Genomic DNA, 113,930 nt, shown 5'->3' with positions numbered 1-113,930 from the left:
ATGGACGCCTTCGACCCCACCGAGCCCGCCATCCTGCACGATCTTCTCTCCGACAGGATCATCACCTGGACCGCCGAACAGGCGGATGATTATCGGCGGGCCAGCCGGCCGCGCGACGATGGAACCGTGGCCTGGAAGGCCTATGTCTTCGACGGCTGGGGCAATGTGCTCGGTGGCTGAGCAGCGCCTATAAAGGCGTCATGTCGCAGCCGGCAGGGATTCGGCCAAGGCCTTGTGCGCATTAAACATATCGCCATGCGCCAAGCGCGTTGTTGCAATGCAGCGGCGCATGTCGCAATGCAGCAAATCAGGTTTAGATGTGCTCCGAAACTTCCTCCTGGAGCATCATCAATGAACAAGAAGACTCTGTCGATCGCAGTCGCCGCCCTCACGATTGCGGGCTCGACTGCCACCTTCGCCGCCGAGCTGCCGGCCTATGAGGCCAACGGCTTCCCGGTTTCCCCGTTGCAGGTTCGCGTGCTCGGTGCCGCGCATGTCGAGCAGCAGGCCTCGGCGCCCGCCACCAGCGTGACGGCGCTTCAGGCCAGCGTTCTGTCGCCGCGCAAGGTGAAGACCGCGACCGTGGGCAGCGCCCGCTAAGCTTCATGCGACAGGCACGGTGCGTGCGCATCGTGCCGCTGTCGCGTGCATGAATTCGCAACCGTCGGGTTTCAGAATTTTCCGCGTCACGTTGGAACCGCGCTCCTGCAGGAGCGCGGTTTTTCTTTGCGGGCGGGACCAGCGCGTTTTCGTCGTGCGTGCGCGGATCGAGAAGCCGGCGCCGAAAAAGAATCGCGCGATGGCTTCGTTGTGTACGGCGGTTCAAGACGAGTGTGATCTCCTTAATACTTGTTTCGGAGATCACGGCGCCTGATGCGCGCGCCGCATATTGAGCGGCCAATTCTGGAATCATACTGGAGGCCGTTTCATGCCCGTTGCGCAAAAAGCCGTTGTTGCCAGCACCTCGCCGCGTGAGTTCATCATCAGGCATCTTGCGCTGTCCGCGGCCGCCGCGTTGTTCGTGTTCGTGCTGAGCCTGACCTACGGCCTCGATCTCAGCCCCGGGTTTTTCTGATAGTCGCGCAAACTTGACGGCGAGCGGCCGTAGAGCTCGGCGAACGCGGCGTTGAAGCGGCGCAGGCTGCCGAAACCGGCCAGGAACGCGATGTCGGTCATGGTGTGACCGCCGGCATCGAGCAGGCGTTTTGCGCGCTGGACGCGCAGCGTCCTGGCAAGCTGCTGTGGCGTTGCGCCGACGTGGCGCTCGAACAGCCGCGCCAGATGACGCGAGGAGATGCCGAGCCGCATCGCAAGCGTCACCACGGAAGCCTCGTCGAGCGCGCCCTCATTGATGAGCTTCACCGCCCGCGTGACCGTCGAGCGCGTGCCGTTCCAGGCCGGGCAGAACGGTGCGGTCTCGGGACGACAGCGCAGGCAGGGCCGGAAACCCGCGGCCTCGGCTGCAGCTGCCGTTGGATAATAGGCGACGTTGCGCGTCAGCGGCTGCTTGGCCGGGCAGACCGGGCGGCAATAGATGCCCGTGGTCTTCACCGCCGTGAAGAAGCAGCCATCATAGCGGGGATCGCGGCGCAGGCGCGCGGCGTCGCAGGTCGCAAAGCTCAGCATGGCCGGATGATAGCGCAAGCCCGTGCGGGCGGAAGGGCCGCGCGATGACCGAGTCCGATTGTGGCGAGCCGCGACGCGCATGGAGGCCTAGAAGGCGGCTCTCAATTCAATGCAGCCGGAGAGCCCGCCGTGACCTGCCCGAAAGACGTCGTCCTGAACGGCTGGAAGACCTTTTCATCGCGTGACGCCGAGCGCATCGCCGCGCTGTTCACCGACGACGCGGAATGGATCGCGCCGAAGGGCAACGCCACCGCGGTCGTGCTCGATCACACGGACCACATGCATGACGAGTTGCTACGGGAATCTTCGCGTCTCCGCCGCGTGCCAGACCTGCAACCGCGTGGGTTGAGCGGATGAGCGCGCTGACATAAGGCTTGCCGATGGATCAGCGGACGAGCGGCGCTGACGCTCTCATTCAGAAGAACGACGCGGCACCGGCGCTTCTCGGCGTCGTCTGCGGCCTGTCGGCGGCGCTGTTCTGGGCGCTCGGCTTTGCCGGCACGCGGCACGGGCTGAAGGTCGGCTTCGCGCCGGTCGATCTGCTGGTGCATCGCTACGTCTGGTCGGGCATCGTGTTCCTGCCGCTGGTAGCCCGCGCCGGGATCTCCGATCTCTGCGGTATCGGCTGGGGCAGGGGCCTTGCGCTGATGGTGCTTGGCGGCCCCGTGATGTCGCTGATCTCCTACACTGGCTTCCTGTTCGTGCCGCTCGGCCACGGCAGCGTGATCCAGCCGTCCTCCGCGACGCTCGGCGGCCTGCTGCTCGCCGCCATGTTCCTCAAAGAGAAGATCTCCGCCTCGCGCGTTGCCGGTGCCATCGTCATCGTCGGCGGCCTCGGCGTGATCGGCGCCGAATCGATCGGCCATATCGGCGCCGACGGCGTGCAGGGCGATCTGATCTTCGTGCTGACCGGATTGATGTTCGCAGGCTTTGGCGCGCTGCTGCGCCACTGGCGCGTCTCCGCCGTCTCGGCGGCGCTCGTCATCAACGTGCTGTCGCTGCTCCTGCTGCCGGCCTATCTCCTGACCGGCGGGCCCGCTCGCGTCGCTGCGATCGGCGTGACGGAGAATGCGATCCAGGCGCTGGCGCAGGGTGTGCTCGCGGGGCCCGCAGCGCTCTATCTTTTCGCCGTCTCGGTCCAGCGGCTCGGCGTTGCCCGCGCGGCGGTGTTCCCGGCCTGCGTGCCGGCGCTGACGCTGCTCACCGGCTGGCTCCTGCTCGGCGAGCCGCCGACGATGTTGCAGACTGCGGGCCTCGTGACGGTGCTGTGCGGGTTTTATCTGGCGCAACGGCAGCGGTGAACGCATCGGCGCAAGCCGAATGGAGCGCAAGCGAAATCCGGGGCTGGACGTGCGGCACTATCCCTGATTGCGCGACGCTCCATCCCGGCTACGCTCCCGGGCACGCCGCAACTTGACGAGCCCGCCATGACCTTCCTGCTCAACATCGACGTCCCCGACGTCGCCGCCGCCACGAATTTCTACACCGAAGCGTTCGGGCTGACGGTCGGCCGCCGCTTCGGCGCCGACTTCGTCGAACTGCTCGGCTGGCCGGCGCCGGTGTACCTGCTGACCAAGCAGGCCGGCACGTTGGGCGCCGGCAGCGACCGCCGCCGCTACGAGCGGCACTGGACGCCGTTGCATGTCGATGTCGTCGTTGACGATGTCGATGCCGCCGTCGCGCGCGCGGTGCGCGCCGGTGCCTTGCTCGAGGCGCCCGCGCGCGATGCGCCGTATGGACGGATCGCGATGCTGGCCGATCCGTTCGGGCACGGGTTTTGTCTGCTGGCGTTCAGCGCGAAGGGATATGACGCGCTGCTGGGCGCGTAGCGCTAGGCCTTCTTCACGAACTCCGACTTCAAATTCATCGCGCCGATGCCGTCGATCTTGCAGGCGATGTTGTGGCCGTCGGTGGCGTCCTGGAGGCGGATGTTGCGGACCTTGGTGCCGCCCTTGACGACGGAGGAGGAGCCCTTGACCTTGAGGTCTTTCATCACGATGACGCTATCGCCATCAGTCAGCACGTTGCCATGGGCATCGCGCACGCCCGCCTCCTGCGGCGCATCCGCCGCAGCGCCGGCCGTAGCGCTCCATTCATGGGCGCATTCCGGGCAGACCCAGAGATCGCGGTCCTGATAGGCGTGCTCCGACTGGCAGTTCGGGCATTTCATGGCGTCGGGCATGGCAGGTCTCGTCTCGGGTGGCGTTGCGCGGCGCACCGTAGGGGCGGAACCGGAGAATGCAAGGGAAAGCTGGGGCGTGCGCGTGCAGGCGGCTGCCTGCCGGTGCGATGTCACCGAAACAGCGCAACGAAGATGACGTAGAGCCAGCCCAGGATGCCGTGGATGATCGCCCACAGGATCGAATGGTTGTTGGTGTAGGAGATCGCGATGGCGAGCGCCGAGCCGAAGCCGACGCCGTATTTCGCGCCCTCGACGCGGACGCCGTAATAGCGGTTGCCGTTCATGGTGATATCTCCCCGATCGTGGAATGGGCGCAAGCGTATGCGATGTCCGTCATCTTCGCGATGGGCATCGCGTCACCCATCCCGTGAGGCCATGATTCCGTCAATGCCGGCCGCCGTGACTTGAGGTGCATCAACCCCATTGCGCGAGCCGCTCACTATCCTTCTCGAGGAAGATCTGCGGAGGGCGCGATGGACGATCTGATCAGACAAAAGATCCAGACCTTGCTGGACCAGCACCGCACCATGCGGATCGCGACGCTGCGGCCGGACGGCTGGCCGCAGGTCACCACCGTCGGCTACGCGAACGAAGGCTTCACCATCTATTTCCTGTGCGGCATCGACAGCCAGAAGGCGCAAAACCTGTCGCGAGACGATCGGGTCTCGCTTGCGATCGATGACGACCCGGCGCAGGTGATGGAGATCACCGGCGTGTCCATGGCGGCGCGGGCCCGAATCCTGACCGATCCGGCCGAAGCCGAGAAGGCGATCGGCCTGCTGATGGCACGCTATCCGGAACAGAAGGCCACCGGCCTCGCCGTGCCGAAACCGTCCGAGGTTCGCCTGATCGCGCTGACGCCGACGGTGATCTCGCTGCTCGACTATTCCAAGGGATTTGGCCACACCGACCTTGTGGCGTGCTGAGGGAGTTGTCCTGCCGGGATCCGCTCTCTTGATGCAGGTCAACCTGGTCTGCTCGCACCGACCTACGCTTCGAGTTACGCAGCAATGGCGAGGTGAAACCATGTCGCGCAGCGTTCGAATCTATATCGGCCTCGGCCTCCTGATCCTGTTGTCGTTGCTGTTTCTGTTCAGCGTCGTCCACACGGCCGCGGGGGCATCGAGGCCTTCCTCACGCACGGCAGAGGAAGGACATCGCCTGGCGCAGGCGTGGTGCCAGACGTGCCACGCCGTGGAGCCGCACATGGCCGGATTCTTCGACCTGGCTCCGAGCTTCCAGGCCATCGCCGATCGGAAAGGAACGACCGCGCTGTCGCTCAAGGTGTTCTGGCGGACCAGCCACCAGAACATGCCCAATCTGGTGATCTCGCCGGAGCAGGCCGAGGCGCTGTCGAGCTACATTCTGAGCCTGAGAGGCGATTGAGCGCGCTCCCGGCAAAAATGTTGAAAACAACCCCATGCACAGTAGAAATTGCCAGCGATTTCAATTGTTCTGAAATACCGAAGTGAATTTGACCCGTCGGGCAAGACAGGGGTATGATGGCACGGTGGGCAGGTGCGGCGGCTGAGGCTCGTAGCCCGCCGCGAGCCGCTCACGCGTCCACGAGCCCGCCACGCGAACCGCAACTAGGACAGGTTGAGCGCCGATGACATCGATCATCGCTGCGTGCCGCGCCCGAAATTGGGAAAAAATGGCAGAGCTGAGGCTGTCAACGGCAGATCGGGTTAGGAGGCCGCTTACCCACGGAATACACTGATCGCCGTTTGGGGTTCGGGGTCATGTATTGGGAGGGACTGATCATGGCAAGTGTTGAACAATTGCGCAGACGGGACGGGGTGAACCTGGTCCAACTCGAGGCGGACATTGCATCGGTCCGCGCGGGAAGCTCGATCGCTTCAATTGCTCTTCCTGATTACGTCGAGCACACCGAGGGGGTCACGCGGGTCGGCGCGCTCAGTGCAGAGGCGGTGGTTCGCGACTATGAGTCCGCTGCAAAGGAGATCGAGGCCATGGGCGCCGAGCTGATCGACGCCGCGCAAAAATGCGAGGCGCTGACAGCCCAGGTCCACGATGCCATTGCCTTCATGCGCGAAACGGCGGCGGGGTATCGTGAAGAGGGGCGGAAGATCTTCAAGCGCATCGAGGAATGCGCGCTGTTCACGGAGGACGTCCGCAGGACATGCGAAGAGGTCAAGCGTCGCATGAAGGACGTCTCGGTCGGCGAGGCCCCCGATCCGGATGAGGAGCTTGCAATGCCAGAGCGCGAGCTGACCGGGATCGCGGCCAAGGTGTCGGTGTGCGAGGTCCGGTGAGGCGGGCGTAGAGCGTCGTTCGCGGGATGGGGTGGGCGCCAGCGCTCCCCCGTCCTGCGAGCCGCCGGCTCAGCCGCCCTAACTGCTTACCAATCCGGATCGCCGTAAGGGTCGGCCATATAGGGCGGCGGCATCCAGGGGCCGCGCGGCGGCGGCCTGGGCCGCCGAGGTGCGGCCGCCTGCACGTGCGGCCGTGCAGGCGCGGCCGTATCGTTGTTCACCACGCTCCGCACGACGGGTTTCGCGGCCGCAGGCGTGGACGACGCCGTCAGTTGCGTTTGCAGCGCCTGGACCTGCGCGGCGAGGCGCGCATTGTCCGCCGCATCCTTCTGCTGCGCCGCCTTGAGCTGTTGAATGGTGTCGGCCTGCTCGCGCAGCGTCTGCTCGTTGCGGCTTTTCAGTTGCTCGAGCTTACCGTTGATGTTCGCAAGCTCGCCCGTGATGGTCTTGAGCGATTGCGCAAGATCGGACGATGACTGGTCAGGCGGTGTGGCGCCAGGACTCGGAACGCCAGGTGCTGGAGCGCCAGGCGTTGGAGCAGCGCTTTGCGTTTCCTTGCCGGGCGGCGGTGCGGGCACCGGACTGGGTTCATCCGCCGCCGCCAGGTGCAGTGCCGTCGGCTGCGCCGGAGTTTCAACCGCGGCCGTTTGCCGGGGCTGACTGGCCGGCGGAGCCCATCGCGCCATGATCGACTTGCTGATCGACCTGGCCTCATCACGATATTGCGAAGCGAAGGCGGCACCGAGAATGCCGATCGCCAGCACGAGGCCAACCAAAGCGCGCAGCATGGTCCGATCTCCTTTCAGGCCTTGATCGCGAACGTTGCGATCCGGCGCCTTGTCCTTAGGGGGCTCGGCTGCTGTCGTACCGGCGCTGGCTTGCGAGGTCCGTAGGGCCTCGCCGCCGTGTTCCATTCCGGAAACCAGCCGGTCCAGCCGCGCAAGGTCTTCATTGGCGCTCTTGATCTGGTCGTAGGCCCGCGCCAGTCCGCCATCGGCGCGCACCTCGCCAGGCTTGTGGGCATCGGGCTTCTGGACATCAGGTTTGGGGTCGTTCGCTTCAGGCATCGATGCGCGCTCCATCCGGTCGGGCGTTCATGGGAGTGCGGCAGTCCGATCGTCGGAAGGATAGGCCTCACATTTGTCCAACACAACGCGCGTGCGAAGGAGAAATTATGGCGGGCCACGGTTGCTGAAACAGCCGTGCTCCCCCAGGAATCCCTGCGACGTGCTATGCTGTCGGGGGAGGAAGCGCCATGAGGGTCCCCACCGCGATACTCGCCCTGCTTCTTTCAAGTCCGGCCGCCGCCCAGGAGTGCCAGACATGCGCGATGGCCGACGCCTGCATGAAGGAGTACGTCAAGACGACGTCGGAGGCGCAAAGGGCGACCAGGCAGGGCATCCGGGATTGGAAGCAGAATCTGGACAAAAAGGCCTCTGCAGAACTGTCCAGCAGGGGCATACTCGCATTGCAAGACGCCATGGAGGCACAAGTTCGGACGGAGCTGGAGCGCCTGAAGGAGTGCCTGGCGAAGATCAGGTAGGGCGGGGCGCAAAGGAGGATCCGATGAAATCGCTTCTGCTGCTCACCGCGAGCGGTCCGCTGCTCATTCTCACCTCGCACCAATCCCTGAACGACCAAAAGCTCCTTGGGGTGCTCAGGCAAAAAGGTATTGGCAAGTTCGTCGCGTTCGAGGTTCCCTTGTCGCTCGCCAGGGAGCGCTACGGCGGGCACTTTCACGCGGTCGAAAGCAATCTGCACGAGACCGATGATTTGAGAGTGCTCGACTTCAACGGCCAGCGGGTCTTTCAGCTCTTTCATTTCGAAGAGCTCGGTTCACCGATGCTGATCGAATCCTCGTGATCCGGTTTTGTCTCGCGGCGTGATCCGCTTCGAAAGACCCATCATCCCGGTGCGGCGGCGAAAGGGGATGGGTTGAGCGGGGTTGCTCTCAGTATGAACAACCGTTCAGGGGAACGGGCGTTGGTTCATTTCGTTGCATTGGGAGGGCATGTTGAGAGGAGGACGACATGAAAGCAAAGATCATTGCGCTCTCTGCTGCCGCTCTCGTGGCGACAGCACCAGCCGTGTTTGCTCAGGGTGTGTCGAGCAAGGCGCCAGGTCAGGAGATGCAGCAAATGGGTTCCAAGACAGGCGAGCCGGGCGCCTCCAGCTACGCCCCCGGACATAAGAAGCGTCACGCGATGCGCCACGCGAAGGCCTCGAAGACCACCAGCCCCGCCGCGACGAACGCCGCTCCAGGTCAAACGACCGGCGCGAGCACGAGGCCGACCACCGGCACGAGCACAAAGCGAGCGTACTGAAGTCCAGAGGGGACTGAAGTCCAGGCACTGACGGGACCCAACGGCACGTCGAACGTGGGACAGGTTGGGCCCCCGGCGAAACCCGTCATCCCGAATGATGGGTATCGCTCCCGCCTTCGCTCTCGGAGCTTCGGCGGGACAAGTCCGGCTTCGCTGGCCGGGCGAGCGGTGGAGTTGGCTTCGCAACCTGCCAGGCGCCGCAGGTTGTGAAACCCACCTCTTCAGGCCTCGTGAGCGGCAGCCGAAATCCGCCAGGGCCGAGAGCGTCATTCATGCAGGTCGAGAGCGAATTCGCTTGCCTTGCCTTGAGTCCTTTTGCACTCTCGTCGCAAGGAGACCAACGCATGAAGAAAATAGCCGTCGTGTGCGCTCTCGGAACGGCGCTGGTGCTGTGCAACCTCGGGATATCAGGCGCTGAAGCCCGGGCGCGGAAGGCGCAAGTCGTTCGTGCACCGCAAGAGAGGCTCATCGTCACGGCGCCCGTCCTGAGGCCAACGCCGTGGGATTACAATGTCATTCCCCGCTATCGTTATCGCCCCGAAGACGACCGGGTCGATCCCTACGGCCCGCCGCTGGTGCCGTCATATGTTCGCTATGAGGGATGGCGGTGGCCGTACTGGTGGTGAATAGTTCGCAGTTCGTAGGATGGGTAGAGCGAAGCGAAACCCATCAATAGCCGTCGTGGAATGATGGGTTTCGCAAGGGCTCTACCCATCCTACGGACTAACCGTCTACGGACTAACCGTCGCCATCCGCCGCCAGCCGCAGAAACTGCCGCTTCATCGCGTTGACCCTGGCGACATAGCCCGCGACGAGGTGATCGCCGCAGCGCGCGCCGGCCACCATCTGAAACTTGCGGCGCGCAAAGGCGGTGGCGGGACCCGCGCCGCAGAGATGGATGAAGGCGGCCAGATCCTGCTTCTGCTGTGCGGTAGCCTTCACATCGCCCGCGAGGCCGAGAACCATGGCCACCTGGCGATCCAGATACGCCGACGCCAGCTCGATGGCGTGGCTCGGGATCGCGCGGATGTAGAGGAAGGTAGAACCGCATCCGGTCTCCGTGACCGCATTGCCGCGGACACAGAACCGCGCCGCTTCAGCGAAGGCCGGGTCGGTCATCTGGAAGAGGCCGACGGCGCTGGAGGCGGGCCGGTAGATCGCGAGCGGATTGAAGCTCAATCGCCAGCGCCAGTAGGTGCGCGCCACCGGATTCCCCGAACTCTCGACCTGCGCCAGCGCGGCCAGCAATTCGGGCGTGATCGTCGCGGTGGAATAGGTGCGGAAGAGCGGCCCGTATTGCCGCCAGGTCTCGGCCGGCTCCTTGTCGAGGGAGTTGCCGACGAAGACAAACAGCTCGGTCGGCTTGCGGATCATTTGATAGGCGATGTTCAGGAGCGCGATAGCCGCAAGCAGGATCGCCGCAATGCCCGCAATCCGAACCACCCGCGGTGCGCGCGCGAACGTCTTGCGCACCCACCGAGTGCCCCGCCGGAGGCTGCGAAGGCGGGGGACGAGGCGACTGCTTTTTCTTGGCATGGGTCTTGTGGGGAGCGGGTAGGACGGGGTGAGCCTTGCGTCGCGCACGTCAGGTACATAGCCGAAATCGGTGTGGATCTCGCTGATGCCGATGAAGGTAAGCGTGACAGCTTCACTGTCCCGTCATGAACTCGGCAGCCAGATCGCGGCCCGCATTGTTCTAAATCAACAAACCCGCTCATTGGCGACTTACGCTGACGACCTTCCAGTCCCGGAAGGAGTGTGGTCATGTCGCGCCGAACCATCGTTTCACTTACCGCATCCGTCATCATTGGCATCGCCTGCATCGTGACTGTTTCGACGGACGCCTTCGCGTATCGAAGAGGCGTTGGGGTTGGTCGCGCTGGTGTTTATCACGGCGGTGTCTATCGCGGTGGCGTCTATCGTGGTGCAGCCGTGCGCCGTGGAGTTGCCGTGGGCGTCGGAGCTGCTGCGGTTGGTGCTGCTGCTTACGGGGCTTACGGAGCCTACGGTGGCTATCGCCGCTGCGGCTACGAACCTTACCCCCCTTGCTACTAGCCGGTCTTGGCGCAGCGGCCACCGAGTAACCGGTTGCGCCGGGCTTGGTGGCGGTGACAGTGCATTCAATCTAAGTTGATGGGCCGGTTAAGTGCACTGTCACTGTAGTCGCAGAAATTCTGGAGCCGACAATCAATAGCGGCCGCCGTTGCCCTTTTGCTGCGTGATCCAGTCCGACAATGTTTTCCGTGTCGATTCCGCAGTCCGGTCCAGTGATGCCTTCGGATTGCCGCGGACGCCTTTCGCCGGACGGGGGCGTGGCGCTTCCGTTGCGTTGACGCCCTTCAAGGCAGCAGTCGATGCCTCTGCGGCTTCCTTCTCGAGGCGCAGCTTTTTCAATCGCGCCATCTTGATGCGCTCTGCCTCGACTTCGGGTCCTTCGGACAGCCGCGGCTTGTGTTGAGCAAGCTCGGCCGGGACCAGGACACCGATAATGGTTGTCTCACCGAGCGCCTTGCAGGCTTCGAGCCGATGCAGTCCCTCGACCAGAACGAGGCGGTCTCCGTCGAGCCGAACGGAAATGGGGGCCTGTTGTCCGATGTCCAGAATACTTTCCGCGATCTCCCCGACGATCTCGGGCTTGATAGCTTTCTTCTGCTTCGTGGGAACGAAGATCTTCTCGATCGGGAAGCTCTCCGGTTTGGGCATAACTTGACTCCGCTTCTACCGGGCCCGTCGGAACCCATGCCGGTGGGTTGGGAGTTTAGGAGGGAAGAGCTCGACCGCAAAGGCTATTTCGGCGGTAGAGCATTGATGAGCATCGAAGCCGGAACCAATCTGCGATTACGGCGACAGTACACTTAATTGACGCCGCCCACCAAGCGCGAGCCGAAGCCGCAGATCGGCGGGACGGAGCGAGTGAATTTAGTGCACTGTCACCGTAATTTGGATCACGTAGGATGGGTAGAGCGTAGCGAAACCCATCGATTGCCGCGATCGAATGATGGGTTTCGCAAGTGCTCAACCCATCCTACGAGCTAACCGCAGCGCGCCCCAAAAAAGTCATACCGCAATTGTGAATTGCTCCACAGACGGCGGCCGTCCAGTCGGTTTATCTGCCGCCAACCGGCCCCTCGTGCGCGCGTTTGGCCTTGCGCATCTGGCGCCTTCGTTCTTCGAAATTTCTGGGTGATCGCTATGGGCGTTTTTTATCGCACGGCCATGCTTTGCAGCTGGTTCATCGAGTCCACCATGAGCGGGTGTACCGAGAGATTTCGCGTGCGCTGAACAAGGCGCACAGAAATTTTCCCGAGGCCCCGCCGGTGACGGACGGGGCTTTTTCATGTTCGCAATCTGCCCATTCCGCCCGGCGGAGCCTTCGCGAGAAGGAGGCAGGGTCATGTGGGAGTATTTTGGACCCGATTTCGCTTTCGACGTGGTGAAAGGAATGGTCGCCGGAATAGCCTCAATGGCATTTCAGGTCGTGGCACCACGAACCTTTCGTGCCGCAAAGCAGTTTCGCGCGCGCTGGGTTGCGAGGAAGGCGGCGAGGCGAGCTGCGAGACGGGCACGCTGCAATGCGGTGGCCAATGATGAGCGGTGAGGAGCGAGTGGCCCGGATGGAGGTTGTGGGGCATCCGGGCTACGCTTGCGGGAACCTCACGCAGATGGAGCCGGCAAAACGCGAGTCAGCGCAAGAGCGATCCGACGCATTAAGCGGATGAGGTTGCTGAAATGAGAAGGGCGGCCTTTCGGCCGCCCTTTGCATATGTCCGGATCTAACGATCCTCGAGACGTTCTACCCCCTCACGAACACCCCGTCGTGCTTCCGCAAGTATCGCACTTCATGCAGGTGCCATTCCGCACCAGCGTGAAGTTGCCGCACTCCGAGCACATCTCGCCTTCGTAGCCCTTGGCCTTGGCTTCCGCGCGGCGCTCGGCCTTGGAGGGCACCAGGGTCTGCGCGGTGCCGGACTTGCTCCACTGGAGGGCTTCGAGCTTCTCCGTCGGAGAGAGGTCGTGGCTCACTTCCTGCTTCAGCGCGACCGCGCCTTCCAGGACGTCGCCGACCCGGGCGCTCGCGCCGTGGGAGGCCAGCGCCGTGACCTTGCTGCCGCCTGATGGCGCGCTGTCGTTGCCTTGCGCGACCGCGGTGGAGCCGCCGCGCATCACGACGAGGTTGTCGGTGCGGGAGCGGGTGAGGCCGCGCGACACGAGCTTGGAGGCGTGGTGGCCCTCGTCCGGCTCCTTGCCTTCCTCGACGCCCTTGCCGAGCGCGTCGAAGTTCGACTCGGTCGGATCGACATGGGCGAGGTCGAAGCGCGACATGTAGCTCACCGCGAGCTCGCGGAAGACGTAGTCGAGGATCGAGGTCGCGTACTTGATGCTGTCGTTGCCCTGCACGGGGCCCGCCGGCTCGAAGCGGGTGAAGGTGAAGGCGTCGACATATTCGTCGAGCGGCACGCCGTACTGGAGGCCCAGCGACACGGCGATGGCGAAGTTGTTGATGAAGGAGCGGAGCGCCGCGCCTTCCTTGTGCATGTCGATGAAGATCTCGCCGAGACGGCCGTCGTCATACTCGCCGGTGCGGAGATAGACCTTGTGCCCGCCGACGACCGCCTTCTGGGTGTAGCCCTTGCGGCGATCCGGCATCTTCTCGCGCTCGCGCATCACGATGATGCGCTCGACCAGCTTCTCGACGATCTTCTCCGAGACCTGGGCGGTGCGCGCCGCCATCGGCTTCTCGTAGAGCGATTCCACCGCATCGTCCTCGTCCTCATCGTCGGCGATGAGCTGCGAGTTGAGCGGCTGGGACAGCTTGGAGCCGTCGCGATAGAGCGCGTTGGCCTTCAGCGCGAGCTTCCACGACAGCATGTAGGCGGACTTGCAGTCCTCCACCGTGGCGTCGTTCGGCATGTTGATGGTCTTGGAGATCGCACCCGAGATGAAGGGCTGGGCGGCTGCCATCATGCGGATGTGGCTCTCGACCGACAGATAGCGCTTGCCGATCTTGCCGCAGGGATTGGCGCAGTCGAACACCGGATAGTGCTCGGCCTTGAGGTGCGGGGCACCTTCCACCGTCATCGCGCCGCAGATGTGGACGTTGGCCGCCTCGATCTCGCGCTTGGTGAAGCCGACGGCCTGGAGCAGGTCGAAGCCGGGGGCTGCGATCGCCTCGGCGCCGATGCCGAGCTGGTCGCGGATGAAGTCCTCGCCAAAGGTCCACTTGTTGAAGGCGAACTTGATGTCGAAGGCGGTCGGCAGGGCCTTCTCGACCTTGGCGATGGCCTCGTCAGTGAAGCCCTTGGCCTTCAGCGTCGAGGCGTTGATGCCGGGCGCGTTGGACAGCGAGCCGTGGCCGACGGCGTAGGCCTCGATCTCCGCGATCTCGCTCTCGCGATAGCCGAGCGCGCGCAGCGCTGCGGGGACCGCGCGGTTGATGATCTTGAAGTAGCCGCCGCCGGCGAGCTTCTTGAACTTGACCAGCGCGAAGTCGGGCTCGATGCCGGTGGTGTCGCAATCCATGACGAGGCCGATCGTGCCGGTTGGCGCGATCACCGTGGTCTGGGCGTTGCGATAGCCGTGCTTCTCGCCGAGCTCGAGCGCCGCATCCCAGGCCGCCTGCGCGTGGCTGACGAGGTCAGCTTGCGGGCAGGAGACCAGGTCCATCGGCACCGGGTTGACGCTGAGCGCCTCGTAGCCGTTGGACTGGCCATGGGCGGCGCGGCGGTGGTTGCGGATCACGCGCAGCATGTGCGCGGCGTTCTTCTTGTAGCCGGGGAAGGTGCCGAGCTCGGCGGCGATCTCCGCCGAGGTCTTGTAGGTGATGCCGGTCATCACAGCGGTCAGCGCGCCGCAGAGCGCACGGCCTTCCTTGCTGTCATAGGGCAGGCCCATGGTCATGAGCAGGCCGCCGATGTTGGCGTAGCCGAGGCCGAGCGTGCGGAACTCGTAGGAGAGCTCGGCGATCGCCTTCGACGGGAACTGCGCCATCATCACCGAGATTTCGAGCACGACGGTCCAGAGCCGGCAGAGATGCTCGTAGCCCTCGACGTCGAAGTGCTTGGTGGCGACGTCGTAGAACGTCAGCAGGTTGGCGGAGGCGAGGTTGCACGCCGTGTCGTCCAGGAACATGTATTCCGAGCACGGATTGGAGGCGCGGATGTCGCCGGACGCCTTGCAGGTGTGCCAGTCGTTCATGGTGGTGTTGAAGTGCAGGCCCGGGTCGGCCGACGCCCAGGCGGCGTAGCCGATCTTCTCCCAGAGGTCGCGCGCCTTCAGCGTCTTCGTCACCTTCTTGGAGGTGCGGGCGTTCAGATTCCAGTCGCCGTCCGTTTCCACGGCCCGCAGGAAGTCGTCCTTGAGCGAGACCGAGTTGTTGGAGTTCTGGCCGGAGACGGTGAGATAGGCTTCCGAATCCCAGTCGGTGTCGTAGACGTCGAACTGGATGTCCTTGTAGCCCTGCTTGGCGAACTGGATGACGCGCTTGATGTAGTTGTCGGGCACCAGCGAGCGACGAGCCAGCTTGATTTCCCGGCGCAGGGCAGGGTTCTTCTCAGGGTCGAAGCAGTCGTCGCCCGAACCTTCGCAGTTCACGCAGGCCTTCAGCACCGCCTTGAGGTGCTTCTGGTTGATCTTGGAGCCGGTGACGAGAGCTGCGACCTTCTGCTCCTCCTTCACCTTCCAGTCGATATAGGTCTCGATATCGGGGTGATCGACGTCGACCACGACCATCTTGGCCGCGCGGCGCGTGGTGCCGCCCGACTTGATCGCGCCGGCGGCGCGGTCGCCGATCTTGAGGAAGCTCATCAGGCCGGACGAGCGGCCGCCGCCGGAGAGCTTCTCGCCTTCGCCGCGCAGGCGCGAGAAGTTGGAGCCGGTGCCGGAGCCGTATTTGAACAGGCGCGCCTCGCGGACCCAGAGGTCCATGATGCCGCCCTCGTTGACGAGGTCGTCACCGACGCCCTGGATGAAGCAGGCGTGCGGCTGCGGATGCTCGTAGGCCGATTTGGACTTGGTCAGCTTGCCGGTGAAGGGGTCGACGTAATAGTGGCCCTGGCCGGGACCGTCGATGCCATAGGCCCAGTGCAGGCCGGTGTTGAACCATTGCGGCGAGTTCGGCGCGACCATCTGCATGGCGAGCATGTAGCGGAGCTCGTCGTAGAAGGCCTGGGCGTCCTCGTCGTTGGTGAAATAGCCGCCCTTCCAGCCCCAATAGGTCCAGCAGCCAGCGAGGCGGTCGAACACCTGCTTGGCGCTGAGCTCGCTGACATAGCGCTCCTTCTCGGGCAGCTGGCTAAGAGCTTCCGTGTCGGGCACGGAGCGCCACAGGAAGGAGGGGACGGATTCCTCCTCGACCTTCTTCAGGCGCGCGGCAACGCCGGCCTTGCGGAAATACTTCTGGGCGAGGACGTCGGAGGCGACCTGCGACCACTCGGTCGGCACCTCGACATTATCAAGCTTGAACACGACCGAGCCGTCGGGATTGCGAATCTCCGACGTGGTCAGCCGGAAATCGATCCCGGCGTAAGGTGACTGTCCCGTGGTGGTGTGCCGCCGCTCAATCCGCATGGTCTTGCCCCGTCCTTATCTTTGACCGAACCGCCTCCGTTCAGGCAGCCGGGTCGACATTTCGCTTCGCGATTCCTCCCGGGCCGTCCGGCCTTAAGGCTTCGCAGTTCAGCCGGTGGATCCGGCCCAGTTTCTCCCGGCGCGGTTTCTCGATGCGTGCATCGATCACCCGCCGGCATGTCCACGCTCATCCGCCCCAACGGGATGCGCGCGACATGCGTTCAACGCCCCACAACGTCACAACTTCTATCGATGCCATCCGAGCCTGTTGCCGGCCCGTTCTGGCGCCCGAAAAGTCCGCTTACCGCGGGCAGACAAGCCCTCATCCCGCTGCCTTTGGCTGGCTGGCGGAGTGACGATTTGCGAGACCCTTTGGGGGAGTGCCGGCGGGACGCAAACTCACTCGCGCCGAACGGACCGAAAGCTAGGACTCTCCGTTGCGCCCGTCAAGAACTAGTGCGAGTTCCTGAATCAAATACTAAATATGGTGGATTGCGGGGGATAACAGGGGGCAAGCCCGCGCCTGTTGTGGAGGCAAGTATCAGTGAGTCCTCAGGGATTCCCAACTGAAAAAATTTGTGTCCGGTGGTGATCGGAACCCTTCACCCCGCTCTTCACAGGGCAGGTATATTTTTGGGCAATGGGGTTGCGCCAGCAGGACTCACGTAGCCTTACGGAAGGTGAGGGCAGGCATGCCCGCCGAGGTGGTGGTGGGGGGCGCGAATCCGCGCCAAGCTGACCGCGATTTTGCCGGGTACCCCACATGCTTGATTCGACTCGGCCGGTGCTGCGACCGCGCATCGCCCCGGCCGGCCTGATGTTCCTTGCCATCACCTCGATCGGTTGGGGCTTCAACTGGCCGGTGACGAAATTCCTGCTCGCCGAGCTGCCGCCGCTGACCTTGCGCGGGGTGACCGGCGTGCTCGGGGCTGGTCTGCTGGCGGCGCTCGCCCTGGTCCGCGGCGACAGCCTGAAGGTGGCGCGCGAGATCTGGCCGCGGCTGCTGACCGCCGCCGTCCTCAACGTCACCGGCTGGATGGTGCTGATGGGCCTGGCGCTGCTCTGGCTGCCCGCCAGCGAGGCCGCGCTGATCGCCTACACCATGCCGGTCTGGGCCTCGATCATCGCCTGGCCGGTGCTGGGCGAGCGGCCGACCGTTCTGCGCACGCTGGGGCTGGTGATGGCCTTCGTGGGCCTCGCCTCGATCATGGGCGGCAACGGCATTGCCGCCAGCGCGGCGAAGCTGCCAGGCATCATCATGGCGCTGTTCGGCGCGCTCGGCTTTGCCCTGGGCACCGTGTTCTCGAAAAAGTACCCGATCCGCCTGCCGCCGATCACGGCCGCGGCCTGGCAGATCGGGATCGGCTGCCTGCCGATCTCGATCGTCGGTCTGCTGATCGAGACCTCGCATCTGGAGCTGGTGACGCCGGTCGGCTGGTGGCTCCTGGTCTATTCGACCGTGGTGCAGTTCTGCATCGCCTATGTGAGCTGGTTCGCCGCGCTGGCCCGCCTGCCGGCCTCGGTTGCCGCGATCGGGACCATGGCCGTACCGGTCATCGGCGTTGTGGCCTCGGCGATCGCACTGCACGAGCCGCTCGGGCCAGGGCAGATCGCGGCGCTGGTCTTCACGCTCGGTGCCGTGTTGCTGGCGACGCGCTAGATTCTTGTTTGACGCGTTTTCTTTACGCGATCCGGTATCCACTTCGCTTGAAAACGCTTTAGACCGCCATCCCGGCGCCGCCCAGCGCCTTCCGGATCATCTCGGCGAGCTGGTTGCGGCGGTAGGGTTTTGTCAGCAGCAGCACGCCGTCGTCGAGCTTGCCGTGGTGGACGATGGCGTTGTCGGTGTAGCCGGAGGTGTAGAGCACCTTCAGTCCCGGCCGCCGCCTGGCCACTTCCTCGGCGAGCTCGCGCCCGCTCATGCCGCCGGGGATGACGACGTCGGTGAAGAGGAGATCGAAGGCCTGCCCGGCCTCGATCGCCTGCAGCGCGGCGCGGCTGTCGGGCGCGGCAACCGTCTGGTAGCCGAGGCTCTGCAATTGCGCGGTGACGAAGTTGCGCACCAGTGGATCGTCCTCGACCACGAAAATGATCTCGGCGCCGCCTTCGGCCTGAGGCGCGACGGTCGCGGCCACTTCCGCCATGCCTTCGCCCGGCGGCAGATAGAGCTTGATCGTGGTGCCGTGGCCTTCCTCGCTGTAGATCTTGATGTTGCCGCCGGACTGCTTGACGAAGCCGTAGACCATGGAGAGGCCGAGGCCACTTCCCTTGCCGACCTCCTTGGTGGTGAAGAACGGCTCGAACGCCTTCTCCTGGATGTCCAGCGGCATGCCGGTGCCGGTGTCGCTGACCGCGAGCATGACGTAGGGGCCGGGCACCACGTCCGCATTGGCCTGCGCATAGGCCTCGTCGAGCACGACGCGGTGGGTCTCCAGCAGCAGCTTGCCGCCGTTCGGCATGGCGTCGCGGGCGTTGATCGCCATGTTGAGCACGGCATTGGTGAGCCGGGACGGATCGATGTGCGCGGTCATCGGCCCCTGTTCCAGCACGGTCTCGATCTGGATCTGCTCGCCGAGGGTGGGGCGCAGGAGTTTTGCGATGTCCGTGATCGCGGCGTTGATCTCGACGTTGCGCGGCTGGAGCGGCTGCCGGCGTGCGAAGGCGAGCAGGTGCTGGATCAGCTCGGCGCAGCGCTCGGCGGCATCGTCGATCAGGCGCGCCACGCGCTGGAGCTCGGGCTGCTGCTTCAGGCTCGCCACCAGCGTCTCGGTATTGCCCGAGATCACCGTCAGCATGTTGTTGAAGTCGTGCGCGACGCCGCCGGTCAGCTTGCCGATCGCATCCAGCTTCTGCGACTGCTGCAATTGCCGCTCGGTCTCGCGCGAGGTGGTCGCATCGTGATAGACCAGCACGGCGCCCGAGATTTCGCCTTGTCCGTCCCGCATCGGACGGCCGCTGATCATGAGGTGGCGCACCTGATTGCCGCTGTGCGGGCGGACGATCATCTCCAGGTCTTCGAACTCCTCGCCGCGCAGCACACGCACCGAAGGCAGCTCCTCGGCCTTCATCGGCGTGACGCCGTCGCCATGAAAGACGTCCGACAGCACCCGCAGACTGCTCAGGTTCATGCCGGTGCGGTGCAGCAGCATGCGCTCCGCGGCCGGATTGGACAGAAGAACGTTGCTGTCGACGTCGATGACCAGCACCGCCTCCGCCATGCTGCGAAAGGTGCTCTGGAGCACGTTGACGGACAGGCGGAGCTCGTCATGCGCGGTGACCAGATGTTCGGTGCGTTCGGCCACCGCCGCCTCGAGTTGCTCCTTGGCGGCGGTGGTCTCCAGCAGCGTGCTCTTGAGCGCGCCCTCGGTGCGCCGGCTCTCGCGCATCACCATCACCACCAGCAGCAGGATCACGAGCGCGCCGGCGACATCGATGCCGAGCAGCACGATGCCGGTGCGACGCGAATCCTGGGAGCGCGCGGCGAGCAATCGTTCTTGCTCTGCGCTCAGACGGTCGAGATTGCCCATCACCGTGTCCATCAGGCCGCGGCCCTCGGCCTTGCCGTTGAGCGCGGCAATGCCGGCCTGGTCATTCATGGCGCGCAGGCGCATCGCCTCGGCAGCGATCTCGACCCGGCGCAGCGCCAGCGGCTCGGTGCCCTCCAGCAGCGTGACCTGATCGGGGTTGTCGCCCACGCCGCGCTTGAGGTCGGCGAGTGCCGGCGCGATCTGGGCATGCACCGCCTGGAATTCGTCGCTGAAGGCCGGGCTGCGATAGATCTCGTAGCCGCGCGCGGCGCTCTCGGCGCGGCGCATCAGGACGCGCAGATCGGAGATCTTCTTCTGGACCTGGACGGTACGGCTGACCCACGCCGAGTCGGACCGCGACTTGACGTCGAGGCCGATCGAGGCGGCGGTGATGATCAGGAGGATTGCAAGTCCAGCACCGAGAATGACGCGCTGCGTTGGAATCAAGGGGCTTCTTTCTTGTCCTTCGGCTGTGCGCTCTCGCCCGCGAGACATTCCCGGATTGTCGTCAGCAGCGCTTCCGGCGTGAACGGCTTGCGCAGGCAACGCGTTGCGCCGAGCTCCAGCGCCATGCGGAGGAAATCGGGAGAGGGCGAGGCCGACGATGCAAAGGCGTAACCGGACATCGCGATCAGCGGGATCGCCGGCGCGCGCTCGTGAAAGATGCGGATGGATTCGAAGCCGCGCATATGCGGCATGAAGATGTCGACCAGCATCACGTGATACGTCTGCGCTTCCAGCGCAGCCAGTCCCGCTTCACCGCCGTCGGCCAGCGTAACGTCGAAGCCCTGACGTTGGAGAAGGACCTCGATGGTCGCGCCGACCATCGGATCGTCATCTACCACGAGAATACGCGGCATGACCTTTCCCAGTAGATCGAAGTCCCCGCATTGGTGATATCCGCGAATCGTGGGTCGGGTCAATTTTGGATTGGATCAGGGTAGATATGCACGGTGCGGTGAATAAAGGTCCGTTTGCGTCGACTTGTACATATCGTCGTGGGAACAGGTGCACGCGCAACTGGTGAAAGCGGAGCACACGCGAAAACGGCGCCGCATCGCTGCGACGCCGTTTCTGTCAAGCATTGTAGTTGCGGTTACGGGCAGGGATGACGCAGGCCGTCATAACCGAGGTAGGTGCCCGACGCCGGGTCGTAGGAGCGGTAGCGCTGCGCGCAGTAGCCCGCGGAATCGCCGCCGCTGTCGGGAACGACCGCCACCGACGGCTCGTCGTAGTAGCTGTCGTCGCCGTAGTAGTAGGGATCGTTGTAATACCCGCCGCCATAATAGGCGTATGAGCCGAGGCCGCCGATAGCAGCACCTGCCGCGAAACCGGGCCAGAACCCGCCGCGACGATGATGACGCCAGCCGCCGTTCCAATTGCCGCCACCGCCCTGCCAGTTGCTGCCGGCGGCTGCGAAGTTGCGGCCACCGCCACCGCTGAACGACGGAGCAGTGCCGAGGCCGGGACGCGCCACTGCACCAGCCGCAAAATTGCCGCCGCCACCGCCGATCCGTGGACCGGCGCTGAAGCCGCCACCGCCCATTCGGGCGCCGCCGCCACCGCCGCCGAAGTGAGCGCCGCCGCCACCGCCGAAGTGAGCACCGCCCCCGCCGCCGAAATGGCCACCGCCACGGCCCTGCGCGAAGCTCGGTGTCGCCATCGGAAGGACCAGCGCCAAGGCTGCCGCCGCGCCTAGAACTCTCAGACTGTTCATGTTCAAACTCCTTTTCCAGGGAGCAAACCCCTTGAAAGGGCGGAGGTTCCTGGACTCACGCGGGTGTGCGCGTGTGAGGGGGAGATTTTCACGCGGTCGCTGTACCCGGCATGAACGGATCGCGTCAGCTTTGCGGCGGCGCTGCCGCGCTACGACGTTCGCGTGGGGCACGGCCGCAGCCGCCGAACTGGACATTTCCGTGACCGGATGGCATCAGGACCCGACGAAGCAGGGCCCTTGCCGCATGAAACAGTTCTTCCTCAAGTTCTTCACCTGGTGGAGTGGCCAGACGTTTGGCACCCAGCTCTGGACCAAGCGATACGGCGAGCTGGTCGGTCAGGACGAGCAGGGCAATCTCTATTATCGCACCCGCGACGGGGTGATCGACCCGACGCTCGGCTTCGAGCGGCGCTGGGTGATCTATAACGGCTATGCGGAAGCGAGCCGGATCCCGCCGTCCTGGCACGGCTGGATCCATCACGTCGTCGACGTGCCGCCGACGCAGGACAACTACCAGCCGCGCGAGTGGGAAAAGCCGCACCAGCCGAATCTCACGGGCACGGCCAACGCCTACCGCCCCTCGGGCTCGACGCTCGCCGGCGGCAAGCGGCCGAAGGCGACCGGCGACTATCAGCCCTGGACCCCTGGCTAGGCTTCCAGCCTTCGTCGAATCGTCATCTTCGGATTGGATGCAGGCGCATCCGGCTGATCCCGCTGTGGACATCGGGAACAGCGGGGATGCCGGCTGCGCGGCCGTTGTGTTCGCGCCGGCGATGCGGCTCAATGGTCCCATCTTACGGAGATGGGAGACCATCGCGTTCGGTTCGGGCAACAGTTCGCGACTGTCCCGAAATGCAGCGGCCGCCGACCAGGACTCGATCGGGAGATAGGCCCCCGGTCTGGAAGTTCCGAAATCGCCCGATGAAATGTGCAGCCGCCGTGAGACAGGAAAGGCCGCTTGGGAAACCGAGCGGCCTTTTTCTGTTGGGATGAGTTGCGTGTCCCGGACGCGGTGCAGCGCAAAGAGGCGCTGCAGCGCGTCCGGGACACGAGACTGATTGCGTGGAATCAGATGACCCGTTCAGCCGCGCGTTTGACCGCCTCGAGGCGGCGGGCCTGATTTGCGGCGCCGCGCTCTCTCAGCAAGGCCAGCACCTCGGCGGGCGCGGTGTCGGGCGAGCCGGACGTGAACGGCGGGGCGGGGTTGTATTCGATCTGGAGCTGGATCGCTTCCGCCGTGGTGCGGTTGACCAGGATCGACACCAGCGTCAGCGCGAAATCGATCCCGGCGGTGACGCCGCCGCCGGTGACGCGGTTGCGGTCGATGCAGACGCGCGTCTTGGTCGGCGTTGCGCCGAACTGGCCGAGCATCTCCATCGCGCTCCAATGGGTGGCGGCGCGGTAGCCCTTGAGCAGGCCGGCGGCGCCGAGCACCAGCGCCCCCGTGCAGACCGAGGTGACGTACCTGGCGCCTTCGGCCTGCCTGCGCAGGAAATCCAGCACCTCTTCGTCATTGAGCAGATCGTTGGTGCCGCCGCCGCCGGGCACGCAGATCACGTCGAGCTGCGGGCAGTCGGCGAATGTCGTGGTGGGCGTCAATGTCAGCACGGAATCGCTCGGCACCGGCTCGATCCGCTTCCAGATCAGATGCAGCTTGGCGCCGGGAACGGCGGAGAACACCTGCAAGGGGCCGGTGAAGTCGAGCTGGGTGACGCGCGGAAACACCAGAAGTCCGATCTGGAGCGGGGACGACATCGGGAGATCCTCCAATCATGGGCTTGACGCGGGCACACTGGCATGATGCCCTTCTGTCCAAAATGGCATAATTCCCTCAATTTCGGACATAACCATGATCGGCATTCTGATCTTCCCGGATTTCCAGTTGCTCGATGCGGCGGGCCCGATCTCGGTGTTCGAGGTCGCAGCACGCTGCGCCGGCAAGCCGCTTGCGCTGCGGGTGCTGGCGATGAATGCGGGACCGGTGCGCAGCTCCTCGGGCGTCGAGATGATGGCGCGTGATTTCAAATCGGCGAACGCCATCACGACGCTCGTCATCGCGGGCGGCGCGGGTGTGGCGGATGCCGCGCGCTGCGAGGTCACGCGTGCCTTCGTGCAGCGGCTGGCGCGGCGCGGCGTTCGGGTCGCCAGCGTCTGCTCGGGCGCCTATGTACTCGCCGAAGCGGGTCTGCTCGACGGACGCCGCGCCACCACGCATTGGGGCCGCACGCGCGATTTCGTCGCGCGCTATCCCAAGGTGAAGTTCGAGCCGGACCAGATCTTTACCCGCGACGGCAATGTGTGGACGTCGGCAGGCATCACGGCGGGCATCGACCTCGCGCTGGCGATGGTCACGGAGGACCATGGCGAGGAGATCGCGCAGGCGGCCGCGCGCCAGCTCGTGCTCTATCATCGCCGCAGCGGCGGCCAGTCGCAATTCTCATCGCTGCTGGAGTTGAAGGCGCCGAACGGCCGGTTCGGTGCGCTGTTGTCCTGGGCCCGCGAAAATCTCGACGCGCCGCTCACGGTGGAAGAGCTCGCTGATCGCGCCGGCATGAGTGCGCGGCACTTTGCCCGCGCCTTTGCCGCCGAGACCGGCACGACGCCGTCGAAAGCGATCGAGCGGCTGCGGATCGAGGTCGCGCGCGAGCGCGTGCAATCCTCGCGCGAGGCGATCGAGCTCGTTGCGGAGGCGACCGGATTTCGCGACCCCGAACGGATGCGGCGCGCCTTCATCCGCGCGTTCGGCCAGCCGCCGCAGGCGTTGCGGCGCGCGGCGCGGGCGGGGTAGGTGGTGTGCTCGTAAATGTGCCGCGCGCGTGCGTGATAGCGAGATCAGCGTTGCCACGAAAGCGGACGTCGACAATGCGCAAAGCGAATGTCCGCCTTCAGATGGGCAGGAGTACGATTTCCGAATACAGCCTGTCGAGCTCGCCGTCGGCGATCAACGGGGAACGGAAGCACGTGATCATCGGGAGCATCATGCCTCGTGGTGGGACCGGAAAGATTCGCGCCTCCGCGACGAGCGCCACCGTTCGCTGCCGGCGCAAGATCGCCAGCTTGACGCGCTCGAGATGCCGCAACAACAGAACCGGCGCACTACAATGCAGAATGTCCGAATAGGGGATTTTGAGCGGCAGAAACCGTGCCAGTCGTCCCAATCGACTTGCTGCAAGACGCTGATCGCGGCGCTTCACCACGAGATAGGCGTAATCAGGCCCGTCGACGACGATGAGCTGCAGGCAATCATACGCCGCGTGATCGTCGAAGATTTGCCTTTGGTGGCTGGTCAGTCTCTCGCGGACCACGGCCGGATCGAAGCTGATCATCGGCCGGGTCGAGCCGAACAAGGTCGCGGCCTGTAGCAATGGCGGTATGGCGATGCGCTGCGAGTCCAGCGGTTTGAAACGCTGTGCGATGAGGGCGGCCCAAGACGACGGCTGTGGAGTGAAGCACGTGTATGTGGCGTTTGCGTCATCCAGCATTGATGCGAGCAGCGCCATGCCCCAGCCGCGGTACTGCGCGCGCACAACCCAAGAGGACAGATTGCAGACGAGGACTGCCTCCTCGTTCACCTGCCGCCGGGCAGCAACTGCCCCGATGAATCCAACCAAGGCGTTGCCGTCGAAAAGCATGAAGCCGCGGGTGTGATCCGACCAGCCATGATCGAACAGACGGCGCCATCTCGTGGCATCGATGCCCGCCCCGCGAAACGATTCCTCAAGAAAGCGGCAGACCGGCTCCACGTCCTCCGGACCGAGGGCACGGACGTGCAGGCCCGACCGGCCAAGCTGCTGAGCCGTCATTGCCTCCGCGCCGGAGAGGACCGCGATCAGGCCTTCGATCGACGGCGCCCGCAGAAAGGCCGAAAGTGGCACCGGATGCCCTGCATAGCTCTCGATCTCCAGGAGCAGGCTGACTATGGCCAGCGAGTCCGCGCCGAGGTCCAGAAGATTATCGGACCAGCCGATGGGAGCCAGGTCCAGCACGCGCTGGCAGATCGCCTGCAGGTCTTTCCGCAGCTGCTCAACGTCTGGGAGCACTCCACAGACCGGGGTCGGCTCCCGAGACACACTGGCGGTCGGAGGCGCTCGCAGAACCGGATGGTTGGCAATGGCCTCAAGGCATTCGGCATTCTGCAGGGCGTCGCGATTTCGTACAGGGCGGCCGTTCACCGCATCCCGGGCTGCGATTTCGGACCGCTTGCCGTTAAAGGTGACAGGAAGCGCGTCGACCTGTGCGATACGCGCCGGCACGAAGGCCGGCGAGCCGCAGCGTGCAAGCTCGGAGCGGATGTGCTTGGCGAGAGCGCTGTCGAGCACCACGCCTTCGCGCAACACGAGCAACAAAACCATGCGTGTGCCGCCTGGCTCGTCTTCCGCTTGTTGCTCGACCGCCATCGCCTCGACGATCCCGCCGACGTCATCGAGGATGCGGTAGATCTCCGCGGTCCCTATGCGGATGCCGCGCACATTGAGGACGCCGTCTGAACGACCATGCAAGCGCCAGCCCCCATGAGGCGTGGCCTCGATCAGATCGCCATGGGTCCAATAGCCGGGGTTCTGAGCAAAGTAGGCGGCGTGGAAGCGGGTGCCGTCGGCATCGCCGTGAAAGCCGAGGGGCCGCGAGGGGAAGGGGTTGGCGCAGACCAATTCGCCTATCTCCGCCTGCGGATCGTCAGGCGGCGGCAGCGAGCGGACATCGAGGCCGAGGCTGCGGCACTGTGCCTCGCCGCGATGGACCGGCAGATTCGGATTGCCAAGGACGAAGCAGCCGATGATGTCCGTGCCGCCTGAGATCGACTGCAGCGGCATCGACGACTTCACTTTGCTGCTGACCCAGTCGTACTGGCGGGGATAGAGGATCGAGCCGGTCGAGAGCATGGTGCGCAGGGCAGAAAGGTCGAGCACCCGCCCTGGGGAGAAACCCTTCTCCTCGCAGAAGTGCAGATAGGCGGGATTGGTGCCGAACACGGTCACACGTTCCTCGGCAACAATCCGCCAGAACGTGTCCGCCGCTGCGAGCGGCCCGTCGTAGAGGACAATCTCGACGCCGGACGCCAGCGCCGAGAGCTGCCAGTTCCACATCATCCAACCGCAGGAGGTTTGGAAGAACAGCCTGTCGCCGTGGCTGAGATCACAGTGCAACCGGTGCTCCTTCAGATGCTCCAGTAAGGTGCCCCCGGCGCCGTGCTGAATGCATTTTGGCGGGCCCGTGGTGCCCGAAGAGAACATCGTGAACAGCAGATGGTTGAACGGGTGACGAGGCCAGCCTGGCCCAATCTCGCCACCATCATCATCACCGAGCAGATCGGCAAGCCTGTGCAGAGGTGCCGTCCCCTCATCGACGTCCAGCGAGCCATCGTCCAGCGCAATGATCGCCGCGAGGCTCGGCAGGCCGGCCGCCGTTTCGAGGACGCGCTCGGCGACCGGAATTCCCGCATCCCATCGCTCCGCTCGAAGGCAGCCGAAGAGCACCACGGCCTCGAGAGGGGCGAACCGCGCCAGGATAGCGGGTACGCCCATCTCCGGCGAGCAGCTGGCAAAAGTCCCGCCAATCGCGGCGGTCGCCAGACAGGCAATGACCGCCTCGGCATTGTTGCGTGCGATTGCCACGACGTGGTCGCCGCGGCGCACACCGAGCCGCTGCAACGACTTTGCCAATCGATCAACCGCGACGCGCAACGCGCCACGCGTGAACCGGTCGCGGCTGCCGTCAGCGTGGCAGGCTGTCAGGACCGGCTGGCCGGGACTGCCGGCGAGGAGGCACTCGGCGTAGTTGAGACGAAGATCCGGGAAGAAGCGCGCGGTCTCGCAGGCATCGCCGACGCAGACGGGCTCGGCTGCACCGTCCCGCGGCACGTCGGACCACTCAAGGAAGAGACGCCAGAAGCTGTGGAAATCCTCCACCGAGAAGCGGTCCATCGCAGCGTGATCGCTCAGCCGCTGCCCCGTTCGGGCCTCACACCATTGGCCGAAAGCAGTGAGCTGAGAATGTGCGATGCCATGAGCATCGGGACGGAACACGACTTCCTCCAAACCCGCCTCTGGGTGGCACGCGACGACCAAGCCGCAGGCAACGTTGGATAGCGTTCGCATCGCTCGGGGAGAATCATCCTCCGGGGTTATGTGGCGGATTGACGCATGTTGGCGGGAGTACCCCACCTGAGCGCCAGCGAGCGTAAGCCGCCACTCCTCCAGCCCCTTTGGAGTCGTCTCCTTGATGGCCGCTCTGGGGCACAGGGTGTGAAGTTCCGAGAGTGGAACCGCCTGTCCCGTTCACCCTCGAAAGCAGACATCCCGGATCTATGAGCACATGCCTAGGTCGGGCTATCTGCAGCTGCCCGGCCGGAGGTACCTGCGTGTGCCGTCAGCCGGCGCGCGATCGGCGTCAGCAGGTAGGGCGCAAGATGAATTGGAAACTGCGTGAGCGCGAAGTAGAGCCAGGTTGTGGCCGGCAGTGCGCCCGCGGTCGCGGCCAGCATCAGCCCGAGATTGCGCTGTGACACCATCAGGCCGATCGCGAAGGCGCGCTCATAGCCGACGCGGCGGAAGATCAGCGTCGTGACGGTGAGCAGGGTGAAATAGACCGCGAAGGCGAGCAGCGCGACACCGATCGTGAACAGGGGGGCGGCGAGGAAGTCGGTTGCGACGTCGCCCATCACCGCCGAGGCGAACACCAGCAGGATGACGATGTTGATGCCGTCGATCGGACGCTTGTGGCGCTGGATCGTCTCAGTGCCGAACAGGCGGCGGATGACGGTCGCGGCCAGCAGCGATGCCGCGAGGATGCCGAGCAGCTTCAGGCCGAGCGTGAGCGGCGAGATGCTGAGCATGCCGCCGAGAAACAGGCTTGCGAACAACGAGGCCGTGAAAGGCACCAGCGCGGTGGCGGTCACCAGCGCGACCAGGGGAAGCGTCGCATCGAGACCCATGAGCGCTGCGAGCGCCGGGGCGGCCATCATCGGCGAGGCCATGCCCTGCAGCATCAGCGCGAGGAAGAGGCCGGGCGAGCTTCTGTCGAGCCCGCTTACATGTGCGAGCAGCCCGACGATCAGCGGCACGCCGATCGTGGTCCAGGCCGTGGCGGCCGCGACCAGGGCCGGCCGGCGCAGATGTCCGTAGAGCGCCGCCAGGTCGACCCGCATGAAGGAGATGCAGAGCAGAAGGAAGATCGCTTCGGTGACGTAGGGGCGCAGCAGCGCGCCGAGCGGCGGCACCGCAACCGCGATGAAGGCGATGGCCGCCACGGCGCGCGTGCCCTGGTCGCCGAGCCATGTCAGCCCGCGCAGGGGAATGGCGAAGATCGTTTGAAGATTGGAAGCCATGCGCAACGGCGTCGTCAGCCCAATCCCTTCAACCACGCGCCGATCTCGCTGACCGCGACATTGGCCTCTCGCAACAACTTGCCCATGGTGAAGAAGCCATGGAATTGGCCGGGAAAGTGCTTGTAGGTCACGCTGACGCCGGCCTGCTTCAGGCGCGCGGCATATTCGTCGCCTTCGTCGCGCAGGGGATCGGCGCCGGCGGTCAGCACATAGGCCGGCGGCAGGCCGGCAAGGTTTTCCGCGCGCGCCGGCGAGGCGCGCCAGTCGTGGATGTCGGCGGTGCCGTTGAGGTAATGGTCGCGGAACCACCGGATCACCGAATGGGTCAGCAGCACGCTGGTCTCGGGCTCGCTGTGGGAGCCGTGCGTCATGGCGAAATCGACGGCCGGGTAGATGAGGATCTGGCCGGCGATCGCAGGGCCGTTGCCATCGCGCGCCGCGAGCGCGACGACCGCGGCGAGATTGCCGCCGGCGCTGTCGCCGCCGATCGAGAGACGGGAGGCGTCGATGCCGAGCTCGCGCGCATTCGCGGCGATCCATTTGGTCGCGGCGATCGCATCATCGGCCGCGGCGGGAAATTTGTGCTCGGGCGCGAGGCGGTAGTCGACCGAGATCACGATCAGCGCGGCTTCGACGGCAAGCTGGCGGCAGACGACGTCATGGGAGTCGAGATCGCCGATCACCCAGCCGCCGCCATGGAAGAACACCAGCGCCGGCGACAGGCCGTCGTGCCGGCGCGGGTCCTTCGGCACGTAGATGCGGGCCGGGATGGTGCCGTGCGGCGCCGGGATCGCCAGCGGAGCAACGCGGGCAAGTTCGGGCGGCTCGGGGTTGGTGGCAAAGCGCGCCTGGGCGTAATAGGCGCGCGCTTCCGCTGCGGTCAGGGTTTCGTAGGCGGGGCGGCCGGCCTCCTGGAAGGCCATGTAGACGGCGGCGGCATCGGGATCGAGCACAACGGGCATGGGGGAGCGACCTTGGGGCTTCTGTTTATCGTTGGACGGCGTGTTCGGGGGGCGGGACCCGCCTCGGCCCCCGGGGAAGGGTCGTCCGACTATCCCATTCGGCCGGCGGTCTGGCCAGCCGGGGCCGGGCAGGGCAGGAATGCCGCCCTTTCCCCGCCGTATTCGGCGTGTTAACCGGATGGCCTGCGAGCGGCGGTATCCCCTGTAGAATGTCCAGCAAGCCCGATTCGCTGTTGAAGCCGCGCGAGAAGATGGTTCGAACCCTTACCCTGACAGGTCTTGCGGCGCTTCTTGCCGCCACTGCGCTCACGGCTGCGACGCCCTCACAGGCGCAGATCGGCACGATCTTCTCCGATCCGCCGCCGCTGCGGCCGCCCGGCAGCATTCCGCGCGGACAGCCGCAGCCGCAGGTGCCCGACGACGACGAGGAGGTCCCCGAGCTGCCGCCGCAGGGCCGCGTGCTGCCATCGCGTCCGATGGCGCCGCCGCCCGGACGTCAGGGCAATGTCATGCCGGGGCCGGTCGAGACCCAGCCTTTGGCGCCGCCGCCAGGCTCCACCGTCGCTCCGCCGAACCAGCCGCCGCCCGTGGCGGTCGCGCCGCTAGGCGCCCCCCAGCCGGGCGCGCCCGGTCAGCGCCAGCCCCAGCAGAAGGGCGGGCCGGGCGGTGCCGTGCCGCAGACGCCGGCGAGCCTGCAGCCGGGCGACGAGGTCGTGACCGAGCCGCCGGCCCAGAAGATCGTGAACAAGAAGGCGACCTTCTCCGGCCTCGACAAGATCACCGGACGCATCATCAATTTCGACGAGGATATCGGCGAGACCGTCCAGTTCGGCGCGCTGCGCGTCAAGACCGATGCCTGCTACACTAGGCCGGCGACGGAAGCCGCCAACACCGACGCCTTCGTCGAAGTCGACGAGATCACCTTGCAGGGCGAGGTGAAGCGGATTTTTTCGGGCTGGATGTACGCGGCAAGCCCCGGCCTGCACGGCGTCGAGCATCCGATCTACGACATCTGGCTGACCGACTGCAAAGAGCCGCAGCAGACCATTGCGACGGCTGCACCGGATCCCGCGACCAAGCCGGCTGCGCCGCCGCCGCCCGCGCAGAAGAAGGCCGCGCCCAAGCAGGCCGTGCAGCAGCGTCCGCCGCAGCCATTGCCGCCGATCCAGCAGCAGCAACCGGCACCGCCGCCGCCCCCGCCACCGGAGCAGCGGCCAGGCCTGTTCGGTATCCCCGGATTCGGCCGCTAAGCCGGCTATCGACTATTGCCGCGAGGCGATGATCTCGAGCGCGCGAGCGCCCGGGATCGCCTCGCCGGGCGAGAGCTTGAGGAAATCGCCGGGCTCGCCCGCCAGCGCCTTGTCGAGCAGCGCGGTGTAGCGCCGCCGCGGAATCTCGACCGCACCGAAGTTCTTCAGATGCTCGGTGACATATTGCGTGTCGAGCAGCTCGAAACCGCCATGGATGAGCCGCGCGACCAGGTGCACCAGCGCGACCTTCGAGGCATCGCGCGCGGTGTGAAACATGCTCTCGCCGAAGAAGGCGCGTCCCAGGCTCACGCCGTAGAGCCCACCGACGAGGTCGTCGCCCTGCCAGGCCTCGACGCTGTGGCAATGGCCGAGCTCGAACAGGCCACTATAGAGGTCGCGGATGCGCTTGTTGATCCAGGTGTCCTCGCGCCCGGCCTGCGGCGCGGCGCAGCCGGCAATCGTGGCCTTGAACGCGGTGTTGACGGTCACGCGAAACCCATCCGAGCGCACGGTGCGCGCGAGCCGCGAGGCCACGCGGAAGCCGCCGAGCGGGATGACGCCGCGCAATTCCGGCTCGACCCAGAACAGGGTCGGATCGTCGGCGCTCTCGGCCATCGGAAAGATGCCGCAGGCATAGGCGCGCAGCAGTACGGCCGGCGTAATTTCAGACGAAGCGGAGTCGCGCGAAGTCATGGTGCGACAATAGCAGGATCGCAATGCGGTTGCGATGGGGGCGCGGGTCAGCTCGCGGCGGCGCTGTTGCTCTTGCCGGGCGCGACAGGCACGCGGGGGAACCTCAGCAAGATGCGGGTTCCGCTGTGGGCGGGATCGCGCTCGACCGAGGCGTCGAGCTTGGTGGCCATGGCCGCGACGATGCGCTGGCCCATGCCGGTGGAGCGCGGATCGGCCTTGACGTTGTCGCCGACGCCGTCATCGGCAATCGCCAGCAGCAGATTCTCGTCCTGCGGGGTCAGCTCGACATGGATCGGGCCGGCCCCGTCGGGATAGGCGTATTTCACCGCGTTCATCACCAGCTCGTTGACGATGATGCCGACGGCGACCGCGCGGTCCGGATCGATCTCGATCGGCTCGGCCTTCAGCGTCAGGCGCGACATCCGGTTACCTTCGGCCGAACGGCGCAGGTCCTCGAGCAGCGAGTCCAGGTACTGGTTCAGGACGACGCTCTTGAGGTCCTGCGAGGTGTAGAGGCGGCGGTGCACCTGCGCGACCGCGGCGACGCGGCCCATCGCGTTGGTCAGCGCGGCCTTGACCTCTTCCTGCCCGGCGGAGCTCGCCTGAAGATGCAGCAGCGAGGCGATGATCTGGAGCGAATTGCCGACGCGATGATTGACCTCACGCAGCAGCATCTCGCGCTCGGCGGCGAGCGCGGCATAGCGGTCGCGCGAGGCGTGGATCTCGGCTTCGGCCTCCTCGCGCGCGTTCTGCAATTCGGCCTGGCGCAGCGCGCCCTCCGCCGCGACGTGAAGCAGGGGGATGAAGTCGCCCTTGACGTCCTTGACGAGGTAATCGGCCGCGCCCGCCTTCAGCGCGGTGACCGCGATGCTGGAATCCTGCGAGGCGGTGACGAACACCACGGGTGGGGCGCCCGGGATCGCCATGATCTGCTCCAGCGTCTCGAGGCCGTCGAGACCCGGCATGTACTGGTCGAGCGCAACGACGTCGATGCCGCTTTCGATGCTGTCCTGGGCGCCGGCGCGGCGGATGTGCTCGAGGCCTTCCTCGCCGCTCGCGGCATGAACGACCCTGTAGCCGCGCCGCGTCAGGCCGCGGTCGACCAGGCGCGCGAGCGCGTCGTCGTCGTCGATATACAGCAGTGTCGGCGTTCTCTGGTTCATGTGGCGGCGGGCGGGACCTGGATGACCGAGAAGAACAGCCCGAGTTGCCGGATGGCGTTGGCGAAATTCTCGTAGTTGACGGGTTTGGTGATGTAGACGTTGCAGCCGAGCTCGTAGCAGCGCTTGATCTCCTGGGAGTCGTCTGTGGTCGTGAGGACGACTACGGGCGATGCCTTGAGATGACTGTTTTCCTTGATCTGCTTCAAAATGTCGATCCCGCTCATGTCGGGCAGGTTGAGGTCGAGCAGGATCAGGAGGGCATTTCCCTTCTGGGAAAGCCCGCTGCCGTCGGCGCCGAACAGGTGTCTCATCGCGTCGGTGCCGTTGCCGAACGGGACGATCTCGTTGTTGACGCCGGAGCGACGGATGTTGCGCTCGATCAGCCGGGCGTGCCCCTCGTCGTCCTCGATCATGATGATGGTAACAGGCTGCGTCATCGATCTACGTTCCGGTTGCTGGCGTTCCAGGCGACGGGCAGCGTGATCGTGAATGTGCTGCCCGCGTTCAGTTCCGACGATACCGACATGGTGCCGCCGAGACGGCGCACAAGTGCACGCACATGTGCAAGACCTATGCCCTGTCCGGGCTTGTCCTGGGTTCCCGCGCGCCGGAACAGGTCGAAGATCCGCTGATGATCTTTTGGATCGATGCCGCGGCCGTTGTCGCTGATCTCGAAGATAGCGTAGCCGAGCTTGGTGCGCCCGCGAATTCTGATCTCTCCGGGCTCCCCGCTCTTGAGATATTTGATCGCGTTGTCGATCAGATTGGAGAAGATCTGCTCCAGCGCAAGGCGGTCGCTGACGATATTCGGCAGGGGCGCGATGTGGATCTCGGCCTGCGCTTCCACCGCCTGATGCGCCAGTGTCGACACGATGGCCTCGACAAACTCGCGGATGTCGATCTTCTCCGGCTGGAATTCGCGCCGGCCCTCGCGGGTGAGGTTGAGGATCGCCGAGATCAGCCGGTCCATCTTGGCGATCGACGATTTGATGAAGCCGAGCGCCTCGGAGAAGTCCGCTGAAAGCTGCTGGTCGGGGCCTTCGAGCGCGATCTCGCCCGGGGCCAGGGGGGGCCCGTCGGCCGGGACGCGGGTAAGGCTGCCGATGCGGCGGAAAATGTCGCCGCCGAGTTCTTCGAGTTCGCTGGTGAAGCCCATGATGTTGACGAGCGGCGAGCGCAAATCGTGGCTGACGATATAGGCAAAGCGCTGGATTTCGTTGTTGGCCTCGCGCAGGTCTGCCGTACGCTCGTCGACGACGGTCTCCAGGTTGACGTTGGCATCGCGCAGGCGCATTTCGGCCTCGTCACGGGCGCGGGCCGAGCGCCGCACCAGCCAGATCGAGATCAGGGCCAGCACCACGACGAGGCCGGAGCCGATGCCGGTCATCGACGCGGCCAGCGTCTGGCTCTGGTCGGAGTTGGCGGTGCGAATCCGGAACAGTCGTTCCTCTTCGCGGGTCATCGCGTTGGCGAGGTTGCTGATCGTGGTTGTGGTGTTGCCGGCGGCGGCCTCGCGGATCAGCGCCGTGGCCTTGTCGGGTTGGCCCTGCTTCACGAAATTCATCTCGCGCGAGAACTGGTCGAGCCGGGTCTCGATCGCCGCGCTCAGCTTCTCGATGCTGTCGCGTTGCGCCGGATTGTCGCCGATCTGGCGCGTGAGCTTGTCGAGCGCCGGAATGATCGCCGCGACGGCCTTCTCATGATCCGACTGGAAATCCGGTCCCTGCGTCAGGAGAAAGCCGCGGGCGCTGCTCTCGGCGCGTCGGACTTCGAGCAGCAGGGTGTTGATCTGGTTCTCCACCTCGATGGTGTGGACGACCGATTTGCTGTCTTCCCGCGCCTTGTTGACGAGATAGACGGAGCCGGCGCTGATCACGGTCAGCACCAGAAGGCCCGCAGCAAACAGCAGGATCTGCCAAAATGCGCGCCGCCGCTGCGCCTCAGCGGTCACGACGGTCTCGCCCTGTTACGCCGGTGGAGTTCAAAACGCCCCCTTGGAACTGCCCAACCGTCCAGAACGCGATTGGGGCGAGAGGGTTCCACGGGGCGGGAAGACTATTTCGCGGCGGGTTCCGCCTTGCCGGCCAGGTACTGCTCCAGCCAGTGGATGTGGTAGTCGCCGTTGATGATGTCGTCTTCGCGCACCAGCGCGCGGAACAGCGGCAGCGTGGTCTCGATGCCTTCGACCACCATTTCGTCCAGCGCCCGGCGCAGCCGCATCAGGCATTCGGCGCGCGTCTTGCCGTGCACGATCAGCTTGCCGACGAGCGAGTCGTAATAAGGCGGGATCGTGTAGCCTTGGTAGACGGCGGAATCGATCCGGACGCCGAGGCCCCCGGGCGGATGATATTGCAGGATCCGGCCGGGCGAGGGGCGGAAGGTCACCGGATTTTCGGCGTTGATGCGGCATTCGATCGCGTGGCCGATGACCTGGACTTCCTCCTGCCTCGCCGGCAGCTCGCCGCCGGCGGCGATGCGGATCTGCTCCAGCACGAGGTCGATGTCGGTGATGCTCTCGGTGACGGGATGCTCGACCTGGATGCGGGTGTTCATCTCGATGAAGTAGAACTCGCCGTCCTCGAACAGGAACTCGATGGTGCCGACGCCGAGATATTTCATCTCGCGCATTGCCTTCGCACAGGTCTCGCCGATCTTGGCGCGCGCGGCGGCGGAGAGGACGGGCGAGGGGCCTTCCTCCCAGACCTTCTGGTGGCGGCGCTGCAGCGAGCAATCGCGCTCACCGAGATGGATCGCGCCGCCGCGGCCGTCGCCGAGGATCTGGATCTCGATATGGCGCGGCTTCTGGAGATATTTTTCGAGGTAGACGGACGCATCGCCGAAGGCGGATTTGGCCTCATTGGCCGCCGTCGACAGCGCCATCAGGAGGTCGGCCTCGCTGTGCGCGACCTTCATGCCGCGGCCACCGCCGCCCGCCGCCGCCTTCACCAGCACCGGGAAGCCGATCTTCCTGGCGATCCCCAGCGCATCGTCGTCGGGACCGACCGCGCCGTCGGAGCCGGGCACCACGGGGATGCCGAGTTTCTTGGCGGTCTTCTTGGCCTCGATCTTGTCGCCCATCAGGCGGATATGCTCGGCCTTGGGGCCGATGAAATGCAGATTGTGCTCGGAGAGGATTTCCGCGAAGCGCGCGTTCTCGGACAGGAAGCCGTAGCCGGGATGCACGGCGTCCGCCCCGGTGATCTCGCAGGCCGCGAGCAGCGCGGGCACATTGAGATAGCTGTCCTTGGACGGCGGCGGTCCGATGCACACGCTCTCATCCGACAGGCGCACATGCATGGCGTCGGCGTCGGCGGTGGAGTGCACGGCGACGGTCGCGATCCCGAGCTCCTTGCAGGCCCTGAGGATGCGAAGGGCGATCTCGCCGCGATTGGCTATGAGGATCTTGTCGAACATGGTGTCCTTAAGGGACTGGCGCGCGAAATGCGACGGGGGCAGCTGAGCTGCCCTGGCCGTTACTCAATGATGACGAGCGGCTCACCGAACTCGACCGGCTGGCCGTCCTCGACCAGGATCTGCGTCACCGTGCCGGCGCGCAACGAGGGGATCTGGTTCATGGTCTTCATGGCTTCGATGATCAGCAGCGTCTGACCGACCGAGACCTTGCTGCCGACCTCGATGAACGGCTTGGCGCCGGGCTCCGGCGCCCAGTAGGCGGTGCCGACCATCGGCGAGGTGACGGCGCCGGGATGCTTCGACAGGTCGGCCGCCGCGGCAACAGCGGGCGCGGCCGTGGCCACCGGCAGGCCGGCGGCAGCGACCGGCATCGGCATGGTCGCGGCAACGCTGATGTTGCGGGCGACGCGCAGGCGCAGGCCCGCGCGCTCGATCTCGATCTCGGTGAGGCTGGTCTCATCGAGCAGCAGGGCGAGCTCGCGGACGAGCGCGGAATCCTCGCTGGAAAACTTTGCGGCTGCTTTGTCGTCTGGCTGGCGCGCCATGTTCTTGATCCGAATGTTCTGTGTGGGGAGGGAGCGTCAGGCTTTGGGCTTGAGGCCGAGCTTGGCGGCAAGGCCCTGGATGGCGAGGCGGTAGCCCTCGATGCCGAAACCGCAGAGCGAGGCGAAGGCCGCGCGCGCGGTGTAGGAGTGATGACGGAAGCTCTCGCGGGCGTGGATGTTGGTCACGTGCACTTCGACCGTCGGGATCTGCACAGCGAGCAGCGCATCGTGCAGGGCGATCGAGGTGTGCGAATAGCCGCCGGCATTGATGATGATGCCCTTCATCTTGCGCGCATGCGCTTCGTGGATGAAGTCGATCAACTCGCCCTCGCGGTTGGATTGACGGCAGTCGGCCTTGAGACCGAATGATGCCGCCGTCTCCCGGCACAGCGCCTCGACGTCGGCCAAGGTCGCGTGACCATACTTTTCGGGCTCGCGCGTCCCCAACATGTTGAGGTTCGGCCCGTTGAGAACGAGGATCGTGTCGGTTGCTGGTTCGGCCATTCCAATCCCGTAAGAGGTGTTTCGGCGTGGCGGGGTTATAGGTAACAAAGCGCCCTAGGGGAAGCCTTGAAGGACCTCCCAGAGGCCTTCAGGCACCTCATCCGGGGTGCAAAAACCTGTGCGGAAGCTACGGAAATTGCTTGTTAACCAGTCAAAAGCATGGCTGTCGGCCGAACGCAAAGGGGCGGGCATCGCTGCCCGCCCCTGAGGTTGCCGTCATCCGGCCTTAGACGTCGAGGATCGCGACGATCTCATAGGTATTCGGATCGATGATCACGATCTGCTCGCGGACCAGCACGTAGCGGTAGCTGCGCCACTCCGGATAGATCGACACGACGCGGGACGGCAGGGCATGCAGCTCGATACCCTCGCGCGGCACGCGGGTGCCGACCGCGATCGAGAAGTTCACGTTGGTCACGGGGGCCACGCGCTCCTCGCGGATCACGGACGTGATCTGGGTCCGCTGCTCGGTCGAGAGCTTGGCGGCAGCGCCGGCCTGGCCGACCGTCGTCGAGGACGAGGTCGAGCTCTTGCCCTCGGCCTTCATGTCGGTCGAGGTGCCCGAGCCTGGGCGGTTCTCGGCGTTGCTCTTGGTGGACGTGCCGGCCTTGTTGTCCTCAGCCTTCATGTCCTTGTGGTCCTTGGCGCCGGACTTGGTCGTATCCTGGCTCATGCTCTTGGACTTGTCCTGCTGCGACTTGTCCATCTGACCCTGCGCGCGTTCGTCGGTACGCTGGCCCTTGGTCGCGCCGGCCTTGTCCTCGGCGGCGTTCTTGTGCGTCGCGCCGCCCGGGCGCTCGTCCTTCATCGCGCCGGGCGACTTGTCTTCCGCGGCCGCACCCGGCTTCGAGGCGCTGGCGCCGCCAGCCTGACCGACGGTGCCCTTTTCCTTCGTCACGGAGTCCTTGCCCGTGGCGCCGCGCTCGGCCGCACCGCCCGACGGCTGTGTTTGCTGCGCGGGCTGCGCGCCGGCGCCGCCGCTCTCGCGGTTCATGGTGCCCTGTGCGTTCGCCAGTCCGGTGCCGGCGACGAGTGCAAGCGCGGCAACAGAGATCATAAAGCGGTTCAACATTTAGATTCTCCTCACGTGTTTATTTGCGTCATTGCCCGCGCCAACAACGAAAGGAGATATCGGTTGTTCCGGAACATCGGCGGTTCCGCGGCATTTGTTTGTTGAACGCCGGATGAATGATTGTGCCGGATCGCGCCATTGTTTGGCGCAGCAAAAAGGCCGGCTTTTCAGCCGGCCTCGTTGCGTGCGTGAGTTGTGAAGCGCGTGATCAGCAGGTTGCCTTGCCGCAGCGGGCAACGCCGATCTTCTCCTTGAGGCCTTCGAGACCGATGGCGCCAATCACGATCTGCTTGCCGATCACGTAGCTCGGCGTGCCGTTCATGCCCATCGCCTCGGCGAGCTTGAAGTTCTCCTCGATGGTGGCGCGCACCTCGGGGCTGGCGAGATCCTTCTCGATTTTCGCGGTGTCGAGTCCGGCCTCCTTGGCCGCCTGCAGCGCGCGTGCCTTGTCGGCCGCGCCGCGGCCGCCGAGCAGCTTCTGGTGGAAGTCGAGATATTTCTTGCCGGTGGGATCCTGCATGCGCACGGCGACGGCGACCTGGGCGGCCTCGACGGAGCCCTGGCTCAGCACGGGAAACTCCTTCAGTACGACCTTCAGCTTCGGATCGCTCTTCATGAGATCGAGCATGTCGCCCATCGCGCGTTTGCAGTAGCCGCAATTGTAGTCGAAGAACTCGACGAAGGTGACGTCGCCCTCCTTGTTGCCGAGCACGACCTGGCGCGGCGAGTTGAAGATCGCGTCCGCGTTCTGCGCGATGCTGGCCTCGTGCTTCTGGGTTTCCGCCGCGGCCTGGCGCTTGCTGAGCTCGGTCATCGCCTCCTCGAGCACCTCGGGATGGGTGACGAGGTAGTTCTTGATGATCGCCTCGATGTCGGTGCGCTGGGCATCGGAGAAGCTGTCGGCCGACGCGGGCGCGGCTGCGCCGAACATGGCGAGCGCAAACAGCGCGGGAGCAAGCAGACGCAGCGAAGGCATAGGCAAATCCTCTTATCCAAAGCAGGTTTCGGAAAACGTCCCGGCGGGCTCAAGGCTCGGTGTCGTGACGTCGTGGTGTCTGGCGTCGTTCTGGCTAGTTGCGCGGCGGCTTGGCTGCCACGATGTCGTCGGCCTTGACCCATCCGGGCGTGCCGACGGCGAAACGGGTTTTCGCGCGCGTGGCGAGCTCGCGGGCGGTCTTGTTGTCGCCGCGCAAGTAGGCGGCCTGCGCCGACGCGAGATCCGCCTCGGCATAATCTCCCTTCCGGCCATAGGCCATCGCGAGCTGGGTATAGCCTAGCGGCGCCTCGGGCTCCCGCGCCACCGCGGCGCGGAGAATCCGAACGGCATCGTCGGTGTAGGCCTTATTATCGGTTCCAACCAGAGCCTGCCCAAGTAACATCTCGATGAGGGGCGAGTTGCTCGATAGCGCGACGGCCTTGCGCAGGGCAGGGATCGCCTCGGCCGGCTTGCCGCTCTCGAGCAGGGCCTGGCCGCGCACCTCGTAGAAGTACGGGTTGTTCGGCTGGACCTGGATCAGTGCGTCGATCTGGGCGAGCGCGCTGCGCAGATCGCCGTGCAGATAGGTGCTGATGGCGCGGGCATAGCGTGCCGGCAAGCTGTCGTTGGTCTGGGGATAGCGACGGTACACCGTCTCCGGCCGCTCCATGAAGGCGGAGATCTTGGCGCGCACCATGTCGTGGCGGAGCTGGAGTGCGGGATCGTCCTTCTTGTCCCAATAGGGGCTGGAGCTGGCGAACTCCTGGAGCGAGGCGACGCGTTCGGCGGGCATCGGGTGCGACTGGAGATAGGGATCGGCGCCGCGCGCTGCGAACAGGCTCTCGCTGGTGAAGCGCTTGAACGTCTCGTACATGCCCTTCGGCGACTGCTGGGTCGCGGTCAGGAATTTCACGCCGGCGCGGTCGGCGTTCTCCTCCTGCTGGCGCTGATAGGACAACAGCGTGCGGCGGATCATCTCCTGCGGTCCGGCGATCGCGGCCGCGCCGGCATTGGCGAGGCCGTTGTTGCCGGCGTTGCCGCCGCGGGCGCTGCCTGCGGCGATCGCGCCGGCGCCGAGCAGCATCGCGATGATCATCTGGGTCTGGGCGCTGGCGAGCTGCTCGCGCAGCTTGGACAGATGGCCGCCGGCCAGATGCCCGGTCTCGTGCGCGAGCACGCCGATGATCTGGTTCGGCGTTTCCGATTGGAGGATCGCGCCGTAATTGACGAAGATGCGGCGGCCGTCCGCGACGAACGCGTTGAACGAGCCGTCGTTGATGATCACCATCTGGATGTTCTGCTTCTCCAGACCGGCGGCGCGCAGGATCGGGCGGGTATATTCGCGCAGCAACTGCTCGGTCTCGGTGTCGCGCAGGACCGGCGGGCCCTTCTGCTGTGCCTGCGCCGCCGGGAGCGGCAGCAAAGCGATCGCCGCGGCGGTGACGACGGCGGTGAGGGCGGAGGCCTTTTTGCGCAATGCGATCTGGAGCAACATCAAGCGGTCTTGGTCAAGCGGTCTTGGCAAGAGATCTTGGCAAGCAGTTTCGTGATTGGTTTTGGCGATTGGCGGCGGACCGGATACGCGATATGGCCTATGAGCCTTACCCCTTATGAGCCGTACAATGCGGCCAGTCTGGGGCGCAAGCGCCCCGTTTCCCGGACCGGACGGGCCGGTCCGCCAGCGAAATAGCAGAAATCGATGCACGATGCGACATTGAGGAACCGGTTGGGGCAGTGGCTCGAGCCCTCCCGCCGTAGCGATGTTCCCCCGTTCATGGTCATGGACGTGATGGCCGCGGCGGCCCGAATCGAGGCCGCCGGGGGCCATGTCATCCATATGGAGGTCGGCCAGCCCGCGGCCGGCGCGCCGAAGACCGCGATTGCGGCCGCTCACGCGGCGCTCGAGGCGGGACGGATCGATTATACCTCCGCGCTCGGCATCCCCAGCCTGCGCGAGCGCATCGCGCGGCACTATCGCGATGCCCATGGCTGTGACGTCAGCGCCGAGCGGATCGTGGTGACGACGGGCTCCTCGGGCGGCTTCATCCTCGCCTTCCTGTCGATGTTCGAGCCTGGCGACCGCGTCGCCGTGACAGTGCCGGGCTATCCGCCGTACCGCCACATCCTCACCGCGCTCGGCTGCGAGCCGGTGCTGATCGAGACCACGAACGAGACGCGTCACGCGCTCACCGGCGAGGCGCTGCTTGCCGCCCATCGCAAGGCGCCGCTGAAGGGTGTGCTGGTCGGCAGCCCCGCCAATCCGACGGGAACGATGATGTCCCGCGAGGCGCTGTCCGGCCTGATCGCGGCGGCCGAAGACGCCAAGATCCGCTTCATCTCGGACGAGATCTATCACGGGCTCGACTATGCGTTTCCGGCGGTGACGGCGGCGGCGCTGTCGGACCACGCACTCGTGATCAACTCGTTCTCGAAGTATTTTTGCATGACGGGCTGGCGCGTCGGCTGGATGGTCGTGCCGGAGATCCTGGTGCGGCCGATCGAGCGGCTGCAGCAGAACCTGTCGATCTCGGTGCCGTCGCTGTCGCAGATCGCGGCCGAGGCCGCCTTCGACGGCGCGGCCGAAATGGAGGAGATCAAGCACGGCTATCAGGAAAACCGGCGCATCCTGATCGAGGGATTGCCCAAGGCCGGCCTCACCAGGTTCCTGCCGGCCGACGGCGCCTTCTATCTCTATGCCGATGTCTCGGACTTCACCTCCGACAGTTTCGAGTTCGCCAAGCAGATGCTGGAACAGGCCCATGTCGCGGCAACGCCGGGCCTCGATTTCGATCCCATCCATGGCCGCTCGTTCATCCGGTTCTCTTATGCGCGTTCGGCGGCGGAGATGCGGGAGGCCGTTGACCGGATCGCTCACTGGCTTAAATAGCCGGAAGTTTTCGTCCCACCTCCGGAGTTCATCTTGTCTGACCGATCCGTCCCGTCCGCTGCTGCACCGCATTCTCCTCTCGCCGCATTGATGTGGCCAACCCGGCCGGGTGAAACCGTGGGTGCACTGCGCGCCTTCGTGCTGGTCGCGCTCGGCACGGCGCTGCTGGCGCTGTCGGCCAAGGTGAACCTGCCGCTGCCTTACGTGCCCATGACGTTGCAGACGCTGGTAGTGCTGATGATCGGCGCCGCCTACGGCTGGCGCCTTGGCAGCGCAACCATGATCGCCTACCTCGCCGAAGGCGCGCTCGGCCTGCCGGTATTCGCAGGTCCCGTGGGTGGAATTGCGCCGCTGGTCGGCCCGACCGCCGGCTATCTGTTCGGCTTCATCGCTGCGGCTTTTGTGACCGGCTGGCTCGCCGAGCGCGGCTGGGATCGCAGCGTGGTGTTGCTGTTTGCCGCGATGGCCGTTGGCCATATCGTCATTCTGGCCGCCGGGTTCGGCTGGCTGGCCTTTGGCCTCGGTCTTGGCGCGTCCAAGGCCTGGCAGGTCGGGCTTGCGCCGTTCATCGCGGCCTCGCTGGTCAAGAACGCGCTGGGCGCGACGCTGATGCCGGCGGCTCGCCGGATCGTCGATCGCCGCGGGTAAAGCGCGCAAGAACGAGCAGTTCCAATTGACAGGGCCGGCCAAGTTGATCTTGGCTGGCCCGGCGTTTCGAGGGGGAGTGAAACAATGACAACGACAACGATGGCGGGGACGCCGGTCGCGCCGTCCGCAGCCAAGCCTTGGTACAAGGTTCTTTACGTCCAGGTGCTGATCGCCATCGTGCTCGGCGCCATCGTCGGCTGGCTCTGGCCGACGGTTGCCACCAACGACTGGATCAAGGCGCTCGGCGACGGCTTCATCAAGCTGATCAAGATGGTGATCGCCCCGATCATCTTCTGTACCGTTGTCTCGGGCATCGCCCACATCCAGGACGCCAAGAAGGTCGGACGCATCGGCGTCAAGGCGCTGGTCTATTTCGAGGTCGTCTCGACCTTCGCCCTGGTGATCGGACTCATCATCGGCAACCTGGTGAGGCCGGGCGCGGGCTTCGGCAACGCGGCGGCAAACGAGGCGGCCGTTGCGACCTACGCCAAGCAGGCCGCCGGTCAGAAGTCCGTCGACTTCGTGCTGCACATCATTCCGGACACCGTGGTCGGCGCCTTCGCCCAAGGCGAGATCCTCCAGGTGCTGCTGTTCTCGGTGCTGTTCGGCTTCGCGATCATGAGCCTCGGTGAGCGCGGCCACACGATCCGCTCGTTCATCGACGATGCCGCGCATGCGGTGTTCGGCGTCATCTCCATCGTGATGCGCGCGGCGCCGATCGGTGCGTTCGGCGCGATGGCCTACACCATCGGCAAGTTCGGCACCGGTGCGATCCTCAATTTGATCGGGCTGATCGCGACCTTCTACGTCACGGCCGCGCTGTTCGTGTTCGTCGTGCTCGGCATCATCGCGCGCCTGGCCGGCTTCTCGATCTTCAAGTTCCTGGCCTACATCAAGGACGAGCTCCTGATCGTGCTCGGCACCTCGTCGTCGGAAAGCGCGCTGCCATCCTTGATGGAGAAGCTGGAACGGCTCGGCTGCTCCAAGTCGGTGGTCGGCCTCGTGGTGCCCACGGGCTACTCGTTCAATCTGGACGGTACCAACATCTACATGACGCTGGCGACGCTGTTCATCGCGCAGGCACTCGGTTTCGATCTCTCCTTCGGCCAGCAGCTCACGATCCTGGTCGTGGCGATGCTGACGTCGAAGGGCGCCTCCGGCATCACCGGCGCGGGCTTCATCACGCTGGCCGCGACGCTTGCCGTGGTCGATCCGCGCCTCGTGCCGGGCATGGCGATCGTGCTCGGCATCGACAAGTTCATGAGCGAATGCCGCGCGCTGACCAATCTCTGCGGCAACGGCGTGGCCTGCGTGATCGTCGCCTGGTGGGAGGGTGAGCTCGACCGCGACAAGCTCAACGCGGGGCTGAGCCGGCAGATCGATCCGACCGACATGGAAACGGCGATCACGACGGACTGATCCGCAGGCTGCCGACGGCGGCGCTGAGCGCCGTCAGGCCTGGAAATAATAGGGCTGGTCGAGATCCTCGATCAGCCCTTTTTCTTGCGGCGCCCAGCCGAGCAGGGCGCGCGTCTTCGCGCTCGAGGCCGGAACGTCGATGCCGGCAAATCGCGCGAACCAGCCGAAATGCTGCTCGGCTTCATCAGTGGATTTCGAGACCACGGGCACGCCGAGCCGTTTGCCGATCACCTCCGCGATCACCTTGAACGGCACGCCGTCCTCGGCGATCGCGTGATAGCGGCGAGCGGATGCACCGTGCTCCAGCGCGAGCCGATAGACGCGTGCGGCGTCGACGCGATGGGCAGCTGGCCAACGGTTCATGCCGTCGCCGATATAGGCTGCGGCTCCTTTCTCGCGAGCAATCGCGATCAGGCGCGGCACAAAACCGTGATCACCCTCGCCATGGGTTGTGGGCGGCAACCGCACGATGCCGGCGCGGACGCCGCGTTCCCTGAGATCTTCGGCGGTCGCTTCCGAGACGCGCGGAAAGTGGCGGGCCGCCGCATCGTCCTCGGTCGCGAGCCGCCCGGGCGCAAGCAATGCCACGCCCGACGTGACGATGAGCGGACGCTCGGAGCCCTTCAGCGCCTCGCCGAGCGCGAGGATGGCGCGGCGGTCGAGCTCGCAATTGTCTGCGAATTTCGAGAAGTCGTGGTTGAAGGCGAGGTGGAGCACGCCATCGGAGGCGGCCGCACCGCTGCGCAGGGAGGTGTGGTCCTCCAGCGAGCCGCGATGGACCTCGGCTCCCAACGCGGTGACGGCGGCCGCTCCTTCATCCGTCCGGGCAAGACCGGTGACGCTGTGGCCGGCGGCGATCAGGTCCCGAACGACGGCGGAGCCGACGAAGCCGGTGGCGCCAGTGACGAATACACGCATGAGCAGTCTCCAGGGATCGGAATAGGGTTGGTGGAGAGAACCATCTGCGCTAGGGTTATCCGGGTAAAGTAGTGACCTTATCGGGGTATAATAGCTAACAGGATGAGCGAAACCGCTTCGGCCGAAAACCTGCTCGGGGCCTATCTGAAGGATCGCCGCACCCGGCTGGATGCGGCCGCGTTCGGCCTCAGCGGCAGCCGCAGGCGTACGCCCGGGCTGCGGCGCGAGGAGGTGGCGCAGCGCGCCAATATCAGTCCGACCTGGTACACCTGGCTTGAGCAGGGCCGGGGCGGGGCGCCATCGGCCGACGTGCTCGACCGCATCTCCCGCGCCCTGATGCTGACCGATGTCGAGCGCGAGCATCTGTTCCTGATCGGCCTCGGCCGCCCGCCCGAGGTGCGCTACCAGGCGAGCGAAGGCGTCTCACCGCGACTGCAGCGCGTGCTGGATGCACTCGCATTCAGCCCGGCGCTGGTGCGGACCGCGACCTGGGATGTCGTCGCCTGGAATCGGGCCGCGACCGCCGTGCTGACGGACTATGGCGCGATCCCGCCGGGACAGCGCAACATTCTGCGCTTCATCTTCTGCGATCCGCGCGTGCGTGCCGCGCAGTACGATTGGGACAGTGTGGCCCGCTTCGTGGTGGCGGCGTTTCGGGCGGACGCCGCCCGCGCGGGCGCGGTCTCGCATGTCGCCGATTTCGTCGACGAGCTCTGCCGCACCAGTCCCGAGTTCGCGGCGCTCTGGCGCGACAACGACGTGCGCCATCACGGCGATGGCACCAAGCGGCTGCGGCATCCCGTTCACGGCACCATGTCGTTCGAATATTCGAGCTTCAATGTCGAGGGCCGCTCCGATCTCAGCATGATCGTCTACAATCCGGCGACGCCTGAGGATGCCGACCGCATCAGGACGCTGCTGGCCGAGCGCGCCGACTGATGGAATTGCCGCCTCGCGCGTTGCATCTGACCGCTGCCGCGCATCTCAGTCGCGCTCGCCCTGCGCGCCGCGACGCCGGCAGCTAGAACCGCTCCGGCCGGTACGGCGTCGGATCGATTGCCGGCGTCTCGCCGCTCATCATCTCGGCGAGCAGGCGCCCGGTCGCAGGGCCAAGCGTAAAGCCCTGGTGGCCGTGGCCGAAATTCATCCAGAGGCCGGGGTGAAGCGGGGCGGGGCCGAGCACCGGCAGCATGTCGGGCGTGCAGGGGCGGGTGCCGAACCACGGATCGGGCTCGACGCGTTTGCCGAGGTCGATCAGCTCCCGCGCGGAGGCTTCGGCGCTGGCGAGCTGCACCGGCGTTGCAAGCGCGTCGGGGCTCGTGAGCTCCGCGCCCGTGGTGATGCGGATGCCCTTGGCCATCGGCCCCATGGCGTAGCCACCGGCCTTGTCGATCAGCGGCAGGTCGAGCGAAGCGCCGCCGCTGTAGTGCATGTGGTAGCCGCGCTTGCGCACCAGCGGAATGCGATAGCCGAATTTGTACAACAGATCGGGCGACCACGGCCCGAGTGTCACGACGGCCGTCGCGGCATCGATGCGTCCCTGATCGGTATCGACCGACCAGCCGGCTGCAGTCTGCCGCAGCGACTGCGCATCACCGAGCACGATCCTGCCGCCGAGGCGCTCGAACAGCTCGGCATAGGCTGTCACCAGCGCGCCGGGATCGGACACGGTCCAGGTGTCGAGCCAATGGATCGCGCCCGGAAGATCGTCGCGCAGGACCGGCTCGGCCTTGGCGAGCTCGCTGCCCGAGAGCACACGAAAGTTCACGCCGAACTCGTGCTGGTCTTCCTCGGCGGCCTTGATCGAGAGATCCAATGCAGCGGCGTCGCGATACAGCGCCCGGTATCCGGCGCGGCGAATGAGATTGTCGGCGTGGGCCTCGCGAATGAGAATGTCGTGCTCCGCCGTCGCATAGGCGATCAGCCGGGCCCAGGCGTCGATCGCCTCACGATGCCGCTTCGGCGCCGAATGCCACCAGTAGCGGAGCAGGGGCTCGATATGGAGATGCAGCGACGACAGGCTGTAGCGCACGTCGTTGGTGCGGCCGGTCGCGATCTTCAGGAGCGAGGCGAGGTCGCGCGGCATCGGATAGGGGCGGACAGCTTCCGCCTGGATCATCCCGGCATTGCCGTAGCTGGTCTCGCGGCCCGGCTCCCTGCGGTCGACGAGCGTGACGGTCCAGCCGCGCTGCCGCAGGTGCAGCGCCGCGCTCACGCCGATCATGCCGCCGCCGAGAACGATCGCGCTTTGCATGGGCAGAATGCTCCTGTCAGGCCGGTTGTGCTACGAGCTTCGGCTGCGCCGTGCTGATGGTTGCCGCGACCACGACGGACAACGCCGTCATCGCCACCAGGAAGCCGAAGGCGGCATCGAACGATCCGGTTCCGGTCACGATGAAGCCGATCGCGACGGGGGCGACGAAGCCCGCGCTCTGGCCGCCGAGATTGACCATGCCGACGCCCGATCCGATCTGGTCGTCGCGGAGCAGTTTGGTCGGAAGCGCAATCACCGAGGCCAGCACGAAGGATTTGAAGAAGTAGACCAGCGACTGGAACGCGATCAGCATCGTGATCGTCTCCGACTTGTACATGGCGTAGAGGAAGATGCCGGTCAATGCGGAGCTGCCGATCAGCAGGTATTTTTCGCGCTCGGAGAAGAACGTCGTCATCACCCAGCCGCCCATCGCGGTCGCGATCGTCGCCATCACGAACGGGATCGGCGCCAGGACGCCGACGGTCTTGAGGTCGAGCCCGCGCTGCTGGAGCAGGTAGAGCGGCATCCAGGAATCCAGGCCCTTGTTGACGCAGCTGAGACCAAACCACACCACCATCAACTGCCACAGCAGCGGATTCTTCATGAGCTCGCGCATCGGCGCGCGGCTTTCGGCCTTCACTGGCGCGCCTGCATCGGCCTTGCCCGGGCGTCCCAGATAGGGGACGAAGACGAAATAGACCACCGCGAAGACGATGCCCGCGATGCCGATGGCGTTGAAGGCATGGCGCCAGCCGAGCCAGAGGATCAGCGGGGCCATGATCAGCGGCGCGACCATGCTGCCGGCATAGTTCGACGACAGCAGCAGTCCCGACATCTTCGGCCGGCTGTCCTTCTTGAACACTTCGGCGATGGCGCGGATGCTCGCCGGCGGAAAGCCGCCCTCGGCGATGCCGAAGATGAAGCGGATCGCGATCAGCGATGTCAGCGACCAGGCAAGGCTCGTGAACGCCGTGAACAGCGACCACATCACGATGGTGACGATCACCACATATTTCGAGCCGAAGCGGTCGGAGAGCCATCCGCCCGGCACCTGCATCGCGGCATAACCGAGGAAGAATGCGCTGATGACGATGCCGAGATCGGCGGCCTGCAGATTGAAGTCCTTGCCGATCTGCGCCAGCGCCAGCGAGATCGCCGCGCGGTCGATGTAGGAGATGCAGTAGGCGATGTAGAGCAGGACGAAGGCAATGACGCTGGTTTTCCTCGGCAGTTCCGTCATGCTCGTCTCCGTTGCGCCGGCGGTGCATCCAGGGCTGGTGTCGGGTTATTCCCAGGTGAGGAAACCGGGCGCGGCCGACAGCGGCGGCGCTGCGGCGAGCCGCGCCAGGTCGGGCACCGGCCGGCACAATTGCGCATCGCCCGCGAACGCGGCCTCGATGCTCGCGGCGACCGAAAGCACGATGGCGTCGCCGCCGCGCGGGCCGACGATCTGGAGACCGAACGGCAGGCCGGCTTCATCGAGGCCGAGCGGAATGCTGATCGCGGGGTGGCCGGGAAGCGTCACGGCATAAGCGAGCGCGAGCCAGTGGAAATAGGATTTGGTCGGCACGCCGTCGATCTCGGCGGGATAGAGCTCCGACCAGGGGCGCGGGCTCAGCGTAATGGTCGGGCTGATCAGCACATCGCAAGTTTCAAAGAAGGTCTGGTAGGCGCGATAGATCCGCGTCTGCGTCGTGGCGGCGCGCCCATGATCCTCGAGCGTGTAGCTCAGGCCTTCCTCGACATTGGCGCGGACATTCGGGCCGAGCATTTCGGGACGCTCTTTGTAGTTCTTCCCGTGCATCGCCAGGAACAGGCCGGCGCGCAGAACCGCGAACGCGTCGTCGGCGCCGGAGCAATCCGGCGTCGCCTCGCGGCAGTCGGCGAACAGCGGCGCGAGCCTCGCCACACGATCGCGGAATACGCGACGGATGGCCTGCTCGGTCGGGGCGAAGCCAAAGTCCTCCGTGAAGGCGAGGCGCAGCTTGCCAAGGTTCGCGGGACGCGGTGCGGCCCAGCGTTCGGCGCGACTGCGCACCGGCTCGCCGGGCAGCGTATAGGCCAGGGGATCGCGGACATCGTCGCTCGCCATCACCGACAGCATCAGCGCGGTGTCGGCGACATTGCGCGCCATCGGTCCGTCGGTCGACAGGTTCGACCAGCCGAAGGCGCGCTTCTCGCTGGCCACGAGACCGTAGGACGGGCGCATGCCGACGATGCCGGAGAAGCCTGCCGGATTGCGCAAGGAGCCGCCGGTGTCCGAGCCCGAGGCGAGCGGCGCCATGCCACAGGCGAGCGCCACCGCCGAGCCACCGGAGGAGCCTGCTGCCGAGCGCATGGGATCGAAGGGATTGCCGGTTGCGCCGAACACCGGATTGCGGGTGTTGCCGCCGGCCGCCCATTCTGGCGTGTTGGTCTTGCCGAAGATGATGGCGCCGGTTGCGCGGAGCCGCGCGACCGAGCCCTGGTCGGCGACCGGTACATTGTCGCGCAACAGGGGGCTGCCATAGGTGGAGCGCAGCCCGGCAGTGTCCTGGGTGTCCTTGATCAGCACCGGAAGGCCGTGCAGTGCGCCGCGATCCTCGCCGCGCAGGATGGCGGCTTCGGCGGCCGTTGCCGCCTTGCGCGCGCCTGATACGTCCAACGTCACGACGGCATTCACGGCAGGATTGATGGTGGCGATGCGCGACAGGCAGGCCTCCAGCAGCTCGACGGGCGAGATCGCCCGCGCGGCCAGCAGGCGGCGCAGCTCAACGGCGCTGGAATCGCAAAGTCCGGACAATGCCAATCCCCTTTCAGATTATGAAAACAATTTAGCATATCGGAAAGTGAAGGCGACGCACCAATAATCGTCAAAGCGGGGCATTTCGTGCCCAAATGCTGGCGCTGCTGCCCAACGGGTCGTCAAATGGGCCCCTCAAGGGACGTCTTGGCCGAAAAGGTTAGACGGATAGGCCAACAATATTTCCATCGCCGTGGTAGGATTGCTGCATGAGCGAGATAACGACGCCCGAAGGTGCCAATTCCCAGCTCGGCCAATGCCTCAAGGCGGCGCGCCAGGCCCGCGGCCTGACGCTCAAGCAGGTCGCGGAGCGCACTGGCATGGCGCTGTCGACCCTGTCCAAGGTCGAGAACGGCCTGATGTCGCTGACCTACGACAAGCTGCTCCAGCTCACCTCCGGCCTGAAGATGGAGATCGCCGAGCTGTTCAATCCAGCGGTCGCGGCGCCTGTGCAGGGCCGGCCGGTCACCGCGCGGCGGAGCATCAGCCGGGCCGGGCAGGGGCAGGTGATCACCACGAAATTCTATACCTACACCTATCAATGCACCGATCTGATCGGCAAACGCATGGTGCCGATCGTGGCCGAGGTTCGTGCGCGCTCGCTGGAGGAGTTCGGCCCGCTGCTGTGCCATGGCGGCGAGGAATATTTCCTGGTGACGAGCGGACGCGTCGCCGTCCACACCGAGTTCTACGCGCCGGAGATCCTCGGTGAGGGCGACGGCATCTATCTCGACAGCACCATGGGCCACGCCTACCTCAACGCCGGCGAGGCAGCTTCCGCAAAAGGCGTTTGCCTCTGCACCAGCGAGGCGCCCGATCTCTACGACCAGCTCCGCCAGATCGCCTCGCGCGATGTGGCGCCGCTCGGTAATGACGAGCTGCCCCCATAGCGGATTGGCGAGCGGTGAAACGAAAAACGCCCGGCATGGCCGGGCGTTTTTTATTCTGTGTCCGACTTTATTCGCCGCCGCCGAAACGGCGGGACCACCAGCCGGCGCGGCGCGGGGCGGCCGGCGTTTCGCTTGCCGCTTCGGGTGCGGGCGCAGGTGCCGGCGGCGCGACCGGCTCGCTCGCCTGCGCAACCGGCGTTGCGGGCTCACTCGGGCTGCTCGACAGGAAGCTCACCTTTTCCCTGACTGTGGAGCGACGCCGCGCGGCCTTCTCGTCAGCGGGCTCTTCTTCCGCCGTTACGACAGCAGGAGCTGGCTCCGGCTGAGCCGGCGCCTCGGCCTGCACTTCGGCACGCAACTCAGGCGGCGCGATTTGCGGCTCGGCGGTGTGCTCGGCCTGCGCGATCGAAGGCGCAGCCTCGCCGCCAAAGCCGTCGAAATCGGCCACCGCTTCGGTCGCTTCCGATGGTGATTGGGTGCCGAGCTCGTCGCCGATGGAGCCGGCAAGACCTTCCTCGCCGCCCCCACGCCGACGGCGTCCGCCTCTGCGACCACGCCGGCGCCGGCGCTCACCGCCGCCCTGCTGCTCGCCACGGGCTGCCTGTTCCTCGCCTTCCTCACCGTCCTGCTCGGACTCGGCGTCCTCTTCGGACTCGCCAGCGACCATTGCCGGCTCGGGAAGCGTGGGCGCGCTATCCTCGCGCAACTCGCCGTCGCGCTGGCCACCGCGGCCGCGCCGACGACGGCGGCGCTTGCGGCGCTGTCCGTCCTGCTCGGGGGCCGCCTCGCCGGCAGCCTGCTCTTCAGTGAGACCTTCGGTCTCCTCGGACTCGATCTCGGATTCCAGCTCCGGATCGAACTCCTCGTCGTCATAGGCCTCTTCAACCACCGGGGGCGGGCTTGCCGCGGCCTGCGCCGCGAGCAGCGCCTTGGCGGCTTCGAGCGTATGCACCTGCTCGCCGCGATCGATGAGGTAGGCCTGCGGTCCGCTGACGCTCGGGTCGGCGATGACCGCCAGGGTGACCTTGAAGCCGTTTTCGAGGTCGCGCAGATGGCCGCGCTTGTGGTTCAGCACGTAGAGCGCGACGTCGGTGCGGGTACGGACCACGAGATTGTGGGTCGCGCCCTTCATCAGGATCTCTTCGAGGCCGCGCAGCAGCTGGAGCGCAACCGAGGACACCGAGCGGACATGGCCGGTGCCGCCGCAATGCGGGCAGGGATCGGTCGAGGATTCCAGCACGCTGGCACGGATGCGCTGGCGCGACATCTCGAGCAGGCCGAAATGCGAGATGCGTCCGACCTGGATCCGTGCGCGGTCCTGCCTGAGGCAATCGGACAGCTTGCGCTCGACCGCCCGGTTGTTGCGCTTCTCGTCCATGTCGATGAAGTCGATGACGATCAGGCCGGCGAGGTCGCGCAGGCGGAGCTGGCGGGCGACCTCTTCGGCCGCTTCCAGATTGGTCTTGAGCGCGGTGTCCTCGATATGGTGCTCGCGCGTCGATCGTCCGGAGTTGACGTCGATCGAGACCAGCGCCTCGGTCTGGTTGATCACGATGTAGCCGCCGGAGCGCAGCTGCACGGTCGGCGAGAACATCGCGTCCAGCTGGCTTTCGACGCCCATGCGCGAGAATAGCGGCTGGCCGTCGCGATACTGTTTCACCGCGCTGACGTTGGCGGGCATCAGCATCTTCATGAAGTCGCGCGCTTCGCGGTAGCCGGATTCGCCGGCAACCGAGATCTCGTCGATCTCCTTGTTGTAGAGGTCGCGCAGCGAGCGCTTGATCAGCGAGCCTTCCTCATAGACGAGGGTCGGGGCCTGCGACTTCAGCGTCAGGTCGCGCACCGTCTCCCACATCCGGATCAGGTATTCGAAGTCGCGCTTGATCTCGGGCTTGGTGCGGGCGGCGCCGGCTGTGCGCAGGATGATGCCCATGCCCTCGGGCACGTCGAGATCCTGCACCACTTCCTTCAGACGCGAGCGGTCCTGGGCGCTGGTGATCTTGCGGCTGATGCCGCCGCCGCGCGCGGTGTTCGGCATCAGCACGGCGTAGCGGCCGGCGAGCGACAGATAGGTCGTCAGCGCTGCGCCCTTGTTGCCGCGCTCTTCCTTGACGACCTGCACCAGCATCACCTGGCGGCGCTTGATGACTTCCTGGATCTTGTACTGGCGGCGCGGACGGAAGGTGCGCTCCGGCACTTCCTCCATCACATCGTCGCCGCCGACGGATTCGACGACTTCCTCTTCGGCTTCCTCGCCGTCGTCATCCTCGTCGTCGTCGTCCTCGGCCGCCGCGTCAGCGTCGTGATGCGGAGCTTCGGTGCTTTCGCCGGCAGCGTACACGGCATCAGCCGGTTCAGCGGCGGCGGTTACGGCTTCGGCCAGAGCCTCTGCGTGCGCTTCGGAGGTCGCCTCCTGCGGTTCGGCAACGGCCTCGGTCGCGACCACCGGTTCGGCGCCAAAGGCCGCGACAGGCGCGGGCGTCTCGTCGGCATGATCGTGGTCGTGATGATCGTGCCCGCCGTCATGACCATGGTCGTCATGATCGTGAGCGTGATCGGGATGATGGTCGTCGTGCGCGTGTTCATGGTGATCATGATCGTGGTGATCATGTTCGTGGTGGTCATGGGCATCGTGCTCGCCGTGATGCTCCGCGTCGGCGTGCAGATGCTCGCCCTCTTGCGGAGCGCCCTCGGCGTGCTCAGGCAGGATCTGGCCCTCGACCGGCTGCACCGCGGGATCGGCGCTGGCGTCGAGGCCTTCGACGATGTCGCTGCGGACGCGTTCGCCGTGACCGCGGCGGCGGGCGTTGCGGTGACGCGAGCGGCGGCGGCCGTGCGAGCGGTTCTCGCTCTCTTCCTCGGCTTCGCGATGGGCCTGTTCCTCGGCCTCGATCAGCGCCTGCCGGTCGGCAACCGGGATCTGGTAGTAGTCGGGATGGATTTCGCTGAAGGCGAGGAAGCCGTGGCGGTTGCCGCCATATTCGACGAACGCGGCCTGGAGCGAGGGTTCGACCCTGGTGACCTTGGCGAGGTAGATATTCCCGCGCAGTTGCTTGCGTTGCGCGGTCTCGAAATCAAACTCTTCGACGCGATTGCCGCGGACCACGACGACCCGGGTCTCCTCCGGGTGGGTGGCATCGATCAACATCTTGTTGGGCATGTCTTAACTCTTGACGGCGGCGGGCGCGATTCACCGTGGGCGCGTATCGCGCCGCCGGGAGACGCGACGGTCCACCTGATTCGGGGGTGAGGGGAAGGCCGAAACGCCGTCTCTCGCGCCTTGCCGGACCGGAAGCCTCAGGGCCGTGGCGGCGCGCGGGATTATCACTCCGCAGCGTCGCGAATGGTCCTTCAGAATTCGTCGGCACAGTCTGGCGCATCAAGCGTCGGCCCGTATGAAACATTGGGCGGCGGGGCCGCCCCTCAATCAGTTGCTGCTGGCCAGGCATGGCGCGAGCGCGCTCGCCTTGGGGATCACGAACCGCTCCCTTGGGATCAAGGGACCGGGTAATGGGTTACGTCGCTGTCCGAACCGTCCCGGAAAAGTGGTACCCGGGAACCGTCCGCCGCCGGGGCTTGGCCCGCTCCACCTCGCTGCCGCGCACCGCGCTGGTCTTAGAGGAGAACGGAAAACGCTGGAATTCCCAAACCTTGAGAGTTCCGGCGCTGCACCGGGAGGCTGAATGCGACACAACCGAAAATATCGGCCGTCAGCATTCCGTACATACGAGGAATGGGGCATCCGTGCAAGGGAGCGTCGCACGGCGGTCACAGTCAGCGAGTTTCGCGCGCCTGTCATTAAGGATCGATTAACCCTGTGGTTCTATTGCGTTAAACAAGCTGCTCGGAGGCACGAAATCGGTGGCGAGCCGCGCAAAACAAAGAGTCCTGCTGGGATGCGTGCTTCTGTGCGCCGCGGCATTGCCATATGCTGATTCCTCCCGCCTGAGCGCCGCGGAAAGCCAGCCGCAACCCTCTGCTGCGGTAGCGAATTTTCCAACCGCCTCGGCCGCCCGGCTGGCCGGCGACGGCAAGCAGACCCGCTTCATCCTCGACATCGACCGGACCGTCAGCTTCCGCGCCGTCACGCTCGCCGACCCGTACCGGGTGGTGGTGGACGTGCCCCAGGTCAATTTTCAGCTGCCCGCGGGGACCGGGTCCGGCGGGCGGGGACTGGTCAAGGCCTTCCGCTACGGGCTCGTCATGCCCGGCGGCTCGCGAATCGTGTTCGACCTGACGGGGCCGGCCAAGATCGCCAATTCCTACGTGCTGGAGGCGGCCAACGGCCAGCCGGCCCGGCTCGTGCTCGAGCTGGAGGAGGTCGACCGCGCCGCCTTCGTGCAATCGCTCGCCCCGGAAAACCGCCCCGAGCTGCGGCCCGCGATCGCCGATGCGCCGCCCGCCACGGTCCCCGCGACGGCGGGCCCGGAAACGGCGCAGCAGAAGGCCGATGGCCGGCCGATCGTGGTGATCGATCCCGGCCATGGCGGCATCGACAACGGCACGCAGTCGAGCGGCGAGAGCGAGAAGAACCTGGTGCTGGCCTTTGGCCTGGCGCTGCGCGACCGGCTGGAAAAGGCAGGCAAATACCGTGTCGTGATGACGCGCAACGACGACACGTTCATCCCGCTCAATGACCGGGTCAAGGTCGCCCGCAACATCAAGGCGGCGCTGTTCGTCTCGATTCATGCCGATGCGCTGCCGCGCGCCGAGGGGGATGCCCAGGGCGCCACCATCTATACGCTGTCCGACAAGGCGTCCGACGCCGAGGCCCAGCGTCTGGCGGACGCGGAAAACCGCGCGGACGCGATCGCCGGCTTCAATCTCGCGGAGGAGCCCACCGACGTCGCGGACATCCTGATCGATCTGACGCAGCGGGAAACCCGCACGTTTTCAAACCGTTTTGCGCATGTGCTGATGGGCGAAATGAAGTCGACGGTGCGGATGCACAAGCATCCGCTGAAATCGGCCGGTTTCCGGGTGCTGAAGGCACCCGACGTGCCGTCGGTGCTGGTCGAGATCGGTTATGTCTCCAATAAGGGCGATCTCGAGCATCTGGTCTCCGAGGGATGGCGATCCCGTGCCGTGGGCGCGATGGCGCAAGCCATCGACGGGTTCCTGGCCAAGCGGCTGGCGACCGCCGGATCGTCGAATTGACGACCGAGGGATCGTCGAATTGAGAGAATTGACGAAGGGTTTTTCCGTCCCGCCGCAAAAGCCCTAGTTTGGCCACAGCGGGCGATTTATAAAAACGCCGCAGGGGGTTCCGGAATCGGCGAGAATCCCGTTCGGCGAGCGTCTTAGGTCCGGCACTGACGTAATTGAGTAGGCCGGTGAATGCGCGACGTGAGGTTGGCGCCTGTTTTTGAGCGCCAAGGGGCTGATACTGGGCTGATCCAGAGTTTGAACGGATAAACAGATAATGCGCTTGCTGGTGCGGTTCATGGGCTTCCTGTTCGCCGCGGGAACGGTGGTGTTCCTTGTCGGTGTCGGGGCCGTGGCAGGCCTGATCTGGCATTTCTCCAAGGACTTGCCGGACTACTCTCAGCTTCAGGATTACGAGCCGCCGGTGATGACGCGTGTGCACGCGGTCGACGGTTCGCTGCTCGGCGAGTACGCCAAGGAGCGACGGCTGTATCTGCCAATCCAGGCCGTGCCCAAGCTCGTGATCAACGCGTTCCTCGCGGCCGAGGACAAGAATTTCTACGAGCACGGCGGCATCGACTACACCGGCATGGCGCGCGCAGGTCTGGTCTATATCCAGAACTACGGCTCCAACCGGCGTCCGCAGGGCGCTTCCACCATCACCCAGCAGGTCGCCAAGAACTTCCTTCTGACCAACGAGGTCTCCTTCGCCCGCAAGATCAAGGAAGCCTTGCTGGCGATGCGGATCGAGAAGACCTACTCGAAGGACAAGATCCTCGAGCTGTATCTGAACGAGATCTATCTGGGCCTCGGTGCCTACGGCATCGCGGCCGCCTCGCTGGTCTATTTCGACAAGTCGGTGAACGAGCTGACGGTGGCGGAGGCCTCCTATCTGGCGGCGCTGCCGAAGATGCCGGCGACCCTGCATCCGGTGCGTAACCGCGACCGCGCCATCGAGCGCCGCAACTATGTGATCGACCGCCTCCAGGAGAACGGCTGGATCAAGCAGGCCGACGCCGACAAGGCGCGCAAGGAGCCGCTGGCCGTCACCAACCGGTCCAACGGCGCCCACACCTTCGCCGGCGAATATTTCGCCGAGGAAGTCCGCCGCGACATCTTCGAGCGCTACGGCGAGAAGAAGCTTTACGAGGGCGGTCTGTCTGTCCGCACCACGCTCGATCCGAAGATCCAGGTGATGGCGCGCAAGACCATGGTCGCCGGCCTCGTCAACTATGACGAGCAGCAGGGCTATCGCGGCGCCATGAGCAAGCTCGATATTTCGGGCGATTGGGGCGTGAAGCTCGCCGAGATCAAGTCGCTCTCCGACATCTCGCCGTGGCGCATGGCGGTGGTGCTGGAGACCAGCGACCAGTCGGCGCGCATCGGATTCCAGCCGAGCCGCGAGCTCGGCGGCGCCGTCAGCAAGCAGCGCGAAACCGGCCTGATCACGCTCGACGGCATCAAATGGGCAAGGGCGGCGACCGGCCCTGCGAAGGGCAGGGCGGCAACGGCGGTGTCGCAGGTGCTCCAGCCCGGCGACGTGATCTACGCCGATCCGCTCTACAAGGACGGCAACCCGGTCGAGGGACAGTACCGGCTACGCCAGATCCCCGAAGTGTCCGGCGCGATGGTGGTGATGGACCCGTGGACCGGCCGCGTGCTCGCGATGGTTGGCGGCTTCTCGTTCGACCAGAGCCAGTTCAACCGCGCCACCCAGGCCTACCGGCAGCCGGGCTCGTCGTTCAAGCCGATCGTCTATTCGGCCGCGCTCGACAACGGCTATACGCCCTCGACCGTGGTGCTCGACGCGCCGATCGAAATCGACCAGGGCCAGGGCGCCGGCGTATGGCGGCCGGAAAACTTCTCCTCGGGCAAGTTCCAGGGGCCGGTGACGCTGCGCAACGCGCTGCGGCAGTCGCTCAACACCGTGACGGTGCGCCTCGCGCAGGACATCGGCATGCCGCTGATCGGCGAATATGCCCGCCGCTTCGGCGTCTATGACGAGCTGCCGAACTATCTCTCCTACGCGCTCGGCGCCGGCGAGACGACGGCGATGCGCATGGTCACGGCCTACTCGATGCTCGCCAATGGCGGTCGCCGCGTGAAGCCGACCCTGATCGACCGTATCCAGGATCGCTACGGCCGCACCATCTTCAAGCACGACCAGCGCGAATGCCGCGGCTGCGACGCGCCGGGCGGCTGGAAGAACCAGAACGAACCGCAGCTGATCGACCGCCGCGAGCAGGTACTCGACTCCATGACCGCCTATCAGATCACCGAACTGATGGAGGGCGTGGTCCAGGCCGGTACCGCGACCGTGGTCAAGGAGGTCGGCAAGCCGATCGCCGGCAAGACCGGTACGACCAACGAGGCCAAGGACGCCTGGTTCGTCGGCTTCTCGCCCGACGTCGCCGTCGCGATCTATATGGGCTACGACAAGCCGCGTGCGCTCGGCAAAGGCAACGCTGCGACCGGCGGCCATCTGGCTGCTCCCATCGCGCGTGATTTCCTTAAGCTCGCGCTCGCCGACAAGCCGGCGGTGCCGTTCAAGGTGCCGGCCGGCATCAAGCTCGTGCGCGTCGTCGCCAAGACCGGCATGCGCGCCGGCCCGGGTGAGACCGGCGGCACCATCCTCGAAGCCTTCAAGCCGGGCACGGCGCCGCCGGACAATTATTCGGTCATCGGCGTTGCCGACGCCGACGGACGCGGCGGCGTGCCGGCGTCGCAGCAGCAGCAGCCGGATTCCGGCTTCTTCATGCGGCCGGGCACCGGCGGGCTGTACTAAGGCTTAGGACAAGGCAGACGTTTGTCGCGGCGGCGGTTGCGCTTTGCAGCCGCCGCCGCTACATCCCGATCTTGAATTGCACGCGGAACCAATTCCGCGAGATACGAGAACGACATGCGCGCCGAAATCGAACGGTTGGTAGAAGAGATCAAGCAGTCAGTCGGGCTGCTGAGGAGGCATCTTTGACGTCGAGAAATCGACGGCGCGCCTCGCTGAGCTGAACAAGCTCGCAGAAGATCCCAACCTCTGGAACGATCCCCAGAAGGCCCAGAAGCTGATGCAGGAGCGGACCTCGCTGGAGGATTCGCTGTCGGGCATCGGCAAGGTCGAGCAGGAGCTCGAAGACGACATCGGCATGATCGAGCTCGGCGAGGCCGAGGGCGATGACGGCGTCGTGGCCGAAGCCGAAGCTGCGCTGAAGGCCCTGAAGAAGGAAGTCGCGCGGCGCGAGCTCGAGGCGCTGCTGTCGGGCGAAGCCGACCGCTTCGATTCCTATCTCGAGGTCCACGCCGGCGCCGGCGGCACCGAAAGCCAAGACTGGGCGCAGATGCTGCTGCGCATGTACACGCGCTGGGCGGAGACGCACGGCTTCAAGGTCGAGTATCTCGAAGAGTCCGAGGGCGAAGAAGCCGGCATCAAGTCGGCGACGATCCAGGTCTCGGGCCACAACGCGTATGGCTGGCTGAAGACCGAGGCGGGCGTGCATCGTCTGGTGCGCATCTCGCCGTTCGATTCCAACGCGCGGCGGCACACGTCTTTCTCCAGCGTGCAGGTGTTCCCGGTCATCGACGACAGCATCAAGATCGACATCAAGGAATCCGATGTCCGCGTCGATACCATGCGGTCGGGCGGCGCCGGCGGCCAGCACGTCAACAAGACCGAATCCGCGGTGCGCCTGACGCATATCCCGACCGGTGTCGCGGTGGTCTGCCAGGCCGGCCGCTCGCAGCACAAGAACCGGGCGCAGGCCTGGGACATGCTGCGCGCGCGGCTGTACGAAATGGAGCTGAAGAAGCGCGAGGAGAAGGCGGCGGCCGACCAGGCCGCCAAGACCGATATCGGCTGGGGCCACCAGATCCGCTCCTACGTGCTGCAGCCCTATCAGATGGTGAAGGATCTGCGCACGGGCGTGCAGACCTCCGACACGTCGGGCGTGCTCGGCGGCGATCTCGACGAGTTCATGGCCGCGACGCTGGCGCAGCGCGCCTTCGGAACCACCGGCGCCGACATCGAGGATGTGGACTAGCCATGCCCCGCGTCGCCTTCATCGGGCTTGGACGGATGGGCCATGGCATGGCCGGCCGCTATCTCGATGCCGGCTTCACGGTGATGCTGTGGAATCGCAGCAAGACAAAAGCGGAAGATCTGATCGCGCGCGGCGCGCAATGGGCGACCTCGCCTGAGGATGCCGCGATCGATGCCGACGCGGTCGTGACCATGGTCGCCGACGACGAGGCCTCGCGCGCGGTCTGGCTGGGGCCGAAGGGCGCGGCCAAGACGGCCAAGGCCGGCACCATCGCGATCGAATGCTCCACCGTCTCCTATGACCACGCGCGCGAGATGGGCCGCGAGCTCAACGCGCGCGGGCTGATCTACATCGATTGTCCCGTGACGGGATTGCCGGATGCCGCGGCCGCCGGAAAGCTGACCTTGCTGGTCGGGGCTGATGCCGCCGACCTCGAACGCGCGCGGCCCTATCTCGAACCGATCGGCTCGACCATCCGCCATTTCGGCGCGGTCGGCTCCGGCACGGTCTACAAGCTCATCAACAATCTGATGGGCGCGATCCAGATTGCCGGACTCGCCGAAGGGCTCGCGATCGCCGAGCAGGCCGGGCTCGACATGACCCTGGTGCTGGAATCGATTCAGGCCGGCGTTGCTGCGAGCCCGCAGGTCCAGCGTCATTCCAAGCGCATGGTCGCCCGCGACTTCAGCGGCGCGACCTTCACCTCGGCGCTGCGGCACAAGGATGCCGCCTACGCCGTGAAGCTCGCCGAGAGCCTGCTCGCCGACAAGCCGCTGGTGGCGCGCGCGGCGGTCGAATCCTATGCGCGGGCGAAAGCTGCGATGCCTGATGACGACGAAGGCAAGATGATCGAGCTGGTGTCGCGGCAGAAGAAGCCGTCTTAGCCGGCCGCATCAATATGGGGCAGCCTCGTTCAGAACGCGGTCTCGGCATTGCCCTCGTCATCGCCGCTGCGATTGCCTGGAGCACCGCGCCGTTCTTCACCCGGCTGCTGCGGTTCGATCCCTGGACCATTCTGTTCTGGCGCGGCGTGTTCGCAGGCAGCCTGATCAGCGTGTTTCTCGTCGCGATGCAGGGCCGCGCCGCCCTGTGGCAATTGGTCGTGCCGGGGAGGGGCGGCCTGCTCGTCGCGTCACTGTCTGCGCTCGGCATGATCTCGTTCATTCCCGCTCTTCAGATGACCAACGTCATGAACGTCGCGGTGCTGATCGCCACTCAGCCCTTCGTCGCCGCCGCGCTGGCATGGCTGTGGCTCGGCGAAGCCGCGACGTGGCGCACGCTGATTGCGAGCCTGATTGCCTTCGCCGGAGTCGTCATCACGGTCGGCGGCGTGCAGGCCGGTGCCGATCTCGGTGGTCTTGCACTGAGTTGCCTCATGGTGCTCGCAATCTCCTCCATGACAGTTGTGATCCGACGTCATCGCCAGACATCGATGGTGGCGGCGGCAGCATTGTCGAATTTCATGGGCAGTCTTGTCAGCCTCCCGTTCGCCCATGACATCGCCCACGTCGGCGGCAACGACCTCGCAATCCTCGCAATGTTCGGCTGCCTTCAGGTCGCGCTCGGCCTGACGTTCTACATGCTCGGCTCACGCCTGCTGCCGTCGGGGCAGGCCTCCCTGATCGCGACGCTGGAAACACCGCTGATGCCGTTCTGGATCTGGGTGGCTTTCCGGGAGGTGCCCGCCGTGCATGCGCTCATTGGTGGCGCCCTGGTGATCGGGGCGGTGGTTGCCGATATCTCGGGGGATGCACGCAAACGCCGATCCTCCTGAGCGGCGTCAACTCGGAAATCGGGTGGCAAAGCGCGTCGCGCCATACTAGGCGGAGGTCAACTGCCGATGTGAGACGCCATGCCCCCGAACGACAACCGGATCGATGCGCGAGACTGGTCGCTGCTCGCCGTGCTCTCGATCCTCTGGGGCGGCTCGTTCTTCTTCAACAGCGCGGGCTTGCGGGAATTGCCGCCGCTCACCCTGGTGTTCCTGCGCGTCGCGCTGGGTGCGGCCGTTCTTTTGCCGCTGCTCCATGTTCAAGGCATCAGCTTTCCCAAGGGCACGTTGGGCTGGAAGCCGTTCTTCGTGATCGGGCTGCTCAACAACGTCATCCCGTTCTCGCTGATCGTGATCGGCCAGACCATCATTCCCAGCGGGCTGGCCTCCATCCTGAATGCCACCACGCCGCTGTTCACGGTGACCGTCATGGCGATGGCGGGCGAGGAAGCCCTGCAGATGCGGCGGGTCGCCGGCGTGGTTCTGGGCGTCGTCGGCGTGGTCATCCTGCGCGGATGGGGCATCGAGACGCGGCCGGGGCAGGGGTTCGGCATTCTGCTCTGCCTCGGTGGCGCGTGCAGCTATGGCTTTGCGGCGCTGGCGGCGCGGCGGCTGTTGAAGGACTCAGCTCCGCTGGGAACGGCGACTTTTCAACTGATGGCGTCCACGGTGATGATGGCGGTCGTCGCCGCCGTCATGGAACAGCCATGGCATCTGCCGGCGCCGGGCCTTACAACCTGGCTCGCGGTGCTTGGACTTGCCGGCTTGTCGACGGCGCTCGCCTACATCGTCTTCTTTCAGATCCTGCGCCGTTCGGGCGCGACCAATGTCATGCTGGTGACGCTGCTCATTCCCGTCACCGCCATTCTGCTGGGATGGCTGGTGCTGGGCGAGCCGATCTCCATGCGCGAGATCGCGGGCGCCATCGTCATTGGCAGCGCGTTGCTCGTGATCGACGGGCGCGCTCTAAGGATGCTGCAGCGCGTCGCGTAAGTTCCTGCTCTACCGTTTCACCTCGCGGAAAATCGCGGCGCTTGCCAGCGGCAAGCCACCTTGCGACACTCCCCGCAAAACAAAACTACAAAACACAGGGGAGAGAACGATGCCGGGTCGTCGCGAAAACCTTGCTGCCCTCGCCATGCTTGCTGCCGGAGTGCTGGTCACGACACCGGCCTCGGCGCAGAAGAAATTCGACCCTGGCGCCAGCGACACCGACATCAAGATCGGCAACATCATGCCCTATAGCGGGCCGGCCTCGTCCTATGGCGTGATCGGAAAGACCGAGGCCGCGTTCTTCAGGATGATCAACGACCAGGGCGGCATCAACGGCCGCAAGATCAACTTCATCAGCTATGACGACGCCTATTCGCCGCCGAAGGCGATCGAGCAGGCGCGCAAGCTGGTCGAGAGCGACGAGGTTTTGTTGATCTTCCAGCCGCTCGGCACACCCTCGAACTCCGCGATCATGAAATATATGAACGCCAAGAAGGTGCCGCAGCTCTTCGTCGCGTCCGGCGGCACCAAGTTCGGCGATCCCAGGAACTTTCCCTGGACGATGGGTTTCCAGCCGAACTACCAGAGCGAGGGACGGATCTACGCCAAATACATCCGCGACAACTTTCCGAACGGCAAGATCGCGGTGTTCTGGCAGAACGACGACGCCGGCAAGGACCAGTTCAAGGGCCTGAACGACGGGCTCGGCGACAAGGCCGGCATGATCATCGCCGACAAGTCCTACGAGGTCAGCGATCCCTCGATCGACTCGCAGATCGTCGCGCTGCATGATTCCGGCGCGGATATCTTCTTCTCGTGGGCGGCGCCGAAAGGGTCGGCGCAGGCGATCCGGAAAGTCGGCGAGCTCGGCTGGAAGCCGAAATTCTTTCTCGCCAACACCGCAACCTCGGTTGCCTCGGTGCTCAAGCCCGCCGGGCTCGAATACGCCAAGGACATCATCTCGACCGTCTATCTGAAGGACCCGACCGATCCGACCTGGGACAACGACCCGGCTGTGGTGAAATGGCGCGCGTTCATGGACAAGTATTATCCAGACGGCGACAAGGCCAATTCCAACAACGTCTATGGCTATGTGCAGGCGGAGGCGATGGCGCAGGTGCTCAAGCAGTGCGGCGACAATCTCACCCGCGAGAACGTCATGAAACAGGCCGCGAACCTGAAGGATTTCCACACCGACCTGATGCTGCCGGGCATCATGGTCAACACCTCGCCCGATGATTACTTCCCGATCGAGCAGATGCAGTTGATGCGCTTCAACGGGCAGGCCTGGGAGCTGTTCGGCGACGTCATCACCGGCGAAGTCGGCCACGAGCGCAGCCCATAGTCACGGCCGGCTGCGGGCCTGAACCTTTAGGACCATGCCCCCGGCCACGCCGACGCCCAGCACATACATCCATCCCTCGTGGAAATCGAACAGATGCGAGTTCAATAGCGAGCTCGCGATGTTCTGCGCGACGACCGCAAGGCCGATCCAGGCGGCAAGCCCTTCGCCCAGGAACAGGCGAAGCTGCGCGATCCACATCGCGTAGAGCAGGACGACGCCCAAGAGGCCCCATTGCACCGCGACGTTGAGGGTCTGGTTGTGCGGATTGCTGACGATCTCCGCGTCGAGGCTGCTCTCGCCCGTGGCGGCGCGTTCGAACTGACGCTTGATCGCGCCGGTGCCATGGCCGATCAGAGGGGCTTCGGTAAAGGCATGAAGTGACTTGCGCCAATAGGTCAGCCGCTGGGCGGTCGAGGCGCGGCTGATGTCCTCATGGCCGTGGCGATATTCGACGGCGATGTCGGTAATGCGCTGGCGCAGATAGGACGAGGTCGTCCAGGCGAGCGCGCTCGCGGCGACCGCGCCCGCGAGCAGGACCAGCGCTGCCCGCCGGCTCAGATGCTTCCAGGCGAACAGGGCCAGCAGCACCGGGATGTAGAGCAGCGCCGTGCGGGCCGAGGCCACGAACACCATGTTGGTCGCGAACAGCAGGATCAATGCGAGGCAGGCGGTCGCCGCGATCGCGCGCCCGCTGCGCCAGAACGTGAGCGCGGGCAGTGCAAGTGCCAAGGCGCAGAGCGTGAATTCCTGGCTCTGGTCGATGTAGTTCTTGACGGGAACGCCTGCCGACGCCGTCGCGGCGATCTTCCAGGCCGGATTGAGCAGCGCGACCCAGGAGAATACCGCCAGCAGCGCGCAGGAGGCGAGAAAAGCAAGGCAAACCTGGAAGCCGCGCTCGGACCGGCTGAAATGGTAGAGCAGCGGCGGAATCAGCACGAGCTTTGCGACCGGCTTGATCGCATGCAGCCGGTCGGGCCAGGCGCCGTCCGACCACAGCACGCCGAGGAGTGCGAGCAGCAGGAGTGCGAACGGCAGGGCAAACGCCGGCCGGGTGAGCTCGCGCGCATAGTCGTGCCAGTTGACGGTCGGGGTGACCGCCAGCAGCCACAGCCCGACGAAGATCGAAGGTGCAGTTGTGGACCACGGCAGCGATGCCGCGATCAGGATGACGAGCACATCTGCCGCCCGGAGCAGCGCGGCCGAGTTTCGCCAGCTCTGCCATCCTTTCTGGCCGCCTTGCCGATCGGCAGGTCCGGACCACGCAGCGGATTCGGCCGTCATCCGTACGATGCGAGCGGTGCGGCGACGAGGCTTTCCGTGCGCATCTCGCGCCCGAGGAAATCGCGGGCCTGGGTCTCATAGCCAAAGCGTTCGGCAAGCTCGTGGCGCCTCGCGCGGATCTTGCTGCGCCACTCCTCCGGCCGCGTCAGCACGCGGGTGACGGAGGCGGCGATCGAGTCGGTCGAGAACGGGTCGAAATAATCGGCGAGCTCGCCCGCGACTTCGCGGAACACTGCGATATCCGAGCACAGCACCGGCGTGTTCGCGGCCAGCGCCTCGATGATCGGCACGCCAAAGCCTTCGGCAAGGCTCGGCATGATCAGGCCATGCGCCTCCGCGATCAGGGCGGCCTTCTCGTGCTCGTCGACATAGCCGGCGAAGCGGACGTTCGGCGGGAGGTTGCGCATCCGGCTGATCTCGCCGGCATAGCCGATCACGACGAGATCGGCCTGGGGCACACCACGGAAGGCACGGATGACGGCGGCGACGTTCTTGCGCGGCTCGTTCGAGACGATGACGACGAAGCTCGGCCGCCCCGGACGCCCCGACGGGGCTGGGAGGTGCAGGACATCCGGGGCGTCGAACCGGGTGCGGGGATACACGACCCGCGCCGGTAGGTGCGCAAATTGCGGCAACAGTTCCCTGAACCGCATCATGCTGTAGTTCGAAACGAAGGCGAGCTCGTCGGCCTGGCGCAGGCTGGTGCGGATTCGCGCCAGGAACTGCCGCGTGGCGATGTCGCTGAGCTTGAGATCGGTGAGCGGCAACAGGTCGTGGACGACGCAGATCACCTTGGCGTCCGGCCTGCGCTTGATCGTCACGCGGGTCGGGGTGTCCACGACGATCACGTCGTAGTCGCGCGCATCTATCCGCGGCGGCGGCAGCAGGAAGAAGGCCGAGGAATCCTGATAGTTGAAGAAGCCGGGCTCTAGCTGAAAGTCGCCGAACAGTTCGAGGTGGCTCAGATCCGGCGGAATGTATTCGAGCGCGGCGGGCCGGTTCTCGATCAGTCGCGCGTTCAGGCTGCGCAGGCCGATCGCGCGCAGGAGGCAGAGCATGTTGTCCCGCGACAGCAATATGCCGACCCTTTGGCGGAGCCAGTCGAATTTGCGGCGCGTGCCGCTGAGCGTCACCGGCCCGCTCACGTTGATCTCGTCAAGGAAGCGATAAAGCGCCAGCAGCTCGATGTTGCGCGCCTGCGCCGCGAACAGCTTTGTGCGTCGCTCGCGCCGGCACAGTTTGCGGTAGCGCTTCGAGGTCTCGACCAACAGCGTGAGTTCGTGGCCCTCCGAGGCGAGCGAACGCACCAACTCCCGGGTGAAATGGAAGATGCCGCGCTTGTGGTTTGGTTGTCCGAGCGACTCGGAGACGACCAGGATGTTCTGTTTCATGCGCGTTTCTCGCGGAGCTCGAAAGAGTGCGTTGCCGGCGGCTCGACCGTGACGGTCGAGGCGATGCGGCCGTGATCGAGGTTGATGATGCTGGTGCAGGTGCGGCGCAGCAGCGGCTGGTCGTGCGAGGCGATGATCACGATCGCCGCCCGCGACACCATGTGCAGCAGCCGCTCCTGTGCTTTCTCCGCAAAGTGCTCGTCGACCACGCTGAGCCATTCGTCGAGCAGCAGGATGTCGGCCGGAAAGGCCGTCGCGGTCGCAAACAACACCCGCATCAGCATTCCCGAGGAGAACATCCGCAGCGGCAGCCGCTGCATGCGCGCCTCGAGCTCGGTGAAAGCCCAGATATCGTCGATCACGGCGCGGGTCGGCTTGCGGCCGCTGATCCGCAGCAGCAGCGCGATGTTGTCCTCGGCCACGAAATCCAGGTTGACCCCGGCGTTGAGGCCGAGCAGGGGCACGATGTTGCCCTGGAGCGAGATGCTGCCGCTGCTCGGCGGATAGACGCCGGCGATCAGTCGCAGGAGCGTCGACTTGCCGGAGCCGTTGGGACCGGCAAGCCCGATGCGGCTGCCTGCTTCGGCCTCGATCGTGACATTGTCGACGGCGCGGATGATCCGCATCTCGCCCGGCTTGCGGATGATGTGCCCGAGCAGCCGCCGCTTCAGTGAGAAGTCGTAGGCGCCGTAGAGCGGATAGTCGAGACAGACGTTGCGAAGGTTGATCGAGACCATGCGTCAGATCCAGAATGCGGCTTTGCGCAGGTGGACCAGCGTCAGCACGCTCGCAAAGACCAGGAGCGCCAGCGCGACGAGGACGTAGACGATGCTGACCGGATCGACAGCGCCGCCCGCCAGCGGCTCGCGCCACACCGCGAACAGATGCGTCAGCGGATTGAGCCGCATCACCGTCGAGCGGTGGTTGATCATGTCCGACGACCAGATCACGGGCGAAGCGAGAAAGGCGAGCATCAGGGTGGATTCGATGATCGGCTTGAGGTCGCGATAGCGCGTCGCCATGGCGCCGAGAACGAGGCTCAGGGCGAAGGTCCAGGCCACGAACAGCATCAGACCGGGCAGTGCCGCCAGCGCGTGAGAGAGGTCGTGGGGCGAGAGGAGGAGCCACAGCACCAGCGGAACACAGGCGTTGTGGAGTGCGAACAGCGCCTGGCGGAAGGTGCATTGCAGGAGGAAGATGACGGGCGGCAGCGCGCGGTCGCGGATCAGGCTCGCGGAGTTCTGGAGCGCCGTAGTCGCATCGAGTACCACGCCGTTAAGGAAGGTCCAGGCCGTCATCGACAGCGCCAGCATCGGCAGGCGTGTCATCATGTTGCCATTCGACATCTGGCCGATCACCGAGCCGAGCACGGCGACCACGATCGCCATCTGCAGTGACATCCAGAACGGGCCGAGCAGCGAGCGGACGTAGCGGTGCCGCATGTCGGACCAGGCCAGCGCCGCCGCGATCCGGACCGTGTCCAGCCAGCCGGTCGCTTGCGGCGGCTCGGAGATTGCCGATCGCTCCTCGCTCGGGGCGGCGACAGCGTCGCGGTAGACGGTCTCCATGCCCTGCTTGAAGGCCGTGGCCGAATAGCGGGTGAGGGCGCGCGTGCGCGCCGCAAGTCCCATGCTGCGGCGGCGCTCGGGGTCGCGGATCAGGGTGTCGATCGCCTCACCCAGTTTCTCGGCATCGCCGGGCGGAACGGTGATCGCCTCCATGCCGTGGCGGGCGACGTGCGGCACCGCCGTGTCGAGCGCCGTGTTCACGACCGGCCGGCCGGCGGCCATGGCCTCGAGCTGGACAAGGCCGAAGGTCTCGGCATTGGTCACCGACGGCATCACGAAGACGTCGGCCAGGCACATCAGCTTGATGCGTTCGCAATCGTCCACCGAGCCGAGCAGGCGGACGCGGTCACCGAGGCCGAGCTCCTGGATCAGTTGCTCGAGCCGCGGCCGTTCGACACCTTCACCGATGATCCAGGTTTCGAAATTGTGTGCCGCCGCGGCGCGGATCAGCACGTCGAAGCCCTTGTAGGGCACCAGCCGGCCGCAGGCGAGCACAAGCCGGCCGCGATCATTGACATGGTGCGGCTCGATCTTCGGCCAGTCGTAACCCGTGATGTCGATGCCGAACGGCACGACATGGCATTTGTCCTCGAATTCGCGCAGCAGCGGCGTGTTGTCGACCAGCACGCGGTCCGAGACGATGATCGCCTTGGCGCGACGCAGTGTTCGCCGCATCAGGGGGTCGATGAACCAGCGCAGGCCGGCATGGGTGACGATGTCGGCGTGCCAATGCACCACCAGGGGCCGCTTGGCGCCGAATCCGAAGGCGAAGACGAGGTCGGCGAGCGGGAAGGGGGCGTGAAGCGCGAGCAGGTCGTGCTCGGCGATCTTGCGCCATAGCCGCCAGGGATAGGTGGGAGCCGCGGGCAGCGACAGCACGTTGCCGAACGAGCGGACGCGCTCGACCGGAATGTCGTTGACGACGATCTCGCGCCGCTCGGCCGATTGCGAACAGACCAGCACGGCGGAGGCGAAAGCGTCCTTCAGGCTGGCGCAGATGTCGCGGATCACCGTGAGCGTGCCGCCGAACAGGTCGGGATAGTAGATCTTGAAGATGTGCAGCACCGACGGACGGCGCGGGGACTCGCTGATGTGATGCATGGCAGCGGTCAGCCTGCGAGTAGCGCGGCAACGAACGGTGCGGCCAGCACCGAGATGAAGATGACGCCGCGCAGAAGCGCCGGCAGCATCGGTTCGATGACGCCGCGCCCCCGATCGGGGGCCGGCATAGCACGCAGCGAAATGAAATTGCGGACCAAGCGGTCAGCCATGGGTGTGAGTCCCTTTACGTCGCGCCCTCAGTGGCGTCTCGTATATGTGGGAAAATTTACCACGTCAATCGGAGAGTGGAGAAAAGTGGGATTGTGTCCCACGTGATGCATCGGTACAATTCAGACATGAATGCCAAGTCCGGGTCCAAGGCGGCTGACAGGTCGAGCGCGCCACAGCCGAATGCTGCGGGGAAGCTGCACGCCCCGCTGGCGCGGCTGCTGCGCCCGCTCGTGCGACTGTGCATCCGCAGCGGCATGACCTTTCCGGCGTTGGCGCAATTGCTTCGCGAGCTTTTCGTCAACGTCGCCGAGCACGATTTCGCGCTCGAGGGAAAGGAGCAGACCGACAGCCGGGTCAGCCTGCTCACCGGCATCCATCGCAAGGAGGTGGCGCGGCTGCGTGGCGCAGGCGCGCCGGTGCACGAAGCCCCGGCGGCGGTGTCGCTGACCAGCGCCGTGATCGCGCGCTGGCTCGCCGCGCCGGAGTTCACCGACGCGAAAGGCGAGCCGCTCGCGCTGCCGCGTACGGCCGAGGGCGATGCGCCGTCGTTCGAGCAGCTCGTCGCCTCCGTCACCAAGGACGTGCGCCCGCGTGCGGTGCTCGACGAATGGGTCGACCGCAAGCTCGTCACCATCAACGAGGCTGACGAGATCGAGCTGGTCGAGGCCGCCTTCGTTCCGAGCGGCGAGGACGACAGCAAATGGCACTATCTCGGCCGCAACCTGCACGACCACATCGCGGCCGCCGCGCAGAACGTCTCAGGCGCCGCGCCGCGCTTCCTCGAACGCGCAGTGCACTACAACAACATCTCGCCGAAGCTGGCGCGGCGCCTCGAGGCGCGCTCGCGCGAACTCGCCATGGACGCGCTGAAGACCGCCAACCGCGAAGCCAACCGCGCGCTCGCCAAGGACAAGGGCGGCGACGCCCGCTGGAATTTCGGCATCTACATCTATTGCGAGGACGCCGACGAAGAGGGCGAGGCCAAGGAAAACGCTAAGGAAAGCGCCAAGGATAGCGGCAAAGAAGGCGGTTCTTCATGAGCCGGGCGCCGCTCATCTCCCGCCGTCTGCTGCTGACGGGATTCTGGCTCGCCGGCACGGCCATTGCCCACGCGCAGGTCAGGCGCGGCACCGATCAGGGCATCGGCGGCACCGGGATCACGCGAGGCGATGATCACGGCATCGGCGGCACCGGCATCGTCGGCGTGATCCAGCGCTTCGGCAGTATCTACGTCAATGGCGAGCGCATCACCTATGCGAGCGACGTTCCGGTCCGAATCGACGGCGAGGCGGCCAGCGCCAATTCGCTGCGCATCGGCCAGCTTGCGCGCGTGGTCGCGACCCGTCGGGCTGACGGCACGCTGGTCACGCGCAGCATCGCGATCGCGAGCGAGGTCTCGGGTCCGATCGAACAGGTGAAGGGCAACGAGCTGACGGTGCTCGGTCAGAAGATCGTCACCAGCGGCAAGGAGAGCAAGCTCCATGCGGGCGCGCAGGTCGCGGTCTACGGCTTGCGCCGTACCGACGGCGTGATCGTCGCAAGCCTGGTCGAGCCGCGACGCGATGCGGCTGCGCGCGTCACGGGCCTGGTCGAGCGCGGCCCTGACGGTCTGCATATCGGCGGGCTGAGGCTGAACGGTGTCGATCCCTTGCTCGTCGGCCACCGCGTCCAGATCGAAGGCAGCGCAAACCAGGGCGCGATGCAGGCCGCGCGCACCCGTATCGATGATTTTTCGGATCTCGTCGGCGCAAGCCGCCTGTCGATCGAGGCCTATGTGCAGCGGATGGGCGCAAACCTCCAGCTCGGCTCCGGGCTCGTCGCCCGTGACGGCTCGCGTTTCGGGCCCGCGGCCGGCGAAGCCCGCATGGTGGTCAACGGCTCGTTCGATCGCGCGCGCGGCCTTCAGGTCGACTCCGCACAGGCTGTCGGCCAATTCCCGGGATCGCCGACGCAGGGGCCGGGTGGTGCCGGCAATCCCAACCGGTCGCCCGGCGGCTCTATCATGCATCCGGATCGCGGCACCGTGACTCCGGGCGGCGGCCAGCCCGGCGCCCCCGGTGCGCCTGCGCCGGGATCGAGCCCCGGTCCGGCGCCCGGCTCTGCACCGACGGGACCGAGCGGTCCGTCGGGCCCCGGCGGTCTTGGCTCGCCCACTGGTCCCATGGGCCCCGGCGGGTCCATGGGACCTGGCGGTGGAATGGGTGGTGGCGGCTTCGGTGGTCCCGGAGGCGGGATGGGCGGTGGCCGGCGCTAAAGGAACCCAGGTGGAGCGCATGGTGCGGCGAGCCTTGCTTCATCATAGGGCGGCGCGCGGCTCGCCGTTCGTTCCGAGTCCGGCCGCATCGAGTTTCACCGCGTCGTCGCCCGTCGCCGCGGAATGGTCGGCCGCAAGCAGAATGTAGAACGCCGGCACCACGAACAGGGTGAACAACGTTCCAATCGAAAGTCCCGAGGCGATGACCAGCCCCATGTTGAAGCGTGAGGCTGCGCCCGCACCGGTAGCGGTGATCAATGGCATCACGCCGATCACCATGGCCGCTGTCGTCATCAGGATCGGGCGCAGCCGGATCGCGGTTGCTTCGATGACCGCGTCGCGCTTGGAGCGGCCGGCGTGCTGCAGCTCGTTGGCGAACTCGACGATGAGAATGCCGTGCTTGCTGATCAGCCCCATCAGCGTCACGAGGCCGACCTCGGTGTAGATATTGAGGCTCGCGCCCTTGATGCCCAGCATGATGAAGATCAGCGCGCCCGCGATCGACATCGGTACCGAGACCAGAATGATCAGGGGATCGCGGAAACTCTCGAACTGCGCCGACAGCGCCAGGAAGATGATGATCAGGGCAAACCCGAAGGTGGCGGCGAATCCGGATGATTCCTGGATGAACTGGCGTGACTGACCGCCATAGTCGATGGTGTAGCCCTTGGGCAGGGTCCGGTCCGCGATCTCCTTCAGCGTCGCGAGCGCTTCGCCGGTGATCACACCGGGCATGGCCACGCCGGAAATGGTGGCGGCATTGACCTGCTGGAAATGGTTCAACGATTGCGGAACGGTGGTCGTCTTGAGCGACGCCACCGTCGACAGCGGAACAGACGTGCCGTCCGAGGTTTTGATGTAGTAGTTCAGCACCTGATCGGCGTTCAGTCGCTGGCGCTGCTCGACCTGGGGAATGACCTTGTAGGAGCGGCCGTCCAGGCCGAAATAGTTGACATACCCGCCGCCCAGCATGTTGCCGAGCGCGCCGCCGACGTCACTGAGCTTCAACCCGAGCTGAGCGGTCTTTTCGCGATCGATCAGCACCGTGGTTTGCGGCTGGTCCACCTTCAGGTCGTTGTCGAGGAAGATGAACTTGCCGCTCTTCAGGGCCTCGGCGGTGAACGCTTTCGCGACGCCATCGAGCCGGCCGAACGGGTCCGTGGTCTGGATCACGAACTGGATCGGAAGGCCGCTCGCTCCGGGCAGCGGCGGCAGCTGGAACGCCACGATCTTGGCGCCGGCAACGCCCGCCATCTCCTGCTGAAGCACCGGCTGTAGTTCGGCCGCAGTCTTGTCGCGCTTGTCCCAGGGCTTGAGCACCCAGCCCGCGATCGAGCTGCCCGTGAGATCGAGCTGGAACACGCCGGCGGTTTCAGCATAGGCGGAGATGCGCCGGTAGACCTCGGCGGAATACAGCAACTTCTGCTGTAACGTCGCATTCGGCGCGAGCGTCGACTGCATCAGGATCGCACCCTGATCCTCCTCCGGCGCCAACTCGTTCTTTGAGTTCGAATAAAGCCAGTAGATGCTGCTCAAGACCAGGGCAGCGAATACGACCGTGACCGGAATTGTTGTCAGGCTGCCGGCAAGCAGGCGCCGATATCGATGCTGCAACGTCTCCATGCGTGCATCGATGAAGCCGACGATGCGGTCGTTGAGCGTCGGCTTGCCGGTGTTCGCCGGCTTCAGGATGAAGGCGCAGCACATCGGCGTCAGCGTCAACGCAATGACGGCCGACACGGCAACGGCACCGGCAAGGGTGAAGGCGAACTCGGTGAACAGCGCACCGGTCAAGCCGCCCTGGAAGCCGATCGGCACGTAGACCGCGATCAGCACGATGGTCATGGCCACGATCGGACCCGCAAGCTCGCGCGCGGCCATGATCGCCGCCTGCAACGGCTTCGTACCCTCGGCCAGATGCCGGTTGACGTTCTCGACGACGATGATGGCGTCGTCGACCACGAGGCCGATCGCGAGCACCAGCGCCAGCAGCGTCAGGAGGTTGATCGAGAAGCCTAGCGCCAGCAGCATCGTGAAGGTGCCGACCAGCGACAGCGGTATGGCGATCACCGGAATCAGCACCGAACGCCACGATCCGAGAAACAGGAAGACGACCACGGTGACGATCAGAAGCGCTTCGAGCAGGGTATGGATCACCTCGTCGATCGAGCTGTTCACGAAATCGGTGGAGTCGTAGATGATCTCGGAGTTCAGCCCCTCCGGCTGCTGCGCCTTGATGTCGGGATAGACGGCGCGGACGCCTTTGATGACGTCGAGAAGGTTGGCGTTTGGCGCCACCTGGATGCCGATATAGACCGCGCGCTTGCCGTTGAAGCCGACCGACGAGTCGTAATCCTCGGAGCCCAGCGTAACGTTCGCCACGTCGGACAGCTTGACGTTGGAAGCGCCGGCCTGCTTAACGACGAGGTCGCGAAACTCCTGCAACGACTTCAGGTTGGTCGCGGCCGTCAAATTGACCTGCACCATCTGGCCCTTGGTGGTGCCGAGCCCGGCGATGTAGTCGTTGCTGGACAGCGCGGTCGATACGTCGGATGCGGTCAGCCCGTAGGCGGCAAGCTTGATCGGATCGAGCCAAGCGCGCAGCGCGAAGGTCTTGTTGCCGAGCAGCTCCGCGGTCTGCACGCCGGATACGACCTGCAGCTTGGGCTGCACCACGCGGATCAGGTAGTCGGTGATCTGGTTCGGCGCCAGCACGTCGCTGCTGAAGCCGAGATACATGGCGTCGATGGTCTGGCCGACCTTGACCGTCAGCACCGGCTGCTGGACGCCGCTCGGCAGCTGATTGAGCACCGAGTTCACCTTGGTGTTGATCTCGGTCAGCGCCTTGCCGGAGTCGAAGTTCAGCCGCAGGTTGACGGTGATGGTGGAGGTGCTGGGCTGGCTGGTCGACGTCATGTAGTCGATGCCATTGGCCTGGGCGATGGCGTTTTCCAGCGGCGTGGTGATGAACCCGGCAACGACCGCCGGATCGGCGCCGTAGTACGTCGTCGTCACGGTGACGATCGCGTTCTGGGTTCGCGGATACTGCAGGATCGGCAGCGAGGTCATCGACTTCAGACCCAGCACCAGGATCATCAGGCTGACGACGATCGCAAGCACCGGCCGGCGAATGAAGATGTCGGTAAAGGACACGTTCTCGTTCCTCACTGATCGGCAGGTGCCGGATTGGGATCGTTCGCCAGGGGAATGGAGTTGTCGACTTTCAGCAGGGTGCCGTTGCGCAGCTTGACCTGGCCCGCGGTGACGACGGTTGCGCCCTGATCGAGACCCGAGATCACCGCCACCTGATCGCCACGGGTGGCGCCGGTCTTGATGAAGGTCTGGCGGGCTATCAAACCCTGCTTGTCCGGTGCGTCGCTCTTGACGGCGAGGAATACCGACTCTCCATAGGTGTTGTAGACGATGGCGGTCTGCGGCAGCGTGAGATAGCTCGTGGGGTGTCCGACACGGACATCGATCCGCGCGAACATGCCGGGCAGGAGCTTGCGATCCGTATTGTCGAAAATCGCGCGGACCTGAACGTTGCGGCTGGCCTGATCGACCTTGGAATTGAACGCCTGCACCACGCCCTTGAAGCTGCGGTCCGGAAAGGCGTCGATGCGAGCGGTGACCTCCTGTCCGACTTTGACCTGGTCGAGTGCCTGTTGCGGCAGCGTGAAGTCGACAAAGAGCCGGTCGAGCGCCTGTAGCGTGACGATGGTGGTGCCCGCGGTCAGATACTGGCCAACATCGACCTGACGCACGCCGAGACGCCCGGCAAAAGGTGCCTTCAGCGTCTTTTGGTCCATGAGCGCCTGCTGCTGGGCGACCAGCGCCAGCGCGTTGCGCTCGTTCACGACATCGCTGTCGACCGTCGCCTGGCTGACCGCATTGATCTTCAGCTGACCCTGGTCGCGCCGCAACGTGATGGCGTAGCCGTCGGCGGTGGCCTGCAACGACTGCAGCTTGGCGACGTCGTCCTGCTTGCGCAGGTCGAGCAACACGTCACCGGCGCCGACATCCTTGCCGGATTCGAAATGAATGCCGTCCACGATGCCTGACTGTTGCAGCGACAGATCGGCGCCGTTCACCGCGCGAAACGTGCCGATGGCGGTCAATGCGGATTGCCAGTCGCTGAGCTGCGCGGCGGTCGTCGACACCGTCTGCGGGGGATCGGCGAGCGCGGCCATGGCCTGTTTGATCATGCCGGCGCGGAAGCTGACGAACCAGGCGAGGGCGGCGAACACCGCACCGACGACACACAACATGATAATCATGCGCTTCAACATGGCTTCGGGCTTTCGCATCAGTTGGCGGGCGGGGTCGGCTGAGCCGGCAGGGCCCCCGCGGGGGTGAATATCGCGGCAACGCCCGCGGGCTTTACTTCGGAGGCGGGGGACTCATCGACGCGATTCCACCAGCCGCCGCCGAGTGCCTGGTACAGCGAGACGGTGTCGGCATAGCGCGAGGCCTGCGCCTTCACGCGGTTGATGCGCGCGGTCAGCAGCGTCTGTTCGGCGTTGATGACGGAGATGAACGTGGTGGAGCCGGCCTTGAACTGGGCCTGCGACATCTTCAGGCTCTCCGCGGCGGTCTTCTCCGCCTCGATCTGGGCCTTCAGCAGATCAGCATCCGACTGGATGGCGCGGAGCGCGTCGGCGACATTCTGGAACGCGGTGATCACGGTCGAGCGATATTGCGCGCCTTTCTGCTCCAGTGCAGCGACCTTGGACTCCTTGGTGTGGAACAGCGAGCCGGCATCGAAGATCGGGCCGGTGACACTTGCCGCCACGCTCCAGGCCGCCGATTGCGGGCCGTAGAGTCCCGACAGCGCCAGCGCAGAGCTGCCGCCCGAAGCTGACAGCGTCACGTTCGGCAGCATGTTGGCCGTGGCAACACCGACATTCGCGCTGGCCTGATGCATCTGGCTTTCGGCAGCTCGGATGTCCGGACGCTGCCGCACCAGCAGCGACGGTACGCTGACCGGCAGATCGCGCGGCAGGCGCAGGTTTGCCAGCGGCACGGCCTCGCCTCTGTCCTGGCTCGGCAGTCTGCCGAGATACGCCATCAGCTGGTTGCGATTTTGCGCACGCGACTTTTGCAGCGGCGGCAGCGTCGCAAGCGTCTGCGCCAGCTGGGCCTTCTGAGTCAGGACATCGCTGTTGGCGACGGCGCCGAGGGCAAACTGCTGTTCGAGCAACGCGACCAGCTGACGCTGACCGTCGATCTGTTCCTGGGTCACGCGAATCTGCGCCGCGTAGGACGCATCGCTGATCGCGGTCGTCACGACGTTTGCCGTCAATGAGAGATAGGTCGCCTCGAGCTGGAAGCGCTCATAGTCCGCATTGGCGAGATCCGCCTCGATCCCGCGCGCTTTGCCACCGAAGATGTCCGGCGTGAACGAAACCGGGACCGAGGTCTTGTAGAGGGTGTACAGCGATGACGGTCCGGTCTGCCCGGACTGTGCCAGCGGCACCTGGCTGCGCGTCGCACTGCCTTCCCCGGTGATCGACGGCATCAGGGCGCTGGTGTCTGCCGCCGCAACTTCGCGAGCCTGGCGCAGCGCCGCTTGCGCCGCGGCAAGGTCCGGATGGTTGTCGATTGCTTCCCGGACGAAGGCTTCGATCTGCCGTGAGCGAAACACCTGCCACCAGACCGCCGGCACGTCCGCGCCGTTCACGATCCGCTGTGCCTTTCCGCCAGGCCCGTCTGCGCCCTTGGTCGCGGAGAATCCGCCCGCAGTGTAGCCGCTGACCGGCGGGGCGTCCGGCGCCTCGAAATTCGGGCCGACGGCACAGCCGGCGAGGGCGATCGCGGCTTGGGCTAACGGTATTATGGCGCCTCTACGGAGGAATGTTCTGAACGGCATCCAAGGCTCATATCGAAACTGAACCGTTCAGTACTTGACCGAGCAAGCAGTTGTTGTCAACGGTACTGAACTGTTTAGTTTCGTTGTGTACCGTAAAGAAGTTTTGCTACCTGTGTCGTGCTCAGGGCGTCTCTTTAGTTCTTTCAAGCTGTTGAGACGCAGCCATTGTGCGCGTTGACGCCTACGACACCGATTCGCGAGCCGACGGAGAGTCACCCTTGATCGAAACGATCGCCCATCCTGTTCACGAGAAGGAGAGCGCACCAGCGGGCCGCAAGATGGACATCGTCATCCGAGCGGCGTGGCAGCTTTTTCTCGAGCAGGGCTTTTCCGCAACCAGTATGGACGCCATCGCGAAAGCCGCCGGCGTGTCGAAGGCCACGCTCTACGCGTATTTCCCGAGCAAGGAGGCTTTGTTCGCCTCGCTGATCGTGGCGGAGTGCGAGAGCCTGCAACGCGATTTGCAGGTGCCCAAACTGTCCGCCGGACTGTCTGAGGCGCTGCGGGATTTCGCCAGGCAATACCTCCACACCTTCATCCATCGAAAGGACGTTGCCTTCGTCCGCATCATCGCCAACGAGAGCGGTCGGTTTCCCGTGCTCGCCCGGCTCTTCTATGAAAGCGGACCCGAGGCGACGATTCGGCGGCTCGCTCAATTCCTCGAAGAAGCCAGGGCTGCGAAGGTCTTGGAGTTTGACGATCCGATGGAAGCCGCCAAACAATTCCTGAGCCTGGTCCGCGGCGAACTACCGCTGCTGATTGTACTGGGCCTCAGCGATCTCACGGAGGAGGCGATCGAGCAGGAGATCGAAGCAGGACTCAAATTCTTCCTGAAGGCGTGTCAGCCTCGCGCCTGAAGCGCTCACGAATGTTCAATGAGGGCAGGGGCGCGTTCTAGCCCGCGCTGAGACGCACGCCCGCGCGCAGGAACTTCTGCGGATCGACCGCTTCGCCGTCGATGCGGGTTTCGTAGTGCAGATGCGGACCGGTGGAACGGCCGGTCGAGCCGACGAGACCGACGACCTGGCCGATCTTCACGATCTCGCCGACCTTGACGTTGATCTCGGAGAGATGGCCGTAGCGGGTCGCAAGTCCGTTGCCGTGGTCGACCTCGATCATGCGGCCATAGCCCCCGGACCAGCCGGCCGAGACCACCTTGCCGTTGGCGGTGACGCGGACCGGATCGCCCGTGGCGGCACGGAAGTCGAGGCCGGTATGCATCGCAGGCCGACCCAGGAATGGATCGCTGCGCACGCCGAAACCGGAGGTGAACTCGACCTCGCCGATGACGGGCTTGCGATAGGGCACCAGCGCCAGCGTGCGATTGAGACGATCCATCTCGGCGCGGGTGACGTTGATGCGATTGAGCTGCTTCTCGAACGGTCCGGCATTGGCCGTGAGCTTGACGGGCACGAACGGCCCGCCCATCGCGGTCCGCGGCACGGCGGCTTCGAGACTGGCGAGGTTCAGGCCGAGATCGCTGACCACGCCGCGCATCCGGCGCATGCGCGAATCCATGCCGTCCTCGACGGCGCTGAGCGCCGCCATCTGGCGACGCTCGACCTGATCGAGCGAGGTGGTGAGGCGGACCAGGACATTGTCAAAACCCTGGTTCTTGGCGAACTGATTGGCCTGTGGGGCCATGACCGCCGGCGCGCGCGACTCGAGCCGCGCTTCGCGATCCGGCGGCGCCACGAAGATCACGGTGTCGCTGATCGGCGACGGCTTTGGCGTACCCTGCGTCGTGCTCTGGCCGGCGTCGCCACGCTGCGGGGGCGAACGGGGAATCGAGCCTGTCACGTCAGGCATGGCCCCGAGCGCCGTGGCCCGGGACTCCAGCGCCGTCTGGCGCTTCATGATCTGGTCGAGCTTCTGGTCGAACTGTTCCTGGTCGAGCAGCTGCCGGCTGGTGGTGCGATCGACCTTGGCGCGCAGCTCGGCGATGCGGTCCTCATAGGCGTATTGCATCTCGGCCTGGCGGGCGATCAGCCGGGTCAGGACATCGTCGCGAAAGGCAAAGTAGGTGGCGGTCGCGGCCGACCAGAGTCCGAGCAGCACGACCGTGCCGACCACGATCCAGAACACCACGGGCCCGAAGCGCACCTGCTTGCCGGCATGGACGATGGTGTAGGCGTCGTCGGTCGCGGGCACGGGAATCGCAATTGCCGCTGCTGCGGCGGCCGGACGGCGATGGAGGGCCCGTCCGTGGTCGTGAGGATGATGTTGGGGGTACTGCGAGTATTGGGCAGAACTTTTCGACATCGGCACTCCCGCGCCGGTCGGATGAGTCCGTACGGCCTAATTGCCGCAGCAATCTGGGTCGGTCATGGTTAATTTTCCGGAAATGGGAACAGTCGTATTTAAAGGTCTGGTTAAAGACTTGTTGCCGCTTCCAGCACCTGGTCGGCATGGCCGTCGACCCGGACGTTACGCCAGATCCTGGCCACTTTGCCGTCGCTTCCGACCAGCACCGTGGTGCGAAGAATCCCGAGGAAGCTCTTGCCATACATGGATTTTTCGCCCCAGGCGCCATACGCCTCCAGCATCTCGTGCTTTTCGTCCGAGATCAGTGGAATGCCGAGGCTGTGCTTGTCGCGGAATTTCTCCTGGGCCTTTAGCGAATCCGCCGAAATACCGATCACGGCCGTCCCGGCCGCGGTGAAGGCGTCGGCCAGGCGCGTGAAGTCGATGGCCTCCCTGGTGCAGCCGGGCGTATCGGCGCGGGGGTAGAAGAACAGGACGAGCTTCCGGCCGGCATAATCCGACAGCGTGACCGCGCCGCCGCCGTCGCGGGGCAGGCGGAAGGCTGGGGCCTTCTGCCCCTCGGCCAGGACCTGCCTGGCCGCAGACGCAGGGGCCGATCTGGAGGAATTTAACTGTTTCGATGCGGCGCCATGCGATGCTGCTTTTGCTATGCTCCCGGTTGATTTGCTCGCCGGTGTCCGCTGTGTTTTCGCGGACTTTGTTTGAGTCGCTGCCCGGGTTTTCGAGGCCTTCTTTTTTGCCGCTGTCGTGCCGGAGGGCGTTTTGGACGATTTCTTTTGGGATTTCTTGGACATACGCCTTCCTTTCGACGCTTTCGGCGGGTCAACCAAAGCGGTATTGCAGCTCTCGTCCGGTGTACCGGACTCGCGCCCTCGGCTGGGCAAGTCTGACGACGCCGGAGTATGGTTACAAGGAATTCCACGCACCACCCCACTGCTCGTTGAACGCGCTCCCGGGGCGAAATGACGAACAGCAGGAATATTCGAGGTATGGCGGCAACGCCGGCGCAGGGGCGTTCGCTCCCGGTCGACGGCTGCGGTCCCGGCGGCGCTCAATCCCACGATGGGCGCCTGTATCGAGAGGCAATGGCAAGGAATAAGTCGCCCCAGGATTACAATCGGGATTTCGATCGGCGCGGCGGTCATTCGGAGCCGCAGGAATGGGACGATGCCGACTGGGACCCGGATCAGGAAGCGGCGGCGGGCTATCGTGCGCGCCGGCTGTTGTCGCGTTCCAATTCGGGCTTCCATCGCTTCGGTGACGGGTTTGGGGCGGTGCGCCGCTGGCTGGCGGCCGATCGCTGGCTGAAGCGGCTGGCTATCGTCGTCGGCGCCCTGGCCGTCATCTTCGTCGGCTGTTTCGGCGCGCTGTGGTGGCGGCTCGGGACCGGTCCGATCAATCTCGACATCGCAACGCCCTGGCTTGCAGCGGCGATCGAGGACAACATCGGCCACGGCAACACCGTGGAGGTCGGCGGCACGCAGATCGAGCGGGCCGGGCGGATCCGTATCGCCGTGCGCATCCGCGACATCGTCGTTCGCGACCACGACCATGCCATCGTCGCCACCGCGCCGAAGGCCGAGGTCAAGCTGTCTGGTGCGGGTTTGCTGATGGGGCACCTGCGCGCCGAAAGCCTCAATCTCGTCGACGCCGAGCTTGCGATCCGCATCGCGCCCGACGGGACCGTCACGGTGTCGGCCGGTGATACCGCAAAACCGCTGGCAACCGGCGTGGCCTCCAAGAAGGACGCCGGCCTGCCGCCGACATTCCCGCGCAACGGAGTCCCGCCGCCGCCGTTCGCGACCGCGCCTGCAAGCCCCGATGCATCCCAGGCGGCGCCTCAGGCGACTGCGCAGAGCGGCATTCTCCAGGGCCTCGACTGGCTCGACAGCCTGAGCATGACCGGCCTCGACGGCCAGAACCTCAACGAGATCGGTCTGAAGAACGGCAATCTGATCGTCGACGATCAGCAGCGCGGCAGCAAATGGACGTTCGAGAACATCACGCTCAGCCTGCGCCGGCCGAGCCGCGGCGGCGTCGCGCTCAGCCTCGGCGAGGAGGGCGCGCGCCCGTGGTCGCTGCGTGCCACGATCGGTCCCGCCGAGAACGGCGTGCGCTCGGTCGACATCCGCGCCGACAAGGTTTCCACCGCCAACATCCTGCTGGCGCTACGGGTCAAGGATCTCACCTATACCGCCGACCTGCCGCTGACCGGCGAGCTCAAGGGCGAGCTCGGCCGCGACGGCGTGCCGACCTTCTTCCGCGGCAAGATCACGGTCGGCGCGGGCAACATCATCGACACCGACACGCCCGATTATCCGATGGCGATCGACTCGGCCGAGATCAATGTCGAGTGGGACTCCAATCGGCGCGTGCTGGTCGCACCGTTCAAGATTCTCTCGGGTGCGAACCGCCTGACGCTGCTGGCGCATCTGGAGCCGCCCAACGGCAGCATCAACGACTGGCAGCTCGGCTTCAGCGGCGGCTCGATCCTCCTGGGCGGCATCGACAACGAGCCGCCGCTCGTCTTCAACCGCATTGCGATCGGTTTGCGCTTCGATACCGACCACAAGCGCCTCCTGCTGACGCAGGCCGATATCAGCAATGGCGAGATCGGCGTCGCCGGCACCGGCGCTATCGACTATTCCGGCGAGCCGCGGCTCACGCTGGGCTTTGCGGGAACGCCGATGTCGGCTTCCGCGCTCAAGCGGATGTGGCCGACGCTCGTCGTTCCGGAATTGCGCGAATGGGTGATCGAGCGGATCGAGCGCGGCACGCTCCAGCGCATCGAGATTGGCGTCAATTCGCCGACCAGGAACCTTCCGCGCAAGGGCCCGCCCATTCCCGACGACGGCCTCTCGGTCAACATCGTGGCGAGCGGCGTCGCGGTCCGCCCGGTGGACGGCATGCCTGTCGTGCACGATGCCGATTTGAAGGCGCGCGTGACCGGGCGCACCGCCACCGTGAGCATCGGGCAGGGCATTGCCGACACGCCCGCCGGCCGCAAGGTCACGATCTCCGACTTCGTCTTCGAGGTGCCGGACATGGCACCCAAACCCTCGCCCTCGCGCACCAGGTTTCGCGTCGACGGACCCGTGCCTGCGGCGGCCGAAATGCTCGCCAATGACCGGCTGAGCGATCTGTCGGCGACCGTCGTCGATCCCAACACCAGCAAGGGAACGTTCTCGGCGAACATCCAGCTCGGCTTGCCGGTCAAGGGCGAGCTGACCAAGGCCGACACCACCTACGCCGTCACCGCCGATCTCAACGGCTTTGCCGCCGACAAGCTGGTGATGAACCAGAAGCTGGAGGCCAACAATCTGAAGATCGTCGCGAGCAACCAGGGCTACCAGGTCAAGGGCGACGTCAAGATCAACGGGCAGGCGGCCTCGCTCGACTATCGCAAGCAGGCCGAGGGCGATGCCGACGTCCGCCTGCAGGCGACGCTGGACGATGCGAGCCGCGCGCGTCTCGGCTTCGATCTCAGCCCGGCCGTCAGTGGCTCGTTGCCGATCAAGCTCTCGGGCAAGATCGCGGGCGGCGCGGACCAGACCACCAAGCTCGGCGTCGAGGCCGACCTGACCTCGGTCAAGCTCGACAACATCCTGCCTGGCTGGGTCAAGCTGCCGGGCAAGTCGGGCAAGGCCAGCTTCAAGGTGGTGCCGACTGCGCAATCGACGCGCTTCGAGGACATCGTCATCGAAGGCGGTGGCGCCTCGATCAAGGGCTCGCTCGAGGTGGACCCGAACGGCGACCTCATGAACGCGAACTTCCCGATCTACGCGCCATCCGACGGCGACAAGGCGTCGTTGAAGGTCGAGCGCAGCCAGGACGGCGTGGTGCGCGGCACGATGCGCGGCGACGTGTTCGACGGCCGCGGTTTCCTGAAGTCGGCGATCTCAGGCAATTCCAAGGACGATGCCAAGAGCAAGATGAAGAACGTCGATTTCGACATCGACGTGAAGCTCGGCGCCGTCGCCGGATTCAACGGCGAGGCGATGCGCAGCGTCGATGCCAAGATGTCGCGGCGCAGCGGCGCCGTCAAAGCCTTCACGCTGAGCGGCAAGATCGGCCGCGATACGCCGGTGGCGGCCGATCTGCGCGGCGGCCGCGCCCAGGGTGCCCGCGAGGTGATCTATCTCCAGACCAACGATGCCGGCGCGCTGCTGCGCTTCACCGACACCACCAACAAGGTCTTCGGCGGCCAGATGGTGGTGGCGATGGAGCCGCCGACGTCAGAGCCTACGACCAGGGAAGGCCTGATCAATGTGCGCGACTTCACGGTCAAGGGAATGGATCAGCTCGATCGCGTGGCGGCGGGCGGTCCCAATGGCGCGCAGAGCGGCGTGTCCTTCACCGCGCTGCGAGCGGAGTTCACCCGGCAGAACGGCGCGCTCACGATCCGCGACGGCGTCGTCAAGGGACCGATGATCGGCGGCACCATCGAAGGCTCGATCGACTATCCCGGCAACCAGGTCTGCATGAGCGGCACCTTCGTGCCGATGTACGGCGTCAACAACATCTTCGGCCAGATCCCGTTGTTCGGCATCTTCCTCGGCGGCGGCAACAACGAGGGATTGATTGGTGTGACCTATGAGGTCGTCGGCACGCCGGCCGCGCCCGTGATGCGCGTCAATCCAATCTCGGCGATGGCGCCCGGCCTGTTCCGCAAGATCTTCGAATTCAACACCGGCAAGCAGAACACGCCGTTCGACGAACAGTTGCCATCGGCACAATCCGGCGACAGCCCGACGGGGTCAGCAAGACCGCTGTCGAGCGGTTGCAGCCTCGCGCGGCGCTAGCGACAAGCTTGAATAGCTCGTTATGCCCGGGACAAGCCCGGCCATAACGAATGCGGAGGTTTAGGCGTCCGGAAGCTTACGCCGCGCGCACGCCTGCCAGGAAAGTGCCGACCTCGCCGGAGAGTTGCTCGGCCTGCTTGGAGAGGCTGCTGGCCGCCGCGAGCACCATGCCGGCGGCGTTGCCGGTCTCATTCGCCGCGGTGCTGACGCCGCCGATATTGGTGGTGACCTCCTTGGTCGCCTCCGCGGTCTGCGAGACGCTGCGCGCAATCTCGGCGGTGGCGGCGCCTTGCTCCTCGATGGCCGCGCCGATCGAGGTGGCGATCCGGCTGACTTCCTCGATGGTGGCGGTGATGCCGCCGATGGCATCCACGGCTTCCTTGGTCGCGCCCTGGATCTGGGCGATCTTGTCGCCGATCTCGCGGGTGGCTTCGGCGGTCTGGCTCGCCAGCGACTTCACCTCGGAGGCGACGACGGCGAAGCCGCGGCCGGCTTCACCGGCGCGCGCGGCCTCGATGGTGGCGTTGAGCGCGAGCAGATTGGTCTGCGCCGCGATGCTGGAGATCAGCTCGGCGACATGCTCGATCTGTTGAGCACCGTCCGAGAGTGCGCGGACGATGGTGTCGGTGCGGCGGGCGTTGTCCACGGCGCGGCCGGTGACCTCGGCCGATTGCGCGACCTGTCGGCTGATCTCGGTGATCGAGGAGGAGAGCTCCTCGGCGGCGGCCGCGACGGTCTGGACGCGCTGGCTGGCTTCGGTGGCGGCCGAGCCGACCAACGCGGCGCGGCGGTTGGTGCCTTCGGCGGTGGACGACATCGACTTTGCGGTGGTCTCGAGCTCGCCGGAGCCCGAGGCCATCAGGCCGACGAGCTGGCCGACGGAAGCATCGAAGCGGTCGGCAAGCGCGATCAGGGCGTCGCGCTTCTCCTGCTCGCTGCGGGTCTTGGCGGCGACCTGCTCGGCCTCGAGGTTGCGCGCCGTGAGTGCGGTCTGCCTGAGCACTTCGAGTGTCTCGGCCATGCGGCCGATCTCGTCGCCGCGGCCGGTCTCCTCGACCGGCTTGTCGATGGCGCCTTCGGAAATCTCCTGCATGCGGTTCTTCTGGCGGTCGAGCGCGCCGAGCACGTCGCGGGCGATCAGCCAGGACAGCGTCGCCATCAGCAGCATCAGGCCGACGCCGATGACGGCTAGCTCCAGCGTCAGCGCACGCACGTCGGCGTCGATGTCGTCGACATAGAGGCCGTAGGCAATCGCGACGTTCCAGGGTGCAAACTGGCGAGCGAACACCAGTTTGCGGACTGGAACGGTTTCGCCGGGACGCGGGAACAGATAGGACAGGATACTGCCTTCCGGTGCCTGCTTGCCCGCGGCCACCGTGGCGTCGCCGATGACGATGCCATTGGCATCCTTGATGCCGTTGTTCTTGCCCTCGAGCTGAGGCGCGCCGCCATTCATCATGACAGTGGAATCGGCGGTGTAGACCACGGGATAACCTTGGCCGCCGTTGAACTTCATCTGTCGGCCGCGCAGCTTGAACTGGGCCTGCGCCTCGGCGAGCGTCATCTTGCCGGCGGCGACCTCGTCCTGGAGCGATTGCGCGAAGCCGTGCAGCAGATCGACCGCCGTCTGCATCTGGCGCGCGCGATCTTCGAGCATGCGGGTCTTGCTGAGATAGGCTGACGCGACGATGAGGGCGGTCACGGTGAGTGCCGCAAGACAGACCATGCTGGCCAGCTTGGTGCGGATCTTCAGGTGACTGAGCAGCGTCATGACGGCCTCGCGAACGGTTGTAAGATGCTTGTTCTCGCGCAGCCGTATCAGGAAGTGCTTACCATTCCTGAACGCAGGGCATGGCGTGTTCAGACGCGTCGCAATTCGCGCAGCCATGGACACGCATATGCAGGCCGGGTGCTGACGCCTGCGGCGTCATGTCCAAAAAATTCGATCGGGATCGTGTTCGCGCGATCATGCAGGTTCTAGCCGGGCATCGATTCGTCGATGCATCGTCGCGGTCAGACCAAAGCAGACGTCGCGCCGCTTACGCCGCGCGCACGCCTGCCAGGAAGGTGCCGACTTCGCCCGAGAGCTGCTCGGCCTGCTTGGAGAGGCTGCTGGCCGCCGCGAGCACCATGCCGGCGGCGTTGCCGGTCTCGTTCGCCGCGGTGCTGACGCCGCCGATATTGGTGGTGACCTCCTTGGTCGCCTCCGCGGTCTGCGAGACGCTGCGCGCGATCTCGGCGGTGGCGGCGCCTTGCTCCTCGATGGCCGCGCCGATCGAGGTGGCGATCCGGCTGACTTCCTCGATGGTGGCGGTGATGCCGCCGATGGCATCCACGGCCTCCTTGGTCGCGCCCTGGATCTGGGCGATCTTGTCGCCGATCTCGCGGGTGGCCTCGGCGGTCTGGCTTGCGAGCGACTTCACCTCGGAGGCGACGACGGCAAAGCCGCGGCCGGCTTCACCGGCGCGCGCGGCCTCGATGGTGGCGTTGAGCGCGAGCAGATTGGTCTGCGCCGCGATGCTGGAGATCAGCTCGGCGACATGCTCGATCTGTTGAGCACCGTCCGAGAGTGCGCGGACGATGGTGTCGGTGCGGCGGGCGTTGTCCACGGCGCGGCCCGTGACCTCGGCCGATTGCGCGACCTGGCGGCTGATCTCGGTGATCGAGGAGGAGAGCTCCTCGGCGGCCGCCGCGACGGTCTGGACGCGCTGGCTGGCTTCGGTGGCGGCCGAGCCGACCAATGCGGCGCGGCGGTTGGTGCCTTCGGCGGTGGACGACATCGACTTTGCGGTGGTCTCGAGCTCGCCGGAGCCCGAGGCCATCAGGCCGACGAGCTGGCCGACGGAGGCATCGAAGCGGTCGGCAAGCGCGATCAGGGCGTCGCGCTTCTCCTGCTCGCTGCGGGTCTTGGCGGCGATCTGCTCGGCCTCGAGGTTGCGCGCCGTGAGTGCGGTCTGCCTGAGCACTTCGAGCGTCTCGGCCATGCGGCCGATCTCGTCGCCGCGGCCGGTCTCCTCGACCGGCTTGTCGATGGCGCCCTCGGAAATCTCCTGCATGCGGTTCTTCTGGCGGTCGAGCGCGCCGAGCACGTCGCGGGCGATCAGCCAGGACAGCGTCGCCATCAGCAGCATCAGGCCGACGCCGATGACGGCGAGCTCCAGCGTCAAGGCACGCACGTCGGCATCGATATCGTCGACATAGAGGCCGTAGCTGATGGTCACGTTCCAGGGCGCGAACTTGCGCGCGAACACGGTCTTGCGGACCGGCTCGGTCTGGCCGGGGCGGGGATAGAGATAGGAGGTCACGCCGCCCGGCGCGGCCTGGTCGGCAGCCTTGAGGATGGCGTCGGCGATCAGCACGCCATTGGAGTCCTTGGCGCCCGTGATCTTGCCTTCGAGCTGCTGGTTGGCGCCGTTCACCATCAGGGACGTGTCCTGATTGTAGACCACCGGATAGCCCTGGCCGCCATTGAAGTTCATGCGACGGCCGCGCTGGTGGAACAGGGCCTTGGCCTCGGCCTGCGTCAGCTTGCCGGCGGTCACCTCGTCCTGGAGCGATTGCGCGTAGTTGTAGAGGAGCTCCACCGCGGTTCGCATCTGCTGGACGCGGTCCTCCATCATGCGGCTCTTGCTGAGAACGGTCGATACCCCGATGATGGCCGTGACAGTGAGCGCCGCGAGGCAGACCATGCTGGCCAGCTTGGTGCGGATCTTCAGATGACTCAGCAGCTTCATCGCAGCCTCTACGGAATGGTTATTATTGCTCGCATCGGTAGCATGAAGTTCTTACCAATCATGAATGGAGGCATGCGGCGGCCTGCCGCGCGGAACGGCATTCGCAGGCTTGTGCGCAACCGTGCAGGCAAACCGCCACGCGCCGGGAGGCACCGGTTCATGCGCTGGAAAAAATCGATCTTGGACTTTGGTGGCTACAGAGCCTGGCAGGACCTGCAATGAATCGATTCGTTCATCGCATCATCATGTCCATGCTGCTCGTCGCGGCCCTCGTTCTCATCTGGAACGTGCTGGGAGCGCGCTAGGACGGCACCGGCAGATCTGCGGGTGCCGTCCTGCTTGCGGATTGATCCGCGGGCGCGTCAGCGCCGGGCGTAGGCCTCGCCGGATGCGTCGCTCTCCTTGCCCATGACGGCATCGACGCTGATCGAGCCGCCCCCGGCTGCCGAGAGATAGAGGCAGGCGAAGCAGAACAGGATCGCGGCGGTACCGCCATTGAGCAGTGGCAGGAACACCGGCGAGCCGGTCTTGAGCATGTGGCCCATGAAGTAGGCGAAGGCCATTTCGCCCGACAGGATGAACGCCGTGATCCGCGTGAACAGGCCGAGCATCAGGGCCGCGCCGAGCACCAGCTCAAGCGCGCCGGCCGCGTAGATCAGCGGCGGAATGTCGGCGAAGTAGGGAAGCGCCGGAAACTTGAACAGTTTTGCGACGCCGTACTGGAACAGCAGCAGTCCGGTGACGAAACGAAACAGGCTCAGCAGAGCCGGTTGATAGCGAGAGAGATAGTTGAAGTTCATGATTTGCGCCCTTCCATCCACAATTCCCAAGCGACTTGAATCGCATTCGGTTCCACCCTGCAAGCTGTAGGCGCGGAATCCGCGCTGACTTTTTCGTCATGTCGGACAAAACGCCGCAGAGCGCGGCGAGTTCGGATTATTCGCGGGTGGCCATGTCGCGCGAGCCCGTAATTTCCCGGTGGCGCGGAGGGGTGCAGGTTACCTCGGACATACCTACCGCCGCAAGGCGGGGACAACCAGGAATGGAATCATCCCGAGCACCACGCTCGCAAGTGCGAAGGCGAGCAACGCGTTGTAGCCGTGGGTCGCGTCGTGGATCAGGCCACCGCTCCAGGAGCCGAACGCCGAGCCCAGCCCGCTGCCGATCGAAATGGTGCCGTAGATCGTGCCGACCCGCTTGCCCTGAAAGATCCGCATCGCGGTCGCGCTGATCAGCGGGCCGCGCGAGCCCATCATGCTGCCGAAGCAGACGACGAATCCGCTGAGCACCAGGATGTTGGGGACGTATTGCAGCAGCCAGAGCAGGGCGATGCCGAGGATCGAGATCGCGTAGCTCAACAGCACGGAAGGCCTGCGCCCGATCAGGCCGTCGAGCGCGGAGACCCCCAACATGCCGAACACAAGCACGACGCCGGAGAAGCCCCAGGCCGTCGCGGCCTGGAGCGGCGGGAAGCCTGCGTCGATCAGATAGGCCACGATCTGCGCGGCGATCGCGTACATGCCGACGGCGGTGAAGAAGAAGGTCGAGAACAGCGCCCAGAAGGCGTGATGGCGCATCGCGCCGAGAAGCGTCCAGCCGTTGTCGATGAAGTCAGGATCGGTCCTCTTCACCACATGCGGCGAGCCCGTGGCGAACAGCCGCCACGGCAGCAGCAGCAGCGGCACCAGCAGGCCCAATGCTGCAAAGCCGAACAGCTGGTAGGTGCCGCGCCAGCCGAGATGGTCGATCAGCAGTTGCGAGGCCGGCAGTAGCGCCAGCACGCCGCCGCCCATGGCCGAATACACCACCGACATCGCGGTCGGGAGGCGCGGCCCGAACCAGCGGCCGAGCAGGATCGAGTTCGGCACGATGCCGATGAAGGCGACGCCGATGCCGACACAGAGGCCGATCGAGAGCTGGAACTGCCACAGGTGCTGTGCGTGCGCCGCAACCAGGAATGCCGCGCCGAGCAGCGATAGCCCGAGCGCATAGACGATGCGCGGTCCGGAATGATCGAACAGCCGTCCGACGAAGGGGGCGGTGAGGCCGCTGGCGAGCCATGTGAGCGAATAGACCGAGACGATCTGTGCGCGGTCCCAGCCAAAGCTTTCCGAGATCGGCTTCAGGAATACCGTAAAACTGTCGCCGAGCCCACGGCCCAGCACGGCCAACGTGAAGCAGAGTGCGAGCACGGTGAGTGCGACGCGCACGGCGCCTTCCGGCGTCGCCGCGACGCCATCCTTGCGCGATTCCCTGGGCGTCTTCTGATCCATTGCCGGTCAGGGAGCGCGCTTCGGCGCGCCCTGACAAGCAGCGAAAAGCTCATACGCCTATGCAGGCTTGATGAGGATGTGCTTCTTCTTGCCGAACGACAGCTTGATCACGCCCTCAGGCGTCAGATGGGCCGCCGAGAGCGCCATCTTGTCGTCGGTGACGGGTTCGTCGTTGACGCGCAGGCCGCCGCCCTTGATCTGGCGCCGCGCCTCACCGTTGGAGGCAACGAGGCCCGCCTTGACGAAGGCGTTGAGCACGCCGAAGCCGGCGTCGAGCTCGCCGCGCGGAATTTCCACCGTTGGCAGACTTTCGGCGAGCGCGCCTTCCTCGAAGGTGCGGCGCGCGGTTTCAGCCGCCTCATTCGCTGCGTCACGGCCGTGCAAGAGCGCGGTCGCCTCAGTCGCAAGCACCTTCTTGGCCTCGTTGATCTCCGAGCCGCCGAGCGCCTCGAGCTTGCCGATCTCGCTCATCGGCAGCGTCGTGAACAGCTTCAGGAATTTGCCGACGTCGGCGTCCTCGGTGTTGCGCCAGTACTGCCAGAAGTCGTACGGCGAGAACTGGTCGGCGTTGAGCCACACCGCGCCTTGCGCGGTCTTGCCCATCTTGGCGCCGGAGGCCGTCGTCAGCAGCGGCGTCGTCAGCGCGAACAACTGGTGCGTGCCCATGCGGCGGCCGAGGTCGACGCCCATGATGATGTTGCCCCACTGGTCCGAGCCGCCCATCTGCAATTTGCAGCCGGTGCGCTTGGCGAGCTCGACGAAGTCGTAGGCCTGGCAGACCATGTAGTTGAACTCGATGAAGCTCATCTCCTGCTCGCGCTCGAGGCGCAGCCGGACGGAGTCCATGGTCAGCATGCGGTTGACCGAAAAGTGCCGGCCGACGTCGCGCAGCATCTCGATCCAGTTCAGCTTGGTCAGCCACTCCGCATTGTCGAGCATGACGGCGTCGCTCTTGCCGTCGCCGTAACGCAGCACCTTTGCGAACACGCCGCGGATCGATTCCTTGTTGGCCTCGATCTCGGCGACGGTGCGCATCGCACGCGTCTCGTCCTTGCCGGAGGGATCGCCGACCATGGTGGTGCCGCCGCCCATCAGGGTGATCGGCTTGTTGCCGGACTGCTGGAGCCAGTGCAGCATCATCATGGTCAGGTAGTTGCCGATATGCAGCGAGCGGGCGGTGCAATCGTAGCCGACATAGGCGGTGGCCTCGCCCTTGGCGGCGAGCGCGTCCAGCCCCTCGAAATCGGAGCATTGATGGATGAATCCACGTTCCTGCAGGATATTGAGGAAATCCGATTTAAATGCAGTCATCTGTCGGCGTGCCTGACAATTCTTGGTTTACTGTTTCGGGAGCAATTTAACGGTCTTCCGTGGGAACTCGATTGCTGCCCGCCACTTGGCGCTGTGGCATTATAAGATGTGTCCCTCTGGCACAAGATCGGCATGCCAAAGGGGGGTATTGAGGACGCTGATCCATGATGTTGACGGCACTCGGTTTGATGAGCGGCACCTCGCTGGACGGGGTCGATGTCGCGCTGATCGAAACCGACGGAAAGCAAGTGAAGGCGTTCGGTCCGTCCGGCTACCGGCCCTACAGCCCGGTCGAGCGCAACCTGCTGCGCCAGGCGCTGAGCGAGGCCGTGCACCTGACGCGGCGCGATGCCCGGCCGGGGATACTGGCCGAGGCCGAACGCGCAGTGACGCAGGCGCATGCCGAAGCCGTCGCCGCCTTCGTGGCCCAGAACCGGATGAGGCCGGAGGACATCGACATCGTCGGCTTTCACGGCCAGACCGTGCTGCATCGGCCCGAGAAGCGGCTGACGGTGCAGATCGGCGACGCGCCGGCGCTGGCCAGGGCGATCCATATCCCCGTGATGCACGACTTCCGCGCCGCCGACGTCGAGGCCGGCGGGCAGGGCGCGCCCTTCGTGCCGGTCTACCACCGGGCGCTGGCGCAATCGCTGGAGCGCGAGGGACCAATCGTCGTGGTCAATATCGGCGGCGTCTCGAACATCACCTATATCGACGGCAACGACACGTTGATCGCCTGCGATACCGGGCCCGGCAACGCGCTGCTCGACGATTTCATGTACCGCACCATGAACCAGGCGTTCGACACGGAGGGCAAGTTCGCCGCGCTCGGCAAGGCGGATGAGGCCTGGATCGCGCGGGCGCTGGAATTACCGTTCTTCGCGCTGCCGCCGCCAAAATCGCTCGACCGTAACGATTTTGCCGCGCTGAAACTTGGCGACGTGCCGCCGGCCGACGGCGCCGCGACGCTGACAGCTTTCACCGCGGCGGCGATCGCCCGCATCATCCCGCTGCTGCCGCGGCGGCCGCGGAGCTGGATCGTCTGCGGCGGCGGCGCCCGCAACCTCACCATGCTGCGGATGTTGCGGGAGCGGGTGGGGTCGGCCACCGTCGAGGCCGCCGAGGCCCTCGGGTGGGCCTCCGACGCCATCGAGGCCCAAGCGTTCGGCTTCCTCGCCGCGCGTGGGCTGAAGGGCCTGCCTCTGTCCTATCCGGCTACCACGGGCGTGCCGATGCCGATGACGGGCGGCGTGATCGCGCGGCCCTGAGGTCCAGGCCTTAAAAACAAGATCGGTTAATGCAAGTGCATGGATCTTGACGGATAGATGCAAATGCATCTATTATGGGTGCAGTTGCATCCAACCGCCGGGATTGGCCATGACCGCTTCGCTCAAACTGATCAGCCACAAGCTTTGCCCCTATGTGCAGCGCGCGGTGATCGCGCTCAAAGAGAAGGGCGTGCCGTTCGAGCGCGTCGACATCGATCTCGCCAACAAGCCCGACTGGTTTCTCAAGCTGTCGCCGCTCGGCAAGGTGCCGGTGCTGGTGGTGACGACCGACAAGGGCGAGGTCGCGCTATTCGAGAGCAACGTGATCTGCGAATACATCGAGGAGACGCAAGCGGGCGCGAAGCTGCATCCGGCGGATGCGCTGAGCCGTGCCGAGCACCGCGCCTGGATGGAGTTCGGTTCGGCGATCCTTGGCGATCTCTGGGGGCTGGAGACGACGACCGATCCCGCGACGTTCGAGAGCAAGCGTCAGGCGCTGGCGGCCAAGTTCGCGCGCGTCGAAGCTGCGCTCGGCGCTGGTCCGTATTTTGCGGGCGAGGCGTTCAGCCTTGTCGATGCCGTGTTCGCACCCGTCTTCCGCTATTTCGATCTGTTCGATGAGCTGACCGAGCATGGCATCTTCACGGATGTGCCGAAGGTCCGGGCGTGGCGAGCTGAGCTGGCGAAGCGTCCGAGCGTGCGGAGCGCGGTCGGAGCGGACTATCCGCAATTGCTCCGCGCCTTCCTCGTGCGCCACGACGCGCACCTGCTCAAGCTCGCGGCCTGAGCCCGCACCGATGTCACCATCATTGGCCTGGCTCATGCTGGTGATCGCCGGCGTGCTCGATGTCGGCTGGGCGATCTCGATGAAATATGCGGAAGGCTACACGCGGCCGGGCTGGAGCATCGCGTCGCTCGCGCTGCTCGCGGCCTTCGTGTTCCTGCTCGGACGCGCGCTGAAGGTGCTCGAGGTCGGCGTCGCCTATTCGGTCTGGACCGGCATTGGTGCTGCCGGCACCTTCGTCATGGGCGTGGTGCTGTTCGGCGAGACCCTGAGTGCAATGAAGATCGCCGGTATCGTGCTGGTGCTGACAGGGATCGCCGCGCTGAAGCTGGCCTAGAGCTCCGCGGCCATCCTGGCCAGCGTCGCGATCGTATTCATGTTACGCGCGGTGCCGGTTTTCGCGGCGGGGATGACGAGCTTCGATGTCCCCATGCCGTCGCCATAGTGGACGTAGATCTCGCGGCGGCCGAGGCGCAGCTCCTCGTTCTTCTGGCCGCGAATCCCGGACAGCGCATCCGCGGGCGGAGCCTTGTCGAGGAAGATCGCAACCGTGCGGTTGGGCGCGGCTTTCGGAAAGGGATTATCGGTCGCGACTTGCGCCATTTCGGCGGCGCTGCGCACAAGCACGCCAACCGGCGCACCGGCGTAGGCATGGAGGCGCTGTTCGAGTGCGCTCTTGATCGCAGCTTCTGATTTGCGGCTGGTGAAGACGACGTTGCCGCTGGCGATATAGGTGCGCACGGCGGCAAAGCCGAGATCCTCACACATCGCCTTGAGCTCGCTCATCGCCAGCTTGCCGGTGCCGCCGACATTCACGGCACGCAGCAAGGCGACGAACGAGCCCATTTGGGGCCTCAGCGCACGTTCGCCAGACGCATGTCCAGATAGGCCGTGATGGTTTCCATCAGCGGCTCGAGCTTGGCGTCGAAGAAGTGGTTGGCGCCGGGGATGACCTGCTGGTCGATCACGATGCCCTTCTGCGTCTTCAGTTTCTCGACCAGCGTGTTGACGTCCTTGGGCGGCACCACCGCGTCCTTCTCGCCATGCACGATCAGGCCTGAGGACGGGCAGGGCGCGAGGAAGGAGAAGTCGTAGAGGTTGGCGGGCGGCGCGATCGAGATGAAGCCCTCGACCTCGGGACGGCGCATCAGGAGTTGCATGCCGATCCAGGCGCCGAAGGAGAAGCCGGCGACCCAGCAGGCACGCGCTTCGGGGTTGATGGTCTGCGCCCAGTCGAGCGCTGCCGCCGCATCCGACAATTCGCCGGTGCCGTGGTCGAACGAGCCCTGGCTGCGGCCGACGCCGCGGAAATTGAAGCGCAGCACCGAAAAGCCGCGGTGCGCGAAGGCGTAGTAGCACTGGTACACGATCTGATGGTTCATCGTGCCGTGAAACTGCGGATGCGGATGCAGGATCATCGCGATCGGCGCGTTCTTCTGCTTGGCCGGGTGGTAGCGGCCTTCGAGACGGCCGGCGGGGCCGGCGAAAATAACTTCAGGCATCGATGATCTCTTGGTTGATTCCGTGGAGAAGCGGTCCTTGGCAATCAACCGATTGTGGCCTCATCGACAGTGATGCCGACGAAAGCGCGAATGGAAGGAAGCGGTGGCGCCCTCGGATGATGCGCGAGCGGCGCGCGGTGAACTGACGCGCGCGTTCTAACATGAGGCGTGGGTCAAAAAGCAAGCATCTTCGACATATCGCAATGGGCTCAAGAGCTTAACCTGTCGTCCGCATGTCACGCCAACAGCGGTCGGGATCGGACAAGGTGATGACGAGGAGCGCCATTGCGCCGACAACCAATTGGAATCACGATTGTTTATCGGCTGTCGGGCGCCTCCGGAGGCGATTCACACAAGGCGGTGCGGTCTCCGAGCGAGGCGACCGCGGGCCGGTAGCGGCGGCTGCCTCCCAGCGTCTGCCCGGTGTCGAAGGTGAGCTCGAAATCCCCTGACGGCTTGAACTCCACGCCACGCACCCGGTCGAGATTGGCGAGCCTTGTCCGGTGAACGCGCACGATGGCGAAGCGGGCGAGGTCGTTTTCGGTCGCGGCGAGCGTGCCGCGGATCAGGCGCTGGGTGCCGTCGGCGAGGCTGTATTCGATGTAATTGCCGGCGGAGGCGACCCACAGGATGTCGCGCGGTGCGACGCGAATACGGCTGGCGCCGTCCCGGAGCCAGATCAAACCGGGGGGCGGCTGCTCCAGTGGAGCGGCAGGCATAAACATCGCCGCGCGCGCGGCCTTCCTCAGCTCTCGTCGGCTTTCGATCAGCCAGAGTGTTGCTCCGAGCAGCGAAGCGGTCACGGCATCCTTGCGGAACTCGTACAGGATCACCGCGAGCGAGAAATGGAAGTCGTAGGCGCTTCCCGCGAGCCAGAGCGCGAGCTTCCTGACCCAGACCATTCCGGTGATGTGGAGGGCCGAGAAGCCGAGCAGGGCGACCGCAGCGATTCCGATGCGTATCGCCAGCCCCCGTGGCTGGCGCATGCGCCGGACGGCCAGCACCAGGATCGGCACCAGCAGCAGGATGACGATGATGCTCGACAGTTCCCAGAACAGTCGCCGGCCAATGTCATAGCTGTCGCCGCGCCAGGCGGCGTCCTGCGCGCCGGAGAGTGCATTGACGATTCCGATGGCGAACGCGACGGCCGCGATCGCACCGAAAATCGTCCAATCGCCGCCGCTGATCCCGCCGCGCCAACCGCTTGTCCCGGGCGCCGACGCCTCGTCCCCGCGCGCCCGGTCCTGATCCCAAACCGTCTCGACGCGCTTCGTTTCGGGGGCATTTTGGCCGTCAGCCATGGCCCGAAAACCGCGTTTGTCGTCCCGTGAAGGAGCAGAACACCATGTCAACACCGCAGCAAATTTCGATCTCGGAACGGCGCATCGATCTGGATTGGGTGCGGATTTTAGCCTTCGGGCTGTTGATCTTCTACCACGTCGGCATGCTCTACGTGTCGTGGGGATTTCACATCAAGAGCGTGCATCGGCTGACCTGGCTCGAGCCCGTAATGCTGTTCCTCAATCCCTGGCGGCTGTCGTTGCTGTTCCTGGTCTCCGGGGTCGCCAGCCGCTTCATGCTGGGAAAGTACCGGCTCGCCGCCTTCGCCCGCGCGCGGTCGGCGCGGCTTTTGATCCCGCTGATCTTCGGCATGCTCGTGATCGTGCCGCCGCAATCCTACCTCCAGATCGTCGAGAGCCTCGGCTATCCAGAAGGCCTCGTCGATTTTTACATCCGGCACTACCTCGCGTTCAGCTCGCAATTCTGTCCGAACCCCTGCATGGTACAGCCGACCTGGAACCATCTCTGGTTCTTGGTCTATCTCTGGATCTACACCATGGTCTTGGTCGGCGTGCTGGCGTTGTGGCCGGCAGCCGCGGATTGGATCGGCGAGAGGGTGGCGGCCGCGCTCGCCGGACCATGGCTGCTGTTGCTGCCGTGCCTGCTGTTTGCAGCTTGGCGGCTGTTTCTCTCGCCAATCTTCCCGTCGACCCATGCGCTGTTCGGCGACTGGTACAATCACGCAGACTATGCGACCGCGTTTCTGATCGGCTTCCTGCTCGCGCGCGAGAACAGCACCTGGCGCGACATCGAGCGGCAACGGTGGGTGGCGCTGACGCTTGCAGCCGCCTGCTTCGCCGCCTTCGTCCTCGTTTATGCCGGCTTGTTCCCGCGGTCGCCGATGCTGAGCTGGTTCGCCGGCTCGGTCTATGGCTGCTACCAATGGCTGGCGATGGCGGCGGTGCTCGGCTTTGCCCGACGCCATTTGACGGCCGACAGCCCAGTGCGCCGCTATCTGACCGATGCGATCTTTCCCTATTACATCGTACATCAGACCGCGATTATCGTGATTGCGCACGCGCTGCGGGACAGCGGGCTGTCAGCCGGAAGCGAGGCCGCAATCGTGATTGCCGGCACCGCGCTCACGTGTTTCGTCAGCTACGAGATCGCGCGCCGGATCGCCTGGCTGCGGCCGCTGTTCGGATTGCGAATGGAGTCCCGTTCCGCGGCCGGGATTGCGCGGCAACAGCCGGCCTGATCTGCGACGGCTCGCGATTGGCGCGATGATAAAAGGTGCTAAGAGGGCGCCATGCCAAGCCGCGTCTATCTCGACTGGAATGCGACCACGCCGCTGCGCCCCGAGGCGCGGGCGGCGATGGTCGCTGCCTTCGACCTGATCGGCAATCCGTCCTCGGTTCATGCCGAGGGGCGACAGGCGCGGCGGCTGGTCGAGGAGGCTCGCGTCACGCTTGCCGCGGCGGTGGGGGCGTTGCCGCGGAACGTCGTCTTCACCTCCGCCGGAACCGAGGCCAATGCGCTGGCGCTGTCGCCCGGTCTGCGGGGGCCATCCGGCGGCCCTGTCGAGCGGCTTCTGGTCTCCGCCGTTGAGCATGCCTCGGTGCTGGCGGGTGGCCGGTTCCCGGCGGACAAGGTCGGTCATATCAAGGTGACCCGCGCCGGCGTGGTCGATCTCGACCACCTCAGGGCGCTGCTGAAGGACGGCCCGCCGGCGCTGGTCTCGATCATGGCGGCCAACAACGAGACCGGCGCGCTCCAGCCGGTTGCGGAAGCCGCCCGGATCGTTCACGAGGCCGGGGGCCTCCTGCATGTCGACGCGATCCAGGCGCTGGGCAAAATTCCGTTCAATATTAATGCGGTAGGTGCGGACCTTGCGACGTTTTCTGCACACAAGATCGGCGGTCCCAAGGGCATCGGGGCGCTGGTCGAGGCCGAAGGGCTCGCTGGCCTGGAGCCGGTGCTGCGCGGCGGCGGGCAGGAGCTGAACCGGCGCGCGGGAACCGAGAATGTCGCGGGCATTGCCGGCTTCGGCGCGGCGGTGAAGGCTGGGCTTCAGGCTTTGCCGGAGGATGCGAAGCGGATGGCAAGCCTCAGAGATCGCTTGGAAAATGGCATCCGGGCGATTGCTGGAGCGACGATCTTCTCTGACGACACCGAGCGGTTGCCAAATACCATCCTGTTCACCGCCCCCGGCCTGAAGGCCGAAACCGCGGTGATCGGCTTCGACCTCGAAGGCATCGCTGTTTCCTCCGGCTCCGCCTGTTCCTCGGGCAAGGTCCAGCCGTCCCACGTGCTGTCCGCCATGGGATTCGATCCAGCGGTGGCCCAGGGAGCGGTGCGCCTCAGTCTGGGCTGGTCTACAGAACCGGGCGACATCAATAGGGCGTTAGAGGCTTGGCGAAAGCTCGGTAATACCCTACTTAGAGACTAAGCGACGAAACACGGCTTGAACGGTTCTAAGCGCGTGCTTTCGGCCAGAAAACATCGTAATACTCGTCCGAGTTTGATCCACCGCGGTCCTTGAAACCGCGAGCGGAGGATAGAATGCCAGCCGTGCAAGAGACGGTCGAGCGCGTGAAGCGCATCGACGTCGATCAGTATCGTTATGGGTTTGAGACCCTGATCGAGTCCGACAAGGCCCCCAAGGGGTTGTCGGAAGAGACCGTCAAGTTCATCTCCGAAAAGAAGAACGAACCCGCCTGGATGCTCCAGTGGCGGCTCGAGGCCTATCGGCGCTGGCTGACCATGACCGAGCCGACCTGGGCGCGCGTCGACTATCCCAAGATCGATTTCCAGGACCTGTATTACTATTCGGCGCCGAAGCCGAAGAAGTCGATCACCTCGCTCGACGAGATCGATCCGGAGATCCTGAAGACCTACGAGAAGCTCGGCATTCCCCTGCGGGAAGTCGCCATGCTCGAAGGCGTCGAGCCCAAGGTGGGCGAGGAAGACCCGGCGCGGCGCAAGATCGCGGTCGATGCGGTGTTCGATTCGGTCTCGGTTGCCACCACCTTCAAGGCGGAGCTGAAGAAGGCCGGCGTGATCTTCATGCCGATCTCGGAAGCCATCCGCGAGCATCCCGAGCTGGTGCAAAAGTATCTCGGCTCGGTGGTTCCGACCTCCGACAATTTCTATGCGACGCTGAACTCGGCGGTGTTCTCCGACGGCTCGTTCGTCTACGTGCCGCCGGGCGTGCGCTGCCCGATGGAGCTGTCGACCTATTTCCGCATCAACGAGCGCAACACCGGCCAGTTCGAGCGCACGCTGATCATCGCGGACAAGGGCTCCTACGTGTCCTATCTCGAAGGCTGCACCGCGCCGCAGCGCGACGAGAACCAGCTGCACGCGGCCGTGGTCGAGCTCGTCGCGCACGATGACGCCGAGATCAAATATTCGACGGTGCAGAACTGGTATCCCGGCAATTCGGAAGGCAAGGGCGGCATCTACAATTTCGTCACCAAGCGTGGCGACTGCCGCGGCGACCGCTCCAAGATTTCCTGGACCCAGGTCGAGACCGGCTCCGCCATCACCTGGAAGTATCCGAGCTGCATCCTGCGCGGCGACAATTCCAGCGGCGAGTTCTACTCGATCGCGATCTCGAACGGCTTCCAGCAGGTCGATTCGGGCACCAAGATGATCCATCTCGGCAAGAACACATCGAGCCGCATCATCTCCAAGGGCATCGCGGCGGGTAAATCGCAGAACACCTATCGCGGCCTCGTGACCGCGCACCGGAAAGCCACCGGCGCGCGCAACTTCACGGCCTGCGATTCCCTGCTGATCGGCGACAAATGCGGCGCGCACACCGTGCCGTATATCGAGGCGAAGAACTCCTCGGCAACGTTCGAGCACGAAGCGACGACCTCGAAGATCTCCGAGGACGTGCTGTTCTACTGCATCCAGCGCGGCCTTTCGCAGGAGGAAGCCGTCGGCCTCGTCGTCAACGGCTTCGTCAAGGACGTGCTCCAGCAGCTCCCGATGGAGTTCGCGGTGGAAGCGCAGAAGCTGATCTCGATCTCGCTGGAGGGCAGCGTAGGCTAGTTGCGATGTTCCGAAATGTGCAGAGGCCTGTGCTGGTTGGACTGTTCGTCTTGGTTCTGCTGCCGGTTGGTGCCGGAATCGGATTGGGACTGGCCATACTGGTCGAGCGCATCTCGGGACTATCGAGTGGATATCTCGGCGCTGTCGTAGGGAGCGTTATCGGAACCCTAGTGACGTTTGTGTGGGCGGTCGGCGTGGGCAGCGAGCTGGTCGGCGTTGGGACGATCTTCACGGGAATAAGGATCCCGCCGCGGCCACACTGGCTGCCGCCCGATCAAAAGGAAGAATGATGACTGCTTTGCTTGAAGTGAAAGACCTGCAGGTTCGTGTCGAGGAGCGTGAGATCCTCCACGGGCTGACGCTGACCGTGAACGAAGGCGAGGTGCACGCGATCATGGGGCCGAACGGCTCCGGCAAGTCGACGCTCTCCCACGTCATCGCCGGCAAGCCCGGTTATGAAGTCACCGGCGGCCAGATCCTGTTCAAGGGCGAGGACCTGCTGGAGATGGCCCCGGACGAGCGCGCCGCGAAGGGCGTGTTTTTGGCGTTCCAGTATCCGGTGGAAATCCCCGGCGTCGCCACCATGACATTCCTGCGCACCGCGCTGAACGCGCAGCGCAAGGCGCGCGGCGAGAGCGAATATTCGACCCCGGACTTCCTGAAGAAGGTCCGCGAAGTCTCGAAGTCGCTGAACATCCCGCAGGACATGCTCAAGCGCGGCGTCAATGTCGGCTTCTCCGGCGGCGAGAAGAAGCGCAACGAGGTGCTTCAGATGGCGCTGTTCGAGCCGAGCCTGTGCATTCTCGACGAGATGGATTCCGGCCTCGACATCGACGCGCTGCGGATTGCGGCCGACGGCGTCAACGCGCTGCGCGCGCCCAAGCGCGCGATGGTCGTCATCACCCATTATCAGCGGCTGCTGAACTACATCGTGCCTGATTTCGTGCACGTGATGTCGAAGGGCCGCGTCGTGAAGAGCGGCGGCAAGGAGCTGGCGCTGGAGCTGGAAGATTCCGGCTACGCCCAGTTCGAGGACGCGTAAGGATTGTTGGAGATGAACGTTGCTGTGGCAAAGACCGGAAACGGCCGCGCGGTGAGCGATCTCTTCGCCAGCGCCGAAGGCCGGCTGCCGGGTTCGCCGGCGGTCGTAGCAGTGCGCCGCGAGGCGTTCGAGACCTATGAGCGTCTCGGCCTGCCGCACCGCCGGATCGAGGAATGGAAATACACCGACCTGCGCGCGCTGGTCGGCGAGGTGCTGCCGCTTGCGGCAGCGCCCGATGCGGCCGCGCTGAAGCGCGCTGCGGACGCCGTGAAGGCGCACGCGATCGAAGGCGCGCGCAAGCTGGTGCTGGTCGATGGCGTGTTCGCGGCCGACCTTTCCGACGTCAAGGCGCTTGCCTCCGAGGTAGGCTTCAAGACGCTCCGGGAGACGCTGGAGAAGGATGCCGCTCTCCTGATGACGGCGTCCATCGACGCCGTGATCGCACTGAACGCGGCGCTGGCGACCGACGGCGTCGTGCTGTCGATTGCCGATGGCGCGCAGCTGTCCGCGCCGATCCAGATCATTCATATCGCGACCGCGGCTTCCGCTTCGGCCTTCACCCGCTCGCAGGTCGCGGTCGGGAATGGCGCGCGCGCCACCATCATCGAAAGCTTCGTTGCGGCCGGTGCAAAGGCCTACCAGGTCAGCGACGCCGTGATCGTGACGATCGGCGACAACGCCGACGTCGCGCATATCCGCCTGATGGACGACGCGCCTGACGCGGTGAACATCACCTCGCAATTCGTCACCGTCGGCGCCAACACCAAGGTCAATTTCTTCAACATGACCAGCGGCGCCGCCGTCAGCCGCCTCCAGGGCTTCATCACGCTGGCGGGCGAGGGCAGCGATCTCGCGATCAATGGCGTGAACCTGTTGCAGAAGACCGAGCATGGCGACACCACGCTGGTGGTGGACCATGCCGTGCCGAATTGTGTCAGCCGCGAGATCTTCCGCGCCGTGATCGACGACCGCGCCCATTCGGTGTTCCAGGGCCGCATCATCGTCCGTCCCGACGCGCAGAAGACCGACGGAAAGATGATGACGCGGGCGCTGCTGCTCTCGGACGAAGCCGAGGCCGACAACAAGCCCGAGCTCGAGATCTTTGCCGACGACGTCTCCTGCGGCCACGGCGCCACCGCCGGCGCGCTGGACGACAGCCTGCTGTTCTATCTGAAGGCGCGCGGCCTGCCCGAGAAGCAGGCCCAGGCGCTGCTGATCCAGGCCTTCGTGGGCGAGGCGATCGAGCAGATCGCCGATGACGGCTTGCGCGAGCACGTGATCGGCATTGCCGAGCGCTGGCTGGAGCGGCGGTCATGAGCACGCATCCGGCAGTCAGGAACGGCTCCTACGACGTCGCCCGCGTCCGCCAGGATTTCCCGGCGCTGGCCATGCAGGTCTACGGCAAGCCGCTGGTCTATCTCGACAACGCCGCCTCCGCGCAGAAGCCGCAAGTCGTGCTCGACCGCATGACGCAGGCCTATACGAGCGAATACGCCAACGTGCATCGCGGCCTGCATTACCTCGCCAACGCCGCGACCGAAGCCTATGAGGGCGGCCGCACCAAGGTCGCGCAGTTCATCAACGCCGGCCGCACCGAAGAAGTGATCTTCACCCGCAACGCGACGGAGGCCATCAACCTGGTCGCCTCGTCCTGGGGCGGGCCGAACATCAAAGAGGGCGACGAGATCGTCATCTCGATCATGGAGCACCACTCCAACATCGTGCCCTGGCATTTCCTCAGGGAAAGACAGGGGGCGGTGATCAAATGGTCGCCGGTCGACGACGAGGGCAATTTCCTCATCGAGGAGTTCGAGAAGCTCCTGACCGCGAAGACCAGGCTGGTCGCGATCACGCAGATGTCGAACGCGCTCGGCACCATCGTCCCGATCAAGGACGTCGTGAAGATCGCCCACGCCCGCGGCATCCCCGTGCTGGTCGACGGCAGCCAGGGCGCGGTGCATATGCCCGTCGATGTCCAGGATCTCGGCTGCGACTTCTACGTCTTCACCGGCCACAAGGTCTACGGCCCGACCGGCATCGGCGTGCTCTGGGCCAAGTACGACCATCTCGTCGCGATGCGCCCCTATAACGGCGGCGGCGAGATGATCCGTGAGGTCTCGCGCGATGTCGTCACCTACGGCGATCCCCCGCACAAGTTCGAGGCCGGCACACCCGCGATCGTCGAGGCCGTCGGCCTTGGCGCCGCGATCGACTACGTCAATTCGATCGGCAAGGAGCGCATCGCCGCGCACGAGCACGATCTCGTCACCTACGCCCAGGAGAAGCTGCGCGAGATCAACTCGCTGCGGCTGATCGGCACCGCCCGCGGCAAGGGCCCGGTGATCTCCTTCGAGCTCAAGGGCGCGCATGCCCATGACGTCGCCACCGTGATCGACCGCCAGGGCATCGCGGTGCGCGCCGGCACCCATTGCGTGATGCCGCTTTTAGAGCGGTTCAACGTGACGGCCACATGCCGGGCCTCGTTCGGCATGTATAATACGCGGGAAGAAGTCGATCATCTGGCACAGGCGCTTTTGAAGGCGCGGGATTTGTTCGCATGAGTGACACGGCCGAAATCAAAGCCAATCCGATGGAAACCCGGTCGGCGCTGCCGCCGGAGGAAACCGAGCGGCTGACCACCGAGATCATCGCGGGCCTCAAGACCGTGTTCGATCCGGAGATTCCGGCCGACATCTACGAGCTCGGCCTGATCTACAAGGTCGAGATCAAGGACGACCGCTCCGTCGACGTGCAGATGACGCTGACGACGCCGAACTGCCCCGCTGCCGGCGAGTTGCCGACCATGGTCGAAAATGCGGTCGCCAGCGTCCCCGGCGTCGGCGTGGTCGACGTCAAGGTCGTCTGGGAGCCGCCGTGGACGCCCGAACGCATGAGCGACGAGGCCCGCCTCGTGCTCAACATGTGGTGACGCGTACGTTCTGCTTTTCATTCCTGGCATTGAATTTGCTCCGCAACGGACCACATCACTGACATGACACAGGCAACACCAGCATCCTCCACTCCGAAGCCGCGGCGGCCGCGCCCGCAGGTGATGCGGCTGACGGATGCCGCCGCCCAGCGCATCAGCGAGCTGACCCAGCGCGCCGATTCCGAGATCGTCGGCCTGCGCGTCGGTGTGAAGAACGGCGGCTGCGCCGGTCAGTCCTACACCGTCGAGTACGCCCATGATGTCCGCCCGACCGACGAGGTCGTCGAGGACAAGGGCGTCAAGATCCTGGTCGATCCCAAGGCCGTGCTGTTCCTGCTCGGCACCGAGATGGACTACAAGGCCGACAAGATGCAGGCCCAGTTCGTCTTCAACAACCCCAACCAGGTCTCCGCCTGCGGCTGCGGCGAATCGGTCGAGCTGCGGCCGGCCAAGATCGACGGGTAGGCCCGGCTCTCTCGTTTCACTCCGCCGTCGTCCTGGCGAAAGCCAGGACCCATACCGCGTGATCTCTCGATTGTGGGAAGTGCCGGTGCCGCGTAGCGTGACTTCGAGTCTTCGCTAAACTCCTCCCTGGGGTAATGGGTCCTGGCTCCCGTGCGCAATTGCGCACTAGGCCAGGACGACGATGAGGAGAGGGGGGCCATGGACCGCGAATTCCTGATCGACCTGTTCGCCGATTTCGGCCCCGTCACCATCCGCAAGATGTTCTCCGGCTACGGCATCTCCGCCGACGGCACCAACTTCGCGCTCGCCCTGCGCGGGCCTGTTCTTGCGTGCCGACGAAGTGACCATCCCGGACTTCGAGACAGAAGGCTCAAAGCCGTTCCAGTACTCGACCCGCGCCAAGACCGTGACGGTCAACTCCTACTGGGAGCTGCCCGCGCGCTTGTTCGACGATTCCCAGGAGCTTGCGCAATGGGCGAGGGCGGCGCTCGCCGCCGCCCAGCGCGCCAAGGTGAAGAAGCGACCCAAGGGCAAGAAGGCGTCGAAGAAGGTCGCGCCGAAGAAGCCCGTTGCGAGGAAGCGGCCAATCAAGAAAGCGGTTCGTGGGGTGGGCAAAGCGAAGCGTGCCCACCGTTGAGGTGCTGGTGCGGAGAGACATGGTAGGCACGGCGCTGCGCGCCTTTGCCCACCCCTACACGACTTCACTCCACCGCCTTGGTCAGGCCTACCCGCATATCCTTGGCCGTGAAGACGCAGGCGCCGTCGGCAAGCATCCGGCCGTCGGCAATTCCGAGCACCAGCTTGCCGCGCCGGACCATGCGCATGGCGACCTCGTAGCGCACGCGTTGCGCGGTCGGTGTGATCTCGCCCGTACATTCCACCTCGCCGACGCCGATGGCGCGGCCTTTGCCCGGTGAGCCCGACCAGCCGAGCCAATAGCCGATCATCTGCCACATGGCGTCGAGCCCGAGAGAGGACGGCATCAGCGGATCGCCGCGAAAGTGGCAGTCGAAGAACCAATGGCCCGGTACAATGTCGAGCTCGCCGACGATATGGCCCTTGCCGAACTCGCCGCCGTCCAGGCTGATCTCGGAGATGCGGTCCATCATCAGCATCGGCGGTGCCGGCAATTGCGCATTGCCGGGACCGAAATAGCCGCCTTCGCTCGACCTCAGCAGCTCGTCCCTGGTGTAGGACGGTTGCGGCGTGTGGAAATCATGAGGGTTGGGCAAGACGACATGTCCTCGCGTCAGGCGCGTTGAGCCAGCGCGGAAGATGTCGCCCGTCAGGAAAGAATGTCAAGCGCGCGCGGTTCGGCGCGGTGCTTCCGTCACGCCACCCGGCTGTGCGTCTCCACCGCGAATTCCGGATCCGCTTCGCAGATCACGCGGTTGCGGCCGTTGCGCTTGGCGGCGTAGAGGCAGGCATCGGCGCGTTCGATCAGCGCGTCGGTGTCGTCGCCCGGCTTGAGCATGGAGACGCCGACGGAGATGGTGACGCGGCCGAGAATCTCGCCGGTGGACTTCTTCTTCAACTCCTTCGCCATCACGGCGCGGCGGATGTGGTCGGCGACCGTGAGGGCCTGGCGCAGCGCGGTGTTGGGCAGCAGGACGGCGAACTCCTCGCCGCCATAGCGCGCGGTGATGTCCTGGCCCTTGATGGTCTGCTTCATGGACAGACCGACCAGGCGCAGCACCTGGTCGCCGGTGAGATGGCCGTAGGAATCGTTGAACGACTTGAAGTGGTCGATGTCGAACAGCAGTAGCGACAGCGGCTCGCCTGATGCGAGCGCACTCTGTACCGCCATGCCGATCATGCGATCGAAATATTTGCGGTTGCCGAGGCCCGTGAGCGGGTCGGTCAGGCTCTCGGCACGGATCGCCTCCAGGCTCTGCTGGAGATTGCTGATCTCGTTCCTGGACAGCGTCAGCCGGTCTTCCAGCGCCTTGTTGGTCTCACGCATCTCGCTGGTCGAGCGCACCAGCGTCTCGACGATCGCCTTGATCTGCTCGCGGCTCTTGGCCGACGACAGCCGTTCTGTCGCGCCCGACAGGCTGGCGTCGTAGGAGCCGGTCATGCCGAGCGCATCGCCGAGAACCTTCATCACGTCATCGATCTCGCCGATGACGCGCGCACCGACCTTGTCGATGCGGTCGGTGGTCTTGATGTGGGAGAGATAGGTCTCGTAGATCTGCTCGAGATCGGCTTCGGTCAGCTTGCCGTGGCGGGCCAGCGTCTCGTTGATGATCTTGTTGAGCGGTGCGTTGTAGCCGGTCGCGTAGACGTACCAGATCTCGTAATTGCGGGGAATTGCCGTCTGCCGAAGCGATCGGATCTGACCGAGCGCCACCTCGGCGAACGCCATCGTGCGTTCGTGTTCGTCAAGCACCTTGACCACGGAACATACCCCACGGCGGCCAATGCATCGTCGACCGCAGCAATGCTTAAATTATGTTCGTAGGCTAACGGACGATCGTGAACGACCCGTAAATATACGTTCACGAATGCGTCTGAAAACGTGTGCGGCGCTCTGTCTCAACCAACCTGAAACGCGTCGCGCTTCAGGCGCCGGCGGGGGAGCGGACCGGGCGCAACAGAAACGCCGGAAGGTGGGAATGATCGCCCGGCTCGGTGTCGGCCTCGCGCTGGCGGCGCGGTTCGGGACGGCCGATCGACGGCACATGCGACGCATTGCCCTGCGGGCGCGAGCCGTGACGCGGCTCGGGTGATGGCTTGGCTTCGCGCGGAGGTCTCGGCTCGCGTGCGGGCCTCGCCTCGGGGGCGGGGCGTGCTTCGGCTGAAGGCCGCGCCTCGCGCGGCTCGTGGCTGCGCTCACGGTCGCGGCCGCGTTGCGGCTTGCCGCGTCCGCCGCGTGAACGTTCGCGGCCGCGCTGCTCGCGCGGACGGTCGGTCGCATCGCCGGCTTCTGCGTGGACTTCGTAGTCGCCTTCAGCGCGCGGAATGCTCTGGCCGATCAGCTTTTCGATCGCAACCATCGACTTCTGGTCGAGCGGCGTGACGATCGAGATCGCCGTACCGCTGCGGCCGGCGCGGCCGGTGCGGCCGACGCGATGGACGTAGTCGTCGGGATGGTGAGGGACGTCGAAATTGAAGACGTGGCTGACCTCGGGGATGTCGAGACCGCGGGCCGCGACGTCGGAGGCGACCAGCAACGGCAGCTCACCCTTGCGGAACTGCTCGAGTGCGGCCATGCGGGCCGGCTGGTCCATGTCGCCGTGCAGCGCGCCGACGCTGAAGCCGTGCTTCTGGAGCGATTTGTGCACGATCGCGACTTCGCGCTTGCGATTGCAGAAGATGATCGCGTTCTTGAGATCCTTGGCCTCGCGCAGCAGGCGGCGGAGCAGTTCGCGCTTTTCATGCGCCTCGCGCCCGGCCGGGACCTGGGACTGCGTGACGGTGACGGCGGTGGTGGCGGGCTTGGAGACTTCGACCTTCTGCGGGTTGTGCAGGAAGGTTTCGGTGATGCGCCGGATTTCCGGCGGCATGGTCGCGGTGAAGAACAGGGTCTGCCGCGTGAACGGGACGAGCTTGCAGATGCGCTCGATGTCGGGAATGAAGCCCATGTCCAGCATGCGGTCGGCTTCGTCGATGACGAGCAGTTCCACGCCGGTGAGCAGCAGGCCGCCGCGCTCGGTGTGGTCGAGCAGGCGGCCCGGGGTTGCGATCAGCACGTCGACACCGCGCGTCAGCTTGGCATCCTGGTCGCCGAACGAGACGCCGCCGATCAGCAGGGCGACGTTGAGCTTCTGGCCGGCGCCGTAGCGATCAAAATTCTCTTTGACCTGTGCCGCGAGCTCGCGGGTCGGCTCCAGGATCAGGGTGCGCGGCATGCGTGCCCGGGCTCTGCCCTTTTCGAGGATGGTGAGCATCGGCAGCACGAAGGCCGCGGTCTTGCCGGTGCCGGTCTGGGCGATGCCGAGGACGTCCTTGCGTGCGAGGACGTGAGGGATCGCCTGTTCCTGAATGGGGGTGGGGGTGGTGTAACCGGTGGCCGCCACTGCGGCGAGGACTTTTTCGGATAGTCCGAGATTTGAAAAGGACATTGAGCCTCTGGTCGAAACCGCCGTTCGGAATCGAGGGTAATAAGGCTGGTCGCGTTCCACCCCGAAACGGCGCGCTCTCTAGGAAGCTGGGGGTGCTGACTCACGCGAACAAAGCGCAAGGCTCAGGAATCGCTCTTCGATCCGAGCTGCGTCGCCCCGGAACATAGGCGGGAATTGGCCAAAGTCAATGGAGCAGGCGCGGGAAGGCCCTAAAAACCCTGAGGTTTTACCCAAATAGCGGGCCCGGCTGGGGTTTTTCGCCTCGGCCATTGGCCGGGCGGAGGCGGCGCCTAATGCCCCTCTGGGACCCGGGCCCGGAAGTCGCCGGGGGCCATGCCATAGGCGGCGTTGAAGACCCGGTAATAGGTCGCCAGGCTCTCGAAGCCGCAGGAGGTCGCGATGTCGGCGATCAACCGCTCCGGCGCCTCGCGCAGCAGGCGGCGGCTTCTCTTCAGGCGCTCGTTGGTCACGGTCTGCGAGAAGCTTTTCTCCGCGGCTTCGAACAGCATGTGCAGGTGACGCACGGAAACGCCGAGCAGGTCGGCCACCATCGACGGCGCCAGGTCCGGGTTTTGCAGGTGGCGCGCGATCAGGCGCCGCGCCTGCGAGAGACGGGCGGTCCGCAGCGCAGCCTGTCCGAGCCGGCTGCCGGGGCGCACGATGCCGCGCTCGATCAGCGCCAGATGGGCCAGGGCCTGAACCAAGGAGGTCTGGACCAGGGAGGTCGCATCGGCAGCACCGTCATCGCCAGCACCGTCATCGCCAGCGGCGACCTCGCCGAGATCGGCAAAGCAGGCCGCGAGCAGGGGCGCCAGCGCATGGTCATTGAAGGTCTTCGGCGTGAGTTCGCGGATGCGCCTGTCCTGCGCCGGGATGCGGCTCACCGGGATCTTCAGGATGCGCAGGTGGAAGCCCCCGGCGTCGAGTGGCGCGGTGCGATAGGGCAGGTCGGTATGGCTGGTGGCGAAGCTGCCATTGGCGATCGCGAAGTCGGATCCGCGCATGCCGCCGAACCAGCCGCCGCTGCCGAGCTGCTGGTAGACGCAGATGCTGTCGCCGGGTGTGTAGGCGATGTCGGAGGTGCTGCGCTCGACCGTGTAGGGCGAGGCCTTCAGCTCGACGAGACCGCCAGCGCCGAGCTGGCGCAGTGAGAATTCGCCGAAGAAGTCCGCGCGCCGTTCGCGCTCGAGCTCGGCGGTGACGCCGAACAGGCCCTTGGCGCGCACCTCGCGCCAATAGTCGAAGCGCTCCTGCGGCTCGACCTCGTCAGTGCACCAGCGATACACGATAGCCCCTCGTCCGCGAACGGAATTGCGCCTAAGAGAAACCAGATTCCAGCTGTTCTTGCCATAGGCCCAGACGATGGAACCGGTGGCTGTGCCGGTTGAACCGCCGCTATGGCTGGACCGACTATGACAACAACGGCCGAAGGTCGCCAATGGACTGTACGAGGGGCGCCGGCGGTAAGCCGTCCTGCAACGGGAATTTTTCGATGACGCGTCGGCTTTTCAGAATTCTGGTGACCCTTGGCCTCGCGGCGAGCCTTGGCGGCTTCGCGCTTCCCGCCTGCGCCGAGAAGCGCGTCGCGCTCGTCGTCGGCAACAACGACTACAGGAATGTCCCGAAACTGCTCAAGGCGGTCAACGACGCCCGCACCATGGGCGACACGCTGAAGCAGCTCGGCTTCTCGGTGATGGTGGCGGAGAACCAGAGCCGGCAGCAATTCTCCGAGACGCTGCTTGCGTTCGACCGGGCGATCGAGCCCGGCGACACCGCGTTCTTCTTCTATGCCGGCCACGGTTTCGAGATCGCGGGCCAGAACTACCTGCTGCCGACCGACGTGCCGGCGGCGACGGAAGGGCAGGAAGAGCTGGTGCGCGACGCCTCCATCCTGGCGGACCGCATCGTCGAGCGCCTTCAAAACAAGAAGGCGCGGACCTCGATACTGGTGTTCGACGCTTGCCGCAACAATCCGTTCGAGCGCAAAGGGACCCGCGCGGTCGCCGGCGGCGGCGGGCTCGCGCCGATGATGCAGCTGCCCGAAGGCGTGTTCTCCGTGTTCTCGGCCGGTCCCCGCCAGACCGCGCTCGATCGCCTCTCCAACGACGACGCCGATCCCAATTCGGTGTTCACGCGCACCTTCGCCAAGGAGCTGCTGCAACCCGGCGAGAACCTCGTGCAGGTGGCGCAGCGCACCCGCCGTCTCGTCAGCGAGATGGCCGATACCGTCAAGCACAGGCAGGTGCCGGTCTATTTCGACCAGATGGTCGACGACGTCTTCTTGAGCGGCGCCGCGAAAGACGCGGCTGCGCGGCCGGCCGATCCACCGCCGCAGAAGCTTGCGGCACTGCCGCCGGTGTCGGTGCCGCGCGTGCCGAAGGAGGAAACCACCAACGCGCCGATCGCGAGCTTCTCGCGCCACAATGGCGGCTGGAGCGTGGTGTTCTCCTTCGCCGATCCGACGCTCGGCATTTCCTGGCGCATGGCCGGCAATGGCGATTTCCGCGAGACCGGATTCATCGACACGCTCGATCCGCGCACGCGCAAGCGGATGCCGAACCCGTCGATCGAATTGCCGCCGGATGCACAGGCCGGCACCATCGAGGTCCGCTATGTCGATCAGTCGGGCGACATGCAGGGCCCGTTCCCGATCAGGTTCGATCCCGAGGCCGCGCTGATCCGCGACCAGCGCAAGATCCTCGACATGACCGCGACGAGCTGGCTGTCATTCCGCGAGTTCAACGGGCTGCTCGTCTACTACACGCACCTCGTGTCCTACCGCTGCGCCATCCGCGAGGTGCGCATCGGCATCGACACCGCGGTACCCAACCAGGTGCTGAAGATGCCGGGGTGTGACATGCGCGACCCCAGCGCGATCACCGCCGGCATGCCGCTCTACATGAAGCTCGCTCCGGCCACGCAGTTCGTCTCGGTGGAGCTGACCTATCGCGACGGCAGCGTATCGGAGATCAAGAGTTTTCGCGCGGCGAACCGCAGCAACAACTGAGGTGTCGCGCAGGCGGCGCCCGCCGCCGCTACGCGCGGCGCTTCCTGATGCGGCGCTTGATGGACTCGACGGCTTCGATCAAGGGGGGAGCCAGCGAGAAGAGCGCGCCCATCGCGATCGAAATGATGACGTGGCGAAGCAGGAGCTTCTCCGGTTCCTCGAACGGATAGCCGTTCTGGTCGATGGGCACCGGCGCAAGCGTGCCGGTCTGCCGCTGATGCGACTTCCGCGGCGGGATCATGATCACGACGAAAAGCACGTTGATCAGGATCCAGACGCCGAGCAGTATGAGGATAGTCCGCACCGCAATTTCCTGAAAGAAATCGAAATTCGTTGCAACGCTAACGGGCATTCACAGCTGCGGCAAATTAAACTTGCTTGCTGCACCGCACAGAAAACTTAAGTCGTAAATGAGGGGCGGCCTTGAACCCGAGTTCCTCCGTAAAAGTCCGGTGTTGCATCGTCGGCGGCGGACCCGCCGGCATGATGCTCGGCTATCTCCTGGGGCGCGCGGGCATCGACGTCGTGGTGCTGGAGAAGCATGCGGATTTCTTTCGCGACTTTCGCGGCGACACCGTGCATCCATCGGCGCTCCAGGTGATGGATGAGCTCGGCCTGATCGACGGTTTCCTGAAGCTGCCGCACCAGCGCTTGCAGAAGATGGACGGCCTGTTCGGCGGTACGCCGGTGCGCATCGCCGATCTGAGCCGGCTGAACACGAAGTACCCGTTCATCGCCTTCATGCCGCAATGGGACTTCCTGAACTTCCTGCGCGAGGCCGGCAAGCGCTTCGCCTCGCTCAGGGTGATGATGAACACGGAAGCCGTCGACCTGATCCGCCGCGGCGAGACGATCGCCGGCGTGCGGGCAAAGACACCGGAGGGACCGATCGACATCGAGGCGGATCTCACCATCGCCTGCGACGGCCGGCATTCGACGGTGCGCGAGCGCGCCGGTCTCGAGGTCGAGGAAATCGGCGCACCGATGGACGTGCTGTGGTTCCGCGCCGGCCGCAAGGCGGACGAGACGGAAAGTGTGTTCGCGCGCGTCGAGCCCGGCAAGATGATGATCACCTTCGACCGCGGCGACTATTGGCAATGCGCCTACGTCATCGCCAAGGGGCAGCACGATGCGGTGAAGGCGAGGGGATTGCAGGCGCTGCTCGACGACGTCGTGCGCATGGCGCCGATCCTCCGAAGCGGCATTGCCGACGTGAAGAGCTTCGACGACATCAAGCTGCTCACCGTCGCGATCAACCGCCTGGCGCGCTGGACGCGGCCGGGCCTGCTTCTCATCGGCGACGCC

The 113,930-nt window shown here is 65.4% G+C and carries 99 protein-coding genes and 1 pseudogene (2 of these 100 only partly in view); 48 read left to right on the top strand and 52 right to left on the bottom strand.

Annotation, left to right across the window (positions count from 1 at the left end):
* The 3 genes from ACVWW6_RS30970 to ACVWW6_RS30960 all read left to right on the top strand — a co-directional run.
* On the top strand, positions 1-180 hold the 3' portion of the coding sequence (locus tag ACVWW6_RS30970; protein ID WP_028171201.1) for a hypothetical protein. 24 nt of this gene lie to the left of the window's left edge; only the last 180 of its 204 coding nucleotides appear in the window; its start codon lies beyond the left edge, outside the window; the stop codon is at positions 178-180.
* A 171-nt stretch (positions 181-351) separates the two neighbouring features.
* Complete coding sequence (locus ACVWW6_RS30965; RefSeq protein ID WP_304553128.1) at positions 352-600, top strand: hypothetical protein; 249 nt, start codon at positions 352-354, stop codon at positions 598-600.
* A gap of 328 nt (positions 601-928) precedes the next feature.
* A complete protein-coding gene (locus ACVWW6_RS30960; protein WP_202633018.1) occupies positions 929-1,075 on the top strand; it encodes a hypothetical protein in 147 nt (48 codons plus the stop codon).
* Here ACVWW6_RS30960 and ACVWW6_RS30955 read toward each other — a convergent pair.
* Positions 1,042-1,626: a bifunctional transcriptional activator/DNA repair enzyme AdaA gene (locus tag ACVWW6_RS30955; protein WP_304553131.1), complete on the bottom strand. Its 585-nt coding sequence runs from the start codon at positions 1,624-1,626 to the stop codon at positions 1,042-1,044. The genes ACVWW6_RS30960 and ACVWW6_RS30955 overlap by 34 nt on opposite strands.
* A gap of 129 nt (positions 1,627-1,755) precedes the next feature.
* On the opposite strand from ACVWW6_RS30955, the gene ACVWW6_RS30950 reads away from it, so the two are divergent.
* The 3 genes from ACVWW6_RS30950 to ACVWW6_RS30940 all read left to right on the top strand — a co-directional run bounded on the left by ACVWW6_RS30950 (position 1,756) and on the right by ACVWW6_RS30940 (position 3,455).
* The gene (locus ACVWW6_RS30950) at positions 1,756-1,983 is read left to right on the top strand and encodes a nuclear transport factor 2-like protein (protein ID WP_304553132.1); all 228 of its coding nucleotides are present in this window, start codon (positions 1,756-1,758) and stop codon (positions 1,981-1,983) included.
* A 23-nt stretch (positions 1,984-2,006) separates the two neighbouring features.
* Positions 2,007-2,927, top strand: coding sequence for a DMT family transporter (locus tag ACVWW6_RS30945; RefSeq protein ID WP_456681963.1), 921 nt, complete (start codon positions 2,007-2,009; stop codon positions 2,925-2,927).
* A gap of 126 nt (positions 2,928-3,053) precedes the next feature.
* Entirely contained in the window at positions 3,054-3,455 is a 402-nt protein-coding gene (locus ACVWW6_RS30940; RefSeq protein ID WP_456681962.1) for a VOC family protein, read from the top strand.
* A 2-nt stretch (positions 3,456-3,457) separates the two neighbouring features.
* Here ACVWW6_RS30940 and ACVWW6_RS30935 read toward each other — a convergent pair whose 3' ends face one another.
* Positions 3,458-3,808: a zinc ribbon domain-containing protein YjdM gene (locus ACVWW6_RS30935; protein WP_028171207.1), complete on the bottom strand. Its 351-nt coding sequence runs from the start codon at positions 3,806-3,808 to the stop codon at positions 3,458-3,460.
* Between the two features lie 110 nt (positions 3,809-3,918).
* Positions 3,919-4,092 (bottom strand): hypothetical protein, encoded by a 174-nt coding sequence (locus ACVWW6_RS30930; RefSeq protein WP_018644642.1) that lies wholly within the window; start codon positions 4,090-4,092, stop codon positions 3,919-3,921.
* Positions 4,093-4,281: 189 nt separating this feature from the next.
* On the opposite strand from ACVWW6_RS30930, the gene ACVWW6_RS30925 reads away from it, so the two are divergent.
* From ACVWW6_RS30925 to ACVWW6_RS30915, 3 genes are all read left to right on the top strand, one after another.
* The gene (locus ACVWW6_RS30925; RefSeq protein WP_404522472.1) at positions 4,282-4,734 is read left to right on the top strand and encodes a pyridoxamine 5'-phosphate oxidase family protein; all 453 of its coding nucleotides are present in this window, start codon (positions 4,282-4,284) and stop codon (positions 4,732-4,734) included.
* Positions 4,735-4,834: 100 nt separating this feature from the next.
* Complete coding sequence (locus ACVWW6_RS30920) at positions 4,835-5,194, top strand: cytochrome c (RefSeq protein WP_246740263.1); 360 nt, start codon at positions 4,835-4,837, stop codon at positions 5,192-5,194.
* Between the two features lie 377 nt (positions 5,195-5,571).
* Positions 5,572-6,084, top strand: a complete 513-nt coding sequence (locus ACVWW6_RS30915) for a hypothetical protein (protein WP_028171210.1) — start codon at positions 5,572-5,574, stop codon at positions 6,082-6,084.
* A gap of 86 nt (positions 6,085-6,170) precedes the next feature.
* Here ACVWW6_RS30915 and ACVWW6_RS30910 read toward each other — a convergent pair whose 3' ends face one another.
* Positions 6,171-7,151, bottom strand: a complete 981-nt coding sequence (locus ACVWW6_RS30910; RefSeq protein WP_370204407.1) for a hypothetical protein — start codon at positions 7,149-7,151, stop codon at positions 6,171-6,173.
* 188 nt (positions 7,152-7,339) lie between these two features.
* On the opposite strand from ACVWW6_RS30910, the gene ACVWW6_RS30905 reads away from it, so the two are divergent.
* From ACVWW6_RS30905 to ACVWW6_RS30890, 4 genes are all read left to right on the top strand, one after another.
* Positions 7,340-7,627, top strand: a complete 288-nt coding sequence (locus ACVWW6_RS30905) for a hypothetical protein (RefSeq protein ID WP_011087017.1) — start codon at positions 7,340-7,342, stop codon at positions 7,625-7,627.
* Positions 7,606-7,947: a cytosolic protein gene (locus ACVWW6_RS30900; protein WP_246740261.1), complete on the top strand. Its 342-nt coding sequence runs from the start codon at positions 7,606-7,608 to the stop codon at positions 7,945-7,947. Before ACVWW6_RS30905 ends, ACVWW6_RS30900 begins: the two co-directional genes overlap by 22 nt.
* Before the next feature lie 167 nt (positions 7,948-8,114).
* On the top strand, positions 8,115-8,408 hold the full coding sequence (locus tag ACVWW6_RS30895; protein ID WP_060911814.1) for a hypothetical protein: 294 nt from the start codon (positions 8,115-8,117) through the stop codon (positions 8,406-8,408).
* 344 nt (positions 8,409-8,752) lie between these two features.
* Entirely contained in the window at positions 8,753-9,034 is a 282-nt protein-coding gene (locus ACVWW6_RS30890; RefSeq protein WP_456681961.1) for a hypothetical protein, read from the top strand.
* 112 nt (positions 9,035-9,146) lie between these two features.
* On the opposite strand, the gene ACVWW6_RS30885 is transcribed toward ACVWW6_RS30890, so the two are convergent.
* The 3 genes from ACVWW6_RS30885 to ACVWW6_RS30875 form a co-directional block, all read right to left on the bottom strand.
* Complete coding sequence (locus ACVWW6_RS30885; RefSeq protein WP_456681960.1) at positions 9,147-9,944, bottom strand: transglycosylase SLT domain-containing protein; 798 nt, start codon at positions 9,942-9,944, stop codon at positions 9,147-9,149.
* 651 nt (positions 9,945-10,595) lie between these two features.
* The gene (locus ACVWW6_RS30880) at positions 10,596-11,111 is read right to left on the bottom strand and encodes a ParB N-terminal domain-containing protein (RefSeq protein ID WP_011087020.1); all 516 of its coding nucleotides are present in this window, start codon (positions 11,109-11,111) and stop codon (positions 10,596-10,598) included.
* Between the two features lie 1,098 nt (positions 11,112-12,209).
* Positions 12,210-15,974 (bottom strand): vitamin B12-dependent ribonucleotide reductase, encoded by a 3,765-nt coding sequence (locus tag ACVWW6_RS30875; RefSeq protein ID WP_456681959.1) that lies wholly within the window; start codon positions 15,972-15,974, stop codon positions 12,210-12,212.
* Between the two features lie 763 nt (positions 15,975-16,737).
* Between ACVWW6_RS30875 and ACVWW6_RS30870 the strand changes: the two genes are divergently transcribed.
* Positions 16,738-17,634 (top strand): DMT family transporter, encoded by an 897-nt coding sequence (locus ACVWW6_RS30870; RefSeq protein WP_456681958.1) that lies wholly within the window; start codon positions 16,738-16,740, stop codon positions 17,632-17,634.
* 58 nt (positions 17,635-17,692) lie between these two features.
* Here the strand turns inward: ACVWW6_RS30870 and ACVWW6_RS30865 are convergent, their stop codons facing one another.
* The 3 genes from ACVWW6_RS30865 to ACVWW6_RS30855 form a co-directional block, all read right to left on the bottom strand.
* Positions 17,693-19,948, bottom strand: coding sequence for a CHASE3 domain-containing protein (locus ACVWW6_RS30865; RefSeq protein WP_456681957.1), 2,256 nt, complete (start codon positions 19,946-19,948; stop codon positions 17,693-17,695).
* Positions 19,945-20,361: a response regulator gene (locus ACVWW6_RS30860; protein WP_011087050.1), complete on the bottom strand. Its 417-nt coding sequence runs from the start codon at positions 20,359-20,361 to the stop codon at positions 19,945-19,947. Before ACVWW6_RS30860 ends, ACVWW6_RS30865 begins: the two co-directional genes overlap by 4 nt.
* 236 nt (positions 20,362-20,597) lie before the next feature.
* Complete coding sequence (locus tag ACVWW6_RS30855; protein ID WP_456681956.1) at positions 20,598-21,218, bottom strand: BA14K family protein; 621 nt, start codon at positions 21,216-21,218, stop codon at positions 20,598-20,600.
* A gap of 244 nt (positions 21,219-21,462) precedes the next feature.
* Between ACVWW6_RS30855 and ACVWW6_RS30850 the strand changes: the two genes are divergently transcribed.
* Positions 21,463-21,870: an NADH:ubiquinone oxidoreductase subunit NDUFA12 gene (locus tag ACVWW6_RS30850; protein WP_456681955.1), complete on the top strand. Its 408-nt coding sequence runs from the start codon at positions 21,463-21,465 to the stop codon at positions 21,868-21,870.
* A 416-nt stretch (positions 21,871-22,286) separates the two neighbouring features.
* On the opposite strand, the gene ACVWW6_RS30845 is transcribed toward ACVWW6_RS30850, so the two are convergent.
* Entirely contained in the window at positions 22,287-22,973 is a 687-nt protein-coding gene (locus ACVWW6_RS30845) for a DJ-1/PfpI family protein (protein ID WP_161535078.1), read from the bottom strand.
* Between the two features lie 94 nt (positions 22,974-23,067).
* Here ACVWW6_RS30845 and ACVWW6_RS30840 point away from each other — a divergent pair, with 94 nt between their 5' ends.
* Positions 23,068-24,006, top strand: a complete 939-nt coding sequence (locus ACVWW6_RS30840) for a GlxA family transcriptional regulator (RefSeq protein ID WP_011087054.1) — start codon at positions 23,068-23,070, stop codon at positions 24,004-24,006.
* Between the two features lie 97 nt (positions 24,007-24,103).
* Here the strand turns inward: ACVWW6_RS30840 and ACVWW6_RS30835 are convergent, their stop codons facing one another.
* The 3 genes from ACVWW6_RS30835 to ACVWW6_RS30825 all read right to left on the bottom strand — a co-directional run bounded on the left by ACVWW6_RS30835 (position 24,104) and on the right by ACVWW6_RS30825 (position 29,504).
* The gene (locus tag ACVWW6_RS30835) at positions 24,104-27,241 is read right to left on the bottom strand and encodes an acetoacetate--CoA ligase (protein ID WP_161535077.1); all 3,138 of its coding nucleotides are present in this window, start codon (positions 27,239-27,241) and stop codon (positions 24,104-24,106) included.
* Positions 27,242-27,534: 293 nt separating this feature from the next.
* Positions 27,535-28,542, bottom strand: a complete 1,008-nt coding sequence (locus ACVWW6_RS30830; RefSeq protein ID WP_028171222.1) for a Na+-dependent transporter — start codon at positions 28,540-28,542, stop codon at positions 27,535-27,537.
* A gap of 14 nt (positions 28,543-28,556) precedes the next feature.
* Entirely contained in the window at positions 28,557-29,504 is a 948-nt protein-coding gene (locus ACVWW6_RS30825) for an alpha/beta hydrolase (protein ID WP_404522465.1), read from the bottom strand.
* 209 nt (positions 29,505-29,713) lie between these two features.
* On the opposite strand from ACVWW6_RS30825, the gene ACVWW6_RS30820 reads away from it, so the two are divergent.
* Positions 29,714-30,754 carry a DUF2155 domain-containing protein gene (locus ACVWW6_RS30820; protein WP_456681954.1) on the top strand — a complete coding sequence of 347 codons (1,041 nt, stop codon included), beginning with the start codon at positions 29,714-29,716 and terminating at the stop codon, positions 30,752-30,754.
* A gap of 12 nt (positions 30,755-30,766) precedes the next feature.
* On the opposite strand, the gene aat is transcribed toward ACVWW6_RS30820, so the two are convergent.
* The 10 genes from aat to ACVWW6_RS30770 all read right to left on the bottom strand — a co-directional run bounded on the left by aat (position 30,767) and on the right by ACVWW6_RS30770 (position 40,616).
* Positions 30,767-31,447 (bottom strand): leucyl/phenylalanyl-tRNA--protein transferase, encoded by a 681-nt coding sequence (gene aat / locus ACVWW6_RS30815; protein WP_011087059.1) that lies wholly within the window; start codon positions 31,445-31,447, stop codon positions 30,767-30,769.
* A 47-nt stretch (positions 31,448-31,494) separates the two neighbouring features.
* Positions 31,495-32,610 (bottom strand): sensor histidine kinase, encoded by a 1,116-nt coding sequence (locus ACVWW6_RS30810; protein WP_456681953.1) that lies wholly within the window; start codon positions 32,608-32,610, stop codon positions 31,495-31,497.
* Positions 32,607-33,047, bottom strand: coding sequence for a response regulator (locus ACVWW6_RS30805; protein ID WP_456681952.1), 441 nt, complete (start codon positions 33,045-33,047; stop codon positions 32,607-32,609). The genes ACVWW6_RS30810 and ACVWW6_RS30805 overlap by 4 nt, the downstream gene beginning before the upstream one ends.
* The gene (locus ACVWW6_RS30800; protein ID WP_028171227.1) at positions 33,044-34,561 is read right to left on the bottom strand and encodes a sensor histidine kinase; all 1,518 of its coding nucleotides are present in this window, start codon (positions 34,559-34,561) and stop codon (positions 33,044-33,046) included. Before ACVWW6_RS30800 ends, ACVWW6_RS30805 begins: the two co-directional genes overlap by 4 nt.
* A gap of 104 nt (positions 34,562-34,665) precedes the next feature.
* Positions 34,666-36,024 carry an acetyl-CoA carboxylase biotin carboxylase subunit gene (gene accC / locus ACVWW6_RS30795; RefSeq protein ID WP_011087063.1) on the bottom strand — a complete coding sequence of 453 codons (1,359 nt, stop codon included), beginning with the start codon at positions 36,022-36,024 and terminating at the stop codon, positions 34,666-34,668.
* Between the two features lie 59 nt (positions 36,025-36,083).
* On the bottom strand, positions 36,084-36,569 hold the full coding sequence (gene accB, locus ACVWW6_RS30790; protein ID WP_011087064.1) for an acetyl-CoA carboxylase biotin carboxyl carrier protein: 486 nt from the start codon (positions 36,567-36,569) through the stop codon (positions 36,084-36,086).
* Between the two features lie 36 nt (positions 36,570-36,605).
* A complete protein-coding gene (gene aroQ / locus ACVWW6_RS30785) occupies positions 36,606-37,073 on the bottom strand; it encodes a type II 3-dehydroquinate dehydratase (RefSeq protein WP_011087065.1) in 468 nt (155 codons plus the stop codon).
* Between the two features lie 226 nt (positions 37,074-37,299).
* Positions 37,300-38,145, bottom strand: a complete 846-nt coding sequence (locus ACVWW6_RS30780; RefSeq protein ID WP_456681951.1) for a DUF1236 domain-containing protein — start codon at positions 38,143-38,145, stop codon at positions 37,300-37,302.
* A gap of 208 nt (positions 38,146-38,353) precedes the next feature.
* Positions 38,354-39,121, bottom strand: coding sequence for a DsbA family protein (locus ACVWW6_RS30775; protein ID WP_011087067.1), 768 nt, complete (start codon positions 39,119-39,121; stop codon positions 38,354-38,356).
* Between the two features lie 94 nt (positions 39,122-39,215).
* Entirely contained in the window at positions 39,216-40,616 is a 1,401-nt protein-coding gene (locus tag ACVWW6_RS30770; RefSeq protein WP_011087068.1) for a M48 family metalloprotease, read from the bottom strand.
* Between the two features lie 204 nt (positions 40,617-40,820).
* Here ACVWW6_RS30770 and ACVWW6_RS30765 point away from each other — a divergent pair, with 204 nt between their 5' ends.
* The 3 genes from ACVWW6_RS30765 to ACVWW6_RS30755 all read left to right on the top strand — a co-directional run bounded on the left by ACVWW6_RS30765 (position 40,821) and on the right by ACVWW6_RS30755 (position 44,075).
* Positions 40,821-42,008 carry a pyridoxal phosphate-dependent aminotransferase gene (locus ACVWW6_RS30765; RefSeq protein WP_028171231.1) on the top strand — a complete coding sequence of 396 codons (1,188 nt, stop codon included), beginning with the start codon at positions 40,821-40,823 and terminating at the stop codon, positions 42,006-42,008.
* A gap of 90 nt (positions 42,009-42,098) precedes the next feature.
* Positions 42,099-42,656, top strand: coding sequence for a biotin transporter BioY (locus ACVWW6_RS30760; protein WP_011087070.1), 558 nt, complete (start codon positions 42,099-42,101; stop codon positions 42,654-42,656).
* A gap of 84 nt (positions 42,657-42,740) precedes the next feature.
* The gene (locus ACVWW6_RS30755; protein WP_060911831.1) at positions 42,741-44,075 is read left to right on the top strand and encodes a dicarboxylate/amino acid:cation symporter; all 1,335 of its coding nucleotides are present in this window, start codon (positions 42,741-42,743) and stop codon (positions 44,073-44,075) included.
* A gap of 33 nt (positions 44,076-44,108) precedes the next feature.
* Here ACVWW6_RS30755 and ACVWW6_RS30750 read toward each other — a convergent pair whose 3' ends face one another.
* The gene (locus ACVWW6_RS30750; RefSeq protein WP_404522463.1) at positions 44,109-44,993 is read right to left on the bottom strand and encodes an SDR family oxidoreductase; all 885 of its coding nucleotides are present in this window, start codon (positions 44,991-44,993) and stop codon (positions 44,109-44,111) included.
* 102 nt (positions 44,994-45,095) lie between these two features.
* On the opposite strand from ACVWW6_RS30750, the gene ACVWW6_RS30745 reads away from it, so the two are divergent.
* Positions 45,096-45,932, top strand: a complete 837-nt coding sequence (locus ACVWW6_RS30745; RefSeq protein ID WP_271557292.1) for a helix-turn-helix transcriptional regulator — start codon at positions 45,096-45,098, stop codon at positions 45,930-45,932.
* Positions 45,933-46,014: 82 nt separating this feature from the next.
* Here the strand turns inward: ACVWW6_RS30745 and ACVWW6_RS30740 are convergent, their stop codons facing one another.
* The 3 genes from ACVWW6_RS30740 to ACVWW6_RS30730 are packed head-to-tail and all read right to left on the bottom strand — an operon-like array spanning position 46,015 to position 50,029.
* On the bottom strand, positions 46,015-47,247 hold the full coding sequence (locus ACVWW6_RS30740; protein ID WP_456681950.1) for an NAD(P)/FAD-dependent oxidoreductase: 1,233 nt from the start codon (positions 47,245-47,247) through the stop codon (positions 46,015-46,017).
* Positions 47,248-47,263: 16 nt separating this feature from the next.
* Positions 47,264-48,487, bottom strand: coding sequence for an MFS transporter (locus ACVWW6_RS30735; protein ID WP_456681949.1), 1,224 nt, complete (start codon positions 48,485-48,487; stop codon positions 47,264-47,266).
* Between the two features lie 45 nt (positions 48,488-48,532).
* Complete coding sequence (locus ACVWW6_RS30730) at positions 48,533-50,029, bottom strand: amidase (protein WP_456681948.1); 1,497 nt, start codon at positions 50,027-50,029, stop codon at positions 48,533-48,535.
* A gap of 209 nt (positions 50,030-50,238) precedes the next feature.
* On the opposite strand from ACVWW6_RS30730, the gene ACVWW6_RS30725 reads away from it, so the two are divergent.
* A complete protein-coding gene (locus tag ACVWW6_RS30725; protein ID WP_456681947.1) occupies positions 50,239-50,919 on the top strand; it encodes a helix-turn-helix domain-containing protein in 681 nt (226 codons plus the stop codon).
* A 67-nt stretch (positions 50,920-50,986) separates the two neighbouring features.
* On the opposite strand, the gene ACVWW6_RS30720 is transcribed toward ACVWW6_RS30725, so the two are convergent.
* Entirely contained in the window at positions 50,987-54,079 is a 3,093-nt protein-coding gene (locus tag ACVWW6_RS30720) for an Rne/Rng family ribonuclease (protein WP_456681946.1), read from the bottom strand.
* 701 nt (positions 54,080-54,780) lie between these two features.
* Between ACVWW6_RS30720 and ACVWW6_RS30715 the strand changes: the two genes are divergently transcribed.
* The 7 genes from ACVWW6_RS30715 to ACVWW6_RS30685 all read left to right on the top strand — a co-directional run bounded on the left by ACVWW6_RS30715 (position 54,781) and on the right by ACVWW6_RS30685 (position 64,204).
* Positions 54,781-56,076, top strand: a complete 1,296-nt coding sequence (locus tag ACVWW6_RS30715; RefSeq protein WP_028171238.1) for an N-acetylmuramoyl-L-alanine amidase — start codon at positions 54,781-54,783, stop codon at positions 56,074-56,076.
* A gap of 265 nt (positions 56,077-56,341) precedes the next feature.
* Positions 56,342-58,849, top strand: a complete 2,508-nt coding sequence (locus tag ACVWW6_RS30710; RefSeq protein WP_161535066.1) for a penicillin-binding protein 1A — start codon at positions 56,342-56,344, stop codon at positions 58,847-58,849.
* Positions 58,850-58,963: 114 nt separating this feature from the next.
* Positions 58,964-60,095 (top strand): peptide chain release factor 2 gene (gene prfB, locus ACVWW6_RS30705; protein WP_161535065.1). Its coding sequence is split into 2 segments (ribosomal slippage): positions 58,964-59,032 and positions 59,034-60,095, totalling 1,131 coding nucleotides; the frame shifts between segments, so codons are not numbered across the junction.
* Positions 60,096-60,097: 2 nt separating this feature from the next.
* A complete protein-coding gene (locus ACVWW6_RS30700) occupies positions 60,098-60,979 on the top strand; it encodes an NAD(P)-dependent oxidoreductase (protein WP_304564960.1) in 882 nt (293 codons plus the stop codon).
* A 14-nt stretch (positions 60,980-60,993) separates the two neighbouring features.
* Positions 60,994-61,869, top strand: coding sequence for a DMT family transporter (locus ACVWW6_RS30695; protein WP_456681945.1), 876 nt, complete (start codon positions 60,994-60,996; stop codon positions 61,867-61,869).
* A 78-nt stretch (positions 61,870-61,947) separates the two neighbouring features.
* On the top strand, positions 61,948-62,859 hold the full coding sequence (locus ACVWW6_RS30690) for a DMT family transporter (protein WP_011087084.1): 912 nt from the start codon (positions 61,948-61,950) through the stop codon (positions 62,857-62,859).
* 109 nt (positions 62,860-62,968) lie between these two features.
* Positions 62,969-64,204 carry an ABC transporter substrate-binding protein gene (locus ACVWW6_RS30685; RefSeq protein WP_456681944.1) on the top strand — a complete coding sequence of 412 codons (1,236 nt, stop codon included), beginning with the start codon at positions 62,969-62,971 and terminating at the stop codon, positions 64,202-64,204.
* Here ACVWW6_RS30685 and ACVWW6_RS30680 read toward each other — a convergent pair whose 3' ends face one another.
* From ACVWW6_RS30680 to ACVWW6_RS30660, 5 genes are read right to left on the bottom strand one after another with little or no spacing between them, the layout of a single operon-like run.
* The gene (locus tag ACVWW6_RS30680; RefSeq protein WP_456681943.1) at positions 64,205-65,485 is read right to left on the bottom strand and encodes an O-antigen ligase family protein; all 1,281 of its coding nucleotides are present in this window, start codon (positions 65,483-65,485) and stop codon (positions 64,205-64,207) included.
* On the bottom strand, positions 65,482-66,876 hold the full coding sequence (locus tag ACVWW6_RS30675) for a glycosyltransferase family 4 protein (protein WP_456681942.1): 1,395 nt from the start codon (positions 66,874-66,876) through the stop codon (positions 65,482-65,484). The genes ACVWW6_RS30680 and ACVWW6_RS30675 overlap by 4 nt, the downstream gene beginning before the upstream one ends.
* Positions 66,873-67,613: an ABC transporter ATP-binding protein gene (locus ACVWW6_RS30670; protein ID WP_456681941.1), complete on the bottom strand. Its 741-nt coding sequence runs from the start codon at positions 67,611-67,613 to the stop codon at positions 66,873-66,875. Before ACVWW6_RS30670 ends, ACVWW6_RS30675 begins: the two co-directional genes overlap by 4 nt.
* Before the next feature lie 3 nt (positions 67,614-67,616).
* Positions 67,617-69,545, bottom strand: coding sequence for a glycosyltransferase (locus ACVWW6_RS30665; protein WP_456681940.1), 1,929 nt, complete (start codon positions 69,543-69,545; stop codon positions 67,617-67,619).
* 8 nt (positions 69,546-69,553) lie between these two features.
* Positions 69,554-69,715: a hypothetical protein gene (locus tag ACVWW6_RS30660; protein WP_165448155.1), complete on the bottom strand. Its 162-nt coding sequence runs from the start codon at positions 69,713-69,715 to the stop codon at positions 69,554-69,556.
* A gap of 126 nt (positions 69,716-69,841) precedes the next feature.
* Here ACVWW6_RS30660 and ACVWW6_RS30655 point away from each other — a divergent pair, with 126 nt between their 5' ends.
* Positions 69,842-70,756, top strand: coding sequence for a DUF6502 family protein (locus ACVWW6_RS30655; protein ID WP_039184419.1), 915 nt, complete (start codon positions 69,842-69,844; stop codon positions 70,754-70,756).
* Positions 70,753-71,970 (top strand): DUF5666 domain-containing protein, encoded by a 1,218-nt coding sequence (locus ACVWW6_RS30650; protein WP_011087091.1) that lies wholly within the window; start codon positions 70,753-70,755, stop codon positions 71,968-71,970. The genes ACVWW6_RS30655 and ACVWW6_RS30650 overlap by 4 nt, the downstream gene beginning before the upstream one ends.
* Before the next feature lie 42 nt (positions 71,971-72,012).
* Here ACVWW6_RS30650 and ACVWW6_RS30645 read toward each other — a convergent pair whose 3' ends face one another.
* Genes ACVWW6_RS30645 through ACVWW6_RS30635 form a run of 3 tightly spaced genes read right to left on the bottom strand, consistent with a single transcriptional unit; the run spans position 72,013 to position 77,839 of the window.
* Entirely contained in the window at positions 72,013-75,123 is a 3,111-nt protein-coding gene (locus tag ACVWW6_RS30645) for an efflux RND transporter permease subunit (RefSeq protein WP_456681939.1), read from the bottom strand.
* A gap of 11 nt (positions 75,124-75,134) precedes the next feature.
* Positions 75,135-76,259, bottom strand: a complete 1,125-nt coding sequence (locus tag ACVWW6_RS30640; protein ID WP_028171251.1) for an efflux RND transporter periplasmic adaptor subunit — start codon at positions 76,257-76,259, stop codon at positions 75,135-75,137.
* A gap of 17 nt (positions 76,260-76,276) precedes the next feature.
* Positions 76,277-77,839, bottom strand: coding sequence for an efflux transporter outer membrane subunit (locus ACVWW6_RS30635; RefSeq protein WP_456681938.1), 1,563 nt, complete (start codon positions 77,837-77,839; stop codon positions 76,277-76,279).
* Positions 77,840-78,057: 218 nt separating this feature from the next.
* Between ACVWW6_RS30635 and ACVWW6_RS30630 the strand changes: the two genes are divergently transcribed.
* Positions 78,058-78,696 carry a TetR/AcrR family transcriptional regulator gene (locus ACVWW6_RS30630; protein WP_060913074.1) on the top strand — a complete coding sequence of 213 codons (639 nt, stop codon included), beginning with the start codon at positions 78,058-78,060 and terminating at the stop codon, positions 78,694-78,696.
* Positions 78,697-78,733: 37 nt separating this feature from the next.
* Here ACVWW6_RS30630 and ACVWW6_RS30625 read toward each other — a convergent pair whose 3' ends face one another.
* Together ACVWW6_RS30625 and ACVWW6_RS30620 are read right to left on the bottom strand one after the other, a co-directional pair.
* Entirely contained in the window at positions 78,734-80,101 is a 1,368-nt protein-coding gene (locus tag ACVWW6_RS30625; protein WP_456681937.1) for a peptidoglycan DD-metalloendopeptidase family protein, read from the bottom strand.
* A gap of 110 nt (positions 80,102-80,211) precedes the next feature.
* Positions 80,212-80,898: a peroxiredoxin gene (locus ACVWW6_RS30620; RefSeq protein ID WP_456681936.1), complete on the bottom strand. Its 687-nt coding sequence runs from the start codon at positions 80,896-80,898 to the stop codon at positions 80,212-80,214.
* Positions 80,899-81,093: 195 nt separating this feature from the next.
* Between ACVWW6_RS30620 and ACVWW6_RS30615 the strand changes: the two genes are divergently transcribed.
* Positions 81,094-84,906, top strand: a complete 3,813-nt coding sequence (locus ACVWW6_RS30615) for a YhdP family protein (protein ID WP_028171255.1) — start codon at positions 81,094-81,096, stop codon at positions 84,904-84,906.
* A 76-nt stretch (positions 84,907-84,982) separates the two neighbouring features.
* Here ACVWW6_RS30615 and ACVWW6_RS30610 read toward each other — a convergent pair whose 3' ends face one another.
* Together ACVWW6_RS30610 and ACVWW6_RS30605 are read right to left on the bottom strand one after the other, a co-directional pair.
* Positions 84,983-86,677, bottom strand: coding sequence for a methyl-accepting chemotaxis protein (locus tag ACVWW6_RS30610; protein WP_456681935.1), 1,695 nt, complete (start codon positions 86,675-86,677; stop codon positions 84,983-84,985).
* Between the two features lie 268 nt (positions 86,678-86,945).
* Positions 86,946-88,640, bottom strand: a complete 1,695-nt coding sequence (locus ACVWW6_RS30605) for a methyl-accepting chemotaxis protein (RefSeq protein ID WP_456681934.1) — start codon at positions 88,638-88,640, stop codon at positions 86,946-86,948.
* Here ACVWW6_RS30605 and ACVWW6_RS30600 point away from each other — a divergent pair.
* Entirely contained in the window at positions 88,623-88,862 is a 240-nt protein-coding gene (locus ACVWW6_RS30600; RefSeq protein WP_133415017.1) for a hypothetical protein, read from the top strand. The two genes, ACVWW6_RS30605 and ACVWW6_RS30600, sit on opposite strands and share 18 nt — an antisense overlap.
* A gap of 140 nt (positions 88,863-89,002) precedes the next feature.
* Here ACVWW6_RS30600 and ACVWW6_RS30595 read toward each other — a convergent pair whose 3' ends face one another.
* From ACVWW6_RS30595 to tyrS, 3 genes are all read right to left on the bottom strand, one after another.
* The gene (locus ACVWW6_RS30595; RefSeq protein ID WP_271557328.1) at positions 89,003-89,440 is read right to left on the bottom strand and encodes a DoxX family protein; all 438 of its coding nucleotides are present in this window, start codon (positions 89,438-89,440) and stop codon (positions 89,003-89,005) included.
* Between the two features lie 213 nt (positions 89,441-89,653).
* Positions 89,654-90,913: an MFS transporter gene (locus ACVWW6_RS30590; protein WP_271557329.1), complete on the bottom strand. Its 1,260-nt coding sequence runs from the start codon at positions 90,911-90,913 to the stop codon at positions 89,654-89,656.
* A 57-nt stretch (positions 90,914-90,970) separates the two neighbouring features.
* Entirely contained in the window at positions 90,971-92,224 is a 1,254-nt protein-coding gene (gene tyrS / locus ACVWW6_RS30585; RefSeq protein ID WP_011087103.1) for a tyrosine--tRNA ligase, read from the bottom strand.
* A gap of 164 nt (positions 92,225-92,388) precedes the next feature.
* Between tyrS and ACVWW6_RS30580 the strand changes: the two genes are divergently transcribed.
* The 3 genes from ACVWW6_RS30580 to ACVWW6_RS30570 all read left to right on the top strand — a co-directional run bounded on the left by ACVWW6_RS30580 (position 92,389) and on the right by ACVWW6_RS30570 (position 94,613).
* On the top strand, positions 92,389-93,492 hold the full coding sequence (locus ACVWW6_RS30580) for an anhydro-N-acetylmuramic acid kinase (protein WP_060911847.1): 1,104 nt from the start codon (positions 92,389-92,391) through the stop codon (positions 93,490-93,492).
* 109 nt (positions 93,493-93,601) lie between these two features.
* Positions 93,602-94,279, top strand: a complete 678-nt coding sequence (locus ACVWW6_RS30575; RefSeq protein WP_011087105.1) for a glutathione S-transferase family protein — start codon at positions 93,602-93,604, stop codon at positions 94,277-94,279.
* Positions 94,280-94,289: 10 nt separating this feature from the next.
* Positions 94,290-94,613, top strand: coding sequence for a DMT family transporter (locus ACVWW6_RS30570; protein WP_011087106.1), 324 nt, complete (start codon positions 94,290-94,292; stop codon positions 94,611-94,613).
* Here the strand turns inward: ACVWW6_RS30570 and ACVWW6_RS30565 are convergent.
* The 3 genes from ACVWW6_RS30565 to ACVWW6_RS30555 all read right to left on the bottom strand — a co-directional run bounded on the left by ACVWW6_RS30565 (position 94,610) and on the right by ACVWW6_RS30555 (position 97,079).
* Positions 94,610-95,122, bottom strand: coding sequence for a DUF1697 domain-containing protein (locus tag ACVWW6_RS30565; protein ID WP_028171262.1), 513 nt, complete (start codon positions 95,120-95,122; stop codon positions 94,610-94,612). The genes ACVWW6_RS30570 and ACVWW6_RS30565 overlap by 4 nt on opposite strands.
* Positions 95,123-95,130: 8 nt before the next feature.
* Positions 95,131-95,778 carry an alpha/beta hydrolase gene (locus ACVWW6_RS30560; RefSeq protein ID WP_008143006.1) on the bottom strand — a complete coding sequence of 216 codons (648 nt, stop codon included), beginning with the start codon at positions 95,776-95,778 and terminating at the stop codon, positions 95,131-95,133.
* A 317-nt stretch (positions 95,779-96,095) separates the two neighbouring features.
* Entirely contained in the window at positions 96,096-97,079 is a 984-nt protein-coding gene (locus tag ACVWW6_RS30555) for a LytTR family DNA-binding domain-containing protein (RefSeq protein ID WP_162494093.1), read from the bottom strand.
* Between the two features lie 44 nt (positions 97,080-97,123).
* On the opposite strand from ACVWW6_RS30555, the gene ACVWW6_RS30550 reads away from it, so the two are divergent.
* The 9 genes and pseudogenes from ACVWW6_RS30550 to ACVWW6_RS30510 all read left to right on the top strand — a co-directional run bounded on the left by ACVWW6_RS30550 (position 97,124) and on the right by ACVWW6_RS30510 (position 106,191).
* Positions 97,124-98,317 (top strand): acyltransferase family protein, encoded by a 1,194-nt coding sequence (locus ACVWW6_RS30550; protein WP_404522443.1) that lies wholly within the window; start codon positions 97,124-97,126, stop codon positions 98,315-98,317.
* A gap of 51 nt (positions 98,318-98,368) precedes the next feature.
* The gene (locus ACVWW6_RS30545) at positions 98,369-99,508 is read left to right on the top strand and encodes a cysteine desulfurase family protein (protein WP_456681933.1); all 1,140 of its coding nucleotides are present in this window, start codon (positions 98,369-98,371) and stop codon (positions 99,506-99,508) included.
* A 113-nt stretch (positions 99,509-99,621) separates the two neighbouring features.
* On the top strand, positions 99,622-101,118 hold the full coding sequence (sufB, locus tag ACVWW6_RS30540) for a Fe-S cluster assembly protein SufB (RefSeq protein WP_011087111.1): 1,497 nt from the start codon (positions 99,622-99,624) through the stop codon (positions 101,116-101,118).
* Positions 101,119-101,407: 289 nt separating this feature from the next.
* Positions 101,408-102,160 carry a Fe-S cluster assembly ATPase SufC gene (sufC, locus tag ACVWW6_RS30535; RefSeq protein WP_161535044.1) on the top strand — a complete coding sequence of 251 codons (753 nt, stop codon included), beginning with the start codon at positions 101,408-101,410 and terminating at the stop codon, positions 102,158-102,160.
* A gap of 12 nt (positions 102,161-102,172) precedes the next feature.
* Entirely contained in the window at positions 102,173-103,477 is a 1,305-nt protein-coding gene (gene sufD / locus ACVWW6_RS30530; protein WP_028171267.1) for a Fe-S cluster assembly protein SufD, read from the top strand.
* On the top strand, positions 103,474-104,721 hold the full coding sequence (locus ACVWW6_RS30525) for a cysteine desulfurase (protein WP_456681932.1): 1,248 nt from the start codon (positions 103,474-103,476) through the stop codon (positions 104,719-104,721). The genes sufD and ACVWW6_RS30525 overlap by 4 nt, the downstream gene beginning before the upstream one ends.
* Positions 104,718-105,089 (top strand): SUF system Fe-S cluster assembly protein, encoded by a 372-nt coding sequence (locus tag ACVWW6_RS30520; RefSeq protein ID WP_011087115.1) that lies wholly within the window; start codon positions 104,718-104,720, stop codon positions 105,087-105,089. Before ACVWW6_RS30525 ends, ACVWW6_RS30520 begins: the two co-directional genes overlap by 4 nt.
* Before the next feature lie 123 nt (positions 105,090-105,212).
* Positions 105,213-105,554, top strand: coding sequence for a HesB/IscA family protein (locus ACVWW6_RS30515; RefSeq protein ID WP_014495548.1), 342 nt, complete (start codon positions 105,213-105,215; stop codon positions 105,552-105,554).
* A 198-nt stretch (positions 105,555-105,752) separates the two neighbouring features.
* A pseudogene (locus ACVWW6_RS30510) lies at positions 105,753-106,191 on the top strand (TfoX/Sxy family protein).
* A gap of 64 nt (positions 106,192-106,255) precedes the next feature.
* Here ACVWW6_RS30510 and fabA read toward each other — a convergent pair.
* From fabA to ACVWW6_RS30490, 4 genes are all read right to left on the bottom strand, one after another.
* A complete protein-coding gene (gene fabA / locus ACVWW6_RS30505; protein WP_271557361.1) occupies positions 106,256-106,786 on the bottom strand; it encodes a bifunctional 3-hydroxydecanoyl-ACP dehydratase/trans-2-decenoyl-ACP isomerase in 531 nt (176 codons plus the stop codon).
* Between the two features lie 98 nt (positions 106,787-106,884).
* Positions 106,885-107,952, bottom strand: a complete 1,068-nt coding sequence (locus ACVWW6_RS30500; protein ID WP_011087119.1) for a GGDEF domain-containing protein — start codon at positions 107,950-107,952, stop codon at positions 106,885-106,887.
* A 163-nt stretch (positions 107,953-108,115) separates the two neighbouring features.
* Entirely contained in the window at positions 108,116-109,618 is a 1,503-nt protein-coding gene (locus tag ACVWW6_RS30495) for a DEAD/DEAH box helicase (RefSeq protein WP_456681931.1), read from the bottom strand.
* A 290-nt stretch (positions 109,619-109,908) separates the two neighbouring features.
* Positions 109,909-110,904 carry a helix-turn-helix domain-containing protein gene (locus ACVWW6_RS30490; protein ID WP_456681930.1) on the bottom strand — a complete coding sequence of 332 codons (996 nt, stop codon included), beginning with the start codon at positions 110,902-110,904 and terminating at the stop codon, positions 109,909-109,911.
* Positions 110,905-111,110: 206 nt separating this feature from the next.
* On the opposite strand from ACVWW6_RS30490, the gene ACVWW6_RS30485 reads away from it, so the two are divergent.
* Positions 111,111-112,625 carry a caspase family protein gene (locus ACVWW6_RS30485; protein WP_038967108.1) on the top strand — a complete coding sequence of 505 codons (1,515 nt, stop codon included), beginning with the start codon at positions 111,111-111,113 and terminating at the stop codon, positions 112,623-112,625.
* Between the two features lie 28 nt (positions 112,626-112,653).
* Here ACVWW6_RS30485 and ACVWW6_RS30480 read toward each other — a convergent pair whose 3' ends face one another.
* On the bottom strand, positions 112,654-112,929 hold the full coding sequence (locus tag ACVWW6_RS30480; RefSeq protein WP_161535036.1) for a hypothetical protein: 276 nt from the start codon (positions 112,927-112,929) through the stop codon (positions 112,654-112,656).
* Positions 112,930-113,048: 119 nt separating this feature from the next.
* Between ACVWW6_RS30480 and ACVWW6_RS30475 the strand changes: the two genes are divergently transcribed.
* Positions 113,049-113,930: the 5' portion of an FAD-dependent oxidoreductase gene (locus ACVWW6_RS30475; RefSeq protein ID WP_456681929.1), read on the top strand. Its footprint extends 354 nt past the window's final position; 882 of the gene's 1,236 nt are visible here — the first part of the coding sequence; the start codon lies at positions 113,049-113,051; its stop codon lies off the right edge, out of view.

Source organism: Bradyrhizobium sp. USDA 3311 (assembly GCF_054062495.1).
The sequence above is the reverse complement of the archived record's forward strand: the minus strand, read 5'-3'. Positions and strand labels throughout refer to the sequence as shown.

Coding starts and splice junctions, on each gene's coding strand:
- ACVWW6_RS30955 (WP_304553131.1), bottom strand. CDS start 1,626: ATGCTGAGCTTTGCGACCTGCGACGCCGCGCGCCTGCGCCGCGATCCC.
- ACVWW6_RS30735 (WP_456681949.1), bottom strand. CDS start 48,487: ATGACGGAACTGCCGAGGAAAACCAGCGTCATTGCCTTCGTCCTGCTC.
- ACVWW6_RS30680 (WP_456681943.1), bottom strand. CDS start 65,485: ATGACGGCCGAATCCGCTGCGTGGTCCGGACCTGCCGATCGGCAAGGC.
- ACVWW6_RS30710 (WP_161535066.1), top strand. CDS start 56,342: ATGCGCTTGCTGGTGCGGTTCATGGGCTTCCTGTTCGCCGCGGGAACG.
- accB (WP_011087064.1), bottom strand. CDS start 36,569: ATGGCGCGCCAGCCAGACGACAAAGCAGCCGCAAAGTTTTCCAGCGAG.
- ACVWW6_RS30495 (WP_456681931.1), bottom strand. CDS start 109,618: ATGTCCTTTTCAAATCTCGGACTATCCGAAAAAGTCCTCGCCGCAGTG.
- ACVWW6_RS30840 (WP_011087054.1), top strand. CDS start 23,068: ATGATCGGCATTCTGATCTTCCCGGATTTCCAGTTGCTCGATGCGGCG.
- ACVWW6_RS30720 (WP_456681946.1), bottom strand. CDS start 54,079: ATGCCCAACAAGATGTTGATCGATGCCACCCACCCGGAGGAGACCCGG.
- ACVWW6_RS30880 (WP_011087020.1), bottom strand. CDS start 11,111: ATGCCCAAACCGGAGAGCTTCCCGATCGAGAAGATCTTCGTTCCCACG.
- ACVWW6_RS30855 (WP_456681956.1), bottom strand. CDS start 21,218: ATGAACAGTCTGAGAGTTCTAGGCGCGGCGGCAGCCTTGGCGCTGGTC.
- ACVWW6_RS30675 (WP_456681942.1), bottom strand. CDS start 66,876: ATGAAACAGAACATCCTGGTCGTCTCCGAGTCGCTCGGACAACCAAAC.
- ACVWW6_RS30860 (WP_011087050.1), bottom strand. CDS start 20,361: ATGCCGCGTATTCTCGTGGTAGATGACGATCCGATGGTCGGCGCGACC.
- ACVWW6_RS30485 (WP_038967108.1), top strand. CDS start 111,111: ATGACGCGTCGGCTTTTCAGAATTCTGGTGACCCTTGGCCTCGCGGCG.
- ACVWW6_RS30575 (WP_011087105.1), top strand. CDS start 93,602: ATGACCGCTTCGCTCAAACTGATCAGCCACAAGCTTTGCCCCTATGTG.
- ACVWW6_RS30560 (WP_008143006.1), bottom strand. CDS start 95,778: ATGCCTGAAGTTATTTTCGCCGGCCCCGCCGGCCGTCTCGAAGGCCGC.
- aroQ (WP_011087065.1), bottom strand. CDS start 37,073: ATGGCCGAACCAGCAACCGACACGATCCTCGTTCTCAACGGGCCGAAC.
- ACVWW6_RS30590 (WP_271557329.1), bottom strand. CDS start 90,913: ATGGATCAGAAGACGCCCAGGGAATCGCGCAAGGATGGCGTCGCGGCG.
- ACVWW6_RS30515 (WP_014495548.1), top strand. CDS start 105,213: ATGCGGCTGACGGATGCCGCCGCCCAGCGCATCAGCGAGCTGACCCAG.
- ACVWW6_RS30885 (WP_456681960.1), bottom strand. CDS start 9,944: ATGCCAAGAAAAAGCAGTCGCCTCGTCCCCCGCCTTCGCAGCCTCCGG.
- ACVWW6_RS30660 (WP_165448155.1), bottom strand. CDS start 69,715: ATGGCTGACCGCTTGGTCCGCAATTTCATTTCGCTGCGTGCTATGCCG.
- ACVWW6_RS30655 (WP_039184419.1), top strand. CDS start 69,842: ATGAATGCCAAGTCCGGGTCCAAGGCGGCTGACAGGTCGAGCGCGCCA.
- ACVWW6_RS30810 (WP_456681953.1), bottom strand. CDS start 32,610: ATGAACCAGAGAACGCCGACACTGCTGTATATCGACGACGACGACGCG.
- tyrS (WP_011087103.1), bottom strand. CDS start 92,224: ATGACTGCATTTAAATCGGATTTCCTCAATATCCTGCAGGAACGTGGA.
- sufD (WP_028171267.1), top strand. CDS start 102,173: ATGAACGTTGCTGTGGCAAAGACCGGAAACGGCCGCGCGGTGAGCGAT.
- ACVWW6_RS30625 (WP_456681937.1), bottom strand. CDS start 80,101: ATGTCGAAAAGTTCTGCCCAATACTCGCAGTACCCCCAACATCATCCT.
- ACVWW6_RS30555 (WP_162494093.1), bottom strand. CDS start 97,079: ATGGCTGACGGCCAAAATGCCCCCGAAACGAAGCGCGTCGAGACGGTT.
- ACVWW6_RS30570 (WP_011087106.1), top strand. CDS start 94,290: ATGTCACCATCATTGGCCTGGCTCATGCTGGTGATCGCCGGCGTGCTC.
- ACVWW6_RS30600 (WP_133415017.1), top strand. CDS start 88,623: ATGACTCAGCAGCTTCATCGCAGCCTCTACGGAATGGTTATTATTGCT.
- ACVWW6_RS30940 (WP_456681962.1), top strand. CDS start 3,054: ATGACCTTCCTGCTCAACATCGACGTCCCCGACGTCGCCGCCGCCACG.
- ACVWW6_RS30930 (WP_018644642.1), bottom strand. CDS start 4,092: ATGAACGGCAACCGCTATTACGGCGTCCGCGTCGAGGGCGCGAAATAC.
- ACVWW6_RS30595 (WP_271557328.1), bottom strand. CDS start 89,440: ATGAACTTCAACTATCTCTCTCGCTATCAACCGGCTCTGCTGAGCCTG.
- ACVWW6_RS30580 (WP_060911847.1), top strand. CDS start 92,389: ATGATGTTGACGGCACTCGGTTTGATGAGCGGCACCTCGCTGGACGGG.
- ACVWW6_RS30890 (WP_456681961.1), top strand. CDS start 8,753: ATGAAGAAAATAGCCGTCGTGTGCGCTCTCGGAACGGCGCTGGTGCTG.
- ACVWW6_RS30525 (WP_456681932.1), top strand. CDS start 103,474: ATGAGCACGCATCCGGCAGTCAGGAACGGCTCCTACGACGTCGCCCGC.
- ACVWW6_RS30545 (WP_456681933.1), top strand. CDS start 98,369: ATGCCAAGCCGCGTCTATCTCGACTGGAATGCGACCACGCCGCTGCGC.
- ACVWW6_RS30805 (WP_456681952.1), bottom strand. CDS start 33,047: ATGACGCAGCCTGTTACCATCATCATGATCGAGGACGACGAGGGGCAC.
- ACVWW6_RS30895 (WP_060911814.1), top strand. CDS start 8,115: ATGAAAGCAAAGATCATTGCGCTCTCTGCTGCCGCTCTCGTGGCGACA.
- ACVWW6_RS30965 (WP_304553128.1), top strand. CDS start 352: ATGAACAAGAAGACTCTGTCGATCGCAGTCGCCGCCCTCACGATTGCG.
- ACVWW6_RS30695 (WP_456681945.1), top strand. CDS start 60,994: ATGGGGCAGCCTCGTTCAGAACGCGGTCTCGGCATTGCCCTCGTCATC.
- ACVWW6_RS30670 (WP_456681941.1), bottom strand. CDS start 67,613: ATGGTCTCGATCAACCTTCGCAACGTCTGTCTCGACTATCCGCTCTAC.
- sufC (WP_161535044.1), top strand. CDS start 101,408: ATGACTGCTTTGCTTGAAGTGAAAGACCTGCAGGTTCGTGTCGAGGAG.
- ACVWW6_RS30620 (WP_456681936.1), bottom strand. CDS start 80,898: ATGTCCAAGAAATCCCAAAAGAAATCGTCCAAAACGCCCTCCGGCACG.
- ACVWW6_RS30760 (WP_011087070.1), top strand. CDS start 42,099: ATGTGGCCAACCCGGCCGGGTGAAACCGTGGGTGCACTGCGCGCCTTC.
- ACVWW6_RS30610 (WP_456681935.1), bottom strand. CDS start 86,677: ATGACGCTGCTCAGTCACCTGAAGATCCGCACCAAGCTGGCCAGCATG.
- ACVWW6_RS30685 (WP_456681944.1), top strand. CDS start 62,969: ATGCCGGGTCGTCGCGAAAACCTTGCTGCCCTCGCCATGCTTGCTGCC.
- ACVWW6_RS30920 (WP_246740263.1), top strand. CDS start 4,835: ATGTCGCGCAGCGTTCGAATCTATATCGGCCTCGGCCTCCTGATCCTG.
- ACVWW6_RS30875 (WP_456681959.1), bottom strand. CDS start 15,974: ATGCGGATTGAGCGGCGGCACACCACCACGGGACAGTCACCTTACGCC.
- accC (WP_011087063.1), bottom strand. CDS start 36,024: ATGTTCGACAAGATCCTCATAGCCAATCGCGGCGAGATCGCCCTTCGC.
- ACVWW6_RS30740 (WP_456681950.1), bottom strand. CDS start 47,247: ATGCAAAGCGCGATCGTTCTCGGCGGCGGCATGATCGGCGTGAGCGCG.
- aat (WP_011087059.1), bottom strand. CDS start 31,447: ATGACTTCGCGCGACTCCGCTTCGTCTGAAATTACGCCGGCCGTACTG.
- ACVWW6_RS30700 (WP_304564960.1), top strand. CDS start 60,098: ATGCCCCGCGTCGCCTTCATCGGGCTTGGACGGATGGGCCATGGCATG.
- ACVWW6_RS30615 (WP_028171255.1), top strand. CDS start 81,094: ATGGCGGCAACGCCGGCGCAGGGGCGTTCGCTCCCGGTCGACGGCTGC.
- ACVWW6_RS30820 (WP_456681954.1), top strand. CDS start 29,714: ATGTCCAGCAAGCCCGATTCGCTGTTGAAGCCGCGCGAGAAGATGGTT.
- ACVWW6_RS30745 (WP_271557292.1), top strand. CDS start 45,096: ATGAGCGAAACCGCTTCGGCCGAAAACCTGCTCGGGGCCTATCTGAAG.
- ACVWW6_RS30825 (WP_404522465.1), bottom strand. CDS start 29,504: ATGCCCGTTGTGCTCGATCCCGATGCCGCCGCCGTCTACATGGCCTTC.
- ACVWW6_RS30750 (WP_404522463.1), bottom strand. CDS start 44,993: ATGCGTGTATTCGTCACTGGCGCCACCGGCTTCGTCGGCTCCGCCGTC.
- ACVWW6_RS30915 (WP_028171210.1), top strand. CDS start 5,572: ATGGCAAGTGTTGAACAATTGCGCAGACGGGACGGGGTGAACCTGGTC.
- ACVWW6_RS30925 (WP_404522472.1), top strand. CDS start 4,282: ATGGACGATCTGATCAGACAAAAGATCCAGACCTTGCTGGACCAGCAC.
- ACVWW6_RS30845 (WP_161535078.1), bottom strand. CDS start 22,973: ATGTCGTCCCCGCTCCAGATCGGACTTCTGGTGTTTCCGCGCGTCACC.
- ACVWW6_RS30635 (WP_456681938.1), bottom strand. CDS start 77,839: ATGCCGTTCAGAACATTCCTCCGTAGAGGCGCCATAATACCGTTAGCC.
- ACVWW6_RS30945 (WP_456681963.1), top strand. CDS start 2,007: ATGGATCAGCGGACGAGCGGCGCTGACGCTCTCATTCAGAAGAACGAC.
- ACVWW6_RS30665 (WP_456681940.1), bottom strand. CDS start 69,545: ATGCATCACATCAGCGAGTCCCCGCGCCGTCCGTCGGTGCTGCACATC.
- ACVWW6_RS30565 (WP_028171262.1), bottom strand. CDS start 95,122: ATGGGCTCGTTCGTCGCCTTGCTGCGTGCCGTGAATGTCGGCGGCACC.
- ACVWW6_RS30640 (WP_028171251.1), bottom strand. CDS start 76,259: ATGTTGAAGCGCATGATTATCATGTTGTGTGTCGTCGGTGCGGTGTTC.
- ACVWW6_RS30725 (WP_456681947.1), top strand. CDS start 50,239: ATGAGCGAGATAACGACGCCCGAAGGTGCCAATTCCCAGCTCGGCCAA.
- ACVWW6_RS30905 (WP_011087017.1), top strand. CDS start 7,340: ATGAGGGTCCCCACCGCGATACTCGCCCTGCTTCTTTCAAGTCCGGCC.
- sufB (WP_011087111.1), top strand. CDS start 99,622: ATGCCAGCCGTGCAAGAGACGGTCGAGCGCGTGAAGCGCATCGACGTC.
- ACVWW6_RS30650 (WP_011087091.1), top strand. CDS start 70,753: ATGAGCCGGGCGCCGCTCATCTCCCGCCGTCTGCTGCTGACGGGATTC.
- ACVWW6_RS30910 (WP_370204407.1), bottom strand. CDS start 7,151: ATGCCTGAAGCGAACGACCCCAAACCTGATGTCCAGAAGCCCGATGCC.
- ACVWW6_RS30960 (WP_202633018.1), top strand. CDS start 929: ATGCCCGTTGCGCAAAAAGCCGTTGTTGCCAGCACCTCGCCGCGTGAG.
- ACVWW6_RS30690 (WP_011087084.1), top strand. CDS start 61,948: ATGCCCCCGAACGACAACCGGATCGATGCGCGAGACTGGTCGCTGCTC.
- ACVWW6_RS30605 (WP_456681934.1), bottom strand. CDS start 88,640: ATGAAGCTGCTGAGTCATCTGAAGATCCGCACCAAGCTGGCCAGCATG.
- ACVWW6_RS30775 (WP_011087067.1), bottom strand. CDS start 39,121: ATGCCTTCGCTGCGTCTGCTTGCTCCCGCGCTGTTTGCGCTCGCCATG.
- ACVWW6_RS30520 (WP_011087115.1), top strand. CDS start 104,718: ATGAGTGACACGGCCGAAATCAAAGCCAATCCGATGGAAACCCGGTCG.
- ACVWW6_RS30765 (WP_028171231.1), top strand. CDS start 40,821: ATGCACGATGCGACATTGAGGAACCGGTTGGGGCAGTGGCTCGAGCCC.
- ACVWW6_RS30830 (WP_028171222.1), bottom strand. CDS start 28,542: ATGGCTTCCAATCTTCAAACGATCTTCGCCATTCCCCTGCGCGGGCTG.
- ACVWW6_RS30550 (WP_404522443.1), top strand. CDS start 97,124: ATGTCAACACCGCAGCAAATTTCGATCTCGGAACGGCGCATCGATCTG.
- ACVWW6_RS30770 (WP_011087068.1), bottom strand. CDS start 40,616: ATGTTGCTCCAGATCGCATTGCGCAAAAAGGCCTCCGCCCTCACCGCC.
- ACVWW6_RS30870 (WP_456681958.1), top strand. CDS start 16,738: ATGCTTGATTCGACTCGGCCGGTGCTGCGACCGCGCATCGCCCCGGCC.
- ACVWW6_RS30850 (WP_456681955.1), top strand. CDS start 21,463: ATGAAACAGTTCTTCCTCAAGTTCTTCACCTGGTGGAGTGGCCAGACG.
- ACVWW6_RS30780 (WP_456681951.1), bottom strand. CDS start 38,145: ATGTTGAACCGCTTTATGATCTCTGTTGCCGCGCTTGCACTCGTCGCC.
- ACVWW6_RS30755 (WP_060911831.1), top strand. CDS start 42,741: ATGACAACGACAACGATGGCGGGGACGCCGGTCGCGCCGTCCGCAGCC.
- ACVWW6_RS30935 (WP_028171207.1), bottom strand. CDS start 3,808: ATGCCCGACGCCATGAAATGCCCGAACTGCCAGTCGGAGCACGCCTAT.